The sequence below is a fragment of the Paenibacillus sp. J22P90 genome, from assembly GCF_059692195.1.
Window position 1 is genome coordinate 227738 of the sequence record NZ_JCAUAY010000007.1, and the last position, 115343, is coordinate 343080.

A 115343-nucleotide genomic window follows, 5' to 3' on the forward strand; every position below is an offset into this window, starting at 1 on the left:
TTATAACTGTAAATGCTGACTATCTATACTTTCATACCCTTGCTTTCTTATTTTTTGCCATGGTAAGCATTTCTCCCGCATGATGCAGCGTTGTTTCTGTTACTTCTACACCGCCAAGCATTCTCGCAAGCTCTTCAATTCGGCCAGCATCTGGCATATCTTGAACCCGTGTAAACGTGCGCTCATGATCCACTTCTTTTCGAATATAGAAATGAACATCTGCAAAGCTGGCAACCTGCGGCAAATGGGTAATCGAGAACACTTGACAGCTCTGGGAAAGAACAGACATTTTCTCCGCTATCGCTTGCGCCGCGCGGCCGCTAACCCCCGTATCAACCTCATCAAATACTAATACCGGAATTTGATCAATACGTGCAAAAATGGCTTTCATTGCGAGCATAATACGAGAGAGCTCTCCGCCTGAGGCAATCTTACTGAGTCCACGCAGCGGCTCACCTGGGTTAGGGGCCATAAGAAACTCAACTTGATCAATCCCTTGCCTTGAAAAGCGAACCTTATTCCCATCGACTTCTACACCGCGATCGTCAATTATATGAGCAATTTGAACTCGGAATTGTGTTCGTTCCATCTGTAGGTCGCGCAATTCATGTTCAATCTGAGCAGAAAGATCACTCGCAATGCCTTTACGCAGGTTGGAAAGATCCAACGCATGAATACCCACTTGCTTCTCAGCAAGAACAAGCTTGTCCTCTAATTTACGAATAATTTCATCTTTATTTTCAATGGTATCGACTTCATCTTTAATCTTAGCTAGGTAGTTTAAAATCTCTTTAATATTCTCTCCATATTTCCGGCGAAGAGACGTAATCGTATCTAATCGTTGTTCAATAAAATCTAAACGAGACGAATTGAATTCAATGCCATCGCGGTAATCCCTAATCTGGTAGGCCGCATCTTCTAGCTGATAAAAGGCCGATTGGGCTTGTTCCAGAATCGGATTCAGGTTCGTCGGATCTAACTGCACAATATCCTGTAAACGTGCGACTGCTTTACCTGCAGCGTCTAGTCCCCGATTCGTAGCATAGAGAAAATCATAAGCTTCGGTCGTATTTTGATACAGCTTCTCTGCATTCGCTAGCTTCCGTTTCTCTTCAGCTAAGCTCTCATCTTCACCGATTTTGAGCTTGGCTGCCGATATTTCGTCAATTTGAAAACGATACAAATCTAACATTTGCAGCGCCTGCTTGCTTGTCTCTTGCAGATCATTAAGCTCTTTTTGGAGCTTCATGTACTGATCATAACTGGCTTGATACGTCGACTTGGCTGACTCAATCTCCGCATCTCCGAATAAATCGAGGGAATGAATATGCTCGTCCACATGGAGCAAAGATTGATGCTCATGCTGCCCATGAATATTAACTAGCCATTCGCCCGTTTTGCGCAGCATTGTCATGTTGACTAGCTGACCATTAATCCGACTTGAGCTTTTGCCCGTCGCTGTAATTTCACGACGAATTATGAGATGCTCGGATGCATCCGCTTCAATCCCTAACTCTGTAAGCGTATGCCAAACAGGATGAGAAGCCGGTAAATCAAACATCGCTTCAATCTCCGCTTTCTCTGCGCCATAGCGAACTAGTTCCGATGAACCTCTGCCGCCAACTATTAAAGTTAACGCATCTATAATGATCGATTTCCCGGCGCCTGTTTCCCCTGTCAAAACGTGAAAACCTGCCTTAAACCGAATATGTACATGTTCAATAACCGCTAAATTTCGAATCGAAAGCTCTGTAAGCATGAACGCCTCCTGATAGTTATGATAGTAACGACATGACTTCATCTACAAAAGTTACGCTATTCTCTTTCCCGCGGCATATCACCAGAATGGTATCATCTCCACAAATGGTGCCCATAACGCCATTCCATTCCAAATTATCAATCAAAGCACAAATCGTATTCGCAGTCCCTGGCAAACATTTCATGACGACCAAATTATCCGTATAATCCACACTGACAAAATGATCGCTTAAAGCTCTACGCAGTCGTTGCATAGGATTAAAGCGCTGATCCGCAGGCATGGAATATTTATATCTGCCATCATCTAAGGGGACTTTAATCAAGTGTAACTCTTTGATATCACGCGAAACCGTCGCTTGTGTCACATGGAATCCAGCCGCGCGAAGCGCTTCAACTAATTCATCTTGTGTTTCGATCTCATGATTCGTAATAATTTCTCTTATTTTTACATGCCTTTGGCCCTTCATCCTTACACCTCTATGTGAAATGTGATTTTTTTGATTTTATTAACGGTCATATCAACGTAAAGGATACCCTGTGCCTCAGGATAAATGAGGGTGTAAGGCAGCAGCATGTCACGAACAGCGCTCCCTGTCATCTCAAGCGGCTTGCGTTCTCTCGCCACTTTCACAAGATAAACGTCATCTTCCTTTTGCACAAAATAATCAACGAATAGTCGACTTTCCAACTGATCCCGCTCGCCAACTGTCATGGAAATCGGGATTTTGGTCTTGCCCGCCAGCACATCGAAGCCAGCAGCTTCTAAGAGGTCGACTACATCGTCCTCAGGAATGTTCGCATGCCTTGGGATGCGTCCTCTTCTGCGACTTGCTCCTGCAGTCCACTTCTGAAACCGCCAAATGACGATACATATAATTCCGATCAGGATTAACAAAATGACTTTCACATCGCCTTGTTCCATGTCCCTCACCTCGCCATAGTATTCGCGAGTTCGTAAGGAAAATCCTTTCTTTGAAGTGAAACAAATATATGTTTATAATTTGAAAAAACCCATCTCAGGGCCGCAAAGGCGTTCTCAAAGATGAGTTTATTTTCCTTGTAGTTTCTGCGAAGCTTTTACCGTCTCTGCAATAAGGCCTTTCATCGAAGAAGGCGTTGCCACCGACTCCTCACCCTCATTACTGGACCAATAGGCAAGGAATTCAATATTCCCTTCGCCGCCTGTAATCGGAGAGTACGTCAGACCTTTCAAGCGAAAGCCAAGCTCCTCAGCAAATGACAATACTGTGGTAAGCACATCGATATGGACGTCCGTATCACGCACGACACCAGACTTCCCGACTTTTTCTCGACCAGCTTCAAATTGCGGTTTAATCAGTGCGACGACATGCCCTTGATCCCCTAAAATTTCTTTAAGCGGAGGCAATATAATGCGCAGTGAAATGAACGAAACATCGATACTGGCAAAAGTCGGTCTCGGCCCATTCAAATCCTCCAATTTCGTGTAACGGAAATTCGTTCTCTCCATAACATGAACACGCTCATCGTTGCGGAGCGACCAATCCAATTGGTTATAGCCGACATCGACAGCGTAGACAGATGCAGCGCCATTTTGCAGCGCACAATCCGTAAAACCGCCAGTAGAAGCCCCGATGTCTATCATAACCGCGTCTTGCAAATTGATTTCAAATTGCTTAATCGCTTTTTCAAACTTAAGTCCGCCACGACTTACGTAAGGATGAAGCGCACCCTTTACTTTCAACACGGCTTTCCGGCTTATTTTCATCCCAGCTTTATCAACTGGTTCTTCATCCGCAAAAACAAGGCCAGCCATAATGGCGGCCTTTGCTTTTTCTCTGCTCTCGAAATACCCTTGCTCCAGCAGCAATAAATCTAAACGTTCTTTATCCGATGACATATATGATGTGTTGCTCCTATTCCAATCGGTTACTAGACCTTCGCCTTGAGGACCTTACGCGGCACTAGCTTCTTCACTTCAGCAATTAAATGATGAGGTGTTAATCCAACTTCTTCGCGCTGCTCAGGCACACTGCCATGCTCCACGAAATAATCTTGAATTCCCATCAGCTCAACTTGCAAACCAACAATACGCTTCTCTGCATAGAACTCCAGGACAGCACTTCCGAATCCGCCTTGGATCGAACCTTCTTCCATGGTAATGACAGGCATGGATTCATTAGCTAGCTGCAGCAAATAAGCTTCATCCAAAGGCTTAATAAATCTTGCGTTCACAACGCGAAGCTGAATACCTTCTTGTGCCAGCTGCGCTGCAGCCTCTTCGGCAACTTGAACCATAGGTCCAACGGCCAGTACAGCGGCATAATCACCCTCACGAACCGTTTCCCATGTTCCAATTGGAATTGCTTTAGGCGCCTCTTCAATACTGATGCCAGTGCCATTAATACGCGGATAGCGATACGCAATCGGACCATCGTTATATTCGAGTGCTGTTTGCATCATATCGCGCAGCTCTTTCTCATCCTTCGGCATCATTAAGACCATGTTCGGAATCGTACGCAAAAATGAAATATCATAAACCCCTTGATGCGTCTCGCCGTCAGGACCAACGAAGCCTGAACGGTCAATCGCAAAGGTAACATTCAAATTAGGTCGGCAAATGTCATGAACAACTTGATCATATGCTCTTTGCAGGAATGTGGAGTATACCGCAAATACAGGTTTCAAGCCTTCGCTTGCCAAGCCTGCACATAATGTGGCAGCATGCTGCTCAGCAATCCCAACGTCGATCATCCGATTAGGGAATTGCTTTGCAAATTTCAACAATCCAGATCCACCTGGCATCGCAGGCGTAACTGCAACGACACGGGAATCTTTTTCCCCAAGCTCAATTAAGGTATCTCCGAATACTTGTGTATACATCGGCGGACCAGATGACTTGAGTACTTGACCTGATTCCATTTTGTACGGCCCTAAGCCGTGCCATGTATGCGAATCATTTTCGGCAGGCTTGTAGCCTTTCCCTTTAGTCGTAACGACATGAATCAGCACAGGTCCTGAAACCTTCTCCGCCTGCTTCAACGTTTCCATTAGAACTTGTAGATTATGACCATCAACAGGTCCGATATAAGTAAAGCCTAACTCTTCAAACCATACGCCATTCAAAACAAAATATTTAAGACTATCCTTCAGCTTCTCCGCAGTTTTGGCCAGCGTTCCACCGATGGCAGGAATTTTCTTCAGTAAGTGTTCAACTTCTTCTTTGGCTTTCAAATAATGACGATCAGAACGAATTTTGCTTAAATAATTATGAAGTGCCCCTACGTTGGGCGCGATAGACATCTCATTGTCATTCAGAATGACCGTAATATTCTTCTTCTCGTGTCCAATATGATTCATCGCTTCAAGCGCCATACCGCCTGTCAGCGCACCATCTCCAATGATGGCAACAACTTTATTATGCTCGCCTTTCAGATCACGCGCCATCGCCATACCCATGGCAGCGGACAAGGAGGTACTGCTATGCCCTGCTTCCCAGACATCATGTTCACTTTCGGAACGCTTAATAAAACCGCAAAGTCCTTTATATTTACGCAAGGTATCAAATTTATCTTTGCGTCCAGTTAAAATTTTGTGCACATATGCTTGATGACCCACATCAAAAATCAGTTTATCATACGGGCTGTGAAACATGGTATGCAAGGCAATTGTGAGTTCAACCACGCCTAAGTTCGGGGCCAGATGACCACCCGTAACAGAAAGCTTTTCAATTAGAAATTGACGGATTTCTCCTGCCAATTCTTCAAGCTCCGTCAAGGATAACCGCTTCAAATCCGCAGGCCGATTGATTTGTTCGAGCAGCACGCTTTTTCCTCACTTTCAATGTGAAAATACTGTGATTTCACCATTATATCATAGAATTGGGTAAATCGTGTAAAACGCCATGGATAGACGTCTACGCCCCCCTATAGAACGTGTACGTTAACCATGCCAATAAGTTTCAATTAATTCAAAATAGGACCTCGATGAATGGCCACTTAGTGATCTCTTTTCATCAAGTAATCCGCGATTTGCAGCAACCTCTCCGGGTTGGCAATATTGGAGCGAAGCAGCGCTTCTTTCGCTTGAGTCGTCAGTTCTTGCACCTTCTGTTCGGAGGCTTCCATGCCGATAAAATAAGGGAATGTAACCTTTTGCTGTTTCTCATCACTCTTCACAGGCTTACCAAGCTTCGCTTCATCCCCGATAATATCCAAAATATCATCTTGGATTTGGAAAGCGAGTCCTAGCGCATGACCGAATTCACTGAGCGCTTCTAGCTGCGCTTCCGTCGCGCCTGCGATATGACCGCCCGCTCGCACGGAGAATACGATGAGATCACTTGTTTTGTGCGTATGAATGTACGTTAGCTCTTCCAGCTTGGTTAAACCTTGTTCCCCAAGCATGTCCGCAGCCTGGCCGCCGACCATCCCGCGAGCACCCGCAAGCACAGAAAGCTCTTCCGTAATCGCCAGCACACGTTCAGCAGGAACGCCGAACTTTTTGTGCGCTTGGGCAACACTGAAAAAGGCATGCGTAAGCAGCGCGTCGCCAGCTAGAATAGCCATCGCCTCGCCATATACTTTATGATTCGTTAACTTTCCTCTGCGATAATCATCGTTATCCATCGCTGGTAGATCATCATGCACCAAGGAATACGTATGAACTAATTCGATGGCAAGGGCTACAGGCATTGCAGCCTCAAGCGAGCCCCCTAGCGCCTCAGCAGCAGCTAGAACCATAATTGGACGCAGACGCTTGCCGCCAGCCATGAGGGAATAGTCCATCGACTCACGCAGTGAAGCAGGGACATCCCAGGCCGCAGGCAACGACTGACGCAATGCAGCTTCCACCAGTTCAGCATGGGAAGCAATATATGTATGAATGTTCGACGTCGTGTTATTCAAACTAATTCCCCTTATCTTCCAAGACAGGCTGGAAAGGCTTTCGTGTTACCCCAGCTTCCCCTTCAACCAGCATCTCAATTTTCTTCTCCACTTGCTCAAGTTTAACACCGCACAGGTGGGAGAGTCTTACGCCTTCTTGATACAGTTCAATCGCTTTCTCCAAAGGCACATCGCCGCTTTCCAGCTGACTTACGATACGCTCTAGCTGCTCGATTGCCGTCTCAAAGCTTACTTCCATTTCACTTGTTGACATCCACGTTCGCCTCCATCCCCGAAACTTGACATTGTATTTTACCGTCCTTAAGACGTATGGATAAACGATCCCCAATTTTCACTTGACCAATCGATCGAACGAGCTGCTTCTCCTGCTCGTCATACGCAAGGCTGTAGCCCCGCTGCATGACCTTGAGCGGGCTGAGCGCGTCCAGATGACGGACGCTGGATTGCCACTCCTGCTTCTTCGAGCGCAGGAGGGTCTGCATGGCCGTGAGCATCTGGCGTTTGGATACATCCAAACGCTGCCTTGCCATCACGGCCTGCTCGGTTGGATTGAAGCTGGATAAGCGACGCTCCAGCTTCATGCGACGCTGCGCCAGCTCAGTGAGCCGCTGGCGCATCCGGTAACCGAGCTGCTCCGCCAGCCGGTCGAGACGCTCCGCAGGCTGCATCAGTAGCTGCCTGCGAGGGTTGGTCAGGAACGGCGAGCGCTTCGCGCTCTCCAGCCGTTCCTGCTTGCGGCGCAGCTGCTGCAGCAGCCCGTAATGCAGGCGCTGGGCCTGCTGCGATAGCTGCTGCTTCAGCTCGAGGTGGTGCGGCACCGCGAGCTCGGCCGCCGCCGTAGGCGTCGGCGCTCTTAGATCGGCGACGAAGTCGGCGATCGTGAAGTCCGTCTCGTGGCCGACGGCTGAGATGATCGGAATCGCGGAGGCTGCGATAGCCCGCGCAACGATTTCCTCGTTGAAGGCCCACAGCTCTTCCAGTGAGCCGCCGCCGCGGCCCACGATGAGCACGTCGGCTTCACCGAGCCGGTTCATCGATTCGATCGCTTTCACGATCGAAGGCGCCGCCTGTGTACCCTGTACGAGGACAGGGTACAGCAAGATCGGGATCGACGGGAAGCGCCGCTGCAGCGTGATGATCACATCACGAATGGCGGCCCCCGTCGGGGACGTGATCACGCCGATGGCGCGCGGAAACCGAGGAATCGGTTTCTTGCGCTCCACCGCGAACAGGCCCTCGCCTTCAAGCTTCTTTTTCAGCTGCTCGTAGGCCAAATACAAGCTGCCGATGCCGTCAGGCTGCATCGCCGTCACATAAAATTGATATGCGCCGTCTCGCTCATAAACAGAAATATTCCCGCGAGCGATCACTTTCGTGCCCTCTTTCGGGATAAATCCTAGCTTCTGGTTATGGGAAGCAAACATAATGCTTTTCAGCCGGCCGTCTGCGTCCTTCAACGTAAAATACATATGCCCGCTAGAGTGATGCGTGAAGTTCGAAATCTCGCCTCGCACCCACACATCCTGGAGACGCGAGTCTCCTTCCAGCAATAGCTTAATATAGCGATTTAAATCCTTAACCGAAAAAATCTTGGTCTCGTTTTTCGCCATAGGTTGACTATACGCTCACATTCGCTTTAGCTGCGCGGCTAGCCGCATCAACTGTATTGCGAAGCAGCATCGTAATCGTCATTGGACCTACTACACCTGGAACGGGTGTAATCGTACCTGCAACTTCTTTAACTTCTTCGAAATCAACATCCCCAGTCACTTTACCCTCGCTATTCCGATTAATGCCGACATCAATCACAACAGCACCTGGCTTTACATGATGAGTCTTGATGAAATTCGCTTTACCTACGGCAGACACGAGGATATCCGCTTGCTTCGTAATCTCTTCCATATTTGGTGTACGGGAATGCACAACGGTCACCGTCGCATGCTCACGCAGCAGCAACATCGCCATCGGTTTGCCAACGATATTACTTCTCCCTACAACAACTGCATGCTTACCAGCGATTTCAACGCCTGTACGTTTAAGAATTTCAATAACACCATGCGGCGTACACGGCTTCATGCCATCTTTCCCGATCATCAGGTTACCGACATTGACGGGATGGAAGCAATCCACATCCTTAGCAGGATCAATCTCGTCAACAACGGCTTCTTCATCGATATGCTTAGGCAGCGGAGACTGAACTAGGATTCCGTTGATGCGACTATTTTGATTAAACGTATGAATGAGTGCGATTAATTCTGCTTGTGTCGTATGCTCAGGCAGGCGGTGTACTTCGGAATAGATACCTACATCATCGCAAGCTTTCGCTTTATTTCTAACATACACTTGCGAAGCTGGATCTTCACCAACAATCACAACGACAAGACCTGGTTGATTTCCCTGTTCAGTAAGCTTAGCTGCATCCGATCTAATTTCTTCACGAATCGAGCTTACGAGTTCTTTCCCATTAATTACTTGTGCTGACATGTTATTCATTTCCCCCTTAGCCTGATAAACCCTACGTATATGAAAGTAAAATGCACCGTGATTATTGTGTACGCAAAACTTTTTCTTTCAACTCTTCGATTTCTTTAATCATCTTCCCGAGCACTCCATTTACGAATTTCCCTGATTCCTCTGTGCCATAATGCTTGGCCAAATCGATCGCTTCATTGACAACAACTTTCGGCGGTACGTCATCACGATACAGCATCTCATATGCAGCAAGGCGCAGCACTTCCCGATCAATCCGAGACAACCTGTCCATTGCCCAGCCCTTTAAGTACTCCTCTAGCAACTCGTCGATGTTTACTTTGTTCTTGTAAGTCCCTTCAACAAGCTCAACGATGTAGACCGGATCTATCTTATCTCCGGAGAAATCCAACTGCGATTCATTATCATGTTCAGCTTCATGAATAGCGATTTGAACTGCCTCCTGAGGAGTAGCCTCATTCATTTGGATTTGATATAAGCTTTGTATAGCAATTTCACGTGCGACTCTGCGTTTCATTCTGTTCCTCCTAAGCGTTTCGCTCCAGCAAAACGACTTCTCCTAAAAACTCTTTCTCTTAGTATACGTCAAATTGGAGCCAATCCAAACAAAAAAATCCATGGTTGAACCAGGGATTTTAGCGAAACATTCTCCATTTTTGTGTGAGATAGCGCCAAATGTCTTCTAACATGACGAAACTTTCCTTACGATCCAGCTTATTCCCAACATAAAAACCTACAAGTACAATGAATCCAAAGATCAACATATCCCAAAAACCAAAAAACAAATAAATAAAACCGAAGAAAATACCTGCTGTTACTCCGATTACTTTGCCCCTATGGAATTTCCATAGTTCATCCCACATATGTGGATTCACCTCTATTCGACCCGGCTTTTAAACGTTGGGGCAGATTGCACGATGTTCGCTACGAATACCGTTACGGAAGCTACAGGAATACCGGTAATATCTTCTATGTAACTTTTCACTGTACCTTGCATGTCTTCAGTCAGTTCTGGAATCGAGCTTTCGCCGTCTACAATCGTTCTAATTGTAATTTCCAGCCCGGATTGATTCACTCTAACACGTGCACGCAGATCTTTCGCACCTTTCGTGCGGCCCGCGGCTTTCAGGGATAAATTCTCAACCGTCTCGATGGAGATACGAATATCGCCAAAATCGGTACGTTGATCAATCGACGGAGCCTGGGAACGTCCGCGACGAAGCGTTACGACCAAGAAACGCACAGAAATCAGCAGCATGATCAAACTGATGATAATGCCCGGATAGGCGTAGCTCTTCTCGTAATAAAAATGACTAAGCGTTTGACTTGCTTGATCGCGTGGGATCCAGCTAGATGCTGTGAACAATACAATGATCGATGCGACGAATATAATCAGGCTATAGAAAAGTAGTAAGAGCCTGTCCACAATTTTACCCACTACGCTTGTCCCCTTCCTAAGTTAGAGGAAACCCCCTGCAACCTGTAGGGGGTTTCAATTGATCCATATGGCTCAGCTTTACCGCCTATTTCACACGTTGGGCAGCCGCTGGTTCTTCGTCAATCGGTTTATCCGCCTGCTTGAAATGAACATCATGAATATGCACATTCACTTCAACAACATTCAATCCTGTCATCGATTCGATGGCTTGTTTCACATTGTTCTGAATGTCATTAGCAACTTCAGGAATACGATTGCCGTATTCGATAATGATGGAGACGTCAATGGCAGCTTCACGTTGTCCGACCTCTACCTTTACGCCTTTGGACAAATTCTTGCGTCCAAGCAATTCAGCAATGCCGCCAGCTAATCCGCCACTCATCCCCGCTACACCTTGCACTTCCACCGTTGCCAAACCGGCAATGATTTCGATAACCTCGGGGGCAATCTGGATGCTGCCCATGTCTGTCTTGACGTAATCCGGAGCGATTGTGCTCATTGTGGCACCTCCTAAAATGGTTGTGAAGCATACTTGCTTCGTAATCATAAGTTAAAAAAGTTTTGTGCCAGAAAAGCTGGCACTGAAATAAATGGGATAAGCCATCTTAATTTATTAGTATAACATTTTGGCAAAAATATGACAAATGTTTGTCTTACGATTCTGGATCGTTCACATCGTGCTCTTCCAAGAACTTAATATCATGGTCACCCTTGATAAATTTCTTGTGTTCAAGCAGCTTCAAGTGAAAAGGAATCGTCGTGTTCACACCATCAACCGCGAACTCATTGAGCGCACGTTTCATGCGGTTAATTGCTTCATCACGCGTACTTCCCCAAACAATAAGCTTCGCGATCATGGAATCATAATGTGGCGGAATGGAATACCCTGGGTACACCGCACTATCCACACGCACGCCGAAGCCGCCTGGCGGCAAATAAAATTTCACTTGCCCTGGAGATGGCATGAAGTTTCGATTCGGATCTTCTGCATTCACACGACATTCGATTGCCCAGCCGTTGATGCGGACGTCGTCTTGTCGGAATGACAGCGGATTACCTTCAGCTACGCGAATCATTTCTTGAATGATATCGATACCTGTAATCATTTCTGTTACCGGATGTTCAACTTGGATCCGTGTGTTCATTTCCATAAAGTAAAAATTACCGTCTGGACCTAATAGGAATTCAAGTGTTCCCGCTCCGGAATAATTAACTGCCTTCGCTGCACGTACAGCTGCTTGCCCCATCGCTTTACGTGTTTCTTCTGTAAGGATCGGACAAGGCGCTTCTTCAACAAGCTTCTGTCTCCGACGTTGTACAGAGCAATCACGTTCGCCTAAGTGAACAACGTTGCCATGCTTATCAGCAAGGATTTGGATCTCAACATGCTTCATGCCTGTTAAGTACTTCTCCAAGTAAATGCCTGCATTTCCAAAAGCATTCTGAGCTTCTTGCTGAGCAGCCGTAATCTGTTGAACGAGTGTTTCCTCGTTTTCAGCAATACGAATACCTTTGCCTCCGCCGCCTGCTGTCGCTTTGATAATAATTGGATAACCGATATCGCGTGCGATAACCACGGCATCCTCAATATCCTCAACCAAACCGTCGGATCCCGGAATAATCGGAACTCGCGCTTCTTTCATCGTTTGCTTCGCAACAGCCTTATCCCCCATCCGGGAGATAGCGTCAGGTGAAGGTCCGATGAACGTGATATTACAGCTCTCGCAAATTTCTGCGAAGTCAGCATTTTCAGCTAGGAAGCCGTATCCTGGATGAATGGCATCACATTCCGTTAATGTGGCTACGCTCATCAGGTTGGTGAAGTTCAAATAGCTGTCCTTGGATGCTGTCGGTCCGATGCAGTATGCTTCATCCGCCAAACGAACATGCAAAGCTTCCCGGTCTGCTTCCGAGTAAACAGCAACCGTATAAATTCCTAGCTCGCGGCATGCTCGGATAATACGAACCGCAATCTCGCCGCGGTTCGCAATTAGAATTTTTTGAAATTTCATGATTTGCCCTCCTAAGCGCTCTTCCTGAGAAAAGCTTGCGTTGTCAGCCTAAGCTTGCAAACGCAACTACTCCGGTCTAACCAAAAATAAAGGTTGTCCGTATTCTACTAGTTGTCCATTTTCAACGAGAACTTCAACGATCTCGCCTTTGATTTCAGCTTCGATTTCATTCATTAATTTCATAGCTTCCACAATACAAACGACCGTCTTGTCATTCACTTTAGAGCCAGCGCTTACGAAAGGCGCAGCGCCTGGCGAAGCGGATTGATAGAACGTTCCTACCATCGGAGATACGATCTTATGTAAAGATGAATCCTCTTGCTTGGCTTGTCCGTTAGTATGTACGGATGCTTCAATAGCAGCGGAAGCAGGTACTGTATTTGCATAGTTAGGTTGTGCCATTGGTGCATATGTGTGTTGAACTGGGGCGGATACATAGACAGGCTCCGCTTTATTCGGCTTACGAATCGAAAGGCGCGCACCTTCATTTTCAATTTCCAGCTCTTGTAAAGAGGATTGATCGACGAGTTTAATTAACTCTTTGATTTCACTCAATTTAAACATTCAAGTCACTCCTTTAGACGTTGGTGAATCCTTAAAAATGCGTTTTCATAGCCGCAACGTATGTATTATACCCATAAACGCACGAAATGGAAAGAGTCCAGTTTATCCGGACCCTTTCCACCACCATTTTGAGTACCCTAAACTTTGTTCGAATACTATGGACGTACGTACTGAATCTTGATATTTTCAGGTGTTGCACCCAGCTCTTTCACAACCATATCGACGATAGTTACGCCTTGGCTTTTTTCCAATTTATCCGCTTGAACCGTTACTTTCCACTTGCTGCCGTCTTGATTAATAACCGCTTGCGGGTAATCTTGAATGAGCAAATCTTGTAGATTTTCAATTTTTTCTTGCAGATCTGTCAACGCAGACAAATCGTTTGTTGCTTTCGCTACCGCTTCAGGCGTTTTCTTGGAATCCAAGATAATTGTCATCAAATCTGTCGAAACTTTGCTGAAGTAATTGTTTTGTTTCACTTGTTCATTTGTGAAATAATCGTTGGCCGATGTCGTTTTCGCTTGCTCTTCAACTTGCTTCAAGACTTGTTCGTCTGTTTTAGTTGTTGTTGGCTTCGTTGCATCTTTTGTCGTCGTTTTGGAGGCATCTTGCGTCGTTGTTGCTTTTGTGTCGGTTTTTGTCGAAGTTTGCGGTGTTGTCGATTTTGTGTCAGTTTGTGCGCCCGTTGTTTTCACATCTGTTTTAGCACCTGTAACTGGATCCACTTGACTCATGTCGATTTTCACTTCTTGCGTTTTAGTGATGGCATCCGTAGATGCGAGATCCAGCTTATTTACATCCTCTGTGAATAGATAATACGCGGACAGCACCACCATCAAGCTAAGCATCGATACGAGCCAAATTGTTTGTCTTTTTGCATTCATTGTTTATTCCTCCTTAGAATAGTTAGATAATTTCCTGATTTTATTCCCCTGTTTTGCGTGGTAAAATCGAAATTTTACTAGCTTGAACGTCCATTCCTCGCTCAACGGCTTCCATAATCATTTTCTTCACCGTGAGATTTTCGGCGCCTTTCGCAACAACAATGACACCTCTGATTTTGGGTTTAATGTATTTGAGCACAAGCGGCTTCTGGTCACCTGACACTTGATAAATCACGACTTCGCCGCTCCGCGTTACCTGGGATACGTTGCGTGTTGCTCCACCATTGTCTCGTTCTGTCGTCATGGTCTGATTGTCGTTATAATTTTTGTCAACGGTCATTTCCTCCGTAGATTCAATGGTAACGAGTACTTCCACCTCGCCGACACCGACGATTTTTTGCAGGATGCTCTTCAGCTGGTCGCCATAAGCTTGCTCGTAATCATGAAAGCCTGTGCTATCCTTGGACGAGCTTCCTACAAATGCTGCTTTACTCTCGGGCGGAGGAGACGCTCTACCTGTGCTGATGGGATCCAGTTCTTTTACATTTATAAAGGCGTTTAATATCATTAGCGCAGCTCCTAAAAGCCCTACCATGATGACCCACAATAACGTATTTTTACGTTTAGGCCCTCCTGGTCCGCCGCCGAATTTGTGCTCCATCCATTGCAGCAATGTTCCCATCCATTCACCTCGCCATCCATCCTTTACTTTGTGCTGTTCCGATTTCGATTTTGGCTGGATCCACAAGCCAGTTTCGTGAAATCCCTTGCTTGAGCTGGTCCATCTCTTGCGCACTAGGAATTGCACGATCCGTTGACTCGGCACGGCCTTCTGTACTTGCCATACGATCTTGCGCTGTCGCGGCAGAACCGATTTTGATTGGCTCCACAGGCTTGACTGGCTCCATCGCAGCAATGCTTTTGCTTGTATTTGCCGGTTGCTTCTTCATTTCTATATCATCAAGGGTTACCTTCACATTGGTTATGCTGGGCTTCCCGTTATTGTCTACCTGCACTTGCACTAGAACTTCTTGGATTGGCCATTCTGTTTGTTTCTGCAAGTCTTCTTTCATTAAGGCAGCTAATTGCGTCTGTACCAATTGTTGTGTTTTCTTGTGTTCGGCATCTTGAATCTTGTTCGCATCTTTCGAGATGGCTTCCAAAGATTTCATTTGCGTCTGATTGCCAAAGCTTCCGGCAAGCATCGTTTTCTCACTCTGCGACTTCTCCGCTTGACTCAGCAGCTGGTCCATATCCCAGTCTTTCTGAAAGAGCTGAAGCACAGGGGTGAGCAGCGTCAGTAGAATAAAGAGACTCAAAACCGTCTTCACATACCGCTGCATCGTATTGCTGGGGAGTAGAAGATCAACAAACGTCGCAAGCATTATGACCATAATGACGGTTTTCAGCCATCCTGCTAACCAATCCATCGCTGGGCTCCTTTCACCTCATCATGACGGAAACATTGCTAATCGTGATCATTATTGTCAGGGCCAAGAAGAACATTAAGCTTACGGCTGCCAAGGCAGCAAAAACATAAATCAAGCTTTTACCGATCGTTTGTAGACAAGCAATGATTGGACTGTCCCCCAAGGGCTGCATCAGTGCCGCTGACAGGTTGTAGATGAAAGCCAGCGTTAAGATTTTGATCGCCGGAAACGCACACAAGAGAACGAGGATGACGACACCTACGAGTCCTATCGCATTTTTAACCAGTAAGGATGCCCCGATGACCGTTTCTGTCGCGTCTGAAAATAATCGACCTACGACGGGAACGAAATTCCCAGTAATGTATTTTGCCGTTCGAATCGCAACGCCATCTCGTACAGCGCCCGCTGTGCCTTGAATGGAGATGACACCTAGAAAGACTGTTACGAATACACCCAGCATGCTTAAACTGACAGTGCGCAGCAGATTCGCTAATTGGGTCACCTTAAACTTATCGCTAAGCGAGCTGACGATGTGCAGCACTGCCGAGAAGAACAAAAGCGGGAAGACAAACACATAAATGGCTGTACCCACCGAGTGAATCATGAACACGATCAGTGGATGAAGAATGGCGACTGAAGTGACATTTCCCATGGACGCTAGTAATGTGAGCAGCAATGGCATGATGGCGAACATGAATTGGATCATGGACGAAATGGCCGTTTTGGCATACCCGATCGCAACGCTGAAGCTGTTGATCGCGATAATAATGAGCACCATATACGTGATCGTGTAGCCTAGCTTGCTGACCGTGTTTCGTTCAAAGGAGCTTTGCAGCGTCTCCAGAATCATGCTAAAGACGGTCAAAACGACGATCGAAGCCAACAATTTGCCATTGATAATAATTTCATGAAACACATACTTGAGAAGTCCCTTGAAAATACTCTTCATACTAATGCCCTTAGTTCCTAGGAGCAGCTCCATGAAGGTTGGCGTCTTACTTTCTGGGAAATAACCCCCATAGTCCTTCATCAGCTTATCCCAATATTGCTCGACGGGTTCCGTATTCAGACGGTCGGCTTGCTCTTTAATCATGAGATCGGTTGGCGATTCAGCCATTAAGGAGCCCGACAAGCCAAGCCATAAGCCCATGGTCAGTATGAACAGTAAGATCCACCGGTTGTTCAGCTTCTGGTGCGAATAAAGTGGGTACATGCGTGTCACTCCTTAGGTGAATCTACTAAGCAGGGAGTAGTTTAACCACGGTCTCGATAATGACTGTAATGATCGGGATGGCCATGACCATAATGAGCACCTTACCTGCGAGCTCAATTTTGGAGGCAATGGAATCTTGACCGGCATCGCGGACAATCTGTGCGCCAAACTCGGCGATGTACGCAACGCCTATGATCTTCAGAATCGTTTTGAGAAAAACGATGTTGACGTTGGACTTCACCGCTAAATCCTCAAGTACGGCGATGACCGAAGATATTTTACCTATTAAAAACAAGAAAATGACAATGCCCGTAAAAGCGGCTAATAAAAAAGCGAACATTGGTTTCTGTTCCTTGATAATGAGCGTCAATATCGTAACGATGAGTCCTAATCCTACGATTTGGATGATTTCCATCAGACCACCTCATTGGAATAGGAAAATGGTTTTAATTTCTTTAAATAAGTTATCCAGCATACTTACGACCATAAAAAGCACGACCACGAAGCCTATGACCGTGACCCAGTGTGCCATATCCTCTTTTCCCATCTGCTTCAGCACTGAATGGATCATCGCGATGATGATACCGATGCCGGCGATTTGGAAAATGGCATTCACATCTACATTCATTCCTGGCACCTCACTCCGCCTTCAAGGAACTTGTCATGCACGAGTATTTGCTCCCCACTAATACATTAAAATCACAACTAACGCTCCGATTAGGACTCCTAGGCTTTTCCACATTTTCTCGTAGCGCTGCTGCTCATCTCTGGCATCTGATTCTTCCGATTGAAGTTGACTTATCGCCAGCCGTAAATGCTTGATTTGGTCACTCCGATCCGAAAGCCCCAGAACAGGTCCCAATTGAAGGATCACCTCTTGCTCTGCTTGCCGCATGGAGGTGCTTGCCCAGACTTCCTTGACCGTCATTTGCCATAGATCTTTGGTTGATTCGCCGTTATTGACGAGCAACCGTTCCGACATGAGGCGAAATAAGGAAGAAAGCGGATCTACAACCTGCTTGCTTAATGAAGCAAATGCCTCTGGCAGCGGTGTGAGGGCATAGGCAATTTCCGTTTCCATTCGGCCTAGCGCACCTATAAGTCCACGAATTTGCTTTGGTCGCCTAACATAATGAGCCGCCTGCATAAAGCCATACATAGAAGCTGCACCGAAAATGAGAACTCCGCCAACAAATTTCAGCATCACCATCGTCCTTTGCGTTCGTCATACGTCTCAACCAGCTTGCCTTGCTGATCCAGAATCCGAAAGGAAGCAGGCGCCCCTCTCCTACGATGGAGGATCACGAATTTCGTAAACACTCCCTCTTCCATCAACTGCCTGAGTACGGGCCGTCTAAGCACATCTTCATAGTTCGCGCCATGAGCCGTAGCTAGCACACGAATACCTGTGTGGACCGCTTCATGAATCGCAACGGCATCTTCTGTCCGACCGATCTCATCAACGATGAGAACTTCAGGAGAGAGTGAACGGATCATCATCATCATGCCTTCTGCTTTCGGACAACCGTCCAGCACATCCGTGCGTGGACCTAAATCAAATCTCGGTACCCCTTTGACACACGCCGCCAGCTCGGAGCGTTCATCCACAATGCCTACTTTTTTTCCTAAAAGCGTGCTGTGTCTCGCCCCCCATTCGCCTCGACTGATCAGTCTAGCCAGATCGCGAAGCAAAGTGGTTTTTCCTTGCTGAGGCGGGGAGATGATCAGGGTGTGATGAATAGTACCCAAACTTTGATCGACAAGGTACGGTAAAATCTCTTGACCAACTCCTGGAATCTCACGCGCGATACGAATGTTGAAGGAACTCACATCGCGAATCTGCTTCACTTGACCCTGGTCGAGAATGGTGCGACCAGCTAGTCCTACGCGATGACCGCCAGACACCGTGATATACCCTCTTCGCAGTTCTTCCTCAAAGGTGTAAAGCGAATGATTCGTTAATATTTCTAGCAGTGTCAGACAATCTTGCCTAGTCGGCTTGTACGCCTGCGCTTCTTGGGTAATCATCTGCCCTCGCTCACTGATGAAGGCATAGCGATCGGCCCAGCTGATTTCAAGGGGACGCGACTCTCTCACCCTGATTTCTTCCACGCTAGCTTGTACGTTCGGTGGAAGCTCGCTTAACAGAAATCGGATGTTCTGGGGCAACAAGTGTGTAATACTCGCTAGCATTGGGGGACATCCCTCCAAGTTGTCCAGTCTTCTATATTCATTTCTATGCTTACTAGAAAGAAATATGACCGATTACTTTTTAATAATCCCAATAAACAAACAACAGACCCCAGCAATGATCCACAGCATCTTTCCATATGATAGTTTGTCTGCTATGCCTACTAAACCTATCGTTGTCGTTGTTAATAGTACTAGAGGACCTACTAGTGCTAGAGCTGAATTCACCAGCAGCGCTTTCTCAATGGTTGCCAGCCTGAGCATAAGAATAGCGGCAATAATTTCGATACTCCCGGACATCAACCGCAAGGAAGCCATCGTTAGCACGATTTTGTTCAAAAATATCACCTCCTTTTCACCTACCATATGCGAGCTCGTCTCATTTTAGGCATGCTGGGCACCTCCATTTGTGCTCATGCATATGCTGTACACATAATTGAACCTTCGAAGGACAGTGAGGAGAAAGACTGATGGAAGTGACCTCTCATTTGAAATGGAACCCCGTTTTAGCTGACCCTACAGGACAACGGCAGCCTAAACCAAGATCGTTGGGGAAAACAATGGTGATGGATAAAGGACTCGGCATGCTTGCCTTCCAAGACTTACTCCACACCTCAGGTGCGCATGTGGATATGATCAAGCTTGGTTTCGGCACATCGCCGCTCTATCCGCAAGCCGTGCTGAGAAGCAAAATTAACCTAGCCAAAGAGAATAACATTCTCATTTACCCCGGGGGTACTTTTCTGGAAGTTGCTGTACAACAGAATGCCGTAGACTCTTTTTTTGACATGATCCTTGCACTCGGATTTAATGGCGTTGAAATATCGGACGGTACCATTCAAATGGATCGTAGACAGCGGAATGAGCTGATTGCCAGAGGTTTGGCCGAAGGGCTAGAAGTGGTTACGGAGTATGGAAAGAAAGGCTGGGGCTCCTCAATTGAATTAGGGGAATTAATTGACACTGTCTTAATTGATTCCGAACTAGGCGCCTCCCTTGTCACGATTGAGGCACGTGAATCTGGCATGGGTGTAGGTATTTTCGATGGGAACGGAAAATGTAAGGATGAGGAACTGCAAAGCGTGCTTGCATCCATCTCAGGAGACCAGCTCCTATGGGAAGCCCCGCTGAAATCCCAGCAGGTGCATTTGATTAACTCGCTGGGTCCGGATATTCATTTGGGCAATATTTCGCCAGATGAGGTTATTGCGTTAGAAGCGTTGAGGAGAGGACTGCGTTCTGACACGTTGTCCCTGTGTAACAGAAAGGAATAGAACCATGCATATCGAGGTGATCGCAACTATCTGCGAAGCAAGAAGTGACGAGTTTCTCCATAAGACCGTCATTGTCGTTGATGTTTTACGTGCGACAAGCACAATCATCACCGCATTGATGAATGGCTGCAAGGGCGTAGTCCCTGTAGAGACGGTTATAAAAGCGAAGGAATTAGCGCGCGATGGCGATTTACTCGGAGGGGAGCGCTATTGCAAAAAAATCCCTGGCTTTGATTTTGGCAATTCACCGCTGGAATACACGCGTACAGCGGTACAAGGCAAACGCATTATATTAACAACGACAAATGGCACCAGAGGCATTCAAAAGGCGATTAAGGCCGATCGCGTACTCGCTGGTGCGATTATGAACGCCAGCGCTATTGCAGGGGCCGCAATCGAACTTAAACGAGATACCGTGATCGTCTGTGCAGGTACACAGGATGTCTTTTCATTAGAGGACGGCTTGTGCGCGGGCTTTATCGTGAATGAAATCGCAGCCTTATTAGGGGAGAACAACATGCTCACGAATGATTTCGGCCTGGCTATGCGCGGAAGCTATCTCCAAGCCAAGGATCGATTATTCGAAACCATACTCGCCTGCAGCAATGGTAAAAAAATGAAAAAGTCCGGCTTCCTCGCGGACGTCGAACTTTGCAGTAAAGCGAATAGTACAGATTGTGTTCCCGTGCTGGAGCATGATCAGATGGTTCCCTTCCAACGATAGATAGAGTTCACCTGCGTTCTAAATACAAGCCCCCTTCATAAACTAAATTGACGACACTGATGAGGACGAGGGGTTTTGTTCATGAACGGTGATATGCTCTTAGTTATTCTCATTATTATTGGACTCGTAGGCCGTTCTCCCATTATTACGACCGCGGCATGTCTTTTACTTGCTGTTAAACTAATTGGTCTCCAGCGCTATTTTCCAACGATGGAGCGCAAAGGGCTTGAGTTTGGCTTGCTCTTCCTGACCATTGGCGTATTAATCCCATTTGCCAGTGACCGAATCTCGATGAAAGATATCCTATCCGTCTTTACAACTTGGCCAGGGATCATTGCCCTTATAGGCGGAGCGATTGCTACTTATATGAATGGAAAAGGCTTGGAGCTACTAAAAGTAGACCCACAATTAATTGTGGGTCTAGTCCTTGGTTCTATATTTGGCATCTTATTTATGCGCGGTATTCCGGTAGGTCCATTAATGGCTGCCGGCATAACGGCATTTTTATTGAAGCTTGCTTATTTTATTGCAGACAAGCTCCATTAAGCTTGCAAAATTATCTGCGATCTTCTGGTCCACCAACGAAAGCTTGCACCGCAGTGTCCAAGCCGTATGCTGTGTGAAGCGCACGGATCACATCGGTTAGGTTCGCATTGTCAATGACGCAAGACATTTTAATCTCGGATGTACTTACTAGGGAGATTGTGATGCCAAGATCAGAAATCACTTTGAACATGGTAGCTGCTACGCCTGGTGAGCTCACCATTCCAGCGCCAACAATTGAAACCTTCACAAGATTCACTTCGGAAGTCACTTCACGGAAGCCTACTTCAGCGCGAATTTGTTCGATAACATCAAGTGCTTTCTCACGATCAGCTAACGTTGTTGTGAAAGAGAAATCAGCAGATCCGTTAATGACACCGCTTTGTACGATGATATCAACGTCAATTTGCACCTCAGCAAGTGCTAGGAAAACCTTCGCAAGCTGACCTGGCTTCTCAGGAACACCCAGAATACTAATTCTTGCTACATTTTTGTCATATGCGATGCCACGAACGACGATTCCTTGCTCCATCACTGCTTCCTCCTTCACGTTGGTGCCTTCATTGTAATTAAAGCTTGAACGTACCACGAGGGTCACGTTGTAATTTTTCGCATACTCAACTGCTCGCGGATGAAGTACTGCAGCTCCAAGGTTAGCAAGCTCAAGCATCTCATCATAGGAAATCTCAGCCAGTTTTCTAGCAACTTTCACGATACGAGGATCTGTTGAATAAATCCCGTCTACATCGGTATAAATTTCACAGAGATCCGCTTTGATTGCTGCAGCAAGTGCAACTGCCGTTGTATCAGAACCACCGCGGCCTAGTGTTGTAATCTCGCCTGCTTCCGTCATCCCTTGGAATCCGGCAACAATCACGACATTCCCCTGCTCGATCGCATTCAATACACGCTGAGGCTGAATATCGGTAATTCTCGCTTTACCGTGGACAGGCTCTGTGAAAATCCCACTTTGCCATCCGGTGTACGAAACCGCTTGTTCACCAAGATTATGTATCGCCATCGATAAAAGTGCTACAGAAACTTGCTCACCCGTCGTCAACAACATATCCATTTCACGAGCCGGAGGGGCTCCATCGTAAATTTGCTTAGACAAGTCGATCAAATCATCCGTTGTATCGCCCATCGCAGAAACGACAACTACACAGCTGTGACCAGCTTGTTTGCGCTCCACGATTCTTTTTGCAACTCGTTTCATTCGCTCCGCATCACCGACAGAGCTACCGCCAAATTTCATCACTATAAGAGACAAAGCTGACCCACTCCTAACGCATACTAGTGCATAACAATTCAATATTATAGCATATAATTGGCGGACTGTGCTAAGAAAAGAAAAAAAGCCTTTCGAACTCATTGGAGTCAGAAAGGCTTTTTTCATTCATGATTAGTTGCTCGCGCGGGAAAGGTATTTACCGTCATCTGTATCAACGGAAAGTACATCGCCTTCGTTAATGAAAAGTGGCACCATGACATTAAGACCTGTTTCCACTTTCGCATTTTTCAAAGCGCCTTGAGATGTGTTACCTTTTACGCTTGGCTCTGTTTCAACAACTTTCAAATCAACGCTTTTCGGTAGGTTAATCCCAAGAATTTCACCTTGATAGCTCATGATTTTAATGTTCATGTTTTCGATTAGGAAGTTCAATTCCCATTTCAATTGCTCGTGGGCAAGCGTAATTTGGTCAAACGTTTCCGTATCCATGAACGTATACTCGTCGCCAGCAGCGTACAAGTATTGCATTTCACGGTTCTCGATATGAGCACGTCCAACGTTCTCACCTGCGCGGAATGTACGCTCAACTGTGTTGCCGTTGCGTAGGTTTTTCAGCTTGGAGCGCACGAATGCAGCACCTTTACCTGGTTTTACGTGTTGGAAATCTAGAACTGTAAAAATGTCATGCTCAACTTCAATTGTTAGACCTGTTTTAAAATCGTTTACTGATATCACTTGTAAATCCCTCCGCTAGTCAATGATAAGAAAATCTTTGGTAGAATGTGTAAGTATTTTAATGCCTGTCTCAGTAATTACTACGTCATCCTCAATTCGAACTCCGCCAAAATCAGGGAGATAAATACCAGGTTCAACGGTAACAACCATACCAGGTGCTAAAATCGTTTCTTCGGTTTTCGACACGCGCGGAGATTCGTGAACCTCCATACCTAGCCCATGCCCGGTCCCGTGACCGAAATAATCGCCATAGCCGCGCTTTACAATGACATCGCGAGCGAAAGCATCGCCTTCTCTGCCTGTAATGCCCGGTTTAAGGTTTGCCAAGCAATTCAACTGCGCTTCCAGAACAATATCATAAATTTCTCTATGCTTGTCCGTCGGCTTTCCTAGCATAACCGTTCTAGTGATATCAGAGCAATAACCTTTATAATACGCTCCAAAATCCAATTTGACAAATTCGTTCATTTGGAGAATACGATTACTTGCTTTGCCGTGAGGCAATGCCGAACGCTCACCGGATGCCACGATCGTCTCGAAGGACGTCGAAGTACCTCCATTTTTACGAATAAACACTTCAATTTCAAGTGCGATATCTAATTCTTTGACACCTGGTTTAATGAAGTTAAGGATATGCGAGAAGGTTGCATCGGCCAAATCAGCCGCTTCCTGCATCACTTGAAGTTCAGCCTCATCCTTCACCATACGAATCACTTCAACGAGACGTGATGTAGGCACAAACTCAATGCCTGGCAGCCCTTGTTGATAGTTTAAGAAATCACCATAGGAAACGTCGCTTTGTTCGAAACCAAGCTTCTTGATCCCTTGCTGCTGCAAGAGCTCAGCTACGGTATCGATCGCCTTAGCTTTATGTTCAACCACTTCAAACAATTTGGCTTGCTGCGGCGCTTGCGTCATATAACGGAAATCGGTTAATAAAATGGCACGGTCTAATGTAATAAGTACATAGCCAGAAGAACCAGTGAAACCAGATACATATGTACGGTTATATGCGTTCGTGATGAGTAGTGCCGGTAAATCCTGCTGTTGCATAACCTCGCGAAGACGTTCAATACGTTTCTCCTGCATCGAAATCACCATTCTTTCTTACAGATGGGGTAGTAAAGCTCGCAAACCAAGCGCATAGCTGTCAGCGCCAAATCCACAAATTTGACCAATTACAACGGGTGCGATGACCGAATGATGACGAAATTCCTCACGTTTATGAATATTCGAAATATGAACTTCTACCGTAGGCAATTGAACCGTAGATAGCGCATCGCGAATCGCATAGCTGTAATGCGTAAAGGCGCCTGGATTGATAAGAATGCCATCCTTCGTACCATACGCTTCGTGGATTTTATCGATAATCTCGCCTTCATGGTTAGATTGGAAGCTCTCCAATTCGATCGAAAGCTCAGTCCCCAGTTCATGCAAACCCTCGATGATGGTGGAAAGCGTGACGGTTCCATATACGCCAGGTTCACGTATGCCAAGCATATTCAAATTCGGACCATTCAAAACTAGAACCCTTTTCAATTGGAAATCCTCCCGCAACAATCGTCATAGGCAACTAGCTAGTTAGAGCTAATTAACCTTTGATATTTTACCATAAGTTTCATGTCTTGGGTATAGCCTCTGTTGTCCTAGCACTTGTATATTCAATCGCAATGGAGTACCCAATAAACATGCCCCATACGAGAAATAAACAGAAATCACTAATGATCGTGTTTAACTCTAATTCATTGATCCAATAGACCATCCCCGTAATCGGCCCCACGATGAGGTAGATGATGCCCCACCACACAGCCCCATAGCCGATTCCCCAGAACGGACTGCGCAGCTTCCACATCATTACCATGTAGATAAAGGCGGCGAATATTGAGAATACCGCAAACATGGCCCACCCGATAAACAGTCCCGACCACGTATTAAAAAATTCATGTTTGAAAAATGGTTCAACAAGAAAACCAATTCCTATGGTTGTAAATTTGAAGTAATTTTCGACAATTTTGAGGGCACCCCATATCAGTCCCGCAAAAAAACCGATATATAGCACAAATACCCAGCGATTTGTCTGCTTTTTCTTCGCGGTATGCGCACTTGTCATCTGCCATCTTCCTTTCTCTACCGTTAAGGCTTGTCTTTTCCTTGGCAATCATAGTATGTTCTGTCGCTATCGGTAGCATTCAACTCCTGAATCCGTTACAATAAGAAAGTGATAACTGAATTCGAGAAAGATGAGAAGGTGAATCTTGTGGCAGAACAAAACAGTATATACGGAGGACAAGCCGTCATCGAAGGCGTCATGTTCGCAGGAAGAAATGTGCACGTAACTGCTGTGCGCAAAAAAGACGGTTCCCTTGATTTTTTGGAAGTACCGAAGAAAGAAATTCCGTGGGTTCAAGCACTTAAGAAGATTCCTTTTATTAGGGGAATTGTAGGTATTATCGAGTCCAGTGCCAAAGGTGCACAGCATTTGAATTTCTCGGCAGAGTCGTTCGCAGAGCAAGAAGGTGACGATAACACGGTGAAAAAGGAAGAGAAAGGCGGCATCTTCTCTAGCATCTCGATGGTTTTAGGCGTTGCTTTCGTTGGTGTTCTTTCATTTTTGTTCGGAAAATTCATATTCACCTTAGTGCCAGCCATTATTGAACAGTTTTTGTTTCAAAACGTATTTAGCAATCAAATTCTTCATAATCTTATAGAAGGTGTAATCAAAATCATTTTACTGGTGGGGTACATTTACTTCATCTCCCTTACACCTATGATTAAGAGATTGTTCCAATATCATGGCGCAGAGCATAAAGTCATTAGTGCCTATGAAGCCGGCATGGAACTAACCGTAAGCAATGTTCAAAAGTTCAACACCCTGCATTACCGTTGCGGAAGCAGCTTTATCGTTTTCACCGTTCTGATCGGTGTTGTCATCTACTCCTTCCTGCACTATGACGGTTTGGTCGAGCGTATTGTGCAGCGTTTAATTTTGTTACCATTGGTTATCGGTGTCTCTTATGAAGTATTACGATTTACGAATTCACTTCGTGAAGTACCTGTTCTTCGTTATTTAGGCTATCCAGGGCTTTGGCTTCAATTGCTAACAACCAAGGAGCCTGAAGACAGCCAAGTTGAGGTGTCCATTGCATCATTTAACCGCATGCTAGAAGCGGAAAAACGAATTATGGAGGGACGGGCATGAGAAGAAAGTTTTCCCCAGTTGAGATTGCCATAGGAGTATTGATTGCCATAGGCTTGATCGTTAGTCTGCGTGTATTATTCATTCCTATTCTGGTGCTTGGGGTGATTTTTCTACTTTATAAATTCCCACCTTCCAGTTGGAGGAAACCTTCGATTCCCCGAGGCAATGTAAAAGGTAAAACGAAGAACGCCAAGTTCCGCGTCATCAATGGTACGAAAGATGCAGACAAGGATGATTTTCCAAAGTATCACTAAGTAAACTAAGTTTTTATTGGCGGCCGCATCACATATTTCGCATAGTTTTCTTCGTATGTGCTGGCTGACCAGTTTTTGAAGTACGCTTTAGCTGACAGATAACCTGACTCATACAGCGACATACTTAGTTCTTTAGAGATCGTAAACTGTGTATTCCCAACACCTAGCGTGGGGATTTTCACGGTGCGGAAGCGATTCTTTTGCTCGATGTAGCGTTCATCATGTGCACTCAGCATGGTGCTGAAAAGCGCTTCGAGCATCGTGATCGGCCCGCGGATGGTATGCGTAGGCGTATCGCTCTTCCCGACAAGCTGGAAGCCGATAACAGGTGTCAGCTTCATCTGTGGCATCGCTTTATCGAACACCCACAATGGGAAGTTGCTTAATAAGCCGCCATCCACAATGTACGTAAACTGCTCTGTGAAAGGCATAGCCTTCGCAGAGCTTTTTATTTGGCTGCGAATTCGGACTGGATCGAAGAAATATGGAATGCTTGTGCTCATTCTCACGGCCTTGGCAACCGACAGCTTGCCTGGCTCGATGCCATATTGCGCGATATCGTTCGGCAGAACCAATAGCTTGCCATGGGTAATATCCGAAGCAATAATACGCAGCTGATTGGGTTTAAGATCTCCAAAGGTGCGAATACCTTTAGCCGCAAGCTGTTCATTGACCCAATGTTCCAAGGCTTCACCGGAATAGAGTCCTTTTTTGAGCAACAAGCGCGCGGCAGGGCCGATGATTTTCGTATTGAATATTGGAGAGCGCTGCATAAACGACTTAAATGGCGCTCTAAGGATCAATTCCCTCATTTCTTCACCCGTATAGCCTGCTGCCAGCAGAGCCGCGACAATCGAACCAGAGCTTGTACCTGCGACTTCATGAAAGGTATACCCCAGTTCATTGGCCGCTGTAACGCCACCAGCCAGCGCGATTCCTTTTACGCCACCACCTTCAAATACCCCGTTGATCTTCATACACCGCATCCCTCCCTTGCACCACTTTCATAGGGCTTCTTACGTATGTATGCGATAGCAGTTTGTCTCTATTCCCACATTCCGACCAAATAAAAAAGACAGAGCCCGTAACGGTCTCTGCCTAATTCTCTGCCTCTAATTCTTTGCGAACATTCATAAGTTCATCTGCTCGACTCGGATCTCTTCGGAAATATTCCAATAAGGTTTCAATACAAGTAATGGAATCCCAGCTCAAGTGGTGCTCAATACCTTCGACATCCTTATATATATTATCCTCATGGACACCTATCGTCATCAGAAAATTCTCTAAAAGCTCATGCCGATCCATCAAACGTTTGCCCATCTTCTTGCCTTTTGGCGTTAAGATCAGACCACGATATTTTTCATAGATTAAATAATTATCTTTATCTAACTTTTGAATCATTTTAGTCACGGAAGAGGGGTGCACTTCAAGCCCTTCAGCAATGTCGGAAACACGAGCATAGCCTTTCTCATCAATAAGCTTGTATATTCTCTCCAAATAATCTTCCATACTTGGCGTAGCCATTGCTATATTTCCCCCTGCTGTGCGTTTTTCAATCCATACTGCTTACCTATCATAATCCATCTACCCAGATGCGGTCAAATCTCCCATGATTCCTTAAGCCTTCTTTTTGGCACACTAAAATAATAGATTACTCTTCCGAATTGTAAAGGAGGCCCTATGTCTACGGAACTATTAACAAGACCGACACCAAGCACGTCGATTTTTGTGCCAGAGCTTGTTTATTTTGAACCAGATGCCATGAATTATCCGAAAGGAAAGCAAATATATGAATGGGCTAAACAAGAAGGCCTAGATATTCATATGACGACTTCCCATAATCAAATACGTGATTTACCCGGGGAATCGGAATTAGATAAATATCGGATTGCCAAGCGGACGTTAGTCGTTGGGATAAGGAAAACGTTAAAGTTTGAAACGTCCAAGCCTTCCGCCGAATATGCGATTCCGATCGCGACTGGATGTATGGGACATTGCCATTATTGCTATTTGCAAACAACGATGGGCGCGAAGCCTTACATTCGTGTTTATGTAAATATCGACGAGATACTCGGTGCAGCCAAGGCGTATATCAAGGAACGTGAGCCAGAAATCACCCGCTTCGAAGCCGCGTGCACCTCGGATCCTGTCGGTCTTGAGCATATCTCCGGCTCACTCAAACAGTTGATCGAGTTCATGGGTGAACAAGAACACGGCAGGCTGCGGTTTGTCACAAAATATCATCACGTGGAGCCTTTATTGGATGCCAAGCATAACAAGCATACCCGTTTTCGTTTTAGTGTAAATGCCGATTATGTCATTAAAAACTTCGAGCCCGGCACCTCTCGATTTCACGAAAGAATTGAGGCGGCAGGCAAAGTAGCCAAGGCCGGATACCCGCTTGGTTTCATCATTGCGCCTATTATATGGCATGAAGGCTGGGAGGAAGGCTACGCCACACTGATTGATAAGCTGTACAATACGCTTCCACCTGAAGCCACCACGGACCTTACTTTCGAGATGATCCAACATCGCTTTACGAAGACAGCGAAAAATATTATCGAGAAGCGATATCCCAAGACGAAGTTGGAAATGGACGAAGAAAAAAGAAAATATAAATGGGGCAAATATGGGAAAGGCAAATATGTGTACAAAGATGAACAAGCTACCGCGTTGAGGGAATTTATTACGGAACACATTTTCGAAAAGTTCCCTCAAGCGAAGATTGAATATTTTACTTAATCTAAAATTTCAAGAAATCCGGTGTAATCGAGTTCAACCAAAGGGTGATTTGCGTCATTTTACCCGTATACAGAAGAATGGCGATTACAATCATCAAGCCCCCGCCAATTTTCATGATCGTTTGGGAATAGCGCAAAATCCATTTGGTTGAACCGATAAAAAAGGAAAGTATGAAGAACGGAATCGCGAAGCCAAGTGAATACGATGTGGTAAGTTGGAACCAAGTGCCAGGTTCTGTCGCAGCTAATGCAAGAATTGCAGATAGAATTGGCCCTACACATGGCGACCAGCCCGCTGCAAAGCCCATGCCGACGAACACGGAGCCCACATAACCTGCAGGGCGGAATTTAATCGACAACTTACGTTCTTTCATTAGCCATTGCGGTTGAAAAATACCGAGTAAAAAAAGTCCCATGACAAATATTAAGAGTGCAGCAATCTGTCTGAGCAAGTCACGGTAGTCAATGAAGAAGCTACCTACGAAACCTGCAGTTAAACCTAACGCGTAAAAAATGATGGAAAAGCCAAGGATGAAACTTAAGGTGTGGATCATCGTTTGACGCCGTACTTGAACAGTTGTTCTTCCTGACTTCAGTTCACTGACTGAAATACCAGTTATGTAGGATAAGAACGATGGATATAAAGGCAGACAACAAGGTGAAATAAAGGAAGCAATCCCCGCCCAGAGGGCGATCCATAAATTAACGGAATCCATAATTTATATCCTCAATCCTCTTTTTAAAATAATCCCGATCAATATAGCTATGAGGCTCAGAACGACCGTCCCTCCAGGTGCCAGATCCCATATTCCAGCTACGACAAGACCAACGACTACGGCAATTTCTGAGAATAAAATAGCTAAAAAGACAGAATGTTTGAAACTACGTGCAATCAACAAACTGCATGCGACTGGAATCGTCAACAATGAGGAAACCAAAAGCGCCCCTACGATTTTGATTGCAACAGAAATGACAAGTGCAGTAAGCATCGTAATCATCATATTATAAAATTTCAAAGGAAGTCCACTTACGCTCGCGGCATCTTCGTCAAAAAACATTAAGAAAAACTCTTTGAAGTGAAAAACAATGACACCGATAACAAGTACACATACAACTAAAACGACCCATAAATCCGTGGAATCAAGGGTATAAATACTTCCGAACAAATAACTCATCACGTTCATATTAAAGCCTTTGCCCAATGTAAAAAGAAGCGTTGCCAGTGCTACCCCGCCTGACATGATGATGGCAATGGAAAGCTCTGCGTAGGTTTTATAAGCCTTCCGCAGACGCTCGATAGCGAAGGAAGCAAGCAGTGCAAACACTAATCCCACACCTAAAGGGTACACATTGATTAAAAAACCAAGTGCTACGCCGGCGATGGAAACATGAGCTAGGGTGTCCCCGATCATAGATAGCCGTCTGAGAACAAGAAAAACGCCCATTAATGGCGCTGTAAGCCCGATCAATAAACCACCTATTAATGCGCGCTGAAAAAAGTACTCTGTAAATATGTCCAAAATGCCCGCTCCTTAACGTTTTCCAAAGGAAAACTGACTTCGTAAGCATAACCTTACTGAACTCCGATCATCTCTCGAATCTGGCCGAGTGAATGTGTTAAATTCGTCTCACGGCAATCTTCCGGATCATGGGTATGCTTCACATAAAACTTAATACCGCCGCTAACTTGCTGCGGCTCTGTGCCAAGATAGGATTGAATCATGTCCATATCATGGGAGACCATGATAAAGGTCATATGATGATGCTGATGCATATGCTTGATCATTCGGAAGAAACCGATCTGTGTTTCTGCATCAATCCCCACCGTTGGCTCATCTAAAATGAGCAACTCGGGGTTGTTCACGATCGCACGCGCCAAGAAAGCCCGTTGCTGCTGCCCCCCGGAAAGCTGACCGATCCGACGATCCGCTAAATCCTCAATGCGCATCGCTAGCATCGCATCTTCTGCTTTTTGCAGTTCGGCTTTCGATAGCCGACGATAGACGTTCTTTTTGTTGTACATGCCGGAAAGTACAACTTCTCTTACCGTTGCTGGGAATAGCGGATTGAACGCGTTTTTTTGCGGTACATACCCAATCCGTTCCCAGTCCTTGAATTGATTCAACGGCCGATCAAACAATCTGATCTCTCCACTCGTTGGTTTTAACAAGCCAACTAGCATTTTTAGCAGTGTCGTTTTTCCAGCCCCGTTGGATCCAATTACACCAACAAAATCCCGCTCAAACACATTAAATTGCAAATTGTTGATGACCGTTTTATTTTCATAAGAAAATGACAATCGATCGATCGAAATGATTTTCTGATGGCATAACATTTTATCACTATTCTCCATCTGCTTACCCCTGACTAACCAAGAATGGTCATGCTTACTTTATTGTAACGCGATGACGAGGTTTTTCAAATTTTTGTCCATAATCGAAATATAATCTTCGCCAGCATCTAACTGTTCTTTCGTAAGTCCCTCAAGCGGATTAAGTACTAGCGTGTCTACATTCGCATCCTTCGCAAGCGTCTTTGCCAACTTATCCGAAACAAGTTCCTCGAAGAAAATATATTTGAGTTGATGTTCCTTAATAAAAGCGTTAATTTGCTTTAAATCCTGCGCAGTAGGCTCAGCATCTGGTGATAAACCCATGATCGACATTTGAGTCAAGCCGTAATCTCTACATAGATATGCAAATGCATGATGAGATACAGCAATTTCTTTTTTAGCTGTTTGAGCAAGCTCTTTTTTGTATCTATTATCTAACTCCGTTAATTTCGCAGCATATTTCTGATAGTTTTGCTCGTAAACATCTTTATGTGTTGGATCCGCTTCAATCAATGCTGTTTTAATATTATTAGCCATTTTCTGTGCATTTAACGGGCTTAACCACGCATGTGGATCAAATTCTTCTTTTTTATCATCAGTTGTGATCAAATTAGCCCCTTTACTAGCTTCGACCACACGAACCGTTGACTTGTTTGATAGACTGCCCAGCGTATCTTTGACCCAGCCTTCAAAGCCAGCGCCTTGATAAACGAAAAGTTGCGAGCCCGACATATTTTTAATATCTCTGCTTTTTGGAGACCAATCATGCGGTTCCACACCAGCAGGAACTAGATTAATTACATTCACATGTTCGCCGCCAATTTGCTTTGTGAAATCATACAAAGGATAAAAACTAGTAACGACATTCACTTTTCCTTCAACTAATCCAGCTTTGGAATTTCCACAGCCTGCGATACAAAACGCAGCAATCATCACTATACCTATGTAGATAAACCGCTTAGCATGTCTTGTCATTTCTTCAGCACCCACTCTAAATCGTAATTTTTATCATTAACGATTTGATTATACGAGTAGGCAATATGCAAAGTCAATATATCTTGGGTGGAAAGTCAAAAAAGCCAGCTGTTGTGTTCACAGCATGGCCATTTCTTATTTTTCAGGAATTCAGCTAGATTCTTCCTCTGACTTATCTTTATCTTCCGTCGCTTCCGAGTCCCCAGAGTCTTCAGAATCACCAGAGTCACTAGAGCCACCAGAATTGCCAGAGCCCGAAGAATCGCCAGATCCTTCTCCTTCTGTCTTCGCTTCTTTGGCTTTTTGTTTTTCCTCGCTGCTGCCCTTCGTAGGTTTGTCTGCTTCTTCTTTTAGCTTTTTATAACGTTCCTCGGACTCTTTAATGAGCTTCGCATTTTGCTCTTTTTTGTATTCAATCACTTCATTAAACATCTGGTACTGCTTTTTCAATTCTTGATCGATTACACTTTCTTTACTTTTAGCCTCAGCTTGCTTCTTCTCCTCTTCCTTTTTCTTCTCGCCCCCACCGAATAACGAGCAAGCAGTCAAAGTGAAGATCAAAAATACAATGGTGATCCCTTTTACAATGCGCCCTATTTGCATACCATTCACTCCGTGGTTAGTTTCCTTTAGCTTGCCCGTTGTCATCAAAATTACCCCAAACAGCAAAGACCCTATCCCTGAAAATTCAGGAATAGGGTCTCTAGTGTTTGCGGTTATTATTTCACGATCGCACCGTTCGGCATAGCATCCGGAACGGTCGCTAATGTCAATTGATCGCCGTGTGAAGCGGCGAGTATCATGCCTTGCGACAGCTCGCCGCGCAGCTTGGCGGGCTTCAAGTTCGTGACGCAAATCACCTTGCGTCCAACCATATCATCCGGCGAGTAGAACTTCGCGATGCCGGAAACAACTTGGCGCTGCTCGTAGCCGAGGTCAAGCTGCAGCTTGAGAAGCTTATCGGCGCCTTTCACAGGCTCCGCGGAAATCACTTGCGCGACGCGCAGCTCCACTTTGGCGAAATCGTCGATACCGATTTCGTCTTTGGGCTCCGGCGCGGGTACAGTTGATGCAGCAGGCACAGAAGCTGCAGCTGCTTTTGGTTCCTCGGTGCTCTCAGCAGCACCGCCGCCCATAGCCTCGACGATATAGGCGACTTCTGCCGCTACGTCGAGACGAGGGAACATGGGCTCTCCCTTTTGCACCTTGGTGCCGGAAGGGAGTTGCCCGAAGGACTGCACGCTTTCCCACGCAGTCAAGCGAGGTAAATCTTCAGCTGCTAAGCCCAGCTGCGCCCAGATCAGTTCCGGTGTCTTCGTCAAGAACGGACGAAGAAGTACGGAAGAAATGCGCTGCGATTCCGCCAGCACATACATGACGGAGCCTAGCGTTTCGCGCTTGGCTTCATCCTTCACCATCGACCATGGCTGCGTTTCGTCGATGTATTTATTCGTGCGGCTAATCAGCTGCCACACCGCGGATAGCGCGATGGAAAACTCCATTTTCTCCATCGACTCTTCGTACTTCGCTACAGTCGAACGAACCGTTTCCAGCAGACTTTCGTCAAACTCAGTTGCCCCAGGAATATAAGCTGGAATCGTACCTGCAAAATACTTATCGATCATCACAATCGTACGATTCAGCAAGTTCCCCAAATCATTCGCAAGATCATGATTCACGCGCTCAACGAAGCTCTCTGGCGTAAACGTTCCGTCCGCTCCGAATGGTACTTCGCGCATGAGGTAATAGCGAAGTGCATCCAAGCCATAACGGTCAATAAGCGTAACAGGATCCACAACATTCCCCTTCGACTTGGACATTTTGCCATCTTTCATAAGCAGCCAACCGTGGGCAAACACCTTTTTCGGCAACGGCAAATCAAGCGCCATTAACATAATCGGCCAATAAATCGTATGGAAGCGTACAATTTCCTTACTCATCAAATGCACGTCAGCAGGCCAATACGTTTTGAAAATCGACTCGTCATCAGACCCAAAACCTAGCGCCGTAATATAATTTGAAAGCGCGTCAATCCAAACATAAATAACATGCTTCGGATCACCAGGCACTTTAATGCCCCAGTCAAAAGTCGTTCTGGAAACAGCCAAATCCTCTAACCCTGGCTTAATGAAGTTATTCAACATCTCATTCTTACGGGATTCCGGCTGAATGAAATCAGGGTTTTCTTCGTAGTATTGCACCAAACGATCCGCATACTTGCTCATCCGGAAGAAATACGTTTGTTCCTTCATTTTCTCAACTGGACGTCCGCAGTCAGGACATTTCCCATCAACTAGCTTGCTCTCAAGGAAAAAGGATTCATCCGGAATACAGTACCAACCCTCATATTCACCTAAATAAATATCGCCTTGATCCAGCAAACGCTGAAAAATCTTAGAAACAGCATCCTTATGACGATCTTCCGTTGTACGAATGAAATCATCATAGGAAATATCCAGCTTCGCCCATAGCTCTTTAATGCCAGACACAATATTATCTACAAATGCTTGGGGTGTTGTGCCTTTTTCTTGTGCCTTGCGTTCAATCTTCTGACCATGCTCATCTGTTCCAGTTAAATACCTAACATCATACCCGCGTAATCTTTTGTATCGCGCCATTGCATCTCCCGCAACAGTCGAATAAGCGTGACCAATATGGAGCTTATCACTTGGATAATAAATTGGCGTTGTAATGTAAAACGTTTTGGATTGCTCAGACATCATTCGTTCCTCCAATAGTGAATTATAGAAAACATAAAAAACCCTCATCCATCTTGGGACGAGAGTTGAACTCACGCGGTACCACCCAGGTTCCCCCGCCTTTCACAAGCTCGGGGCTCAGTAAGTCTATGACGACTTGCCCATTAACGCTGGGACACGAGGCCAGCTTACTCTCTGCAACTTTGTGTATGCATTGCATTACACGCTAGTGTCGAGTAGCTCGAAGGCCTATTCTCCGGGACCATATTCCAACCATTCTCCTATACCGGCTTTCACCTGCTCCGGCTCTCTGTTCATAGGCATCCGATTGTACTTATCCGTTCATCGAAAAAACAATATTTAGCATCTTTAAGCACAATATATCGAAAAAAAGAACCACATGTCAAGCTGACAGAATTCACTAAATTAATTTATCCTCTTTGCAGGTACGTGATCCACACCGCCAGGGTGAAACGGATGACATTTGCAGATCCGTTTCGTGGCTAACCAAGACCCTCTCATGGGTCCGTGCACCTCTATCGCTTCTAACGCATATTGCGAACATGTTGGATAGAATCGGCATGTTGGTGGCTTCAATGGCGAAATAAACTTCCTATAAAAATGGATGGGTGCTTGTACAACCCTTTTCATCTTCAATCACCTAGCTCTTCATTCAAAGTAAATAGTATAGTAATTTCCTTCACTATTCATCTTGCCTGAAATTAGGAAGCACGTCAAATAAAGCGATAACCGCCACCTTTATCATTTTCACAACTGAAAACATTTCAAAAACCGTGGATATAAATAAATGGACACTAAGCTTTTCATTAATGATTTTATATTTACATATGGTGATTTCGATTCCATATATGCTTTGAGATCAAACCGATCCCACAAATTCACCTTTCTTTTAGGCGCAGCCGGTTTCGTTTTCACTGATTCAGAGCGAGAAGCTTTCATTGCTTGAAATGCAGATAAGCGACTTTCCTCAACGTTGAATGCAAAGCATATTTTTTGAATCAATAGTTTCGCACTTCGATAATTTATTTGTAAAAGCTCAGATAATCTGTATGCTGTCACTTCTGCACCATGCTCAAATAACGTCTGGATTGCCCTGAACCAGGTTAGCAAAGGAAGTCTCGATTTGTGCATAATAGTGCCCGCAGTAATCGAAATTTGCATCCTACACTCTTTGCACTCCAATAATTTGCGAGTACGAATATGGAAAGCTTCATGATGATCGCATCGTGGACAATGAAAACCGTTCGACCAACGCAAGTTCATAAGAAAATCCTCACACGCCTCTTCTGTTTGACAAGTTGACGCATCACTAGCGACTGATAGAAGATTCATTGCCCTCACCCCACTATAAGAACTTATGTTCTGTGTGGTTCAATTATACCAAACTTATGTTCTCATGTAAATATATTCTATAAAAATTTTACAATTTAATCCATATTCCAAGCGATATATTAGGTCAAAAACAAATTCTGTGATATGTACAATACGCCAATACATTCATACCAAATCAAATAGAATATTCCACTCAGCTCAGCTCATCATCTTCTCTTCTCTTCTCTTCTCTTCTCTTCTCTTCTCTTCTCTTCTCTTCAAATTTTTACTTCTTACTTCTTACTTCAAATTTCAAACAACTCTTCTCAATCTACGTACTTCGTCTCCCACCCCTCATGCTTCATTCCTCATTCATCTTGTAGTTAGCACAGAATTCAGTTTTTATTGATGGATACGCTGGTCTAGATGATGCTAGTGATAACCTGCTCAGAGAATTTATTTATTGCAGTTAGCTCAGAAAATGATGCAGGAGATTACATTACCTGTTTGGAGGACATTGGGTTGTGTGAATGTCATGTGTTCATCATGGTGACAATGAGCGGGTTTAGGTTATAATGTGGGATGGAGATGAAGCGAGGCTTTTTGACATTATTTATTCATTTTGGATTGAAGGAGTTTATTCGATATGATGATTGAGATATTTCAGGATTTGGTGTGTCCGTGGTGCAGGATTGGGAAGAAGAATTTGATGGATGCCCTGGAGTCGTTTACAGGGGAACCGGTTGAGATTCATTACCGTGCTTATCAGTTGGATCCTTCGACGCCTGTTGAGGGTGAGCATTTTGAGACGCTTATGCGAAATAAATTTCGTGCGGATGCGGATAAGTTGCAGGCGATGCTGGAGCAAGTAACGCAGGCTGGGCGAGCGGCGGGATTGCATTTTGATTTTACGCAGGTAGAAAAAATGCCAAATACGTTAAAAGCGCATCAACTCATTGCGATAGCACCTGACGAGATCAAAAAGCAGCTTGTTGACGATTTGTTCAAGGCTTATTTTGAAGACGGCAAGGATATTGGGGACGTGGAATTCCTTTTAGATGCTGCTAGTCAACTAGGTATGGATAGTCAGCAAACGCTCTCTCGCCTTCAAGCCAAAGAGGGGCTAGAGCAGGTTGAAGATGATCTTGATTTTGCTAGTCAGGCCGGCGTGACAGGGGTCCCGTTTTTTGTAATTAATCGGAAATATGCGTTAACTGGTGCTCAACCAGCCGCGACTTTTCTACAAGCTCTTGAGCAAATCCATGCTGAAGGTTCGAAATGACTAATTTAATAAAACCTCTAAAGCTATTGCCTACTCGTTTCATGATCGTTATTCTTCCATTTCTATTGATGTATATGGTTGAATATTTGGAAAGGGGCTCTTTTAAGGAGCTTCATCACTGGATTTCGACTTATCCTTTGGCGATGGTGCTTGCTTATTTCGTTGTTGGCGCTTTGTATTTGTTTCTTATCGCTGTGACTGGTCGAGTTAAGTTGTCATTTTGGATTCTTTGTGGTGTTTTGTTACCACTAGGAGCGATCAGCGGCAGTAAGTTAAAGGCCATTGGCTCGCCTTATTACCCATGGGATCTGTATTTTAATAACCAGCTTATGGAGTATAGGAAGTTTTTGAACGGGTATGTAACAAACGATATTATGGGTTACTCTCTACTATTTCTAATCGTTATAACTTGTCTGTTTCATCTCATACTGCGAAACCATAAGATTAGGTTCAACTGGATTGAGCGTAGTATTTATGGTGTGATTGCGATTGTTATGGCGACGAGTTTGTATATGGATAAACCTATCGCTTTCACGAAATTATATGGGATTTACACGGTTCCATGGGATCAAACGATTACTTATGATGAGAATGGCTATTTGTATTCTTCTGTGCAGATGTTGAACTTTTTGAATGTGGCGAAGCCCGATGGGTATAGCAAAAAAGCAATAACAAACCTATTGGAGCAAATACCTGAGAAACCCGCTGCGATTGAGAAAAAGCCGAATATCATTGTATTGCTGGGTGAGTCATTCTTTGATCCGACACAGATGAAAAATGTCACGTTCAGCCGCGACCCAATCCCTCATTTGCATGAATTACAAAAAAAGTACACAAGCGGTAAGATGTTGTCTCCCCAATTTGGTGGAAGCACGGCTAATGTGGAGTTTGAGGTTTTGTCGGGGAATTCGATGCGTTTTTTCGGGAAATCGCCTGATAAAATTATCCCTTATATTGAATATATGAATCATGGCGTAGATTCTTTAGCTAGCATTACTACTAGACAAGGATATACAGCTACAGCGATCAATCCGTTTTTCAGTTATTTTTTTGATAGTCGCAAAGTGTATATGCACCTTGGATTTTCACGATTTATTTCCAGTGAGTATTTCCCAAATGACTTCTCGGGGCCTAACTATGCGGATCGTGCGGTTGTGAACAAGATAGTTGAGGAAACGGAAAAAAGTGCTGGGCCTGATTTTGTATTTGCCAATACGATGGAAAATCATCATCCTTATCCTCCTAATAAGTTCAGCAAGAATACGATTCAGGTCACGGGAGATATTTCGGCTGAGTCAAAAAGTATTTTAGAAACTTACGCACAAGGTATCACCGCTACGGATCAGGCGCTTCAAGATCTCGTAGATTATTATTCAAAAAAGGCAGAGCCAACGATTATTTTGTTTTTCGGGGACCATTTCCCGTTCTTCGAGGAAGATTATAAGGTCTACCGGGATGCCAAATATGTGCTGCCAGATGACCCCGATTTGTATACCAAGACGCATTACACACCATTTGTGATATGGAACAATTTCGTTCCTGCCGATCAGGAGAAGCTGAATCTGACATCAAGTCCTTCTTTTTTAGGACCGATGTTGCTGCATCTAGCTGGTGTTCAAGGTAGTTATTATACGGATTATTTATATGATCTATCTAAAAAAATACCTGTAATACCGCCGCAAGACATGTGGTCTAAATATAACATTCAAGAGAACGATCTCGCAGGGTATGAGAAGCTGCAGTATGATATTCTCTTTGGCGGCCGTTATGCTTATGAGGCAAAAGGGTATAAAGATACGATCGTTCAGCCTTCATACACACTAGGGTATGGTGATCCTGTAATTTCGAAGATCACACGCGTTGACAATAAGATTCTGGTGACGGGTACTCCTTTTTACTCTTCCTGTAATGTGTATGTGGATGGAAAAGAAGTGAAATCGAATTTCGATGGTAAGGACACCTTATATGTTGATTTAACAGCCAATCCCGCGATAGAACCGAATAAACCACATCAAGTTGAAGTGCGCGTATACGATGATAAAAAGATGAAAATTGGTCAATCCAACCTTTATCCGATGCCGTCGTCATGACAAAAGCCCCCTTTGAATAGGATGAAGCATATCCTACTCTTAGGGGGCTTTGTGTGTGGTGATGCTTATTCCACCAGCTCATGTTCATTTTTTCTCAACGATTACATCGGAATCATTAGGACACCATCATCTTTTGCGCCTGTATACGTTCAATGTGAACGGGACTTCTTATGATCAACATGTCCATCAGTACCAAGGTATTTCCGGCATTAAATATGGCCATTATCATGCTTACTATGGCATTACAGGACCGCCAATCGCATTGGCGAATGGGAACCATATTCATTTCCTCCAAGGTGTTGTTGATCAAAATCTACACAATACAAGTAGAAGGGGCGCATTGGTGAAATCTGCCCAAATGGAAGGCTTGATTGCTCAGCTGCATCAACATGCCTATCAAGGTTATTCGTCCCTTGGGTTTGGGTATGAGCCTTGGTAACTTAAAGTTCTTCAATATGTATAGCCCAATTGAAAGTAAAGGTCTCCCCTGGCGCTAAGGCTTGCGCGCCTGAGAGTTCGGACGGATACGATTCATTGAACACGTTCATGATGCTTGTGTAGGGTTCCAGTGAAACAGCTTGCGACCACGGCGCTGTAAAAAGTACATGAATGGGAAAATTATCTCCCATGTCATAAATCAGTTTCGTGCCGCGAGCTTCGTAGGCCAGCTCGCATTTTTGCGGTCCTGGCGCGATGCTGAGCATCTGGGAGCCGCCAGGGTAGCCCGGCAGCGAGGAGACTATCGCGCCGTTCTGTAAGGCCGCTGTGAGCGCTGTCGGCGCAGGCTCACCAGCCGCAAACCCACCCGCGGTTAACGGCCATTCGGCCGTCGCGGGGATGGTTACCCGCACGCGGCTAGCTTCGCCTTCCGCGAACGCGAAGTACGGGTGAAAGCCAAGCGACAGCGGCATGGAATCGCCGCCACGGTTGGCTATTTCACCGCTGAGCGACAGCGTACCGTCCTTCAGACGGTACGTGAAGCGGAAGCATGCGGCGTGTGGGAAATACGCCAGCATGTCCGGGGTCTCCGCGATGTTAAACTCCGCGGAGACATAAGCCCCGCCAGCCGCGTCAGCGCCGCTGGCGACGACCTTCCACGGCCGCTCGCGCAGCTGGCCGTGGGCGTGATCTGGCTCCCGATTCGCCGGGAGCCGGTATTCGCGGCCACCGAAGGTGAACGCCGCGTTCTTGACGCGCCCCGGCGGGAACAGAATGGGCACGCCGTAGCGCGAGGAATTGACGCGAAGCTCCGACAATGCGTCGGGCTTCGCGATGTAGCTGTGGTTCCACACATCGAAGCGGAACAGGTGGAAGCCGACGGCCGGAATAATTTCGGCCACGGCTTCTGCTTGATGGTCGACGAGTCTTAGCGTCGACTCCCCTTCCCACTCACTATGTATTAGTTCGTACTGGCTCAATGATGAATCCCCCTTAGTGAATTAAAACGATTGCGTGTTTGATAATAGTTATAAATCATTATGATCCCAAGCACAAGAATAAAGCTCGTAATTAAGCTTCCTTCAGCTCCAAAAGAACCGCCCGAAACAACGATAGAGCCCCGCGTTTCTGTCGTAATAATTGATGACATCGGAATGCCTGAAACGTCAAAACCGAATACACAGCCTTGCATGAAATTCCACGCCAGATGCAGTCCCACAGGCATCCACAGACTGCCTGAGTACTCGCGACACAAGCCCATCAATAGTCCTGCCAACAAAATATTGATAAATGGAAACACCGTGCTCCACATCCCTGGATTAAAGCAATGGAGCAGCGCGAAAAACAGCGTCGATACGCCCACGGCTACTTTGGGGCCAAATCGATGTTTCACGATGCCTTGTAAATACCCGCGTGCAAACAATTCTTCATTGACCGCTACGCCAATAAAGAGTAGAAAGCTTCCGCCAATTTCGTACCCCTTCGTCAAACTCCATTCGGTACGAACAACATCGATGCCGCCGAATAGCCATATCCCTAAGCTGCTTAAGGTAATTAACGCAACGCCCCAGGCGAAACCTTCTGTTACATGTCGGCCAAGCTTTACAGGTTGCAGCCCCAGCGTCCATCCTTTTTTCTTTTCAAATAGTGAAAATGCCAACCAAACACCGCTAATAAAGCCTACGATTTGTGCCCATAAAGACGCTTTAATAAAAAAAGGATTACTAGTGACAGCATCCATGCTTACGATGAGATCAGGGTTTAGTTTTACTGCAATAATCGCAGCAGCAATGGAAAGAATGACCGTGATGACGATGATAAAAATGAGGGATAACAGTACTTTCCCTACAATTTTGAGGATCGGGAATTCTTTTTTCATCTTTACTTCGATTTTACTTCACTCCTCTCATATACAACCAATTCGAGCAATGTTGCCCTAAATCCTTCCATTTCTAAGAAAGGATTCTCTTGTGCAAACGAATTCGCCATGCCACAATAGGACTAATACAACGAATTGATTGATGGAGGAACACATGCTTTTTGTCCTTTTCGCTCTATGGTTCATCGCATCAGGTCTCCTCATCGTAGACCCAACTTCCCGTACGATGCGCTGGATGAGCGCAGTCGCTTTTACTGGTGGTTCAGGCGCCCTAGCGGCCGTTATCTCCGCGGATGTCATCCCCTATTTCGAGCAAACAGCGCCTAATCCACAGCTGAGCGCCTTATTTTATCGCATCATGGGCATCTGCTCATTGCTTTCCTACTATGGCTTACCTTACTCTTTCGCGATGCTGGCCTTAGCCTATCATTCAACTTGGCAAAAGCCTCTCCTGCGGACTTGGTTGCCGCTCGTTTTGCTCATACCGCCCATCGCTTGTCTACTTATATTGCCAGGGTATACCGAAGAAATGCCCATAGACTTCCGTGTAGTCGCGACTTGGGCCTTCCCTTATATTTTCATAGGTTCCATTCTGATTGTACTAAAAAAAGAACATCTCCCAGCCATGAGACGAACGCATTTGTTCACATGTCTTGCATTACTCCCGCCGATTCTTTGTGTTGGCGTTCTCAATTATGTCATGCCCAGCTTTGGGTTTTACCGTTTGTGGATTTATCACGTGTGGATTTTGGCTTTTGTTGTGCCTTTCTTCGTATTTACGTTTTTCAAATACGGATTTCTTGGCATTCGACTACTCATTGAGCGTCGTAAGCTGGATTCAACGCTCCGCGCGATTACATCCGGAACCGCAATTCTAAATCACGCGATCAAGAACGACGTCGGAAAAATGCGTTTATTTTTAGAAAAAATGAAGCAGCACGCCGAAGACACCCAGCAAACAGAACTCATTCAAGATATTCATGTGATCATGAAAGCTTCTAGACACATCCAAGATATGATTAGCCGCGTACACGAGCAAACACAAGAGCTTCCGCTGCGCGTTTCACAGGTGAATGTACGTAAAATGATTCTAGATGTCATAGAGCCTCTAGAGGCTTCCTTGGGCCCGATTCAAGTTCAACTAGAGCTGCCTGACAGCCTGGAACTCCGTCTTGATCAGATTCAAGTTGCGGAAACGCTAACGAACATCCTGATGAATGCCATCGAGGCGATGAGCAGCGGCGGAGAGCTCTCTATTAAAGCTTTTTCAAACAAAAAAAATATCGTACTAGAAATTAAAGATAAGGGAATCGGCATGGAAAAAGCCACCCTCAAACAAGCTGTTGAACCTTTTTACACGACGAAAACCGGTAATCGAAATAACTTTGGACTAGGTTTGGCTTACTGCTACAGCGTCATGAAAAAACACGGAGGAAGCTTGGAAATCAGCTCTGAACCAGGTAAAGGTACTAGTGTTTATTTGACTTTTCCGGGGCAGCGATAAGGCGATAGAGAAGCAGAAGAAAGGAAGTTCCAGATGGAAGCAATACGCATACTTATCGTGGAAGATGATCTTGATTGGCTCCGCGGTTTAACGAATTTTTTGAATCGTCAAGGGGATATGACAGTTGTGGAGAGCCGATCTACAGCAGATGAAGCTCGCGCGTTATTTACACAAGGGGTACCATCTGCTGATGTCGTACTCATGGATATTATGCTTCAAAATGAACCGGCTGGCATCGGTCTTGCAGAGCAAGCCTTTTTATTATGGGGAGCGAAGGTTATTATGCTGACCTCCATGGAAGAAAAGGATTTTATTTTCCGTTCCTTCCAGGCCGGGGCAATTGACTACCAAATTAAATCTCGATTCGAGGAGCTTCCAGGCATTATTCGAGCAGCGCATGCTCGCCAATCTGCGATTAATGCAGCTGTTGCTGAGCAAATGCGAGAGGAATTCCGCAGGCTCAAACGGTTAGAGCAGCAATTTAAAATCAAAGAAGTTCGTGATCTCATCACCCCAACGGAACTTCAGGTGCTTGATATGATTGATCAAGGGCATACGCAGACGGAAATTGCGAACCGGTTCTTCATTTCGTTACGAACGGTAAAAATTCATGTGGGTCATATTCTGAAAAAGCTAGGAAGTCCGAGCAGCAAGGATGCCGCTCAGCAGCTAAGAAATTTAGGCTTTTTTGAGCGAGGAACTTCTCATAAGGATTTGCAAAAGGAAAAGGATAATGAGAAGGAGAAATCCGATTAGTGGATATCTCGCTTCTTGAATCTTCCGCCTTTGACATCGTGGATATTGCCGACAGCAAGAAACGCTTTAGGGTCCAATCCATCCACGATGGATTTTAGTTTGGCTTCTTCCAGCCGCGTAATCACGCAGAAGATAACTTTCTTGTTATCTCCAGAGAAGCCGCCTTCACCCTCGAGATAAGTAACGCCGCGGCCCAAGCGATCGAGGATCGCTCCCCCAATTTCTCTAAAGTTATCACTGATGATCCACACTGACTTCGACTCGTCGAAGCCTTCGATGGTGACATCAATCATTTTATAAGCTATAAAATATGCAATTAATGAGTACATCGCACGGTCCCACGTGTAGACGAACCCGGCGCTTCCGAGAATGAATAAGTTGAAAAACATAACGATTTCGCCGACGGAAAATGGAATTTTCTTTGAAACCAGAATCGCGATGATTTCGGTTCCGTCCAATGATCCCCCAAACCTGATGACCATCCCAACGCCGATGCCGAGGATAATCCCGCCAAATACCGCGGCTAGCAAGGGATCATTCGTTAGCTCCTTTACTGGATGCAGCAAAGCCGTGCCTGCCGACATGACTAAAATAGCGAAAAGCGTAGATAAAGCGAAGGTTTTACCAATTAATTTATACCCGATAAATAAGAAAGGAATATTTAACAATGTCAAGAACACGCCGATTGGCCCTTGTGTCAAATACGAAAGGATAATTGAAATCCCCGTTATGCCCCCATCAATAATGCGATTCGGCACTAAAAAAATTTCTAACCCCACAGACATTAACACGGCCCCAATAAATAAGAACAATCCTCGACGAAAAAACGCACTCTTTGTCATTTTTCGATGTTGAAGCTGCCTCACTGCATTTCTTTTTAGCTGTAGTTGTTCTTTTGCCATATTGAGTCCCCTCCTACCTTGTCTACCTATATATAAGTATTCTTGATATAACCACGATTTTCCTGCAATCAATCTATTATTTCATAGAGATACCATCGAATAATGTCGAAAGGCATGGTATAATATTTGATGTTCCAAGGACTTTTAACTTATATATAACAGGAGAAACTATGAAACAAAACTTTGAGCGTTTGCTAATGGTCATTCGGCCAAGACTGCCCCTTTTACTGCTTGCAGTCATCCCAGTGCTGATTATGGAGATTTTAAGCCGCGGGAATTATATTGAAATGATGTCATGGAGCTTCAAGCATGTTCTCGAGCTTCTTTTCAATGAATGGATCGTCGTAAGCCTTCTATTGATTTTCATTGCAATCATTGGGCGCACACGTATCGCCTACTGGGTGATTGCCGGATTTCTCATCATCCTGGCGCTCATTAGCGGCGTAAAGCTCAAAATATTAGGCGTGCCACTCACGCCTTGGGACTTAGTTGTAGCGGGCGAAGCCTCCGATATGGTGAAGTATTTATCCAACATTTTGACCTTCAATGTACTATCCGTCATACTCCTGTTTCTTGTTGGCAGTTACTTCATCCTCTACCGTACAACCATGTTTATTAAAAAAGTAGCTTTAAAAGAACGAGGAATTCTAGCTGGAATTGGTCTCTTGATGTTTTTGGCCGTTTATACTGACCTGCCTCTGCCTGTTCAGAAATGGTTCGGCATCGAAGCTGCTGTCTGGAATCAAGTTCAAAACACCAAAACGAACGGTTATGCACTTGCCACAGTTTTGAATACAAAAGCCATGTTCTCGGATCACCGCGAAGGCTATGATGATAAAGCGGTTGAGGCGATCGTGAATGCTTCACCGAAGCCGCCAATTAAAGCTGGAGATTCTGCTACACCAATTAAGCCGAACGTCATTGTTATTTTAAGCGAAGCTTTCTGGGATCCAACGGTGATTCCTGGCGCTAAGTTCAGCAAAGACCCGATTCCTTTCTTCCATAAACTACAGAAGACTGGAACAAGCGGTACAATGCTTTCGCCGCAATATGGGGGCGGAACGGCCAATGTTGAGTTCGAGGTGCTAACAGGTAATTCAATGCGTTTCTTACCGCAAGGATCGATCGCTTATAATCAATATATTTCAAATGAGGTTGACTCATTAGCAAGTATTTATGCACGTCAGGGATACACATCCACGGCGATTAGTCCATTTTACAATTGGTATTTTAACAGTAATAAAATTTATCAAGATTTTGGCTTTTCCAAATATATTCCGATTGAATATTTCAAACCGAACTACTCCGGTCCTTATATCGCGGATAGCGAGGTTGCTGCGAACATTATTCATGCAACGGAGCAAAGTTCAGGCTCTGATTTCGTCTTTGCGAATACGATGGAAAACCACTTCCATTTCTACCCTGGCAAGTTCCCGAAAAATACGTTTGACGTCACAGGCAACTTCTCCCCATCTTCAATTGGGATGCTAGAAACGCTTGCGCAAGGTATTAACGGGTCAGATAATATGCTGAAGGAATTAGTTGAATATTATGAGAAAAAAGGGGAGCCTACGATTATCGCTTTCTGGGGAGATCACCTGCCAGCGCTTGGCGATGATTATGCGACCTATATTGATACGAAGTATATTAACGGCAAGGATGACCCTGATTTCTTGAAAAAAATGTACAGTGTTCCGTTAGTTGTGTGGAACAATTTTGATACAGAGCGTAAAGATAAATTGAACATTAGTCCTTCTTTCTTAGGGCCTTATCTCCTTGAATTATCAAAGCAACAAGGCAATTATTATACAGACTTCTTAACGCAGCTAGCTAAAAAGTATCCGGTTATCCCGCCAAAGGATCATTTTGCTGAAATGAACATCAAAGAAGAAGATCTCAAAGATTATGAAACACTGCAATATGATATTCTTTTTGGAGATCGTCATGCCTACAAAAACTATACAACACCAATTATAGATCCTAAATATATGCTCGGTTTCGGACCTATTACTTTAGATAAAGTAGAAGCCGATTCACAGGATATTTCCGGACGCAGCAGCATTACACTAACCGTAACGGGAACGAATCTCCCACCACTGGGGTACGTTACATTAAACGGTAAAGCTCTGACGACGACCTGGAAAGATGAGCATACCGTTACGGCCGTGGTTGATGGGCAATTACTCAAAACCGGTCTGTGGGACATCCAAGTGAATGTGAAGGATTCCAAAGAAACGATTGTCGGCAAGTCTAACTCACTCTCTATTGATATTGGCGGACGTTAAACAAGGAAAAAGCTCATCCCACATGGGATGAGCTTTTTTTCTATACAATCAGCAATATTATAGATTAATGATTTTGCCAGTAGCTTCGGATTCGAACGCTGCAAGGATGACTTTCAACGCTTGGTAGCCCTCTTCACCTGAAATACGAGGCGGTTGATTATTAAGAATGCTTGAAACGAATTCATCGACAACGCCGCTTGTTACTTGTTTCTCATTCGTTGATACTTGACCCACTTTGTAACGCTCAACCGAGCCATTACGCAGCTCAACGATGACTTGATCATTCGGATCTGTATCGATTTTGATAACACCGTTCTCACACCATAGAACAGTGGAGTTATCTTGGCCTTTGTAGTACGTCCAGCTCGCTACGAGGGAACCTGTTGCACCGCTTTTCATACGAAGCAAGCAAGTCGCGTTATCGTCAACGTCTGTACCATCCTTGTGAAGTGTACCAACAAAAGCTGCTACTTGAGCAACTTCATCAGCAAGCAACCAACGGATCAAGTCGGACTTGTGAACGCCAAGATCGCCCATTGCGCCCATGATTGCTTCTTCTTTGCGGAAGAACCAGCTCTCACGACCATCAACGCTCCAGCCCTCAGGACCTGGATGACCGAACGATGTACGGAAAGTAAGAACTTTTCCAAGTTTACCTGATTCCAAAATTTCTTTCGCTTTCACATGCGGAGGCATTAAACGTTGGTTGTGACCAACCATTAAATATACGCCATTTTTCTTCGCAGCTTCAATCATAGCCTCGGATTCAGCAGCTGATGTAGCCATTGGCTTCTCAACTAGCACATGCGCACCCGCATTCGCCGCGGCGATGGAGATTTCAGCGTGAAGGTAGTTCGGTGTACATACGCTTACTGCGTCAACTTTTTCAGCTTTCAACATGTCAACGTAGTTGCTGTAAGCTTTACCGCCATGAAGTTGTGCGTAATGCTCAGCTCTCTCGATGATCGGATCTACGAAGGCAACAAGCTCAACGTTCGCATTTGATGCGTATTCCGGGATATGTCTATGCTTGGAGATGGAACCACAGCCAACAACGGCTATTTTAATTTTACTCATGAGATAAATGCTCCTTCAAATTATAATAAATTAGTTATGAACGTTTAAGTAGTGCTCTTTCACCCAGTTAAAGCTGTTTTCAATGCTTGTCAAAGGTGCTTTCTGGCAGTGATCTTGTTCTACGACAAGCCACTCAACACCAGCTTGCTCAGCAGCAGTAATGACTTTCTCAAGCGGAACATCGCCAAGACCTAGCTCCAAAGTAACCAATTTGCCTTCCGCATCCTTCGTGAAATCCTTGAAGTGAACCAATGGAAGACGTCCTGCGTATTTCGCAATGTAAGCTAGCGGGTCTTGACCAGCGAATTGTACCCAACAAACGTCCATTTCAACTTTGATTGCATCATTATTTGCATACATCGCATCGAAAACAAACTCATCTTCCACTTTGTAATGGAATTCGAAGTCATGGTTGTGGTATAGGAACTGAAGTCCTTGTTCTTGCGTTTTCACAGCAAGTGCTTGGCACTCGGCAATTAGCGCTTTCCATTGTTCAACGGACTCACGCTCTTCTGCACCAACGTAAGGGCAAATCGCATATGTAGCCCCGATTGTTTTCAAGTAATCAATCTCACCTTGAAAATCATCACGGAATCTTTGTAAGCTCACATGGCTTCCGAAAGCTTTCAATCCAAGCTCATCAAGAAGCGCTTTTAGCTTGTCTGCAGGCATATCGTAGTAGCCAGCAAACTCAACACCTTCATATCCTAATTTCGCAACATGGCGAAGTGTACCTTCCATATCACGTGCCATATCATCTCTCAAAGTGTACAATTGAAGACCAATTCCTAAACGTCCCATTTGTTCTCCTCTTTTCTCATAGTGAAGTCGATATTAGTAACAATGGCATAAGTATAAGCGAGATTAGCCTATTATGACCATTCACGATATAATTAAAACATCTCTTATTTGGCTATGAAAGGCGAAACAATATGAAAGCTGAACTATTAGTTTGTGGGTATTCTTTTCATATGGAACCGTTTTATGTGAGTGCGAAATCCGGACTCCAGTCTTATCTTTTTCGATTACAAACAGAAGGTAACTGCGAGGCGCTTGTCGACGGGCACATGATTCCCATAGAAGCAGGCCACTTGCTCCTATTTAAGCCGGGAGATCCGTATGAGCTGCGCATTGAAAAAGAGCAAACGCATGCTAACGGAAAAATCGCCAGCGGCGATTATTACTTATTTTGCAAAGGCGATTGGATTGATGAATGGTGGAAACGCAGCAACAAGCCTACCTGCATGCGGATCGACCTCGATCCCCGATTAATCTCGCTATGGCGGCAATTAAGCCTAGAGAAGCGCAGAATGGAGGAGGAGAATGCCGAGCTCAGCGGGTATTTACTTCAAGCCCTATGCGTATTTCTTGAACGCGCGGCGACAGAAACCGTCTCATTACAGGGCCGCCCTTTCACTGGTACACGCATGAAACGATTCATTGAGGCACATGCGACTGCCGCATTCAAAATCGAAGATGTTGCAGACCATGTAGACCTTAGTATCTCCAGAGCTGTTCATTTGTTCAAAGAATATTTTGGTAAAACGATGATTCAGTACGCTACCGAAGTTCGCTTATCTAGCGCGGTCGAGCGTATGCATGACAGCTCCATGTCCCTAGAGCAGATTGCGTTAAGCTGCGGCTTCGGCTCTTATCCGTATTTTCATCGTGCATTTAAACAACGCTTCGGGACTTCCCCCAAAGTGTATCGACAAAACATGCAAATCACCTAGTTCATCAACTTCAACGAAATTCACACAATATTCACTAATCAGTCTAAATCTATGAAACAAATTCCGCCGCTGATTCGTATTATTTATGTACGAACATACATAGCAATCTCTGATTTGTCTTAAAATTGTAAAACTATTTTAAGGTTCTATTAATAATAATCCGATATGCTAGTACTATATCCAATTCTTAGGATGGTGGAACTCATGAAAATGTTTATTACGATTCATAACAAACCCGTGCCCGTATACTCCGATGAGAAAAATAAAAAGAAATTCAACCTACTCAAGTCTGCGCTTGAGGCCAAAGTAACAAAAGGAAGAGCGACGCTTAAGAAATGCTTGGACTCTATCATTAGCATCGAAATCGTCGGGTGTGAAGCGATTCTTCATTCATTGAATGAACGTGACTCACTTGCTCTATCACTCTATTAAAAAAAAGCCTGAAATCCATCAGTGGATTTCAGGCTTTTTTTCATAGGTATTTCTCTTCAACCACGTTCAAGTGATGCTGAGCATGCCCCGCAATCACATAAGCAAGGGCGCGTGCAGAAATGGCGAACGTATTCGCTGTGCCTGTACGAGTCCATGCCGCCGCAGTAATCGTAGGTAACAACGTAAGCGTAGATTTACGCACCGCTTGGAAGTCTTGAATCAAATCCGTCAGAGCAACGTCATCGAAGGACGTATTCGCGATAAAAATATCCTGATCAAAGCCTGGCAGATCGGTTGTATCCCCGCGAGAAATACGCAGCATTCTGTAGCTCATGATCCGCTCCGTATCCGTAATATGCGCGAGAACCTCCTTCAGGCTCCACTTCCCAGGTGCATAGCGAGACAAGGCCTGCTCCTCACTTAACTGTGAAAATAAAGAGACAAGTACCGCTTCTTGATTGTTCAAGATGGCTACATAATCCCCATCGGGCACTACCCCAATATATCCGGTATAAAAGGTTGCATATTCATCATGACTTGGTCGTTGAAGCATGGTTGATTCCTCTCCATTCGCTTATGTAATTTGTATGAATTTCTTAATCATAGCGCAAAATTCCAAAAAAATGAATCCAGCCCTTCTGAAAGTTGATCAAAATCGAGCTCATCCCGCTCGCCATCGTATGTTTCGCTAAAATCGATTTTCTGTGGTATCTGCAAGAACACTTCAACTCCATCACATGCACACATATTTTAACTCTCTCTTTACTTACTCCATTATCCCCACACGCACTACTATCTGCCTACTCACTCTACCTCTCTCACGATCCGAAAACTGCACAAGATTACTGTTGTAGATACAACAGAAAATGAATTTTGCTGAAATACACCTCCGGCAAAGCAGTCATTTCGAAAAAGAAAACCCCCATTTCCCATGGTACGGGAGATGGGGGTTTATGACTACTGCTGCTTAGCCTCAAGCAGCCAAATCTTGCTTTGGAAGTCGCCATGTAGTCCAGCGACAGATATACCGGCGTACAATAGATGATCGCCGGGGAACAGCCCTTCTGAGCCTTCGATTTGATAATCGAAGTCAGAGTTAAGTCCCTTAAGCCGCAATGTTTTCAGCGGCGGATAAGGTTCAGCAAGCACACGGACGAACACGACCATTGCTTGTGTCTTGTCTTCGGAGACAATCATCCATGCGGTTTCGTTCCCCTCGAACGGGCTCAACAGGCGATACATATCGCCGAATTGGACAAGCGGTCGAACTTGTTTGTATTCGGCTACTTGACGTTTGACAATCGCTTTCTCCTCGTCGGTGAACTTCGTCAGATCCAGTTCATAACCGAAGTTGCCTGACATGGCGACATGTCCGCGTGTTTCCAAAGACGTTATGCGATGAACCTGATGATTAGGCACCGCGGATACATGCGAACCCATAGCGCTAACCGGGTACACGATGCTGGTCCCGTATTGGATTTTCAAACGGCATACAGCATCCGTGTTATCGCTTGTCCACGTTTGCGGCATGTAGTGCAGGATACCTGGATCAAATCGACCACCGCCGCCTGAGCAGCTTTCAAACAAGATATGCGGATATTCCGATGTGATAGCTTCCATTACGCGATAAAGGCCAAGCATGTAACGATGTGCCGTCTCTCTTTGGCGTTCAGGCGGCAATGCGGCGGAACCGATTTCGGTCATATTCCGATTCATATCCCATTTCACATACGTGATCGGCGCACTGCTTAAAATTTTACGCAGCATGGTCAGCACACCATCACAGACATCCTCACGTGAAAAATCAAGAATTAGCTGCGCACGCGCTTCCGTACGACGACGCTCAGGCACATGCAGACACCAATCCGGGTGATTCCGGTACAACTCACTCTCCGGAGAGATCATTTCTGGCTCAAACCATAAACCAAATTCGAGTCCAAGCTTATTTACACGCTCTGCCAAATCTTCAAGACCGCCAGGGAGCTTTGCCTTATCGACAACCCAATCCCCGAGAGAGGTCGTGTCGTCGTTTCTTTTGCCAAACCAACCATCATCAAGCACGAAAAGCTCAATACCAAGCTCCTGACCCGCACGAGCAATGCTCTCAATTTTATCCGCGTTAAAATCAAAATACGTCGCTTCCCAGTTGTTGACCAGGACAGGTCGTACACGATCACGGAACTCACCGCGGCAAAGTCGTGTCCGATACAAACGGTGGTAGGTTCTAGACATGTCACCAAGACCCTGACTGGAATACACCATCACGGCTTCTGGTGTTTGGAATTGTTGTCCTGGCTCTAACAGCCAGCTGAAATCAAATGGATTAATACCGATAGAAACACGTATTGTTGCAAAAGGATCCACTTCCGCATGCGCAGCAAAATTACCGCTATACACAAGATTAAATCCATACACATCGCCATGATCTTCATTGGCATCTTTGGAGAGCAGGGCAACGAACGGATTATGCTGATGACTGCTTGCGCCGCGACGACTCTCGACAGTTAATTTACCAGGAGCTAGTGCTCTTCTCTCCATATGACGCTCACGCGTCCAGCTGCCGGAGAGCTGCAAGAGATCCCAATCGGCGTGCGAATAATCCACGCTCATACTTAACGCGCGCAGCAACTTCAGATCTGCTTTACCTTCATTAACAAAACGGACAGAACGCGTGATAGCCGCATGATTGGCGAAAATGGTATAGGATAGAATAGCTCGTAAGCCAGCTACTTTGTCTACAAGTTCAATTTCTAGTGTTTCAGCTTCATCATCTGCTTCTACATAAGTTGACGGCAAGCCCTCTAACACAGGCTTTCCTGACACGATACGATGCTTATCATAAACTAGCTCAGTGATCGTTGAACCATTAGGAAGCGCAACTTGATAAGCTGGCTCTCGGAAATCACTTGTTCCATACGCCGGATATTCCTGTGGAAGTGTATCAAATGAAATCGTTCTATTTTCCTTAACTGGATTCGGACTAAAAGAAGCGCGTTCTATATATTGAATAACCGTGCCTAGCTGGCCCGACCGAATAGGACGCCCCCAGTATACATGGGCTGGGTAGGAACCGTTAACGAGTTGAATCACATAGCTCATGTGCTTATTTTGCAAATGGAAGATACCTTCTGCTTGTTCAAAAGAAATGGTCATTTTAAATCCCTCCTATCGTCTATTATCATATCCTGGAGGGAACAAAACTATGGAGATTCAACACCTACATATGGAGAAATGTCGTTTTTCGACAAAAATAAAAGCCAAGACCTCTCATCGGCCTCGGCTTTCGTTGAATTTAAATGTTGCATTTAGCCATACTTATACGTCATGCCATGCCCGCCCTTTGGATACACCCAATCAATATTATAGGATGGACATGCTATGCGACACGTGCCGCATTCAATACAATTTTCAAAGGCAACCGTAGTAATTTTGAGCTTCTTTTCCCACTCATACACATCTGATGGGCAAAAATAATTGCAGTCCTTGGTCACACAATTCAAGCATGTTTGTTTATCTTTAATGACGAGGTGGGATTTATCATCGCATTTGTAACGAATGGTAAACAGTTTATCTGAAATATCACTTTGGCTCATCCGTTCATCGCCCTCCATCCCTTGTAGCCCAGCTTCATCAAGTTGACAGTACCGCCTGCGGCATTTTTGATGAGCTTCATGGCCATTTTTTGCTTCTCGGCTTTTGTGATACCGTCCACCAGGAACATGTTATAGGCTGCTTCATTGACTGCACGAGGCAACCGATCAAACAACAATTCAGGATCCTGCTCTTTTAAAAATTGGTGCATGCCCTTGTACTTCTGCAAATCTTTATGAACAAAGGATTCGCGGATTTTATTATCATAGAGATGCATCGTCGGTGCCGAAAAATCACCGCGTGCTTTCGCTTCGATAATCGTTTCCCCAGCCAAGCGGCCTGAAGTCATGGCTAAATTCGTCCCCTCCCGGTGGACAAAGTTAACCAATTGCGCTGCATCGCCGCACACACACCAGCCATCCCCCGATAAGGTCGGAATGGAGTTAAAGCCCCCTTCCGGTATCAAGTGACCGGAATATTCTTTGGTCTCACCGCCTTGAATCAGCTTGCGAATCATCGGATGCTGTTTGACAGCGTCAAGTACGGCGTACGGCTTTACCTTTTTATCCCGCAAATGCCCCACCATGACCCCAACGCCCAGCGAGATCGTTTCTTTATTCGTGTACAGGAAACCCATCCCAGCCATGCCTAGCGAGGTCTCGCCCATAAATTCAATGGTGACGCCTTCATCACCTTCGAGACCGAACCGATCCTCGATTTTTTCTCGCGGCAGCGCTATCACTTCTTTTACGGCTAAAGACACTTCGTCTGGCATCCATTCTTTATGAATCCCCATCGCTTTGCCGAGCAAGGAGTTCACCCCATCCGCAATGACGACAACGTCCGCATACAAATCACCGTCATCACGGTCTGTTCGCACGCCAACAACCTTGTTGCCTTCGCGAATGACATCCAGCGCAACGGTCTCGTAAATCGGGATCGCCCCCGCCGCTACGGCTTTTTCAGCGAACCATTGATCGAATTTAACCCGCAGGCCCGTGAAGCAGTTGAAGGGCTCCTTATACGCCTCATTGCGATGGCCGAACGTAACCATGGACTCTTTGCCCATCATCCAGATTCGCTGCTCGACAATGTAGCGCTCCATCGGGAAGTTTTTCTCCGTCCAAAACTCAGGAACCAGCTCTTCAATTTGCTTTCGATAGAGAACGCCGCCGAAAATGTTTTTGGCACCTGGGAACTCGCCTCTCTCCAGCAGTACCACAGATAAGCCCGCTCGTGCCATCGTTAAGGCAGCTGCTGCTCCAGCTGGACCTCCGCCAACGACGATCGCGTCGAATTTTTCGTTCATTTCGCTTCACTCCTCTCCCGTGCTTCTATGCTCACTTCCGTAGCGGGGGGTGTTGCAGCTTGCGCTTCCGCCGAAGAAGGCACTATGCCGAATAACGTGCGGCGTTTTTTGAATTCTTCCGTGATGGCGGGAACAATTTTGAACAAGTCGCCAACAAGGCCATAATGGGCAAATTGGAAAATTGGCGCCTTCTCATCCTTGTTGATCGCGACAACAACATCGGCATGGCTCATGCCGACCGTATGCTGCACCGCGCCAGAGATGCCGATGGCGAAGTAGAGCTTCGGCCGCACCGTGGCGCCCGTCTGCCCCACCTGATGCTCGTGGCTGATCCATCCCGCATCAACGGCAGCGCGGGACGCGCCAACCACACCGCCGAGCGCATCCGCCAGCTCGGCGAGCAGCTTGAAGGCATCGGGCCCGCCCAGCCCGCGGCCCCCTGCCACGATAATCTCGCAGTCCTCGAGATTCAGCTTGCCTGTTTCGCGCAGGAAGTCCAGCACCTGCGCGTCGATCTCTTCTTCCCGCATCGTTGCTTCGATGCGGATGATTTCGCCTTGGCGCGCCGCGTCCTTCGGCAGCGCCTGAAATACGCCGGCGCGCGCTGTCGCCATCTGCGGCCGGTATTGTTTGCAGAGGATGGTGGCCATCATCTTCTCGGAAAAAGCCGGCCGGCTGGCCAGCAGCAGCCTTGACGGCGGCGGCTCCACGTCGAGCTGCGTCGTGTCGGCCGTCAGCCCCGTCGGCAGGTGCGTTGCGATCGCACCTGCCAGGTCGCGGCCCGTCGCTGTCGCGCCGAACAGCACGATCTCGGGCTTTGCATCCTCGATCAGCTTCAAGCAGACCCGGCTGTAAGGCCGGGTCCGGTAATCGCGAAGCTCCGCGGCTTCGCAAAGGTAAACCCGGTCCGCGCCGTAGGCCACGGCCTCATCAGCGAGATGTGCGACATTCTCGCCGATGACGAGCGCCATGAGCGGCGCCTCCAGCTTCGCTGCCAGCTTTTTGCCTTCGCCAAGCAGCTGCCAGGACACTTTTTTCGCGACGCCCTCGCGCTGCTCAACAACGATCAAAACCCCACGATATGCCGACCAATCCGGCATCGTCGGATCTATTTGTTCCGTATCTTTTGCCATCGTGTCATCCTCCGTTCCTATCTATCAAGCCCAATCCAGCAGGGTCTGCATGTCCTTCGTCAGCAGCTTATCAGCAAGCTGCGCAGCCGCAATTTCTGGCGTATCATAGGTAATCATCTGCGTTTTTACCGCTTTGATTTCTGGCACCCAGGTTTTGGCAACGATCGTTGGCGAGCCTTTCAATCCAATCTTAGCCCGCTCCAAATCTGGAAAATCCGCTGTCGTCCAAACAGTAGGCTTATAACGAGCTGCTCGAATCATACCTGGCAGCGATGCACGTCTCACTTTATTCAGTTCTTTCAGTGCAGTGATCAGTACGGGCATGCTTGTCTCCACAACTTCAATGCCATCCTCCAACAGCCTGTGCACACGTACCTTCCGATTCTCTTCGTCGACCTTCACGACTTTGTTGACATAGGTAAGTTGTTCCAAATCCAATCGGCACGCTACGCCCGGACCAACTTGTCCCGTATCGCCATCCAACGTTTGTTTGCCGCAAAAAACAATATCCACCGGCCCCCACGTTTCCGCAATTTTGCGAATTGTTCGCGCCACAACGTACGAGGTAGCCAGCGTGTCCGCCCCTGCAAAACCACGATCCGTCACTAATACAGCATCATCGGCGCCTAGGGAAATGCATTCCTTGAGCCCTTTTTCTGCCGGTGGCGGCCCCATCGTGACAACCGTAATACGCGCACCTTGCTCATCCTTAATGCGCAGCGCCTCTTCCAAGCCATGCATATCATAGAAATTCACAATGCTGGGGACACCTTGGCGAATGAGCGTATTATTCTTGGGATCAATGCGAATTTCTCTAGAATCCGGAACTTGTTTAATACAGACGACAATATGCAGCATCTCTGCACCCTCCTATTTCTGCGGGGAACTGGCTTGCATGTTTTGACAACTGGCTGGTGAGGGCCTGTCATCATTGTGAAATTTGTCACGTAAATGTCGACGCGGAATCGCTTTCAGTCGATCATTGGACTTTTCGAACAAGCAGTAACATAAGAACCTAACACAGTATATGCGCGTTGGTAAGGAACTTGACTAAACAATGAAAATTTCAGAGATCATGCTCTCGTTTCTCCAAGCAGTTAACTCCGTTCGACCGACTATCTCACAAGAGTTCATTTTCTGTAATATCTACAAGAATTGATTCGACGTTTTTCAAAAACTCTACATCTCACGAAGCATTTTATCTCCAACCTATGTATTCGAAAATTGCAAAATATGATTTGGCTGCTAACGCCACATTCTTATTGTAGATACCACAGAAATTAGGTTAGCTAGTTAGGCTGGAGGGACGGGGGGTTGCTTCAGTTGAGGTGGATGAGTGTATAGATGAGTGTATAGATGAGTGCGTGGATGAGTGCGTAGATTGGTGTGTGGATTAGTGCGTGGATTGCTGCGTGGATTGCTGCGTGGATTGGTGTGTGGATTGGTGCGTGGATTGCTGTGTGGATTGGTGTGTAGATGAACATGGTTGATTCGGGTGGGTGATGAGCTGGTGGGTAAGTGTGTTGGCTTCGAATGGATAAATGAGTGTGTCTGTTTCAGTTGCTAGTTTGGTGTTCATGTTTCAAGTATGCGATTATTTGTGTGTTTGGGGTGAGTTATATAAGTGAGCTTAATTGTAACAGCTGGGTTCGGTTGAACAGAGGAGCACTCAAAAAAAGACTGTCCAACGGCCATTTCAGCCATATGGACAATCTTTCATTCGTCCCTACACTTTCACTTTCGTATACCGATTAGCTGGTACGGGTATTCCGAGGTTTCCGCGAAGGGTATCTGCTTCGTACTCGGTTCTGTACAGTCCGCGTTCCTGCAGGATCGGTACAACGTGGTCAACGAAGTCGTCTAAGCCTTTAGGCAAGGCAGCTGCGATGATGAAGCCATCAGCGGCTAATTCTTCGAACCATGCTTGCACGCGATCGGCGACTTGTTCAGGAGTGCCTGTGAATTCGTTACGCGGTGTTGCTACATTCAAAGCGACTTGGCGCAGGGTGAGATTTTTTTCTTTGGCGGTTTGCTTGATTTTATCGGTGCCGCTGCGGAAGCTGTTGCTGCCGAATTCACCTAGTTCAGGGAATGGTTCGTCTAGCGGATATTGCGAGAAATCATGATGCTCGAAGAAGCGGCCTAGGTAATCCAACGCTTTGTCAATGGTCACCAAGTTGGCGACTTCCTGATATTTGCGCTCGGCTTCTTCCTCTGTCAGTCCGATAATCGGGGCAATTCCCGGTAAAATAACGACTTCATCCGCATTACGGCCTTCGGAGGCGGCTCTCTTTTTAATATCGGCATAATATGCTTTCGCCTCTTCAATCGACTCGTGACCAGCAAAGATCGCATCCGCCACTTTTGCTGCAAACGCTCGGCCGTCCTCTGATGCACCTGCTTGAAAAATGACTGGCTGCCCTTGTCTGGAACGAGCGATATTCAACGGTCCCTGAACGGAGAAGTATTCTCCTTTATGGTTTAAGGTATGGAGCTTGCTCGGGTCAAAGAACACACCGCTCTCTTTATCACGTACAAACGCGTCATCTTCCCACGAATCCCACAGCCCGCGTGTCACTTCCAAGTATTCATTCGCGATCCGATAGCGTTCAGGGTGAGAAGGATGCTCCGCTTTGCTGTAGTTTTTCGCTGAGCCTTCCAGTGGAGAGGTCACGACGTTCCAACCCGCACGCCCATCGCTAATTTTATCAATAGAGGCAAATTGTCGAGCCACCGTGAAAGGTTCACTATATGAGGTCGATAACGTCCCCACTAGCCCAATGTGTGAGGTGACCGCAGCTAAGGTAGATAAAATGGTAATCGGTTCAAACCGATTGAGGAAGTGCGGGATGGATTTTTCCGTAATGTATAGACCATCCGCGATAAATACAAGGTCGAATTTACCGGATTCGGCTTTCTGCGCCTGTTGTTTATAAAACCCAAAATTCACACTGGCATCCGTAATTGCCTCCGGGTGTCTCCAGCCCGACACGTTACCGCCAACTCCGTGAATAATGGCACCTAATTTCAGCTGTTTTTGTCTAGCCATCTCTTTTCCATCCTTTCACAATATCGCCGCAGTTTGTAGGTTTAATCGATAGCTTTTCACGAGTATCTCGCCTTTTTGAATATCTTTGTCATACGCGCGTTCGAAGCCCAGTCGTTCGTATAGTTTTACTGCAGATTCCATCATGTCCGAGGTATGCAGATGTAGTGTGGTAGCACCTAACTCGACAGCGCGCTTCACATTTTCTTTTATCAGAGCTGTAGCTATGCCCTTTCCTCTGGCACTTGGCGATACAGCTAGTAACCGAAGGATTGGGGACTCAATCTCAAGCTCTGGCGCGCCATAAGCGGCTGCGGAGGATTGAAACAATTGCGAGCTCCCTACTATTTCATCGTCAATTAGCGCAATAATTCGCGCGATGGGCTTATCACTATCCACAGATGCGATAATATTTTCTTTATATTGATCCCAGCCTTCCGGAGGCAGCACAGCGCGATATTGGCCATAAGCATCTTCTAGCACTCTTCGAATTGCCTCGCGGTCACCTTCATGAGCTTCCCGAATGTGAAGGTCTTGAGCATCAGCCATAAGTATCCCTCCTTATACCCGTGTTTCTAACGCGATTTTAATGCGTGCAATTTGTGCCAGATGAACCTGTACATGTGCGATAAAGGAATGAACAACATCTTTTAGGGTAAGTGTTTGACCTTTGAAATTAACGCCTGTTTTCTCCCAATCTTCTGCATCTAATCGGCCAAACAACGCATGATTGAAAACTAATAAAGACTGAAAAAGGTTTAATATGTCGGAGGCTGAGCTTTCATTTGCTTTGGAACTGCTGACCCAAAGATCTTGATCAAAAGCTGGCAATACGGCCGATGCTCCTGCAAGGATGGCGCGGATTCGGAAGGAAACGACGATGTTATGATCAGCCAAATGAGACAGAACCTCTGTCACACTCCATTTATCCTGTGCTGGCTTCCACACTAATTGCCCTTCGCTCAGTCCTTGAATAGCTTCTTGCAGTTGTTGATGGGTATGCAAATAGGCTGACAGATCTGGAATCGATGTACTCATGTAGATACCCCCAGTGGTATATTGGATGATAGCTCTTCTAGCGCTTTCTCAGATAAAATGGCAAAATATCGCGCACTTATTGGCAAAGCTCGTTCGTCAATATCAAAAGCAGGATGATGCCACTCTTGTGGCCCTGATGTGCCCATAAATACGAAGACGCCTGGAATTTGCTTTTGGTAAAAAGCGAAATCTTCTCCTGCTGGTGAAGGCACAGGCGTTATCACATCTAGACCAGCCTGCTCAGCGGCATCTGCTGCCAACTCAGCCAATTCCTTATCGTTGAATACGGATGGCGGACCTTTGATCCATCGTACCGTTGCTTTTGTGCCGTATGCAGCGGCTACACCGTGCACAACCTGCTCCATGCGCTGGATAATCAAAGTTCGGACACTTTCTTCAAATGTGCGCAATGTGCCGTCTAAGATCGCTTTATCGGGGATCACATTCCATGCGGTTCCGCTATGGATACGTGTCACACTAATAACTGCGCTTTGTAATGAACTCACATTACGGCTCACGATAGCTTGAAGTGCGGTCACGATATGGGCAGCTGTTACGATCGGGTCGATTCCCGCTTCTGGCACCGCAGCATGTGTACCAAGACCTTCCACTTCGATTACAAAACCATCTGCCGCCGCCATTAACGGGCCTGCTTTGATACCAATCGTCCCAACGGGGAGATCCGGTTTATTGTGCATCCCATAGATGGCACGTACGTCGCGCAACGCACCGCTGTTGATAACGAGCTCCGCGCCCTGCGCTTTCTCCTCTGCCGGTTGAAAAATGAAACGAACCGTCCCCTTTAGTTCACTCTCCCGTTGCTTGAGCAAGAGCGCTGCGCCAAGGACTGCTGACGTGTGAAAATCATGACCGCAAGCGTGCATCTTGCCCGCTACCTGCGAAGCATAAGGATGCCCCGTTTCCTCTTGAATCCGGAGGGCGTCAATATCAGCCCGAATCGCAATGATTGGCCCTTCCTGCAAGCCACCTACTTCGGCGACAAGGCCCGTTTTGAGCTGAAAATCAGTTACATGAATCCCTGCCTCTGTGAGCCATCCGCGAATTGCTGCGGTTGTTACGATCTCCTCATGGGATAATTCAGGATGCTGATGTAATTGACGTCGAATGTCCACCAGCTTTTGAGTAAATTCCGGTGACGTCTGATGGAAAGTTGTTGTACTCATCTCACATGCCTCCCTCGGACCTACACTAACAATTCCGCGAATGCTTCACTCAGCAGTTCAAAGGAACGCAGTCTTTTGCCAAAATCTTTCACAGATGTCGTTACGATAAATTCATCGATGTTATATTTTTGCTGAAGCTCGATAAGTTTCTGACGTACCGTCTCTTTCGTACCTCGCGTAATTTCCGCCTGCTTCTCTTCAACGGTAAATTTCGCCTGTGTTTGGCGACCATATTCCTCGGCCTGCTCAAGCGTTCCGACGGTTAAGGTCTTGCCATTTTCCAAATGAATTTTGACATTTTTATATTCTCCGGCAAGCTCGTTAGCCTCTTCTTCCGTATCTGCTACGATAAGCGAGAGTGCTAAGAGCAGCTTAGGTTGGGTACCTTTTTCCGTATTAAAATGGTGATGATAAGCCTGAAAAGCTGCTTCAGCAATCGCATGATCCCCATTAATGAATTGGGCAAAAACATAAGGCAAACCGGCTTCAGCCGCCGATTGTGCGCTTGCCACACTTGCGCCAAGGATATAAATATCCACAGGCACGGTTGGAATTGGCGAGACACGCAACCCTTTCAAGGGGTGATCGTCATGGAGCTGATTGCGAACAAATTGCTGTAGATCACTCAGCTTATCCGCCAATGATGCCGCTTCGGTAATGCCCTGCTGCAGCGCTTTGGTTGAACGAGGCAATCCGCCCGGTGCGCGGCCTATGCCAAGATCTACCCTGCCAGGTGCAAGCGAGGCAAGCACGTTGAAATTCTCAGCCACCTTATAGGGGCTGTAATGCTGCAGCATGATGCCGCCGGAGCCAATGCGAATGCGCTCTGTTTTAGCTAGCAGATGTGAAATTAAAACCTCAGGCGAAGAGCCTGCCACTTGCTCGGAATCATGATGCTCGGATACCCAGAATCGGTGATAGGAAAGTGACTCTGCTTTCTGTACGAGCTCAATCGTATGCTGAAAAGCGTCATAAGCGGTTTCACCAGGAAACACCACACTTTGATCCAAAATACTTAATTTAATCCCCATGTTTGAACACTCCATTTCCTTAACTGACTTGACTTGACTTGACTTGACGCTATATGTTGTAGCTCCACTCTGGCGTAATTCGCTTCAAAAATTGTCGGGTACGCTCCTCTTTGGCTGCGCCGAATATTTCTCTCGGCTTGCCTTCCTCCACAATGATACCTTCATCCATAAAGACCACATGATTCGCCACTTCACGGGCAAAGCCCATTTCATGTGTCACGATAATCATCGTGATGCCTTCCCTCGCAATCTTTTGAATCACATCTAGGACTTCGCCAACGAGCTCTGGGTCCAGTGCAGATGTCGGCTCATCGAATAAAATAACTTCAGGATTCAAAGCCAGCGCGCGCGCAATCCCTACACGTTGCTGCTGTCCGCCGGATAGTTGACTTGGATAAGCATCTAGCTTGCTGCCCAATCCGACTTTTTCCAGCACCTTTACGCTAGTCTCTCTTGCCTTCTCCTTCGACTGCTTCTGAACAATAACGAGCCCTTCCATGACGTTTTCGAGCACGGTTTTATGCTTGAACAAATTGTAATGCTGGAATACCATGGCTGTTTTTTGCCTGAGCGCGTGAATATCGCCTTTGGTAGGACGCTTGCAATTCACGGTGAAATCCCCGATCCTCACCTCACCAAGATTCGGCTTCTCCAAATAATTCAAGCAACGGAGCAGCGTTGTTTTGCCTGAACCGCTGGGGCCAAGAATACAGACGACTTCTCCTTTTTGCACTGTCAGGTTAATCCCTTTCAGCACTTCGTTTTTACCAAACGATTTGGTGATATTCGTCAGTTGAATCATGATACGCCACCTCGGTTATACAGATTGATTCGCTTCTCTAGTAAGCCTGTGGCTCGTTCGATCAGGAACGTAATCCCCCAGAATAGGAGGGCTGCTGCAATATAAGCTTCAAAAAACTTCCAATTTGTCGTTGCGACAATTTGCGCTTTGGCGTTGATTTCCACGACTGATACGGTAAAAGCCAGCGTAGAACCGTGCAGCATCCCAATCAACGTATTTGATAAGTTCGGCAAGCTGACGGCTAACGCTTGTGGCAAAATAATGCGGCGAAGCGCTTGCGGCGTCGTCATGCCAATTGAATAAGCAGCTTCCATTTGCCCGCGATTAATTGCCACGATGCCCGATCTGACTACCTCCGAGAGGTAAGCCCCGGCCGTGATGGAGAAGGATAGAAAAGCAAAGCCGATCATGGGTATAGACACGGAACGGAAGCTCCAACCGAAAGCAACGGCAATTCCGTCGATGATCATGGGCAAGCCGAAATAGATGAGCAGCAGATGCATCAGCATTGGTGTACCGCGAACAAACGTCACATAAGCTGTCGCGATGTAATGGATAAAAGGCACGCGGTATAGTCGGATTAAAGCTATGGATGCGCCTATCAGAAATCCAAAAAAGACGGAAACAACGGTAATTAGCAGCGTGGTAGGCAGTGCAGACAGCAATTGAACAAAGGCCGTCCATATGAATCCAGGATCGATGCTCATGCTTGGAAGCCCCCTTTATCAGGCTGCGAGGACCAGACGCTTTTGAAGAAACGGCGAGAGAATGGCTGCCGCTCTTCGGTCACAAGCGGTTGCTCATGTTGCAGCAATCTTTGTTCGATGTACATAAACAGCTTTTCTAGTCCAAAGCAGATAACGAAATAAATGATCGATAAAGAAATGTACGTTTCCATAAAATGCTGTGTAGCTGTTCCAAGCGTCTGCGCTTTGCCCATCAACTCCATAGCACCTAGCGAGAAAGCCAGTGACGTATCCTTCAAGTTGGCAATAAGCAGGTTCGTAAAATTAGGCAGCGAAATCGCCAGCGCCTGCGGCATAATGATACGGGTAAAAGCTTGGTAGCCCGTCATACCTACGGAATAAGCAGCTTCCACTTGCCCTCTGTCGACCGCTTTGACCGCTGCTCGAATGACCTCGGAAATATAAGCACCTGAATGCAGCGCAAAGGTCAAAATAACGAAAGTAAGCACCGGCGCCTTAGAGACATCCACATGGATCGCCTTTAACATTTCAGGTAGTCCGTAGTAAATCAAGAACAACTGAATGAGAATCGGTGTCCCACGGAAAAAGGAAACATAGACCTGTGATATCCGTTGTAGGACGGGGATTTGATACAGCCGGGGCAGTGCAATGAGAAATCCAAAGACGACCCCGAGCAACATCGAACAAGCAACTATGAATAAGCTGATATGGATGTAATTCACTAATTTTGGCAGAAAATCGAATACATAGGTGATATCGAATTGGTTGGCCATATCGGCGATCTCACCTTTCTTAGAGTCATGAAATGCTTATTTTTTATCATCTTTCTGCGTGAAGTCTCCGCCTAACCACTGTGTACTTAGTTTAGAAAGCGTGCCATCCGCTTTTACAGCTTTCAATGCAACGTCAATTTTATCTGCAAGCTCTTGGCCGTCTTTATCGTTTTTGCGGAATAAGAAACGAACCTCGGCTTCTTCAATGATCGGTCCTACCGTTTTTAATTTACTTTGCGGATCTACCAGAGGAAGCAAGAAATCCGCACCTAGCGATCCATCCGCACGTCCTGTTGTCAGCTGCGTAACCAAGTCATTGGCTGCACCGCTTTGATAAACGATTTTGATCGCATTATCGTTGGCTTTGTTATAATTCTCTAGCAAGGTAGCTTCCGCACTCGTTGCTGTTGTCAGGGCCTTCTTGCCTTTCAAATCATCGATCGATTTCACCGTTGTGTTATCTTTGGCTACGATGACCTTTGTTTTCCAATAAGCATAAGGTTCATTGTTAAATAAATATTTCTGCTCACGCTCTTTGTTCTTCTCAATTTCATGAGCGACAAAGTCGATTTTGTTCGTTTCCAAGCTGAGCAGCAGGTTGGCGAAGTCCATCGTTTTAAATTCAAATTCATATTCAGGCAAGCGCTTATCCAGCTCTTTCACGAGTTCAATATCGTAACCTGTGAGTTTACCTTCCTTATCTAGAAAAGCTACATTCGGGAATTGTGTGCCTGTGCCGACAATGATTTTCTTTGTTTTCACAGGTGCTGTCGTTGCAGCAGCCGTTGCAGCTGTGCTTGCTGCAGGAGCCTTCGTAGCTTCAGCAGCAGCTTTAGGGGATGCGTCCGTTGTTGCGCTTTTGGCGCCGCAGCCTGCCACTACCAAAGCTAGTGTGAATGTTGTTACTGTAAGTGATGTGATCTTTCTCATCGTGAACCCCTCCGCATTTCCATATTTTTTATATCTTATAATTCCTACTTGTTTTGTATGAATTATTGCGATGTTTATAATTTATCATCAAGTTCTCAAACTGGATAATAGAGTTTTTCTATATGCATATCGAGAAATCAAATGGAATCCCGAATCGATTTCGCAATTCCTTTACATAAATCCAAGGCAGCATTGAAAAATAAGCCATTCTCCCCATTCAAGGCAATCATGTTTGTTTGCAAAGAAATGCCTGCCACCTCCGGAAAATGAATCGGGAACAGCTTCCCCTCCTTCACTTCCTGTTCGACACATAAACTAGGAAGAAAGGCGATGCCCACACGTCCGAGCACTAATTTCTTCGCTGTCTCTAGCGCATCCGTCTGAAACTCGATGTTAGGCGGCCGACTCATGCTCGCAAATAAGCGATGTATTCGCATCCAATCTAGAGAGCCGCACTCAAAGAAAACAAGCGGATATTCCCCGATTTGTTCAATCGAAATCGTTACGTTCTGTATGAATGGATGGCCTTCATAGACATAGAGCTGTATGGGATCTTCAAATGCTTTGGCTGAGAGGAGATTCGGGTGACTTATGTTGCGAACAAAACCTAAATCAAGCTCCCGATTCAGTACTTTGTTAATGATCTCCTCCGACGAAGCCGTAGTTAGCTTATAGTTCACATCTGGGTATTTCAGCTTCAGCTTCGGTATGATCGTCGGTATAATATAGTTAGATACAGATACGGTACAACCAATTCGCAGCTCGTTTGGCAATGTTCGTTTCTGCTTTAGTTGAATTTTACTTTTTTGAAAAGTTTGTAGTAACTGCTGCGCATACGGCAGAAACTTCTTCCCATCGTCGGTCAGCGAAATCTGCTTGCCGATTCGTTCGAAAAGCCGGCAATCCAACTCACGTTCTAGGGATTGGATGCGTGCTGTGACGGATGGTTGGGATAAATAGAGCACTTCCGCCGCTTTGTTAAAACTGCCATAATGAACGACATAGACGAAGGCTTCGATGTTCTCAATGTTCAAGGAAAGCCACCCCTTTCATCATACTATGATTAAACTTATTATTCCGATTAAAAAACTTGGTTTTTTGGTTGTTATAACTATAGATCAACACCCATATTGTGTCAACACAAAAAAAACTGCCCTCCCAAACGCTTTGGGGGCAGCTTCTTCCTTATCTAACTAAGTGCCTCAATCGCCGCATTAATCCTTTCGCGCACATCAAGCATCCATTCGGTGCTGCGCGGATAAACAGAGAACGTGATCGGCTCTGATAAGCCATCTTCGATTAAGGCGACCGTTCGCTCCTTGCCGATGAACGATTCCAGCAATTGCAATGCGCGCAAATCCTGCAGCGCTTCATAGAACACTTCCAGTCGAATCGACTCGATTGGCCCTGTTTCACCTGGATACACTAGGAAGCTATCTCCGGATGGAAAAGCATGCAGGGCATCCGTCACCTTAAACGGATCCAGCGGTTTAATCGAGTATTGGGAGTAATAGAAGTTATATCCCCAATGCAAAAACCCCTGAATGCTGAACTTATACAGCTGCAAGCCAATGACTCGGTTGCGGGCGGACGGCATGTTAAAGAATCGGTTCGACACTTCTTTGTACTGTGCGCAGCAGTAATACGTCCATAAATCAGGGACGCCAGCCTCTAAGAAAGGCTCGATATGATCGTTTGACGGTATCGGCTTCTGAACGAGACCCTGTTCGTAGAAAGATATCTCCGTCAAAGCATCGATGATCGGATATTCCGGCGGAAGCAGCTTTTTAACGAGGTCACTCGCTTTTTTGTACGTTTCCAGATGTGCCTCCACAGGCTCATCCGACACGTGGAAATAGCAGCAGGACGCGATGCCTAAGCTTCGAAGGGCGCGATCCAGCTCAGGGATGAACTGCCCCAGAAAATGAGCATAAGCTTCTCCTGATGCATCCGTATCCCAGCCGAAGATGCGTTTTTCTACGCCGTCTACGGCAGCGATAATTTTAGGTGTATGCTTAGCTCCCCACTGTGTGAACAAATGGGAGATCTCGAAGTACTCGACGCCTTTATTTTGGCAAAGCGCTACCCATCGTTCCAACTTCGCAAAGTTGAAATGATACGTCGTGTTAGCGTCAATATGGCCTTGTGCGACTTCGACGTCAACCAGTTGCACCGTTGGGCGCTCCCCACCGATCACAGTGTCCAACGGCGGTGTAAAGATCGGAGTCAAAATCATGTTGATCCCATGCTTCACCGCTGTGTCGATAAAGTCACCAATGAGTCTCCAGTGCTCCTCGCTGAATACGTCAACTTTGTAATGCGTAGCAAGGCAGTCCGTGTGGAACCATTCCGTGTGGATCAGCTTTTGCTTTGGTAAAGAGGCAGCCAGCACGGATAGCTCCAGCACTTCCTCGCTAAGTCTCTCTCCTTCTGCAGATGAGAAAATGACGTTCACCGAATAGGTATCAGCGGGTATCGAACCCTGCAATTCAACGTGAATCCAGATCGATCTCCACTGACCAGGAAGTGCTGTAATTTTATTTTCTTCAAGCGGATACAACGGATCGGGATACAGCCCTGGTGCTGAGCGCAATACATGCAAATCGTGGTCTGCATAGCAGGGCATTTCAGAAGGAACAAGACCTACAGCACGCATTGTAAAAGGAAGACCAAGCGTTGAATTGACTTCAACGCCTATGTTTTTCATCATCTTATTCGATGTATAAGCAATCTGAAACGCAAAGGTTTCACCTTGAAGTGCCGTAGCCTGTGTATAGGCTGCCTCACGTGGCGCTTCATCTGCAAAAACCTTAGATAACGAGCTCAAGCTTATCGTTTGAAAAGTACCTTTTTGACCCATGTGCCGTGTACTCCCTCCAATTATGTCCAGCTCAAAGTCTGGAAAGTGCCTGTCTGTGCTGATTCCTGGGCCTTCATACACATCAGTGCACTCATCAACCCATCGTCAAGCGTTGAAATAGATGTCGCTCTCCCTCTCATAATCTCTGTAAAATTGCGGGCCAGCTTCTGATCGCCACCAAAATGATTGCTTCCCTTATCCAAATCATAGGTTTCTACTCGCGCCGTATGATGCATATACACCTTCACTTGGCCTGTGTAGAAATCAAAATCTACCGTACCCTTATATCCCATGAACCGAGCACCGCGTGCTGCTGCGCCTTTTCGGATGAAGAAGTTTTGCGAATAAGACAAATGCATACCGCTTTCATATCGGAACAGTGCGCTTCCTGAATCTTCATTCCCTGTATCTTCGGCATAACAGCAATATTGCCACGTCGGATCCAGCTCTTCTGTCGTTCCAACGGTACTTTCCAAGCAGGTGCGATTGTCTTCACAATTCACGCATTGGAGTCCAGCGGATTTTTTGCCCTTGAAAATTTGCTTGGACGTCATAGCGCAGACGCTAATTGGATTTTGCCCCAGCACAGCTTGAATATAGTCCAAATCGTGCGTCGCCTTTTGCAGGAACAAGCCTCCCGTTTCTTCCTCATCGCGGTACCAGCTTTGAAAATAAACTCGGCCATATGGCACATTATTTATCGCTTGCACATGTTCAACCGTACCAATTTTGCCAGATTGAATAATTTCCTTAACCAGCTCAACAACTGAAGTTACTCTTAGTGGAAACGATACCACAACAGGCGATGTGGAAGCCTCATATCCTTGTTTTAACCGGATTAAATCTTCAAAATTTGTAGCCACTGGCTTTTCCATATAAAGGGGAAGATTGTGCCGCAATACTTTCAACCCCATCGTCGTATGGAGACTACAGCGAGTGCCGATCATGGCCCCGTCTAATTGTTCTGATTCCAGCATTTGTTCTGGTGTGTCGTAATAGTTAATATGATTCCATCCTTGTGCATCAAGCTGTTCCTTAATCAAGTCTTTACGTACATCTACAATTGCTGCTACTTGGCAGTCCGCATCTGCCTTTAGCACTTCCCTAACCACATGCTCAATCCTTCTCCCATAGCCAATTACACCTAACTTCATGTATGCTCCCCCTCAAACTTAACGATACCTTGATTATAAAAGATGCCCCCCATTCTTGCTTTGTCTTGAAAGCCGATTTTTTTGTTTTATCTGCTGTGCTATGATAGGCATATACACTTTCTAGCGAACTTTCAGGAGTGACACCTATGTCGATAAGCGAAAAGAAAGCCACTGAATATTACCGGACGCATTTGAAGATGAGTCTAATTATTAATAAAGTCATTACGATGCATTACTTCGAGTATGGGAAGGACTTTGTATTTAATGGTGAGAAGCATGACTTCTGGGAATTTCTTTATGTGGACCGTGGCGAGGTTGAGGTGCAGGCAGATGACCAGCGCTACTTACTCAAGCAAGGGTCTATTATTTTTCATAAACCGAATGAATTTCATAGCTTTTATGCGACCAAAGGAAAAGCCCCAAATTTAATTGTGATGACGTTTGACTGTCATTCGAAGGCTATGCAATTTTTCGAACAAAAAGTGCTGCACTTGGAGGATGAGGAGCGCAATTTACTCGCTCAAGTTGTGCGAGAAGGCCAGCGAGCCTTTCACTTTCCTTTCACGCATCCACTGGCACGCCGGCAAGACGCCCCCATTGGCAGTGAGCAAATGCTGCAAAGCTATCTGGAAATTCTGCTATTACGTTTGCTGCGGAAATCCGCTCCAACGGAAGCTGACACGCCATTATCGACATTGGCTAAGGAGAAAACGGTCCATGATCTGACGACGAAAGTGATCAGCTACATGGCTGACCATATCGACGCGCATCTCTCGCTGAACGAAATTAGCCAAGTGTTCTGTGTTGGCAAAACACAGCTCAAGGATCAGTTCAAAAAGCAGACGAACTATTCGCTCATGGAGTATTTTGCTCTATTAAAAATCGATCAAGCTAAAATCCTGATTCGCGAAGAAACGTACAATTTCACGGAAATCGCAAGTCGACTCGGGTTTAGCTCGGTGCATTATTTCTCTAAAGCTTTTAAGAAAGCGACATTAATGAGTCCTTCGGAATATGCAAGAACCGTCAAATCACGCATGTAGCTATTATCTATTCATACGCAAAAAAATCCCGAGCACTGCATCGCTGCAGTCACTCGGGATTTTCTCATTCTATTCTTCGTCGTCTTCTTCAACCTCATACGTACATAGAAAACGCTCCACGCCGGGATATTTCTCACCTAGACTTCTTATCACAAATCCTACATTACGGTAAAATTGTACGGCATCTTCATCAGTTTCCACCGTGATCCGCGTAGGCTGCATGTCTTCGATGATTTCAAGCAGCATGCCACGGCCAAAGCCAACACCTCGGCTTTCAGGTTCAACCGCTAGATGATTCAGCGTCATTTCTTGCTTCGCATTCATCGTAAAACCAATGATCCCGACCAGGATCCCTTCGGACTCGTAAGCAAACAACCAAGCGTCTTCATCTTTTTCATATTGGCTTAAGGCCAATTGTAAGCTATCATCGTCAGGAAATACGCTGTAACTTAACAATTCCTGGATTTCACCCTCATGTAGACGAGACTTTACATTCAATAACACGTGCATTCACTTCTTTCTTTCGTCGTATATCTTTTCATAATCTCCTAACTTGGGACTGCTGTCAACTTGCGTCAATTAGATGGGCTCGCGGGGAGAGCGGGATTAGGCTCAATTCCCGAGCCTATTGCGCGGGGCTCCACTTTTATTCAGCAACAATTCGCTCAATCACTTCTCGCCATTCCTCAGGTGAGCTGTCTCTGGCGATAAGCCACGATTTTCCACTTCCCGACTCATGCTCCAGAACGATCGGTTGTGTGATGTCCATAGCATCTGTCACAAAATTATTCGTCTGCCAATCGAAAAGCGCATTAAACAATCTCGGAATTTCAGTTAAGAATACATTACATTCATTTTTGCGAAACAAATCTGTGGTTACGACCAACTTACCGCCATCGTGTACGTAAGCGATCAATGCATCTTCCAGCTCCACATCGTACATAATGTGCAGCGGCAGGATGAGCAGCTCATAGTTCTTAATCTGTCGAGCCATATACACGACATCCACCTGCTTATTCAGCTCGAATAGCGGGCGATAGACGGAGTCCACAACATAATTGGCATAGGGCAGTCGATCTGAGACGGAGATCTGATAGATCCACGAGCTATCAAAATGATAGTACAATCCAACGGTTGACTCTATGGCCGCAGTCTGCAATTTTTCCACGTCTCCTGCTTCAGCAGCCTTCGTATAGCGCTGAATGACGTTGTAGTTCTCCGAAGGTTCACCGGTTAAGGTGAGCAATTCCTTGCTTCCTTTCCCCTGCTCCTGTCCCCAAGGGAATGGCTTCATTTTGAACAGAAAAAATCGTTCACACCCCCGCTCCTCAATGATTCGCATATCTCGTTCCAGTTGACCTGCCCCTGCGCCGTACTCCATCATCCAGAACGGCTTAGCAAGAACACTGCGGCTTGCATCGGAATAAAAGGCAATTTCATGCGGCTTATCACTGTAAATATCCATGCCGACGACGTCTAGCGTTGTGAACATATCGACCCAGTTGATGTTATCTCCCCAACAAAACATGAACCCGTTCGTTGTAATCGGTCGATCACCGATATGCGGACGAAGCACGCGCTCCTGCATGCGTGCGAACTGAACCAGCCCTTGCGAGGAGAATCTGGCAAACTCCAGCTCAAGGCTCGGATGCGGCCACATCATCACATCGCTCTGAATCGGAGCAGGCAGCGGAATCTGCGCCCAGGTCTGATAATGCTGGGACCAGAACACCGTTCCCCATGCCTCGTTTAACTGCGAGATCGTCCCGTATTTGTCAGCCAAATACTGATGGAAGGCTTGCTTCGCACAATCGCCGTAATCATATTTGGTTTCACCGCCAAATTCATTATCCAACTGCCAAGCGATCACATTCGGATGTTGGCCATATCGTTCAGCCATCAGAACAACAATACGCTTTGAATACGCTAAGTAGTTTGGCGAATAGTAGGAGCGATGCTGTCTCGCACCGAAGCCAACAGTCTTACCGCTTTTATGCACAGGCAGCACATCTGGATATCGTTCAACTAGCCAAATCGGCGGACAAGCCGTGGGTGTACAGAGTACGACCCTAATGCCGAATTCAGCTGCAAGCTCAATGGACTGGTCTAGCCATGCCCAGTTATAGACGCCATCTTCTGGCTCCAGCGTTGACCAAGCGAATTCGGCAATGCGAATATAAGGGATACCTGCATCTTGGAGCTTCTTATAATCAATCGGCCATTGGTCGGATCTCTCGTGCTCAGGGTAATAGGCCACTCCTATTTCCATACTTTTTATCCCTCCAAAGTGGCACTGCCATTAGACTCAGCCCCACACAAAATCATTACACCGTTACCGTCGAGCACCATTTCCCCATGAACTTCCGACTCGGATAACAGATCATACATCAGGGTAGGAATCTGCACGTGAACTGTCTCTACCGTATGATTGATAACGAACGTATACGCCTGATCCCCTTTGAAACGTGATAGTACCTCAACACCAGGTGAATCTGCTACAACTCCATCCCCCGACTTGACCAGTTCAGCCTCCCCATATATCATGCTAAAAATCTCATCTCGAAGCTTGGCATCTAGTTCCGTACCTATGTAGTACGCCTTCCCTTTGCCATATACATTCATGGTCACCGCTGGACAACCTGAGAAATAGTCTTCACTGAAAGTAGCTATTGCCTCAGCCCCGTGGGTCTTTATGACATCGAACCACGTTCCGCCGTGATAGACTCTCTCACTTCCAAGCAGTTGAACCCGACGAACCTCATCCTTCCCCAGCACGCCATACTCCTCAACGCTAATGCCAAGCAAATCTGAAAACTTCCCCGGAAGTGTGAGCGCTTCCATGCGATTATGCCAGTCCTTGGCGCCAGCCCGATAATCCAACACAATGATGCCACCAGCATGTACATATTCATAAACTTTGGCCACGATCTCATCGGTCGTCATAATAAAGTTAGGAAGCACTACGAGGCGATACCCCGAAAAGTCGGCCTCAGGCGAAATAATATCAGTTCCAATATGGTTGTCATACCAATAGTGATAATAACTTGTAAAATGCCCCATGTATGTGTAGTCCATAATATGAGGTTGAATTTCGAACACCCACTCATTGTCATACGACCGAATCATCGCAACCTGGGCTTTGTTCTTTGAGCCTTCCAAAACAGGCCAAATTCTGGCCAGCTCGGTTCCGACCTGCTGTACCTCGCGATACTTCCTGCTTGCTTTGCCATCATGTGCCAAAATGCCATGCCAATATTGCTCAGCGCCGAATAAACAGCCTCTCCAGCGGAAATACAATATGCCATCCGCCCCATGGGCAATCGACTGGTACGTCCATCTCCGCAGCTCTTGCGGTTTCGGTGTTGGAAACATGATATTACCGCCAGGCTGGCCGCTTTGGTGCTCCATGACCCAGAAATTCATTTGCTTCAGCCCGCGCGTCATATCATGCTGCATCGCGGCAAGCGCTGGATCGACTTCTTTGGTAAACATGAGATTCGGATAATTATCCCAAGAAACAATATCCAAATCCTCGGACAAATCGAAAGCATCGATTTCATTGAAAGCACCCATCATATTGTGGGTGATTGTCGCCTGCGGCGCATGCTTTCGAATGATATCGGTTTGAACCTTCTGGAATCGGCAAACAGCGTCTGAAGCAAATCTACGATAATCCAGCACCAAGCCTGGGTTATGCAGCGGAAACACCGTATAGGCAGGGACAATGACCTGTTTCCACTCATTATAGATTTGACTCCAAAAAACAGTCCCCCAGCAAGCATTCAGCTGGTCAATTTCTTGATATTTGTCCTTCAGCCAAAGCTGAAATTTAGTTCTGCAGTTATCACAATAACAACGAGTCGTCTCATTGCAGCCAAATTCATTATCTATTTGCCAAGCAACAACACGCGGATCGTTGCCGTAACGTTCGGCCATTTTACCCACAATGGTATTGATATATGGCAAGTAAGCATCATTGTTATAACAATAATGTCGACGATTCCCATACCCTCGAACATCCCCATACATATCTCGCATATACAGATCGGGATGCTTATCCATCAACCATTTTGGCGGAGTAGCTGTAGGGGTACCCAATATGACCTGAATACCTTCCTCAGCCAGAATGCTGATAATACGATCCAACCAAGAGAAGTCGAAACTGCCCTCCCAACGCTCCATCCGTGACCAAGCGAACTCGCCAATCCTCACGATGTTAATGCCTGCTTCTCGCATCATCTTCGCATCGGTTTCCCAACGCTCCTCCGGCCAATGCTCCGGATAATAACAAACACCGAAATACATCCTGCTCCTCCTATCTGCTAAACTGAAGCTCTGAATTCCCCAGCGCTGACGCCTGTATAGTTTTTAAACCGTTTATAGAACCAATCCAACTCACCGAAGCCAACCTCTTGGGCGACTTCATACACTTTTTTATCCGTAAAAAGTAACAATTCTTTGGCTTTCTCCATCCGCAGCTGCAAGATATATTCATTAAAAGATACATTTGCATTCGCCTTAAACAGTTTCCCTAAGTAATGTGGATTCATATAGACTTGCTGTGCGACGCTCCGCAAACTAATCTGGGTATGAAACTGCTCCTGAACCAACCTCTTCACGGTATCAAACACTTTGTTCGGCTGCTGATCTTTCATGCGATGTAACAGTTCAAGCACAGCCATACATTTATCTGCGATGAACTGGTAGAGATCATCACTCGTTTTACTTCGCATGACAAGCTCATAATCGCCTAGCTTATCATCGAACAAAAGCATGTGGCTTGCTCCCGCATCTTTCACGACATGAGAGAGTTGAAGAAGGATTTCTAAGACATTAACTTTAATCGCATTTGCTGGAAATAGGCCTGATTTAAACCCTTCCTTCAATTGCATAAGCGCTTGACGCACTTGATCCGCTTGTAAGGTTTTGATGGCCTCAATCACATTCACTTCCAATGAATGACGCAGGTGAGCTTGAGCCGTATCTTCCGTGCTTTTGTCAGGACTCGTTAAGATGGTATTGCGTCCGCGCAGAAACTTCCCATCTAGGGCCACTTCGGCGGCTGCAAAGGACTGCTCGACAGCTTCCCAAGTCGTTACGGTATGACCGACACCAATACTGACTGTTTCTTTGGCAAATTGCTGAATGGACGCGCATAGTTTCTCTGCCAACGAAGTGAGCTCAGCCTCACTTAGAAAGCTATTCTCCGGTTCGAGGATCATTAGCGTGTACCGTTCCTCTGACTCTTCAAAAACAAAACCAGTTTCTCCGCAGATTTCCTCCATAATGTTGCGAATGGCGAAACGTTTCAGTTCCATTTCGTAATCGGTCCAGTGGGTATGCAGCGAATGGATAAAGTCCATCTCTACCAACAAACAGCAGCTTGAATGCCATTGTTCCCGGATGCCGAGCAGCTTTGTCTGCTCTTCGAATTCTTGTTTTTTTACTTGGCCATGAACCCAACGTTTGAAAAACTGATCCCGCAAGGCAGAGACACCTAAACTCAGTTGTTTGTTCGTCATATATTGGAGATCAAGGTTTTCTCTTGCCTTCGTCAAAACAGCAATTAAATCATCCTCGTCCACGGGCTTAAGCAAGTAATCCTGAACGCCAAGCTTCAGGCCTTGTCTGGCATACTCGAAGTCATCATAGCCTGTCAAAATGACCACGGCAGCGTCCGAGAACTTCCGTAATTCTTGAATAAACGTCAAACCGCCCATAACCGGCATGCGAATATCCGTAATCACGAGCGAGTAGTAGTGGGCTTTCATCATGTCCAGCGCCTGCCTGCCATCTTCGGCTTCTCCTCTGATTTCAAACCCGTAGCGGCGCCAATCGAGTAAATAGGTTAAAGATGCGCGAGCGATCGGCTCATCTTCCACAATTAATACGTCATACATCTTGATCACCTCTTTGGAATGGCTGCTCTGGTATCATCATGGTAACCTTCGTTCCTTGCCCCTCTACGCTTTCAACGGTAAGCCCGTATGCTTCGCCGTATAAATCCCTTAATCGACGATGGACGTTCTGTAAGCCGATATGTGCATCACGCGACAGAGCGCTGTCTTCTTGAAGCCAACCTTGGATTTCACTTAACCGATCTGCTGACATGCCTAGCCCATCATCTTTAACCGTTAGATGAATATTGCCAGCTATGGCTTCGCCTGTAATCCATATCCGGGAGCTTGTTTTTTTGAGTTCGATCCCGTGTGTGATCGCGTTCTCCACAAGCGGCTGCAAGCACAGTTTCGGAATCATCTTCCCTTTCAACTCATCGGGAATTTGAATATCAAACTCGAATTTATCGACATAACGGTACATTTGCAGCTGTAAATAAATTTCAATGAACTCAATTTCTTCGGTTAATTGGATCGATTGCCCGCCACTCTTCAACATCATCCGAAACGACTTCGCCAGTAGTCCCACAACTTGAGCATTCTCCCGATCACCAGCAATTAATAATTTCCCACGAATCGTATTCAAAATATTAAATAAAAAATGCGGCTTAATTTGAGCCTGCAGCGCGTAAAGTTCAACCTCTTTTGTTCGAAACGCTTGTTCTTGACGAGCAATTTCGGATTGATAGCGCTCATTAACCAGCTGTCCTAAACGTTTAACCATGACATTAAAGATCTGACCTAGCTGGGCAACCTCATCCTTCCCTTTCACTTCAATAAAGCTTTGGAAATTATCCTTATGAACCCGTCTCATTTTAATCGATAGCTCCGTGAATCTGCGCGTAAGTCCCATAGAAAAAGCAAAAATCAGCGCAGCTGAGATCGCACACGCAATAAGAAGCAGTAAGAAGGATAAAGACTTCAGTTGGTTGATTTTCGGCATGAGTTCTGTGACAGGAATGAGTGTGATTACTTTCATCCCTTTAACCACATTCCGGGAATTGAGTGTTTGGTACAGAACCTCATAGGTCTCTTTACCATCTTTATACTGAAGCTTGCCTTCGGCAGACGCTTGAATTTGCTTCGAGAAAGAAAGCTCATCCAGATGCTTGATGGAGTTCGATTCGGAGCTATCAATCAATACAACGCCATCTGGCATGGTGAAAATAAAGCGCTTTCCTTTACTCTCTTCGTGAATGAGCTCATTTAATACACTCACATTTACTTCAATTGATACGACGATTGGCGAATTCGGATCCTGTTTATTCAGTCTTTTGCGTAAGCTGAAGACGCGTTCCTTAGGAAATTCGTTCATATAAGAAGCCGTCCAATAGGCACCGAATGGACTTTGGATGACGGCCTGATACCAATCGCTCACCTTTACCTCATTGTCGATCAAATGAAAGTTGGCAAATACAAAGGAGGGATTATCTGTGTAGATGATGAGATGTGACACATTTTGTGTAATCTTAACAGCAGAATCCAAAGGCTCATAGTTTGCAAAATATTCATCATACGCATCCCGCAGATCTGGAAAATGCTTCATTAGCATGGCTTGCAAGGAGGTATTTAAATACAGCGTATTCGCAATATCCTCGTAAGAGCCTAGTTTATGATCCAGATTAACACGAACTTGTGAGAGCGACAGATTAGCATTTTCGATAATGTTATCAAATACGAGATCGCTGCTGCGTTTGACAAGCACATACGTAAGGGAACCCAGAAGAACCAACATGATAAGTAAATGCGTAATGATAAGCTTTGTGCGGATTTTCATGTCACTGATCCCCTTGACGTATCTCGATTAGGTCAGCACTTGCCACCTTCTATCATAATTCGATATGTTACCGTCTTCCCCTTTTTCCCACAGGAAACTCCCTATCTTAGAGCAAGATAAGGAGTGTTCCATCGTCTGTCACAACACTTATTTATTTCCCTAATTTCTTCTGATAGCCGGCATTAAAATCAGCCCATAATTTCGTGAAATCAGCCTCATATGCGGCTAATCCATCTTTGGCAATTGTATCTTTCATTAGCTGCCAATTACTTTCAAACTCTGCAGTATCCTTGGACATCACAACTTTAGGAACCAGCTTACGCCAATCTCCGCTAATTTTTTGTTGTGGAACTTTCGTGCTATCCGGTGGTGTTAGCTGCCATAAATATCCAGGCACTTTCTCAACAGGAGGCAAGAAATCCGCCCAAACCTTCTTGCCGTATTTTGCTAATACCTCTTTCGTCATGGCATCATAATTCGCTACAACAGATTCTTTGGTCACTGGTGTCGCATAGTCGCCATCACCGAGTTTCGTGCCATTACCAAGCGAGAACCAATCGCCTGCTGTTCCACTGCTGACACTCTTAAGTCCCGATTTGTAGGCATAGTCAGGATCAGCTGCCACTTTTGCGAGTTTGTCCTTCGTTTCTTGACGTTTGCCATTTACAACTTCATAATCTGTTCCTTCGATACCCCAATGTGTCAAAATTTGCCCTTCATCCGAGAACAGATAATCGATGAATTGAATGATGCGCTCTGGATTTTTTGCATTTTTCGTAATGACCCACTGACCCGTACCCCCACCAGTTGGTGTTATGGTATTATTGTGATCCACGGTTCCTTCTTTGAAATAAACTGGAATATGTGCGTAAGCGCGTTCAGGTTTGCCTGCAGCACGCAAGGATTTCTCCGTATCACCTACGATCCATGCTGGTGCAAATGCAGCGAGAACACGGCCTTGCGCCATTTTAGCTCTCATCCCATCCATGTTCAGTGAGAACGTTTCTTTATCCAAAAGGTTATTCGTATAGAGCTTATTTAGGAATTGATCATACGTTTTGGCGTCATCTGTCAGCGGATTATACGTGACCTTGCCATCCGCACCAATGCGGAAGTTTCCGTGGTCTGGTAAACCGGCAGCGAACGTAATCGGGTTATTAAACTGAGCATCCATGATCCAGTCAGCCATAGCCGCTGAGTACCCAATCGTTTCTTTCCCATCGATTTTCGGATATTTTTTTACATAATTGCTAATGATGTCGTACAGTTGATCCAACGTTTTAATTTGCGGATAACCCGCATCCTTCAATACGTCATATTGAATAATAAAGTTCGGTGAGGCATCTGGTGATGCTTCTTTGTTCAAAAGCACGCTGGAAATGGAATCGATCTTCCCATCCTCGGATTTCAAAAGATTGAAATACTCGCCGTATTTCGCTTTAATGTTCGGGCCATACTTATCGATCAAATCATTTAATGGTATGATCGCGCCAGCATCCTTGTATTTTTTGATATGCAAAGGATCTAAAGGAATGATATCCGGATAATCCCCACCGGCCAACCAAATATCCCATTTCTGCTTCTCATCGCCTACAATTAGATCATACTTTAGAGAAACGCCTGTTTTCTCCGTAAGCTTCTTAGAAACCGAATTATCCCACGTCAGCTTGTTGTCAGCTGTACTCATGGAGAAAGTAACCGGGGTAACCGTTGGCTTCTGTGAAGCGGCAGCTGTTGCTGCTGCAGTACTTTCTGCTGTTGTTGCTTTCGGTGTTGCTGTTTCCGTTTCCGTATTGGAAGACGTACAGCCTGAGAATGTAATGGCAGCCATGCAGCTCACAGTAAGCAGTATGAAATGACGGGCCCTTTTCTTTTGTATCATATGACACCCTCTCACTTTAAAATTAGTTATATATCTGCGGAATGTGACTTCCGTCTGATATTGCGGTTGTTGATACCCATGTCTTACTCTTTCATCGCAGCGATAGTTATTCCTTTAACGAAATACTTTTGCAGGAAAGGATATACGAATAAGATCGGTAAAGTGACAACAATGGTTAATGCTGCACGAATGGATTGCGGGCTCAGTTTGGCTACGTTATTAGCCCCGATCTGTGCGGTAGTTGTCGCTGATTGTGAAACCGATTGCAATAACACCTTCATAAGCTCATACTGCAATAAACTTAATCCCTGATTGCGGCTCGTGTATAAGTAATTATCAAACCATGCGTTCCAATGCTGCACCCCAATAAACAAAGTAATCGTCGCGATGACAGGTAAACTGATCGGAATAATGACGAGGAATAGCGTTTGAAATTCATTTGCCCCATCAATTCGCGTTGATTCCACGACTCCCTCGGGCAGCTGCTCGAAATAGCTTCGCATAATGATGACATTATAAACACTAACGAGCACAGGTAAAATGTACACCCAGAAGTGATTCATTAAGCCTAAATTTTTAATAAGCAGATAAGTAGGGATCAGTCCACCATTCACGTACAAGGTGATGACGAAGAAAACGTTAAAGGATTTGCGGAAGATGAATTCCCTCCGACTAAGTGCGAAAGCGATCATTGCGGTGCAAACCACACCCAATACGGTGCCAACCACCGTTCTCGTTATTGAGATAACGACAGCCATGTATAAATTTTTATTACTGAAGACGTATTCGTAATTAAATGTAGAGAATTTGCGCGGAAACCAAGTGACGCCACCTTTTATTAAATCCAGTGGTTCATTGAAAGAGATCGCCAGCAGATGAATAAAGGGGAATAGCGTACAAAAGCCGAGAACCGCCAGAAAGAGATAATTGAATATCGAGAACACATAATCACTGAAAGCACGGTGCCGAAGCATGAGCAACCTCCTACTGACATTTTCTAGAACAATCGGCTACCTTCACTTTTTCTGGCTAAAAAGTTCACCGATACGACCAGAATAATGGCGACGACCGATTTGAACATACTAATGGCAACACCATATGAGAAATCGCCAATTTCGGTTGAGTAGCGCAACGCATATAAATCAAGAACCTCTGAACGGCCGATGACCACCGGATTGCCCAACAAATACTGGGACTCAAACCCGCCTTGAATCGTCCAACCAAGCGAAATAATAAGTAGCAGGAAAGCAGTAGGCATAATGCCTGGAAGCGAGACATATCTCATTTTCTGAAAACGGGTTGCTCCATCGACATCTGCGGCTTCATAATGCTCCGGGTTTAAACTGGCGAGCACAGCTAAGTAGATAATCGTGCTCCAGCCCAGCTCCTTCCATAGGTTGGCAGCGGTTTGAATGTACCAGAACAGCCCCTCGTTCGCCATAAAATAAATCGGTGAATCGATGATACTAAGTTTCATTAGAAACGTATTTACCATCCCGCTATCCGGCGATAAAAACGTAATTAAGATATTGGCGATAACGACCCATGAAACAAAGTGTGGAATGTACGTAATGGTTTGAATCGTGCGTTTGAAGGCGGTTACACGAACTTCATTTAATAACAAGGCAAGCGCGATTGCCCCTACAAAGCCCGTTAGCAGATTCATGATGGCCATAACCATTGTGTTTCTAAGGACATAATAGAAATCCTTGTCCTCAAAGAGTTGCTTGAAGTTGTCCAATCCTACAAACGGACTGTGCCAAACCCCAAGCCCCAGCTTATACTTCTGAAACGCCATAATCCAACCCCAGAGCGGTCCATAAGCAAAGATCAATGCCCAGATAATAAAGGGCACCGTCATTATTAATAAATATCGTTGCAAATACAGTGTGCGCCCTAACGATCTCCGGCGACCCTGATTGACTCCCACGGATGACAACGGCTTAGTCATGATTTTTCCCATTGCGACCTCCTTTCTTACTTCTTTATTATGCGCCCAGACGGTAACGCCAACAACCTTACAAACCTCAGATGAAGACCTTAGAAATGAGAGTTTATACGAAAAAGGGACTCTCCCCAAAGCTCGAGGACAGTCCCTATCTTTACATTTTTACACAGTCAAACGTTCTTTTCTTCCCTCGCGAATCGCCAATGGTACTGCGAAGGCCACGATGCAGGCAATTAACCCATATACGAACATCCCATGGATCCCCGTATAAAAGTCGTTAGATTTTGTAACAATCGAACCCATCACGGTCACACTGACGGCTGTACCGATATTCCGTGCGAATAGCTGCAGCGAGGTCGAAATCCCTTTTTGATGAGCTTCGACTAACTGTTGCGCGCCAATTGTGGATACCGTAAACAGCAGTCCAAACGAAAGACCTAACATGAATAGCGAACTGAATATGTACCAAAATGAGGTGCCTTCACGAATGAAGAAAAGCAATACCGCGGTTACGAGCAGCAATGCGTTCCCCGTCAGCAGCAGCGGCTTGTAGCCGAAGCGAATCACCCATTTTCCGCTTGGGACGGCAACCCCCATCCAACCGATGGATGTAGCTAACAGCGCAATGCCACTGACGAATAGCGAGTGCCCTTGATTTTGCAAGAATAAAGGGATATAGCTTGACGTTCCAAAAAGTGCGGCACAGCTGAGAAATGAACCAGCTATCATGAGGGCGACCGGCCGATTCCGCATTAAGTTCAAGGGAACGATCGGGGCTGCATGCCCTTTTTCATAGAGGAAGAACGCAATCAGAAGTAGAACACCAACGGCACCATATAGGAAGGTGTAGGAATGGACCACAGTGACTAGAAGCAAGGATGAAATTCCCGCGGCAAACAATAGTGCGCCCCAGTAATCGATCACGGCTTTCTTCGGTTGGTATACCTCTTTGTAAGGAAGCAGCGCTAGCAAAGCAATGATACAGATCGGAATATTCACGAAAAATATCCAGCGCCAGCTCATGTAGGTGACGAAAAAAGTCCCTAACGTAGGAGCCAAGATTGCTGATAATCCCCACATCCCTGTGAAAAAGGCTTGCACCTTCCCCCGCTGTTCCACTGGATAGATATCCCCAGCAATAATGGATGGAAACGGCATCATCACACCTGCACCGATTCCTTGAATCGCTCTGAAAATGATGAGCTGCACCATGCTGTCCGCTAAACCGCACAGCACAGAGCCCCCAAGAAATAAAAGAATACCCGCGGCATAAATGCGCTTACGCCCAAATAAATCCGATAATCGTCCTGCGAGCGGAGCTAGAACGGTTGAAAGTACCATATAAGAGGTAAACGCCCAGGCGTACAGGCTGTTCCCACCAATGTCATTCACAATGATCGGCATGGTTGTATTGGCAATCGTCGTATCCATAGACGCCACTAACATGGCCAGGACGATACTGACCATCACGGTAGTACGATTTCGCATAGTTGATCCTCCTTCAGCTAACTTTGACACATCTATCCATTGTACCTGATTCCGTATTCGATGGATAGCTCAGAATTAAGTCCTTAATTCGGATACGTACAGGACTGGAAAATTTCTCTTTACAAAAAACTTATACGGGAATAAAATTAATCCAATGTGTTTAGTTGGGAATTGAAAAGAGGACATGACAACATGACTTTGAGTATTATTCTAATGGGCTTAATTGTTGGGTTTCTGGTCGGAATGACAGGTGTAGGCGGCGCTTCCTTGCTGACTCCGATCCTTATCTTAATTGGTATTCATCCTTCTATCGCGGTAGGCACGGACCTTTTGTACAATTCAATAACGAAGCTTTTTGGTACGATTCAGCATTGGCGGCAGAAAACGATCGACTTTAAGTTAGTCAAAATGCTAGCCTGCGGCAGTATTCCAGGGGTTATCGTCGCGATCATATTTTTGAAGTTTTTTGACTCCTTCTATGACAACCAAGAAGGACTTATCAAGCACGCGCTCGGCTATGTGCTTATCCTAGTGGCCTGTGCCACGATGTTCAAGGTGTTCTTCGGACACCGGCTCAAAGAAAATCGCTGGCAGCTGAAATCCTTGGAAGAGAAGCGCTGGCTGACAATCTCGATTGGAGCCGTGTTAGGCTTCATCGTCGGACTTACCTCCATCGGCTCCGGCTCCTTGTATGCTATTGCTATGCTTTATTTTTTCCGCATGATTCCTGCCCAACTCGTTGGTACGGATATCGCACACGCCTTCCTTCTTGCCTCGACAGCAGGCATCCTGCATGCCAGCATGGGGAATGTGAATTTTACACTTGTTTTTAATTTACTTATCGGCTCGATTCCTGGCGTACTCATCGGAAGCATGCTAGCTACGAAAGCACCGACAACGGTACTTCGTACGATTATTGCTACTTTAGTTTTAATTAGCGGGATTAAATTAATATGAAGTTGAAAACAGAGCCGCATGGCTCTGTTTTTTTTGCTGCTGGGGGGGCATTGGGCGGCATTTTGTTAAGTCGCTGCGCGTAACTCGATTTTTTCGAGTTACGCTGCTCTTTTTGCCTTGGCCGCTGCGCGTAACTCGATTTTTTCGAGTTACGCTGCTCATTAATCCCTCCCGCGAGACACCTCCCCGTGTCGAACCCTGCGTTTTCCCGGGAAATAACGTACCGTTATTTCCTATTTGCGCTGCCCATTTTTCATGAGAAATAGGCGGATGCCTACACCCTGATTCTTGTCCCTCTCATACGCTGTGAAGAACAACATGTGATCATAAAGGAGCGCTACTGCACATGCAGCGACTAATGTGTAAAGGGAAGATACATCGTGCGACCGTAACGGAAGCCGATTTGGATTATGTAGGCAGCATTACCATAGATGGATTACTGATGCGCAAAGCGAATATTTATCCCTATGAAATGGTTCAAGTCACCAGTCTGCGCAATGCTACACGTTGGAAAACGTACGCCATTCCCGCTCCCGAAGGCTGCGGCAAAATCGGCTTAAACGGTCCGCCTGCCCATCTCTTTTCCCCTGGCGACCTTGTCATTATTCTTAGCATGGGGCTTATGAGCGAAGAAGAAATTCGTACACTCAAGCCACAAGTTGTCTTCGTTGATGAACGCAACCAGCTCCTTCAAGTGGAGGAACATGATTTGGTCATTCAAAGGCAAGAAGAGAAAGCGTATGAGTAGTCTATCGACGAGTAAATGGACGAAATATAAACTGCTGCGCAAGTCAAAAAGGCTTCAGGCTTATTTGCCTGAAACCGACTGGTTGAGCGTGAACAGCTTCTGGCGCATGCTGAACAAGTATGGGCAAATCATCCTGAAACCCACAGGCAGTTACGGCGGAAAAGGCGTTATCCGTGTCAAAACCATCAATAGCTCAACCTATGAATTTCAAGATGGCGACAAAAAGAAAACGCATACCAGCCAAGCGGATATCAATGCTTTTATCAAGAAAAAGGCCAACAAAAATTACATCGTCCAACAACGTATCAGCCTTGCGGCCAAGAATGGACGTCCCTTCGATATGCGCGTGATGGTGCAGCGCCACCCGAAATCAGATTGGCAAGTGACGGGTATGCTGGCGAAGGTAGCCGGCAAAGGTTTTATCGTCACCAATATTCGCAGGAGCGGGGGCAAGGTTGTCACCGTAGAGAACGCAATTCAGCACTCGGAGCTTCAGCATATGCACTCTTCTGCGCTTCTTGCCGACCTGCACGCGGTCACCCTGCGATCAGCCGCTCAACTAGCCCCCTCCTACCGTTGGGTCAAAACGATGGGCATTGACATGGCTTTTGATAAGCAGGGACATGTTTGGATTATTGAAGTGAATTTCGCCCCCATGCTCGAGCTCTTCTTAAAACTTCCGAACAAAGCTGCCTTCCACAAAATTAAATCATTTCATGCGAGCAGGAAAAAACAATGACCGCTCCTGCCCAAGACGCTGAGGAGGCCAAAACATGATACAAAGGGAGCTGATCTGCTCACGATGTGCTGCAAGGCTGCCCTTCCGCTATCAAGACATGAAATGCAAGTGCGGGGGCACATTATTGGTTGATTATGATCTCGAGCACGTTGCGAAATCCTTCACAAAACAATCCCTACTACTGCGATACCCCTCGATGTGGAAATATCACGAGCTGCTTCCTATCCGCGATCAAGCCAATATCGTTACCTTAGGAGAAGGCTGGACGCCTCTGCTTCGGATGCCGAACTGGGAGACCAAGCTGTCGCTGAAACGTCTGTGGATTAAAAGAGAAGAACAAAACCCGACCGGCAGCTTTAAATCACGAGGATTTTCGGTTGCGGTCTCCTTACTAAAGGAAGCCGGAGCGACAAAAGCCGCTGTACCTTCCAATGGGAATGCAGCAGGCGCTTTAGCCGCTTATGCAGGAAGAGCTGGAATTCAAGCGTATGTGTTTATCCCCATGGACTGCCCTTCTCTCATCGTCGATGAGTGCCCTCTGTACGGGGCTGCGACTGTGCTAGTCGATGGCTTTATTCATGATGCCGCCGCGATCATCGAGACTGGCCGAGCGGAGCAAGGCTGGATTAATGTCGGCACCTTAAAGGAGCCTGGGCGGGTAGAAGGTAAAAAGACGATGGGTCTTGAGCTCGCCGAGCAGCTGGGATGGACATTCCCTGACGTCATCATCTACCCCACAGGCGGCGGGTCCGGTATTATCGGCATGTGGAAGGCATTCCTGGAGCTGAAAGAATTAGGCTTCATCCAAGGGGAAATGCCTCGCTTCGTTTGTGTCCAAGAGGAAGGCTGCCAGCCCATTGTCGATGGAGTACACCAGCGGCAAGCGCCAAGCGCAGGCAGCGATGCTACTCAACCATCAGCAGTGGGCAGAATCATCCCGAACCCGACAGGGATGCGCGTCCCCAATCCACCGGATTTGGGACTGCTTCTGTCGATTGTGAAGCAAAGCGGCGGAACTGCCATCGCCGTTTCCAAAACGCAAATAGCGGAAGCCACGCAGTGCTTAGGCTCGGAAGGTATTTCCTCTTCCCCTGAAGGCGCGGCGACGTGGGCAGCGATGCTTGCTCTTTGTGACCAAGGCTGGCTTCGTCCGACCGATACGGTTGTGCTGTTCAACACCTCGCACGCGATGAAATACGCGAAGCTCGGAACGAGTGCGGCCATACCCGTCATTCGGACGTACGATGATTTTATGATGTATGAGAATTTATAACGCAGATTCCAGCGAAATGAAAAACAGCCAAAAGGGAATCCCCTTCTGGCTGTCTCTCATTTTTGATACTTATTGACCTAAATTGTTTTCCTCATACAAACGGTACATCGCTTGGATAATTGGTTCTGCTGGGTCGCGATTCAATAAGTATAACGTCATTAAATATTGCAAAGGTAATGCACAAGTATTATTGCCATCTTCAACCGCTACAAAGCCAGCCTCGAGAACCGGGCCATGCTCCTCATGAAGCTCAAGATCCACATAGATCTTTTGCTCAGGGAATTCTTCACGAACTGCAGCCGCGCAATATGGAACAATATGCTTGTCCAACAATTCTTTGGCTTCGTCTTCGGTTTGAGGCGGGTTCGGAAGCAAGTGGCTTTCGTCACTTCTCAGCAAATCAACGAAGAACGAGGACATCCAAAGTCCTGCGTTTGGATTCGTTTGGAAATTTCTCATAATTTCATTCAAGAAAAATCCGCATGCCGTGGACTTCTCATCTTTTTTAAGTGTAAAAGCAAACATCGGACCGTAGGTCGGGTTATTTCCAATTTGACCATCTACTTCATACTCAGGGAATTGTTCTTTGACGATTTCTTGAATGTGCTGGAACCATGTAATAATGATTTGGGCCTGTTCACGTTCTGGATCGTTTTCGATCTCTTCGGTTGCTTGTGTTTCGATATCTTTGTCTGTCATTGTCGTTATAGCCTCCTGAATCATTCTTAATGGCACGAATATTCTTATTGTAACGCATTTACGCCAGTTCAGAAAGTATATGTTGTAATTTACATGCCGAATGCCTTTTTAGGAGCCAACTAGCTTCATCATTAGGATGCCTATCATTGCTATGGCTAATCCAGATTGTTCCAACTTCGAGAACCTATCTTTCAAAATAAAACGCGTATAAAGCAGGACAATCAATACATTGAGCGCAACTACGGCCGAGACTAGCCCCGTAATCCCATGTGCAAATCCATGAATAATAAGAATCATGCCCATTACATTCGTTATACCAACAATCATACCGAAAAGAAACGTCTTACGCTCTGTCCAGGAACTTGTAGTTCCTGCTGCTTGCTTCGTTGAATTCTGTTTCTTATCTCTCCACCACCAAATCGCAAAGCAAATTGTGCCTGTTGCAAACATAAAGAACAGCGTCGGAAATAGAGAAGCATGGACGATTGTTGTCCATTTGCTGGACAAGTCATTAAAAGCAAATAAGAAGAGTGCGACGACTCCCCATCCTGCACCTTGTAAGTTAGACAACGTAATGTCGTTGGAGTACCTGACAAATAAAATACCGATAACGATGACAACAAACGCAAACAGTTGAAGCAAGTTCAGCCGTTCACCCCATAGGAAATAGGCAAATAAGACGACCACAACGGAAGGTAAGCCAGTCAAAATAGCCACTAACGAGGCTTTGCCCACGGCAAACCCTTTGAACATACTGGCGTTTGCTCCGAAGGAGAACAACCCCATTTGAATCCCGATAAGCGCAGATACTTCCCACGCTGATTGCCAAATGAGGGCACTCGCGAGACTTACGACTGCTCCCATAGCAAATGTGCCGCAAAGCAGTACATTTCGATTCAGTGATTGCTGACTAGTCCAATGATAAAGAATGCCTCGCAGGCCAAAGCATAGCGCTGCGAGGACAGAAAATAGGAGCCACATGGTGTTAATTACCTCATTCTTTCTATAAAGCTAAGTTATTTCTCGGTTAATCGAACTAAGATCGCATCGCCGCCGGCAGATACTTTGACTTCGGCAAATTTTGAATTCAGTTCATAGGTTCTTCCTGTACCTTCTGGGATAAAGAAATTTTCAATGCCATACTCAATTTCTTCATAGCCAGCTCTTTCCCCATTCAAGCGGACTTCATCCGAAGCAAGCTGTTCTCCCGCCTCATATTCCCGACGGAACTCGTATACGTTCGAGGTAGAGCTAGGTCCAAGTACCACGGCAATTTTTCCTTTAAATTTCCGTTCGTCCAAATTATTTTGGTAGATCGGCGGCTGAGAAATGTCGTAACGCAGTCGTACATAGTCCCCTTGAATTAAGGAACGCGGATCCAGCGGCTGCAGCTGCAGCTTAATCAGCTTGCCATGGCTAAGGAGATACTCACTCTTGCCGATTTGCAACGACATGGCTGCGATTTGCAAGAGAACGACTAGTGCGATAATCCAACGGTTAGCTCCGTAAACAGGACGCGTAACCGAAGTCTCATCAGGTTCGAGTCCCTGCCTTTTTTCAATCCACACCGTAAACCCTAGAATCAGAATGCCGATAATCGCCAAGCTAATGGATTTATGCAGGAGCTTCCAAGCCAAATCGTAATATTTGTACACAAGGAAGGCAATCCAGAAGCCCATTGACCAGTTGAATACCCATCGAACCTGAAGCTGTCTGCTCACGATGATCGCGGCTAGAACTAGCAAGAAGAACAAGACATTCGTTGCATAGTACCAACCAGACTCTGCCATAAAGGTTAAGGCGAATAACGATAACAAGAAGGCTGGAAAGCTGCTATACAAGACCGGCTCACGGAATGCTGCCGAACGGATGAGCTGACCACCTGCGAACAAGAGGAACAGCAGGCCCGTAAGAATACTAAGTACCTCGACACCATCATTCAGCCAATCGAATAAGACAAAAGCCACAATGATCATCGATGCTACTAAGAAGAGAATTCTCTTCACTAAGCCTTGTAGATAAGCAAAAGCGACTACGGTCAGTGCAAGAAAAATCAGCAGCATTGAAGAACGTTCCGTGCCAACTGCTGCACCAACACCTAGCATAAGCCCACTGATTAAAATCGTGAAACGGGCTAAAACATTGAATTTTTTCGCCGCTAACATCCCAATGACGGATACAAAGCCATAGCCAATCAAAATATTAGCTGGATCATCAAAACCTAGCACGACTGTCACTAAGCCAATCAGCGTAAAACTACCTAGCAATGAACCGATGATGATCACAGAAATCGTGAGCACACGAACGATCCATTTGGTGAAGTCGCCATCGCCTTTGGCAGCCTTTTCAGTTTCCACTTCTGTTCCTTCTTCCAATTTCTCAGAAGCAGGCTTCCAAGCACGAACGTAGTTCATAAACATCACATTAGCGCCGATAAACACAATGATGAACAGCAAGCTTACGATGAAAAACCATTCATTATGATACTCGATGATCAGCTCGACGTACTTGACGGTGATCGCGGCGGAAACCCAAAGCCCTGCGAACAACAGATACACTTTATTCTGTGTGCGATGCGCATACATCACCGCTAACGCAAGCACCGCAAGGAGTGGGACATTCATCCATATCCCATAATTCTCAAAGGTATGGGAAAAGGAAACGATAATAAATATACAGATTGTCGCTTGAAAAGTCACCCATTTTAGAAATGGAGAAACGATACGCCCCTTTTCAAACAAAATGAACAAGGCGCCATTCACAACCGCTAGCCCTAACCAAATCGCAAGGGTTGTTCCTTCCGCTTCGGAATAGCTCCCCCACTTGGGGAAAAAGAACAACCCGTAGGCGAGATGGCCCAAAATATAGCTTAATACATAGTAGGGCTGCCACCTGGTTAGTATCGCGTATAACAAAGCCGGCACGAACCATACGAGGAATAGGCTGTAACTGTCTGCGTGGGAGTTGTAGGTTTGACCAATCAGTCCGACCCCGACACCAAAGGAAATACAACTGGCAAACAGGCTTAATTTACTTAAAAATTGTCTTCCCACTTGGCGAGAAAGCCAAACGGATAGACCATAAAACCCCAATATGAGCACGAATACAGGCAAAAATTTCTCTAATCGGTTTAACTTCTCCCAGTTCGAAGCGAAGAAGTAACCAATAGCAGTTAAAAGAGCACTAGCCCCCAAGACATACCCTAGTTGGATCATGATTTTGTTGGATTTCATGCTGTTTTCCCTCCTCTCGACTTACTTCTAATTGTACTGGAGTTCACCGATTTGAGAAGTACTATCTATTCCTAGTACCTGATCATTAGCCTATCGATGACATGCGACCTCCCGCTTCCTTCTCATGTGCATGACTTCCTTGGGAATGGTGAACCAATTGCTCATAGAAGCCCTGAAACGCAAGAAGCTCAGCGTGTGTTCCTTCTTCTACAATTTCCCCATGACTCATCACGATAATACGGTCAGCATGCATAATCGTTGAAATGCGATGCGCAATGACAATCGTCGTTCTTCCTTCGGCAACGATGTTCAATGCATTTTGAATCAGCTGCTCTGTTTGTGAATCCAAATTAGCCGTAGCTTCATCTAGAATCAGGACCTTGGGTTGGAATACGATGATACGGGCAAAAGAAATCAATTGTCGCTCGCCTGCCGACAGCCCGCTCCCTCTCTCCGAAATGCGCGTGTCATACCCATCCTTCATGCGTGAGATCAGTGTATCGGCACCGACCAATTTGCAGGCCTCGATAACGGTCTCTCGAGAAATCTCCGTGTCGAACATTCGTACATTTTCAACAATGCTTCCTGCATATAAGTAAGGCTCTTGCTGCACCAAACCAATCGTCCGATGAAGATCAGCCTGCGAAATATCCCGAATATCGATACCATCGATCCGAATGCTGCCCTCTTGCACATCATAGAAGCGACACAATAAGCTGATCAGGGAGCTTTTGCCTGCACCTGTCGTACCTACAATACCGATCATGTCCCCAGGCGCGATATGTAGATCTAGATTTTCAATGACGGCTGTGTCCTTCTGATAGCCAAAATGAACATGATCAAAGCGAATGTCCCCTTTGACATCTTTTAACTTAATAAGCTCAGAAGCCTCTTTATCCTTCACTTCAGGCTGCGCCGAGAAAATGTTCCAAATCCGACTCATCGAAACTTGGGTTGACTGCAACGTATTCCATTGCTGCGTAATATTGTTGATCGGCTGAAAAAATTGCCTAATATAGGTGATGAAAGCATAGAGCACACCGAATTCAATCGCTTTATCGAAGACGGCAATACCGCCAATCCAAGTAATAAACGCGACGGATAAATTGCCCAAAATGTCAAAGGACCGATTGAATAAAACATTCGTGCGAACCTCTCTCAGGTTTGCCCGGAAATACCCCGAATTCTTCTCCGTAAAGCGGCTCATCTGCTCTTTCTCTTGATGAAACGCTTGGATCAGATGCATCCCTGACAAATTCTCAGCCGTGAAAGCGACCATCTGGGATAGCTTCGAACGTGAAAGCTGATACGTTTTACGCATGTAGGAGCGAAAGCCCATCGCGATGAGGAGAATGATCGGTATAACGATCATACTGTACAACGTCAGCATCGGATCCAAATGGTACATAAGCACGATGATGAAAACCAACGTCATGCTGTCTCGCACCAAGCTTAAGAGTACCTGTGTGAAAAACTGGTTCAAGGTTTCCGTATCGCTAGACACGTGTGTGATCAGGCTTCCGCTTGGCGTTTTATCATAATAGGACATCGATTGCTTGAAAATATGCTTAAACAAATCCTTGCGGATTTTGGCAACGATGCTCTGACCTGCGTATTGCAGCAAATTATTTTGTACGTAGCTAAAAATTAAGCTCGAAACGGAAAGTACACCGTACAGCAGACAAATCATAATCAGCGAGGTGAAATCATTTTTGCCGATCATCAAATTATCATCAATCGCAATCTTGACGAGGTAAGGCTGGAATAAATCTGCCGCGATCCCTAGCAGCGCACAAACGACAACAGCAAAAAATGTAAGCTTGTGCGGTTTGGCATACACGGCTAAAGCTCGAAAGGACGCTTGTGCTTGTTTAGGCTCTACTGGAGGTTTCTTCTGCTTGAACATCGTCGCTGCCTCCTTCCTGTATCGCATATAGCTCTGCATACAAGCCTTCTTGCGCTAGCAGTTGATCATGCGTGCCGCGTTGCACGATTCTTCCTTCATGCAGCACGATGATTTCATCGGTGTGCTTCAGTGCCGAGATGCGATGGGCAATCCAAATTGTGGTCTTATTCGAACGCTCTTCCCTAATCGCGTCGATGATGTGCTTCTCCGTTACGGAATCAACCGCACTCACGCTATCATCTAAAATCATCAACGGGGAATCCTTGATGATTCCTCTCGCTAAGCTCGTTCGTTGACGCTGCCCTCCTGACAGAGTGACCCCGCGTTCACCGAGCTTCGTCTCAAATTTCTCTGGAAATGAAATGATACTGGACAAAATTTGCGCCTTATTGGCAGCATGCTCCACTTTGTCCATCGATGATTCCCGCTTGAAGAACGCAATATTATCCCGGATGGATGTGCTGAACAGAAAGCCTTCCTGCGGCACGTATGCGATTTGATTCCGCAAGCTTTCTATCGTTACATCACGGATATCGCTATCTCCGATCCAAACCGTCCCTTCCGGCGGATCATAGATCCGGAGCATGATTTTCATCAAGGTAGACTTCCCGCTGCCGGTTTTGCCAATAATGCCGATTGATTTCCCAGGTTCAATGGTCAATGAAATATCATGAAGCACTTCATCCTCATCATCCGGATAGGAGAACGACAAATGCTCAATCCGTATTTCCTCTTGATCGAGATGCGTAGGCTGTGCAAGCTCGTTCTGCTTGATTTCTGACTCCAAGGAGAGCAGTTCATTCACGCGTTCCAAGGACGCACGTGAGCGCTGCAACGCATTAATCACACGTCCAATTTGCTGCAAGGGATTGACCATCATTCGAATATACAGGGTCAATTCAACGAAATGACCGATTGTAATCCGTCCATGAATTGTCAAATAGCCCCCGAAGGCAATCGCAATAATGAGCGATACGGCACCCAGAAACGGAATTAGCGCTTCAAATAAAGAGGATAGGCGTACTAATCTAAGCTGATTGTCGCGAATCCGATCGACCGTCTCACTAAATCGACTCATCATAATCGATTCTACTGCGAATTTTTTTGCCACACGAATGCCCCCGAATTGCTCTTCGGCTGACTCGGTCATCGTGCCTAATGCTTCTTGGACCTGTAACGATCGTTCTTTAATCACAGGTTGGAACTTCACCGATAACACAGGAATAAGGACTAAGGGCACGATACAGATCAGAATAACGTACAACGGAATCGAGCTGAACAACATCGAAACGATAGCGGCTGCTATTAAAATAAGCGAGTTCGAAAGTTGATTGATACCTAACGAAATGGATTCGCGGATCACCGTGACATCGTTCATCACGTAGCTCAACAGCTTCCCTACCCCATTTTTCGAGTAAAATGTAGCCCCTAAATGGGTGAAATGATCAAATAGCCGATTTCGCGTTTCAAATTCAAAGCGTCGTCCGTTTCGCATAATCATGTACTGACCAATTGCGCAAAGTACACCAAAGGTAACACCAATAAAGAGCAGCTGCACGCTATACGTCACAATTAGGCTTTTACTGAGACCACCCTTCTGGAGCTGGTCCGTAAACATCCCTAGCAGTTTGGGATAGTACGAGTGAACAATATTCCCTACCGAAATAGCGAGTGCGGCGATGACATACAACGGCCATTTCTTCTTTAAGAAATCAACCAATAACCGTGTAGAGTTCAAAACAACATCACTTCCCATTACAATTTTGACTGGCATGTAAGACATTGCATTGTATTAAAAACGTCCGATCCGTGGCATTTCCAAGTATACGCCTATTCAGATATACTTCCTATATCAGATATTGACGTTATAATAAGAGAAACCGTCATACATTTACATTTATCTGAAGGAGGCGCAGGATCATGGACTTTATTTTAGATCGTATTGAAAATAAAATTGAGTTTTTTCAGGCCTATGATTTAAAAACGCTTGAAAAGAAAATCAATGAACAAATCGACAACAACAAGGCGCTTTTGCTTGATGTGTATGCTATTCAACATCACACTGTATTCGACCCGAATGCTGGTAAAATGCTGTATAGCGCAGTTGTTCATTTCAAAGTGAAATAAGATGACGATCAAGCGCAGTATTACGGAAACGGCTGGCCGTTTATTTTTCGTGCCTGAACTGCCCCTCTATGTGAATCGTGTTCACGAATCCTTCGACATGCAGCAGCACACCCATGATTTCATCGAAATCAGCTATGTCGCTGAAGGAAGCGGCTCCCATTATATTGACAATGTCAGTATGAAGGTGACCAAAGGAGATCTGTTCTTCCTGCCGGTTGGCATCTCCCACGTGTTCCGACCTTCCTCGACGAATCAGAAGAAGCCGCTCATCGTGTATAACTGCATCTTTACGCAGGCATGGATGAACCAATTGCTTCAGCATGCAGCGGCAATGGGCGAGCAGGAATTTCCACATTTTTTTCAAAAAGCGGCAGAGCCGCATGGCGAAGTAGAATTTCTTTCTTTTCAAGAACAGAACGGTGAATTCCAACCGCTGTTCGAACGATTACTTTTTGAGTATAATGCTCGTCGCGCTGGCTTTATTACGATTATGCAAGCTTGTGTAGAGCAACTGCTCGTGTATATGCACCGTGCGAAACAGGAACATTTGCCTCAGGTTACGCAAGCCAGTATGTCAAATATAGAAAGTCTGCTGGTCTATATTCGAATGAATTGCAGCAGCCCCATCACGCTTGTTGAAGCTGCGAACCGACTATCGATGAGTGAACGCCAACTCCAACGACAGTTGAAAAAGCTTACAGGCATGAGCTTCACAACGTATGTGCAGCATGCCCGCTTAGAAGCTTGTTGTCAGTATTTACGTGAATCCTCTGATAAAATCAATGATATCGCTGCCCGTGTTGGGTATCAGGATATGAAATTCTTCAATCAGCTTTTCAAAAAAATGATCGGTGTCACACCGAGCCAATACCGCAAGCAGCAGACGGAGCGCAAAAAACCACTCGCATCTTTAGAATGAGAGTGGTTTTGTTTTTGTTAAAGATCTTTAAAGAATTGAAGCGTCAAATCACCGAAGCCTGGCAATCCCTCGTGTCCGAAATCCGGGAAGATTTCAAGCTTTTTGTTCGATTTGATTTTATTATAAGCTGCAAATTGGGTAGACGGAGGGCATACCGTATCGATGAGACCAACAGCCATCATCACGTCACCTTGAATGCGATTAGCTAAATTTTGAATATCGATGTAACCTAATTTGGTAAAATATTCTTCTTCACGCTTGTGCTGTGGGTCATGACGGCGGAAAAAGTCCTTCAATTCTTGGTAGGCATCCTTCGCCAAATCCATCTCCCATACGCGCTTATAGTCACTGAGGAATGGGTAGACGGGTGCCAGTTTCTTAATGCGTGGCTCAAGCGCCGCACAGGCAATCGTTAAAGCCCCGCCTTGCGAACCACCCATCGCACCTACACGTGCAGGGTCAACCTCAGGCATACTCATCGCAATACCCGCAAGCTGTGCAGTATCCAAGAAAATATCTCGGTACAACAGCTGATCCGGATGATCGTCCAAACCACGAACGATGTGCCCTCTTAATGTTGTCCCTTTTACTCCGCCAACATCCTCGGAGAACCCACCTTGACCACGGCAATCCATAGAGAAGAAAGAATAGCCTAGCGCTGCGTAGGAAAGCTTATCATGCCATTCGCCTGAGTTACCTGAATACCCATGAAACTGAACAATCGCTGGATGCGGCTCTGTCACATTTTTCGGGCGAACGTATTTCGCGTAGATACGCGCTCCCTTTACACCTGTGAAATACAGATCAAAGCAGTCTGCATACGGAACTTGAAATTCACTTGGGATCAGTTCAATTTGGGGATCTACCGCCTTCATTTCAGCGATCGCACGCTCCCAGTAAGCATCGAAATCATCAGGTCGCGGGTTACGTCCTTCGTACGTGAGAAGCTTTTCTAATGGATAATCAATTGCTGGCATGTGTCCATCCTCATTTCTATGAATTTAAGCGATTGTGTAGGAAGAAAAATCTATGGATTCACCATTGATGAGTCTGCTGATTTCCTTCGCCCAATCGCCGCTTAACAACAACGTTTGATTCGTAATAGATATGTACGTGATTGTGTTATTTTCACTGTAATTCGGTTGTTTGCCCTTCATTAATTCTGCAAAATGGTGAACATCGCGAATGCCTAACGTCTCCGCGGTTACCAGATCGATGCATTCGACGACGACTGCATGTGTGCGGCCACGGCTAGTTACAAAGATCCGATCCTCAAGCACTTCATGATTGAACTCGTGCTGGATGAACACAGCCATGAGGACGTTACCTGCGCGGCCAAAAAGTCCGCCCGACTCCACGACCCATTCCCCTAAGGGTAAGCACCCTTTGATATAGGAAGGCTTATCTTCTGGGATGTCATAGGTGGCCATTATCACATTCCGATGAAAAAGTACCTCTGTGTATTCGCTCTCATGCCGTAGATCTCCTTCTGGCTTTTCTAAATCCGGATGGAAAAAATAAGCATGATTCACACCTTGCGTGTGATCAAGCGGAAGTGCAACGTCCCAGCGGTGCTGCTCGTTATCAAACTCACGGACTCGCTCCCAGATCCCGCCCATGGCAACGTTTTCTGTGATATATACATAACTGTGGAGAACGTCATTCTCATGTTGAGCTTGACTAATTTGCTTTGGAATTTGGCGTTTGATTTCGACGGGTACTGATGACCGATGCAGGGCAGTTTGGATGCTTGTTGCAGGTGCCTCATACGCAAGGAAACCGGCATATTCCGTTCTCGGCATATGTGCTGGCAGCTTGAAATCGCCGAATTGCACATAATCGTGCAGCACATTCGTATCTTTCGGCATATCATGCGGCCAAATCCGTGAATGCGGGCCGACCCATGCCCCTCCGAGGTAGTACGTTGCGCGTACATTCCATAGATAATCCAACATCCGAGCTAGCTCGGTTCGGATTTCATTGTCATTGGTTAGCTTCCACGCACATGTAAACGCTTGGACCCAGTGCCAAAACCATGGGAGTGCGCTGTACTCCGACATGCCATTGGTTGTAACCCGTGTTAGTGTCTTTCTCAGGCTGTCTAAGCCATCTTGGATAAGATCAGCGTCTTCGTAGCGCTGTCCGAAGATCAGCTTTGCAGCGGTATATTTCGCTTCGTGATGCCCGTAATCCGATACGGGTTTCCGATAGAAGTTGCTGTCATATATATGACGAAGTGTTTTCTCGAAACCTGCGTGAAGGTCTTCACTCAACTGTTCCCCGTATCGCTGCACAAAATAAACCATTAAGCTCCCCATCAGCTCAACAGGTAACGTATTTTTCGACGCTTCTTGTGGCGTCGGTCTTAGATTGAGCGGCCAATGACCGTAGGTATTGCTTGAAGGATCCTGATCTTGGATCTGTAGTAAGTGCAGGAGAATGCGTTCTGCCTTATCCTTCGCCTCCTTGCGATCCCCTTCGAAAGCGATTGCAGGATCCACCGAAGCAGCGAACAGATAGGATGCGTAGTAGAAATTATCCCGAACGTCCCCTTCGAAAAGAAACCCATTGCTTAAGACAGGCTGTTGATACGCAGCTGCCGCAACGCTGGCAATAATTTCGTCTTGTCTTTGCTGTAACGTCGTCACATTGTCATCTCCTATTGAGTAGCTTGTTAGGCTTTTATGTATGAAAGAACATGGAATTGAAACGTTTCACCTGTTCAATTCTATATGCTAATAAATGTAGCGTCAATGCGAAGTTGGTGATTGGTGGGATGGTGGGGGTGCTAATGGGAGCCGAGTTGCTGGAGGTGCGGAAGGTGTGGAGGTGTGGAGGTCTGGAGAGGCTAGGAGCGCCGGGAGTGAGTGATGAGATGCTGGGAGGCTGGGGCAGTTGAGATGTGGAGATGCTGGAATTGCTGGGCGTGATAGGAGCTGGGGGTGCTTGACGTGTTGAGATGTGGGGGATGGCAGGTAGCTAATCATTTTTTTATGGAACGTGGTTCCGCTATTTCCACAAAAACGCCAATAACCGGTGGGAAACGGAACGTGGTTCCGCTATTTCGTCAATGTCAGCCTGTTTAACCTGAATTTCACAATATTAGCGGAACTACGTTCCGTAACTCGGCGAAATCACTTGAATCTACTCAAATAGCGGAACTACGTTCCGCATCTACACCTCTCTACTCTTCTCTCCCCACATGCTGCGTAAAAGCCACTATTTTGCGAGCCCCACACTCCCCAAGCATCACTTTATAGTGCCTAGGCACATGAGATACTCGAATTTTTCGAGCAACTCTTCGCATCTAGGCGCCTCCAGCCACAAAAAAACCTCCACATCCCTGTGGAGGCCCCTCAACTTTACTGCAACAACGAGTAAATATCCGTATACGCATATCCATGCGCTTCCGCAACCGCTTGATATGTGACATGTCCTTGTGCCACGTTAATCCCCTTGGCAATGGCTTTGTTGTCGAGCGCTGCGCGCACGAAGCCCTTGCTCGCGATTTGCAAACCGTAGGCAGTCGTGACATTCGTCAACGCCAACGTGGATGTGCGAGCTACTGCCCCTGGCATATTAGCGACGGCATAATGGATAACACCATGCTTCACATAAGTAGGTTGATCATGGGTTGTAATGCGGTCGATCGTCTCGATCGATCCACCTTGGTCAATCGCAACGTCGATGATCACGCTGCCTGGGCTCATCGTTTTGACCATATCCTCCGTCACGAGACGAGGTGCCCGAGCACCTGGAATCAGTACCGCACCGATAACCAAATCCGCTTTGCGCACAACCTCAGCGATGTTATACGAATTCGACATGATCGTCTTCACGCGCCCTTGAAACTGATCATCCAGCTGACGAAGACGATCTGCATTGAGGTCAATGATCGTCACATCCGCGCCGAGCCCCACGGCCATTTTAGCCGCATTAGCCCCTACGATGCCGCCACCGATCACGGCTACACGACCTGGTTCAACACCCGGTACGCCGCCTAGCAAAATCCCTTTACCGCCGTGCGCTTTCTCCAAGAAATGAGCCCCGATCTGCACTGACATCCGCCCAGCCACTTCACTCATAGGCGTTAATAGCGGCAAGCTTCCGTTATCGAGCTGAATAGTTTCATAGGCGATGGCGGTTACATTTTTGCTCACCAGTGCATGCGTCAATTCTGCCTCAGGTGCAAGGTGAAGATACGTGTACAGAATCAAACCATCATGGAAGTAGCCATATTCTTCTGGCAGTGGCTCTTTCACTTTAACGACCATATCCGATGCCCATACCTCAGCTGCGGATGCCACAATCGTCGCACCTGCTGCTGCATAATCCTCATCTGTGAACCCAATGTCGTGTCCAGCTCTTGTTTCAATTCTTACATCATGTCCAGCCTTTTTGTATGATAGCACCGAGCTCGGTGTCATGCCAACGCGAAATTCATTATTTTTAATTTCTTTCGGAACCCCAATAATCATGCGTCATCAGCCTCTCTTGAGGACCCCATATGTGCAAGGATCGCTCTCTACTTGTCTCCAAGTATAAGAGAGAAAGGCTTAAGTTCCATTAGACATTTTGTCAAAAATTGACCGCTATTCTTTTCACAATTTTCGCTCAGGATACAGCAGCTGATACGCTCTAATCCCAACTTGCAGCGCCAATCTTCGCTCAGGAAGCATGTAATCCGCACCTAGCAGCTCTTCAATTTTGTCCAAACGATAATACAGAGATTGTCTCACGATAAAAAGCTGCTGCGCAGCAATTTGCTTCGAGCCGTCATGGTCTAGATACACCTTAAGCGTTCGCAGCAGCTCACTGCCTTTCAGACGATCATGATCAATGATCGGACCAAGATAAGAGCGAATGAAGGACTCCAAAATCGCCTTATCCGCAATATGAAATAACAGCTCAAATACGCCTAACTCATCATAAAACATCGTATTTTTCTGCTGCAAAGTAACGGTTAGCGACAACGCTTGAAGTGCCTGCTGATAGCTGCGATACGCCTGCATGAAACTTTGTTGCGGTAGCCCTATCCCGATTTTCAACCGGATGCCCTCGTTATCCTTCATGCTCTGAAGCGATTCAAACACGTGCTGCAGCCGCTCCTTCGCTGGCTTTTGGGGAGCTTTATCGAATGCCACGACGACAAGTCTGTTGTGCTTCAACGTGATCAACGGGTGAAACAGCTGCCCCTCAAAAATAGAGCGCGCTGCAAGCGACAAGTGGAGCCCCGCAGATTCAATTCCCTCATCCTCTGTGGCTACCCCTTCTTGTTCAAACTCAAGCAAAATCACCTGAAGGTTCAGCGCATTCAGCTTTTTAAATTCAGCGCCAATCAGTACCTTAATCTGCTCTTCATCATGAATGCGCATATGGAGCAAATCGTCCACCCACAGCGTCTGCGAATACAATTTGCGCTCTTCCATATAACGTTTTCGCAGCAAATCCTGCGCAATGGAAAGAGAGGCTGAATCCAGAATCAAATACTCGTATTCTTGCGGCTTTCGATCTAGGATGAGCAGGATGTGTGCCCAGGTTTTGCCCATAGCCCCGACAGGCTGAACGATGACCGCTTGACCTTCTACCTCTTCAAAAGATGGCGCAGCCCCTGAGCCTTCATTCCCTTGCTCTGCGGTTCGGCTTGCCAAGAAGCTGAGCCATTTCGCTGACTCCCGCTTCCCCAGCGGTGGCGTGAACTTCGGCTGTGCCTCGACAGGCACATAGATGACTTGGCTCTTGGTACTGCTTTGCAGCAGCGCGAGCACGTGCGAGACCCCCCGAGAAGAAAGCGTCATACGATGAAATTCACGCGATATTTTCTCCAAATCCTGCAGCGCTTGATGATGCTGGTTAATGACGTGAGCATGAATATCTTGGGTGATATCAATAAAACGGACGGCTTCCGGGAATATAATGAGCGGAAAATCGTGGTCCTCAGCCGCATCCAGCCAAGCTTGCGGAACCGTGGTTATGTAATGTCCCATCTCGATACACAGACAGGTTACGTTCTTATGGATTAATTGGCCTAAATAGGTCATGAAGGAGTCTGTATCATCTTTGAAAGCAGCCCCTGTGGTTAAAATCATCTCGCCACCTTGCAGCAGCGTTTCAAACTGAATCACCTCGATGATGTGAACCCAACGGACGAGCCGTCCTAGACCTTTTTGGCCAGCCGCGATGAAGGCATGTTGAAAGGAGGGACGTTTCAGTACCTCTTCAACGGTTAATTGGTAGTGCTGATGCACGTAAAGTCACTTCTCTCTTCTCGATCTACGCATCCTAAAAAGTTATCCACAATCTATCACCTAGAGTATTTGTGGATATTATATGCATTGCGTTTATTAAGCTTTATTGTAAGTGTACACGAAAATCAGATCGGTTCCAAAAGGTTTCACAAATAAAAAAAGCCGTCAGCTCAACTAAATGAACTAACGGCATCCCTCAATCACAGTCCCTGCGCCGACAAACAAACCAGTGCGTTCCCACAACATAAGGCATGCGGGCCTCTTCTTCTATAAAAGCACGATACGTTTCTCCCCTGCGGGACTGATTTCTGACAGCATTCCTTTCCCTGAATAGCACAAAGAGCCGCCGCGATAGCGACAGCCCTTCCCAGTTCTAATATAACGCCGAATCGATAGCAACCGTTTGGCCTGACCAAACCTTTTGTGAGGTCCATGGCGCAGGTGAACCTTGCCAGAACTCATCCTCCGCTGCCAAGCCCAGCGGTAAAAACACCGCCGAGCACAGGTATAAGCTTCCCGTGGAAATGTAAGGCTCACCCAGCTCTGGCTGATGTCCGCAAAGACCAATTCGCAACCAACCGCCTTCATCAAAGGTGCCAGGCGCTTCAATTAACTTGCGAATCACAGCGGTCAGTGCGCCGCGCACTTGAGCAGGAGCTACTTCAACCGGCAGCTCACGACGCAATGCTGTTTGCGCCAGAGATTGGAACGCCCCGAAGCGGTAAGCTAACGAGCGCCCAATCGCCGGGAAAGTTCCTTCTGGAGAAATCATCCGTTCCTGAACAGCCGCATAGCGCTGAGCACGTTTCAGGATGTTCTCACGCAGTTTAGCCCAATCCCCATATAGCGTATGCACATGCTCAATAATATCTACCATCATCGGCTGAATCACGAAGCTGTTGTAATAATCTGCATGATAGTCAACACCATCACCATACATACCGTCGCCTAGGTACCACTGCTCGTGCTGCTTCAGTGCAAAGTCAACCCGCATGTGATCCCAGTCCTCGCCCATGACGCCAAGCGCAGTTTCCGTCATCGCGGCGAAGAGCAGCCAGTTATTGAAGCCTGGCTTGCGCGTCCGTGAGGTTTTCATCGCGGCGGCGAGGTTTTGCTGAACGCGTGCATCCAACGTGTGCCACAGCGTGTTCGGAGCACGCAAAATCGCATGCGCCAAAAAAGCAGTATCCACGATGGGCTGCATACCATTCGCGAAGTTTAAGAAATCCGGCGATTCCGGATCGGTTGCAGCGTCCATCGCCTCACGAACCAACACGCCGTATTCCAAGCGCAGCTTTTCTTCTTCTGCATCGCTCGCAGGCTTTTCCAACCAAGGCGCGATCCCGACAAGTGTCCTTGCGAAAGCTTCAAGATGTGTGAACTCGCGTTGCTCTTCTTTTTTACATTCTACTGGCATCGTGGCACGAAGTTTTCTAGCTGCTAGCGCTCGAAGCACAGGCTCTGCAATACGCAGCATCGTCTGCACCCAGTAAGCGCGATCTGTTCCCACTGCCGTTTGTGAATTACTCATACCAGTATCCTTTGAAACCTTTCTCTAAACGCATCAATGCTTCCAAATAGTAGTAGTCGCCCCAAATCACATAGTCATCAGGTGCAGCTCCACCGCGCACGCTGTAGGAACCGCGCTCCAAGAAGCCTTGTGCATCTGGCTTGCCGATTGTGGCGTAGGATTTGATTAGTCCAGCCATCGAACGCTGCACACCATTTTCCAAATACGCACGATCTGGATCATCCGCTGCTAAATGCTCTAGAATTTCCAAAGTCCCTGCAGATGCAATCGCAGATGCGGAACTATCCCTTTTCGTCTCGGCATTCACTGGCGCATCGAAGTCCCAATATACGACATCATCCGCTGGAAGACGATCGAAGAAATAACGCGCTAAGCGTTTAGCAGTCTCTAAATAAAGCGGGTTTTTCGTATAGTGATAGGAAAGCGCAAACCCGTAAATACCCCAAGCTTGACCACGTGTCCACGTTGATCCATCATGATAACCTTGATGTGTCCCACCGTGTAGAGGCTCACCTGTTTCTTGGTCGAAATAGAACGTATGATAAGAGGAATCATCACCGCGTACCAAGTAACGACGCGACAAATCCGCGTGAATAATAGCAACTTCTTTATATTTTGCATCGCCAGTTTGCTCATAAGCCCAGTACAATAGCGGCAAATTCAACATGCAGTCGATAATGATGCGCCCGCCATTTTTCTCGTCGCCTTCGGGACCCCAAGCTTGTATGTATTGGCCTTTTGGTCTCCAACGCTTCATTAGTACATCAGCTGCTTGCAATGTAAGCTGCCTTGCATTCTCATCCTTTTCAAGAATCCATTGCGCCTTCGAAGATAAGGAATAAAGGAAGCCGATATCATGATGATCTAAGGCAACATGATTTTTAAGTCTTTCTTTAAAGCTCGCAACCGTTTTTTGTGCAGCCTCTTGAAACGCTTTGTCCCCAGTATATTGATAGCCAAGCCACAGGATGCCTGACCAGAAGCCATCTGTCCAATCGTCGTTCGGATTCAAATGATAAATATCGTTCTCACTGACATGAGGGAACTGATCCCCGAAACGCTCAATATTTACTTTCGTTTTCTGCAAAGCATCTTCAATAGCTTGTTTCCACATGTTAGAATCACTCCGAATCCCTTATTTTTACTTGCTTCGATTCATTGATTTTGTTAAACGTTTAACACCCACTTCTAGATTAATTTGAAACGTTTAACCTGTCAAGTAAAAATAATCGAAAAATCGCTCAAATTAGTCACATTCATCAAATGGGCTTTTCCCACTAAAAAAAAATAGAACCATCGTCAGCTTTCTTACGTACTACTATTCATGCATGACATTCTTTCAGGATTAGGGAGGTTTCTTGCTTATGACAATTACAATGAATTTTCACAACAACACTTCAATCCGGGACGCTATCTCAATGGTCGTCTGGTATCTAAGAAAGAAACGTCGAGCATAATCGAAGCCATTTCCTAAGAAAAATATAAGAAGAACAAAGCCTATGGCTTTCCATAATTGGAGAGTCATAGGCTTTGTTCTTTTAGGCTGCTTGCTTACCTTGTATATTTATAGTGCCGCGCTTTTTCCACCATCGATGTTCACTGAAGTTCCCGTGACGTATGAGGCGGCATCAGATGCTAAAAAGGTAATGACATTGGCCGCTTCCTCCGCGTTGCCAATACGACCGAGTGGAATATCGTGCCTTGGATCTTGAGCGAATTCCTCCCAGGATAGGTCTGGGGCTACTCTCTTCCAAACCTTCTCAATCTGATCGCTGCGTATGGTTCCAATGCACACTGTGTTCACGCGAATTTGTGCCGAGCCCAGATCCTTGCTCATGGCATTCGTCAATGCCAGCCCAGCAGCTCTGCTAACAGAGGTTGGGAGCGATGAAGCTGGCGGTGTTTTGGCAGCAGATGTCGTGATATTCACGATCGAACCGCCTCCTGCCGCTCGCATGTGGGGAATTGCATAGCGCGAACAGTGAATCGCTCCGAACAATTTCAGCTCCAAATCTTGTCGCCACACTTCCGCGCCTACCTGCTCAAATGGCGCTGCAGCGGCCGTACCTGCGTTATTCACAAGAATATGTAATCCGCCAAAACGATGGACGGTCTCTTCAATGGCACGCTGACAATCCGCTTCGGATGTCACATCAGCTTTAATCGTTAGCACTTCGCCCTCGGTCAAATTAGCAATTTGCATAGCCGCTTCCTTTAGCTGCTCTTCGTTGCGGGCGAGTATGGCAACTTTTGCCCCTTCCCGGGATAGAGAAATGGCCGTTGCAAGACCGATTCCTTTACTTCCGCCGGTAATTAATGCGACTTTATTTTGTAAACCCAATTGCATGACAATCGCTTCCTTTCCTAGATAACAGAATGAGTCCTTCACTACGATAAGCATACGCCATCTCACGACAAAAAACCATCAGGACCCTACATCCCAATGGTTTTTCATATCTATGCGATTATTGATTCAAATAAACAGCTTTGCCTGTACGTGCAGACTCGTAAATAGCTTCAAGAATTTGTGAAACCACATACGCCTGTTCTGGTGTTACAACTGGGTCGATATCTTGGTCAATTGCGTTGATCCAAGAACGCATTTCTACATCAGCAGCGCTTTCGCTCTTACCGTCATAGAACGCAACACCGCCTGTTTTCAACTCAACTTCAGTTGTGTATAAACGGCTGTGCTTCTCACCATTGATGCGAAGTCCGCCCTTCATATCTGCTCCGCCTTCTGTACCGCTCAGGGAGCATTTCGCTTCATCCACTTCAAGCGTATTCAACGCCCAGCTGGATTCAAGAATAATCGTTGCGCCATTTTCCATCACGATCATCCCGAACGCGGAATCCTCAACGGTAAATTTGCTAGGATCCCATGGTCCCCATGCATTGGCAGCATTTTCTTTGTTGGACAATTCATGGTAGGACGTTCCCAAAACAACCTTCGGCTTGTAGTTATCCATCATCCAAAGTGTTAGATCAAGCGCGTGTGTACCGATATCGATTAACGGACCTCCACCTTGCTTCTCTTCATCGAGGAAAACGCCCCATGTTGGTACCGCACGACGGCGAATTGCATGTGCTTTTGCAAAATAAATGTGTCCTAGCTCACCATCTGCACAAACGTTTTTCAAATGTTGGCTATCTGGACGGAAACGATTGTTGTAGCCAATTGTCAGCTTTTTACCTGTGCGCTTCGCAGTTTCAACCATGCGCTTCGCATCTTCAGCTGTTTTCGCCATCGGCTTCTCACACATAACGTGTTTGCCTGCTTCAAGCGCAGCAATCGTAATTTCCGCATGTGAAATATTCGGTGTTAATACATGTACAATGTCAATCGAAGCATCTTGCAATACTTCTTTATAATCCTCGCAAACTAGCGCGCCTTCAATTCCATATTTCGCTGCAGCTTTCTCAGCACTTTCTTGGACAATGTCACAAAATGCGACTAGCTCTACATTAGACAGCTTGCTCAAGCTTGGCAAATGCTTACCATTTGCGATTCCACCGCAACCAATAATTCCAATTCGATACTTACGTGACATTTGACGACCTCCAGTAGGTTTAATCCTTGCATTCATTTATATGATATCTAGACAACTCTAATAAATGTAGCATATGAAAACGCTTATTTTTAGTCTAACTTTCGGACAACCATACTCAGATATTACGACACGCGAAAAAACCAGGGGAAACTCTCCCCTGGCATCTCATTAAGCGACTTAGTTTCCTTCTGCCCGCTTTTGCGCATCCTCTAAATAACTCCGATAGAGCTGCTCATTCGGTTGCTCCTGCGTTAAATCCTCGTAGTAGCGAGCAACCTTTTGAAAATAATACGCATGCACATCATTGGTCGGCACCAGACGGTATGGCTCCCAACGATACGTTTCTACGCGATACGCCTGGCCTTGCTCTTGCGACCAAAGGGCAATTTCACACAGACCATCCGGACCGCTTCGCGTTGGCATATCTTCAATTTCCAAGTGGGAATACGACGTCCCCGGTGGTATGACACGCTGAAATCCATTCGGTGTCCATTGGATAATATCCAGCTCTGCAAGGGGGACTTCCGCCTGTTGCCAGCCGATGACAACATCCCAACCTTCCTTACGCGACACTGGAGCAGCGGCAAAATCCTTCACTGCCTGCACTCTGCCCGTTGAAGCTGAGCCGATTGGAAACCAATTGCCGGAAAATTCCTTTAAGGAGAATAAATATTGACTATCTAAGTATCTATACAGGGCTGTGATTTCAGGAAATCCATCCCCATCCACATCGGCATATAGAATCGCCGCGGGACTTCCCTCCTGCTGCAGCGCGACAATCTCGGCCTCCTGCGGTATACAGCTGCGGACGACGGAAAGAAAATCTATTGAAGACAAGCTCATGGTTATCCCTCTTTTCGCATCTTCTCAACACATGTATATGCGGAGGGGGACTTGGCACATGTATAGGTTTAGCATGTATTAAAAGAGGTTCAGTGCCTTAGGCGCTGCCGCGCTCCTCATGCAGCTGGTGAACACATTGGATAAAACGTACCGTCTGCGTTTGTGCTCTCATGACGACGGAGTGCGTTTGGGCACGACCGCCCCAGCCATATTTGACCCCATTTAAGAAATCGCCTGATGTTACGCCTGTTGCTGCGAAAATAATATCCGAGTCTCCGATAAGGTCACGCATGCTTAGCACTTTCGATGGATCCGTAATCCCCATGGCTAGACAGCGAAGACGTTCTTCTTCATTCTCAGGCAGCAAACGACCTTGCAGCTCTCCGCCCATACATCGCAAGGCTGCAGCTGCAAGCACACCCTCAGGCGCACCACCTGAGCCTACGTGCAGATCAATGCCCGTTTCTGGGAAAGCTACGGCCATTGCACCCGCCACATCACCATCGCTGAGCAAATAAATTTTGACACCCAGCTTGCGAAGTGTCATGATGTGCTCGGCGTGCCGATTCCGATCCAGAATAGAGACAGTCATCTCTGAGATATTCTTTTGCAGCAAGCTAGCCGCCTTCTGAATGGTCACCTCCAGCGGATCATCCAGACTCAGCTTGCCTGCTAAGCGAGGACCAACAGCCAGCTTCGCCATATACATATCCGGGGCATGCAGGAGATTTCCCTTCTCTGCAATCGCTACAACTGATAGGGCATTATTCCGTCCGCTGGCGACGATATCTGTGCCTTCCAACGGATCAACAGCTACATCAAATTCCGGACCAGCTCCACTGCCCACTTCTTCCCCAATATAGAGCATCGGCGCTTCATCCATTTCCCCTTCGCCAATGACAACGGTCCCGCGAAAGGGAACAGCGCGAAAATACTCACGCATCGCAGAGGTTGCTGCTTCATCCGCATTGTTTTTATTCCCTTTTCCCGTCCAACTAGCCGATGCGATAGCAGCAGCCTCCGTTACTTTTACGATTTCCAACGACAAGTCTCTATGCATGAGCAACCCACCCTCTCGATATTGGTTTGATTCGTTGTTGATGCGTTATGCTCTTTCCGCCAAGATTAAGCCTGCTGTTTCCTCAATCGCTTTCTCACTCACATCAATAACCGAACAACCCAACTCGCGATACAATCTCATGGCAAAAGCTAATTCTTCCTCAACGCGTTCTTTCGTGGCGTATTTGGCTCCAAAGGGAAGTCCGACTGCCTTTAATCGCTCCGTACGGATCCCAATCAATTTATCTGGGCTCATCGTGAGTCCAACTAACTTCTTCGGGTCCAGTTCATGTAAAAGAGCAGGTGGTTTAACCTCAGGTACGAGGGGATAATTCGATACCTTATAGCCTTTGTGAGCCAAATAAATACTAAGCGGCGTTTTCGATGTCCGTGAAGGTCCAAGCAGCACAATATTCGCTTGCTTCATCATGCTAGGATCCTTGCCATCATCGCTATTGACGGTAAACTCAACCGCTTCCACCCGTTGATAATACTGTTCATCCAGTTGATAGAGCAGACCTACTTTTCGTTTAGGCGAATCCTTAAACGTATCGATGAATGCTTGCATCATAGGGCCCATGATATCGATCGCATTCACGTTCAGTCGGATAGCTTCTTGGCGCATCATTTCTCTTAGCTCCGGCAGTACGAGCGTGTAGGCGATGAATCCTTTTAACCGTGATGCCTCTTCGACGATTGCACGCACTTCGTCTTCTGTGCGGATGGAACCGTGCCGTTTGACGGCGACCTGACTTGCATTAAACTGCCGAATCGTTGCTTGAACAACCGTATTTGCTGTCTCTCCTACCGAATCCGAACATACGAAAATGGTATGCAGCTTCTCTCCCATGTCATTTCCCCCTGATTTACGTACCCAGCGCTACATCCAGCAGCAATTTGGTCATCGTTGTTTTCGTAATCCGGCCTACAACTTCCATGCCTTCACGGCCTTCAAGCGCTTTGACAACAGGTAAGCTGTCAACTTCATGATGAATCATTTTCCGCGCTGCCTCCAGGATACTATCATCTGGTTTCACGGTTATAATGTTAGGTTGTCTGGTCATCACTAACGATACTGGCATTGCCGTTGCCGTAGCATGTCCAAGCGTTACCTTGAGCAAATCCTTTCGCGACACGATGCCAGCTAAGGCACCTTCCGGACCCAGGATCATCAGACTGCCTACATTTTCGAGAAAAAGGGCAACGACTGCATCGCTGACAGTGACCGTTTCACGAAGCAAGACGGGAATACCCATCACGTCCTTCACTTTCATGGACTCGATCGACTTAAAAGGTGTTTGCACGTCTAGTGCGGCTGTTCCGAGAAAATAACCTACCTTGGGCTTTGCATCAATGTGCCTTAACATGACGAGAACAGCTAAGTCTGATCGAATCGTCGGTCGACTTATCCCCAACAGCTCAGCGATACGTTCCCCGGTAATAGGCGCGTATTTGGCGACAAGATCAATAATTTCTAACTGGCGGGCGGTTAACTCGATAATATTTCCCTCCTAAAGCTTTGTTTCACGATATATAATGTGTTCTATTTATTATATATTGTACATTATATAACATTTTATTGAAAAATAAAGTTGTTTATTGCCTATTAAAGAAAAATTTATCATGATTTAGTCGAGATAAGTGTGGCGAGCATGGCCGCAGGGGACTCGTAATTCTTGCGGGTGGCGGACTTGGACTCTGGAGTTCACTAAGTCGAAATAATCGAGTTACGGGCGACGGCGGGGACCTTGCGCACAATTTGTAGGCCGACCATGGTCACAGCAGTTCCCAAAAAAAATCCCACTCAACCGTTGGTTGAATGGGATATAGTGATGAAAAACTCGCTTACAGATGGCGAATCGGGCGGAATCAGCAGAAATCATTACTGTTGTGATGAAAATCATCACTACACCCTCTTATTAACAAGAAAAAGCCGACTCCCCTTCTTCATCGCCATATTTGTCATGTACACACCTAACACAATCAAAAAAGCACCTAACAGATGATACAGTTGCAGCGATTCGCCAGTAAATGTTGTTGCAAAGATCGCGCTAAACAGTGGAATAAAGTTGAGAAAACCCGCGCAGCGCTGCGGACCGGCAAGCTCAATCGCTTGATTCCAGCTCAAGAATGCAACGATCGAAGCAAAAATACCAACGTATAACAATCCGCTCACCAAAGCGGGGCTCCAAGACATTTCAGGCGCTTTGATTGTCCACTCGATCGCCGAACTCGGAATCAGCACAACAAGCGCTACCGTTACTTGCACCAGTAAAAACGGGCTTGCTGGGAAGCGTCCAGCCAGCTTTTTCATGCCAACCGAATACAACGCCCAGCACAAAACAGCGATGAGCATAAACAAATCACCTTTATTCACGGATAGCTGTAGGATTGCGGACAATTTCCCTTGGCTTATAATCCAGCACACGCCTAGAATGGATACGCCGATTCCTGGCAGAGCCCACCAGGCGAGTCTTTCCTTCATTACAGCCCAAGTGATGAGAACAACGAAGATCGGCGTCGCCGAATTCATCAAAGATGCATTGATAGAGCCCGTGTATTGGACGGCGACATACGTAAGTGAATTGAATCCCGCAACTCCGGTCAGGGAGAGGAATAGCACCATTTTCCAATGAGTAAGAAATTCAGCTTTAAGCCGCCAAGCCGCTTTGCCAAAGAAGGGCAGCAGACACAAGAACGCAATTCCCCAGCGTCCCATTGCCAATGTGATAGGTGGAATATGGGAGACGAGCGCCTTCCCCGCTACAAAATTACCTCCCCAAATACAAGTCGCAAGAATTAAAAGCACATACGGGGATCGTTTCAGCATGGCCTATGTATCTCCTTTAAGTGAAGTGATGAACTTCTTAGATGGGACTGCTCACGCAGACACGATTAGCCCCATTGGAAAAAGATACATACAAAAGCATGGTATTGGCAAGTAAGAATTTTAAAGCAAAAAGAAATGCCTCCGAGCTTTCCTCGTAGACATCCTTTGAGCTATTCCTTATCACTACATGTCATCCTCCAGAAAACGAACCTCACAAAAGCAGCCGAGTGGAATCATTTCGCGCAAGTAACGCATCATGATATCCTTCTCGTACTCACCAATTCGTTGAAGCGCATCGAAATCAAAATGAATGATACTATTTATGACGTCATAATGCTTAAATCGCAGCCGCCCATATGGAAACAGCCGATTGATCGCTGCTAGAATCCCATATTGATTTAAATTCGAGCGCAGGGCTGTTTGAACAATATCGGCAGGTATATCTTGCAGCAAAGGCACTTTATCCGCACGAACCGCACAATACGCCTTCACTTGGAAAACGACATACGGATACAAGTAAGCGTTTGCATATTTTTCCACATTTTGCACATCCTGAATCGTCAGCTGCAAATCATCTGTCCAGGCATATATCGTCGCCTTATACTTATCTGACGTATGAATTCGGATATATCTTAAATGGGGAAAGTGCGTTTTCAGGCGTTGCTCCGATAAAAGCCGTGTACCCACTGGGATCACCTCTTTCCTTCATACCATCCTGCTGTCAGTATATGCAAGGATGCAAAACAGCTCTACTTATGCAGCGAAAAGCGGCTGTTTTTGTCTTCATTATATTCGGGAACTTGTCCTAATATGATAGCAAGCGCCAACAAGACCGCCCCGATTGGGACGGCCTTTCAGCTTTCAGCTCATCTGATCTTCTTACAAGCCCTTCGCTTTTAAGAAAGCTTGCCATTGCTTCGTCGTTTCCGCATCAATCTTATCTTGACCTGCGGCCTTCAGCTTGTCGATGTATTTCTGCAGTTGATCCGCAGGATCTACAGCACCTGTTTCAATTGCTACTTGGAACTCGTTATCTACGGCCGTTACGTTGGCAACCTCCGATTTGATCGTGTCTCGATTCACGTCAAAGCCATAGGATACAGGAACCATTGCGCTTTCGTTCAATTTAATCGTTTTTTCCCATACATCAGCCGTTTGCGCACCTTTCAAGTAGGCATTAAATTGGTTACCGAACACCCAATCCACATTCGGTGCATAGCCGGAGTCCTTGATCGGCTCAATATATTTGTCATCTTTCTTCGTGTAGTGCTTGCCTTCCAGACCATTCGAAATCAGGTTATATAACACTTTATCCGTGTTCAAAAGGTTAATAAACATGAGTGCACGCTCTGGGTTTTTGGACGTTTTGGAGATAACCTGCATCGCGCTGGCAACACCTGTAAAGTAGGAGTCCGAAATTGGAATATATACAACAGCGTTCCCGCCATTGTTAGCCATTTCATCCACTTCGCCGCCTGGTTTCGTTGTAAACTCTAGACTTACGGCTACTTTCCCTTTTTTCTTGAGATCGTTAATGTTTTTCAGCATCGGAGCATCCTCATTAATATAGCCTGCTTTCGACCAGTTGTGCATCGTCGTGAAGAAGTCCTTCTTATTTTGAAGCTGTTGAATTTTCGTAATCGACGTGTACGTTTTGTCATCCTTTTTGTACGCTACCGCAAGACCATCTGCTGCTACCAAATTCGGGTCTGTATAGAGGCCCCATGAATTTTGCGCCATACCGAAAGGAATGACATCCTTTTCATTCGTCTTGATCGTTTTCAAGAAGGGCTCGAGGTCTTTAT

The 115343-nt window shown here is 46.1% G+C and carries 112 protein-coding genes and 1 pseudogene (1 of these 113 cut by a window edge); 21 read left to right on the forward strand and 92 right to left on the reverse strand.

Features of this window, described 5'->3' with window-relative positions; genetic code table 11:
• Positions 1-31: 31 nt before the first annotated feature.
• The 24 genes from recN to AC58UX_RS23145 all read right to left on the reverse strand — a co-directional run bounded on the left by recN (position 32) and on the right by AC58UX_RS23145 (position 19231).
• Entirely contained in the window at positions 32-1759 is a 1728-nt protein-coding gene (gene recN / locus AC58UX_RS23030; RefSeq protein ID WP_497257037.1) for a DNA repair protein RecN, read from the reverse strand.
• A gap of 16 nt (positions 1760-1775) precedes the next feature.
• Positions 1776-2225 carry a transcriptional regulator AhrC/ArgR gene (ahrC, locus tag AC58UX_RS23035; RefSeq protein WP_497257039.1) on the reverse strand — a complete coding sequence of 150 codons (450 nt, stop codon included), beginning with the start codon at positions 2223-2225 and terminating at the stop codon, positions 1776-1778.
• 2 nt (positions 2226-2227) lie between these two features.
• Positions 2228-2680: a hypothetical protein gene (locus AC58UX_RS23040; protein WP_497257270.1), complete on the reverse strand. Its 453-nt coding sequence runs from the start codon at positions 2678-2680 to the stop codon at positions 2228-2230.
• 126 nt (positions 2681-2806) lie between these two features.
• Positions 2807-3637 (reverse strand): TlyA family RNA methyltransferase, encoded by an 831-nt coding sequence (locus AC58UX_RS23045; RefSeq protein WP_497257041.1) that lies wholly within the window; start codon positions 3635-3637, stop codon positions 2807-2809.
• 32 nt (positions 3638-3669) lie between these two features.
• A complete protein-coding gene (gene dxs, locus AC58UX_RS23050) occupies positions 3670-5562 on the reverse strand; it encodes a 1-deoxy-D-xylulose-5-phosphate synthase (RefSeq protein WP_497257043.1) in 1893 nt (630 codons plus the stop codon).
• A 173-nt stretch (positions 5563-5735) separates the two neighbouring features.
• On the reverse strand, positions 5736-6644 hold the full coding sequence (locus tag AC58UX_RS23055) for a polyprenyl synthetase family protein (protein ID WP_497257045.1): 909 nt from the start codon (positions 6642-6644) through the stop codon (positions 5736-5738).
• Between the two features lies 1 nt (position 6645).
• Positions 6646-6897 (reverse strand): exodeoxyribonuclease VII small subunit, encoded by a 252-nt coding sequence (xseB, locus tag AC58UX_RS23060; RefSeq protein WP_497257047.1) that lies wholly within the window; start codon positions 6895-6897, stop codon positions 6646-6648.
• Positions 6884-8254 carry an exodeoxyribonuclease VII large subunit gene (xseA, locus tag AC58UX_RS23065; protein WP_497257049.1) on the reverse strand — a complete coding sequence of 457 codons (1371 nt, stop codon included), beginning with the start codon at positions 8252-8254 and terminating at the stop codon, positions 6884-6886. The genes xseB and xseA overlap by 14 nt, the downstream gene beginning before the upstream one ends.
• 7 nt (positions 8255-8261) lie before the next feature.
• The gene (gene folD, locus AC58UX_RS23070) at positions 8262-9128 is read right to left on the reverse strand and encodes a bifunctional methylenetetrahydrofolate dehydrogenase/methenyltetrahydrofolate cyclohydrolase FolD (RefSeq protein WP_497257051.1); all 867 of its coding nucleotides are present in this window, start codon (positions 9126-9128) and stop codon (positions 8262-8264) included.
• 61 nt (positions 9129-9189) lie between these two features.
• Positions 9190-9651 (reverse strand): transcription antitermination factor NusB, encoded by a 462-nt coding sequence (nusB, locus tag AC58UX_RS23075; RefSeq protein WP_497257053.1) that lies wholly within the window; start codon positions 9649-9651, stop codon positions 9190-9192.
• 118 nt (positions 9652-9769) lie between these two features.
• Positions 9770-9997, reverse strand: coding sequence for a DUF2273 domain-containing protein (locus tag AC58UX_RS23080; RefSeq protein ID WP_497257055.1), 228 nt, complete (start codon positions 9995-9997; stop codon positions 9770-9772).
• 14 nt (positions 9998-10011) lie between these two features.
• Positions 10012-10572, reverse strand: a complete 561-nt coding sequence (gene amaP / locus AC58UX_RS23085; protein ID WP_497257057.1) for an alkaline shock response membrane anchor protein AmaP — start codon at positions 10570-10572, stop codon at positions 10012-10014.
• 85 nt (positions 10573-10657) lie between these two features.
• Complete coding sequence (locus AC58UX_RS23090; protein ID WP_497257058.1) at positions 10658-11071, reverse strand: Asp23/Gls24 family envelope stress response protein; 414 nt, start codon at positions 11069-11071, stop codon at positions 10658-10660.
• A gap of 154 nt (positions 11072-11225) precedes the next feature.
• Complete coding sequence (gene accC, locus AC58UX_RS23095; RefSeq protein WP_497257060.1) at positions 11226-12584, reverse strand: acetyl-CoA carboxylase biotin carboxylase subunit; 1359 nt, start codon at positions 12582-12584, stop codon at positions 11226-11228.
• 66 nt (positions 12585-12650) lie between these two features.
• Positions 12651-13148 (reverse strand): acetyl-CoA carboxylase biotin carboxyl carrier protein, encoded by a 498-nt coding sequence (accB, locus tag AC58UX_RS23100; protein WP_497257062.1) that lies wholly within the window; start codon positions 13146-13148, stop codon positions 12651-12653.
• Positions 13149-13303: 155 nt separating this feature from the next.
• The gene (locus tag AC58UX_RS23105; RefSeq protein ID WP_497257064.1) at positions 13304-14032 is read right to left on the reverse strand and encodes a SpoIIIAH-like family protein; all 729 of its coding nucleotides are present in this window, start codon (positions 14030-14032) and stop codon (positions 13304-13306) included.
• A 40-nt stretch (positions 14033-14072) separates the two neighbouring features.
• Positions 14073-14714 carry a stage III sporulation protein AG gene (gene spoIIIAG / locus AC58UX_RS23110; RefSeq protein ID WP_497257066.1) on the reverse strand — a complete coding sequence of 214 codons (642 nt, stop codon included), beginning with the start codon at positions 14712-14714 and terminating at the stop codon, positions 14073-14075.
• Between the two features lie 4 nt (positions 14715-14718).
• A complete protein-coding gene (spoIIIAF, locus tag AC58UX_RS23115) occupies positions 14719-15462 on the reverse strand; it encodes a stage III sporulation protein AF (RefSeq protein WP_497257067.1) in 744 nt (247 codons plus the stop codon).
• A 13-nt stretch (positions 15463-15475) separates the two neighbouring features.
• A complete protein-coding gene (spoIIIAE, locus tag AC58UX_RS23120; RefSeq protein ID WP_497257068.1) occupies positions 15476-16675 on the reverse strand; it encodes a stage III sporulation protein AE in 1200 nt (399 codons plus the stop codon).
• A 25-nt stretch (positions 16676-16700) separates the two neighbouring features.
• Complete coding sequence (spoIIIAD, locus tag AC58UX_RS23125) at positions 16701-17090, reverse strand: stage III sporulation protein AD (RefSeq protein ID WP_497257069.1); 390 nt, start codon at positions 17088-17090, stop codon at positions 16701-16703.
• A 9-nt stretch (positions 17091-17099) separates the two neighbouring features.
• On the reverse strand, positions 17100-17303 hold the full coding sequence (spoIIIAC, locus tag AC58UX_RS23130) for a stage III sporulation protein AC (RefSeq protein WP_056614718.1): 204 nt from the start codon (positions 17301-17303) through the stop codon (positions 17100-17102).
• Positions 17304-17360: 57 nt separating this feature from the next.
• A complete protein-coding gene (spoIIIAB, locus tag AC58UX_RS23135) occupies positions 17361-17879 on the reverse strand; it encodes a stage III sporulation protein SpoIIIAB (RefSeq protein WP_497257272.1) in 519 nt (172 codons plus the stop codon).
• Complete coding sequence (spoIIIAA, locus tag AC58UX_RS23140) at positions 17879-18868, reverse strand: stage III sporulation protein AA (RefSeq protein ID WP_497257070.1); 990 nt, start codon at positions 18866-18868, stop codon at positions 17879-17881. The genes spoIIIAB and spoIIIAA overlap by 1 nt, the downstream gene beginning before the upstream one ends.
• Before the next feature lie 72 nt (positions 18869-18940).
• On the reverse strand, positions 18941-19231 hold the full coding sequence (locus AC58UX_RS23145; protein WP_497257071.1) for a YqhV family protein: 291 nt from the start codon (positions 19229-19231) through the stop codon (positions 18941-18943).
• A gap of 104 nt (positions 19232-19335) precedes the next feature.
• Between AC58UX_RS23145 and comA the strand changes: the two genes are divergently transcribed.
• From comA to AC58UX_RS23160, 3 genes are all read left to right on the forward strand, one after another.
• Positions 19336-20139 (forward strand): phosphosulfolactate synthase, encoded by an 804-nt coding sequence (gene comA, locus AC58UX_RS23150; RefSeq protein WP_497257072.1) that lies wholly within the window; start codon positions 19336-19338, stop codon positions 20137-20139.
• Positions 20140-20143: 4 nt separating this feature from the next.
• The gene (locus tag AC58UX_RS23155; protein WP_497257073.1) at positions 20144-20863 is read left to right on the forward strand and encodes a 2-phosphosulfolactate phosphatase; all 720 of its coding nucleotides are present in this window, start codon (positions 20144-20146) and stop codon (positions 20861-20863) included.
• 81 nt (positions 20864-20944) lie between these two features.
• Positions 20945-21409 (forward strand): DUF441 domain-containing protein, encoded by a 465-nt coding sequence (locus AC58UX_RS23160; protein WP_497257074.1) that lies wholly within the window; start codon positions 20945-20947, stop codon positions 21407-21409.
• Between the two features lie 10 nt (positions 21410-21419).
• Here AC58UX_RS23160 and AC58UX_RS23165 read toward each other — a convergent pair whose 3' ends face one another.
• The 5 genes from AC58UX_RS23165 to AC58UX_RS23185 all read right to left on the reverse strand — a co-directional run bounded on the left by AC58UX_RS23165 (position 21420) and on the right by AC58UX_RS23185 (position 25530).
• Positions 21420-22676 (reverse strand): aspartate kinase, encoded by a 1257-nt coding sequence (locus AC58UX_RS23165; RefSeq protein WP_497257075.1) that lies wholly within the window; start codon positions 22674-22676, stop codon positions 21420-21422.
• 132 nt (positions 22677-22808) lie between these two features.
• Complete coding sequence (efp, locus tag AC58UX_RS23170; protein ID WP_497257076.1) at positions 22809-23372, reverse strand: elongation factor P; 564 nt, start codon at positions 23370-23372, stop codon at positions 22809-22811.
• A 15-nt stretch (positions 23373-23387) separates the two neighbouring features.
• On the reverse strand, positions 23388-24461 hold the full coding sequence (locus AC58UX_RS23175) for a M24 family metallopeptidase (protein ID WP_497257077.1): 1074 nt from the start codon (positions 24459-24461) through the stop codon (positions 23388-23390).
• A gap of 18 nt (positions 24462-24479) precedes the next feature.
• Positions 24480-24911 (reverse strand): type II 3-dehydroquinate dehydratase, encoded by a 432-nt coding sequence (gene aroQ, locus AC58UX_RS23180; RefSeq protein WP_497257078.1) that lies wholly within the window; start codon positions 24909-24911, stop codon positions 24480-24482.
• 79 nt (positions 24912-24990) lie between these two features.
• On the reverse strand, positions 24991-25530 hold the full coding sequence (locus AC58UX_RS23185; protein ID WP_497257079.1) for a YqhR family membrane protein: 540 nt from the start codon (positions 25528-25530) through the stop codon (positions 24991-24993).
• A 150-nt stretch (positions 25531-25680) separates the two neighbouring features.
• On the opposite strand from AC58UX_RS23185, the gene AC58UX_RS23190 reads away from it, so the two are divergent.
• Both AC58UX_RS23190 and AC58UX_RS23195 read left to right on the forward strand, forming a co-directional pair.
• A complete protein-coding gene (locus tag AC58UX_RS23190; RefSeq protein WP_497257274.1) occupies positions 25681-26571 on the forward strand; it encodes a DUF1385 domain-containing protein in 891 nt (296 codons plus the stop codon).
• Positions 26568-26825 (forward strand): hypothetical protein, encoded by a 258-nt coding sequence (locus AC58UX_RS23195; protein WP_497257080.1) that lies wholly within the window; start codon positions 26568-26570, stop codon positions 26823-26825. Before AC58UX_RS23190 ends, AC58UX_RS23195 begins: the two co-directional genes overlap by 4 nt.
• 5 nt (positions 26826-26830) lie before the next feature.
• Here AC58UX_RS23195 and AC58UX_RS23200 read toward each other — a convergent pair whose 3' ends face one another.
• Positions 26831-27802, reverse strand: a complete 972-nt coding sequence (locus tag AC58UX_RS23200; RefSeq protein ID WP_497257081.1) for a patatin-like phospholipase family protein — start codon at positions 27800-27802, stop codon at positions 26831-26833.
• A 121-nt stretch (positions 27803-27923) separates the two neighbouring features.
• Positions 27924-28349: a transcriptional regulator MntR gene (mntR, locus tag AC58UX_RS23205; RefSeq protein WP_497257082.1), complete on the reverse strand. Its 426-nt coding sequence runs from the start codon at positions 28347-28349 to the stop codon at positions 27924-27926.
• Between the two features lie 156 nt (positions 28350-28505).
• On the opposite strand from mntR, the gene splB reads away from it, so the two are divergent.
• Complete coding sequence (gene splB / locus AC58UX_RS23210; RefSeq protein WP_497257083.1) at positions 28506-29567, forward strand: spore photoproduct lyase; 1062 nt, start codon at positions 28506-28508, stop codon at positions 29565-29567.
• A 1-nt stretch (position 29568) separates the two neighbouring features.
• Here the strand turns inward: splB and AC58UX_RS23215 are convergent, their stop codons facing one another.
• The 9 genes and pseudogenes from AC58UX_RS23215 to AC58UX_RS23255 all read right to left on the reverse strand — a co-directional run.
• Entirely contained in the window at positions 29569-30282 is a 714-nt protein-coding gene (locus AC58UX_RS23215; protein ID WP_497257084.1) for a cytochrome c biogenesis CcdA family protein, read from the reverse strand.
• Positions 30283-30285: 3 nt separating this feature from the next.
• Positions 30286-31086, reverse strand: coding sequence for a metal ABC transporter permease (locus AC58UX_RS23220; RefSeq protein ID WP_497257085.1), 801 nt, complete (start codon positions 31084-31086; stop codon positions 30286-30288).
• 53 nt (positions 31087-31139) lie between these two features.
• Positions 31140-31919: a metal ABC transporter ATP-binding protein gene (locus AC58UX_RS23225; protein ID WP_497257086.1), complete on the reverse strand. Its 780-nt coding sequence runs from the start codon at positions 31917-31919 to the stop codon at positions 31140-31142.
• A 39-nt stretch (positions 31920-31958) separates the two neighbouring features.
• Positions 31959-32873 carry a metal ABC transporter substrate-binding protein gene (locus AC58UX_RS23230; RefSeq protein WP_497257276.1) on the reverse strand — a complete coding sequence of 305 codons (915 nt, stop codon included), beginning with the start codon at positions 32871-32873 and terminating at the stop codon, positions 31959-31961.
• Between the two features lie 150 nt (positions 32874-33023).
• Positions 33024-33476 (reverse strand): hypothetical protein, encoded by a 453-nt coding sequence (locus AC58UX_RS23235; RefSeq protein ID WP_497257087.1) that lies wholly within the window; start codon positions 33474-33476, stop codon positions 33024-33026.
• A 116-nt stretch (positions 33477-33592) separates the two neighbouring features.
• Positions 33593-35593, reverse strand: a complete 2001-nt coding sequence (metG, locus tag AC58UX_RS23240; RefSeq protein WP_497257088.1) for a methionine--tRNA ligase — start codon at positions 35591-35593, stop codon at positions 33593-33595.
• A gap of 405 nt (positions 35594-35998) precedes the next feature.
• Positions 35999-36223 carry a membrane protein insertion efficiency factor YidD gene (gene yidD / locus AC58UX_RS23245; RefSeq protein ID WP_497257089.1) on the reverse strand — a complete coding sequence of 75 codons (225 nt, stop codon included), beginning with the start codon at positions 36221-36223 and terminating at the stop codon, positions 35999-36001.
• Positions 36224-36340: 117 nt separating this feature from the next.
• The gene (locus AC58UX_RS23250) at positions 36341-36754 is read right to left on the reverse strand and encodes a hypothetical protein (RefSeq protein WP_497257288.1); all 414 of its coding nucleotides are present in this window, start codon (positions 36752-36754) and stop codon (positions 36341-36343) included.
• Positions 36755-36760: 6 nt separating this feature from the next.
• Positions 36761-36925, reverse strand: a pseudogene (locus AC58UX_RS23255) (transposase family protein); the annotation flags it as partial.
• 625 nt (positions 36926-37550) lie between these two features.
• Here AC58UX_RS23255 and AC58UX_RS23260 point away from each other — a divergent pair.
• The 3 genes from AC58UX_RS23260 to AC58UX_RS23270 all read left to right on the forward strand — a co-directional run bounded on the left by AC58UX_RS23260 (position 37551) and on the right by AC58UX_RS23270 (position 40715).
• Positions 37551-38186, forward strand: coding sequence for a DsbA family oxidoreductase (locus AC58UX_RS23260; RefSeq protein WP_497257090.1), 636 nt, complete (start codon positions 37551-37553; stop codon positions 38184-38186).
• Positions 38183-40276: an LTA synthase family protein gene (locus tag AC58UX_RS23265; protein ID WP_497257092.1), complete on the forward strand. Its 2094-nt coding sequence runs from the start codon at positions 38183-38185 to the stop codon at positions 40274-40276. The genes AC58UX_RS23260 and AC58UX_RS23265 overlap by 4 nt, the downstream gene beginning before the upstream one ends.
• Positions 40277-40337: 61 nt before the next feature.
• Entirely contained in the window at positions 40338-40715 is a 378-nt protein-coding gene (locus AC58UX_RS23270) for a YmaF family protein (RefSeq protein ID WP_497257278.1), read from the forward strand.
• Between the two features lies 1 nt (position 40716).
• On the opposite strand, the gene AC58UX_RS23275 is transcribed toward AC58UX_RS23270, so the two are convergent.
• Complete coding sequence (locus tag AC58UX_RS23275; RefSeq protein WP_497257094.1) at positions 40717-41694, reverse strand: aldose 1-epimerase; 978 nt, start codon at positions 41692-41694, stop codon at positions 40717-40719.
• Positions 41691-42593, reverse strand: a complete 903-nt coding sequence (locus tag AC58UX_RS23280) for a CPBP family intramembrane glutamic endopeptidase (RefSeq protein WP_497257096.1) — start codon at positions 42591-42593, stop codon at positions 41691-41693. Before AC58UX_RS23280 ends, AC58UX_RS23275 begins: the two co-directional genes overlap by 4 nt.
• A gap of 154 nt (positions 42594-42747) precedes the next feature.
• Here AC58UX_RS23280 and AC58UX_RS23285 point away from each other — a divergent pair, with 154 nt between their 5' ends.
• Together AC58UX_RS23285 and AC58UX_RS23290 are read left to right on the forward strand one after the other, a co-directional pair.
• The gene (locus AC58UX_RS23285) at positions 42748-44097 is read left to right on the forward strand and encodes an ATP-binding protein (RefSeq protein WP_497257098.1); all 1350 of its coding nucleotides are present in this window, start codon (positions 42748-42750) and stop codon (positions 44095-44097) included.
• A gap of 33 nt (positions 44098-44130) precedes the next feature.
• Positions 44131-44853, forward strand: a complete 723-nt coding sequence (locus AC58UX_RS23290) for a response regulator transcription factor (protein WP_497257100.1) — start codon at positions 44131-44133, stop codon at positions 44851-44853.
• Here the strand turns inward: AC58UX_RS23290 and AC58UX_RS23295 are convergent.
• Complete coding sequence (locus tag AC58UX_RS23295; protein ID WP_497257280.1) at positions 44850-45695, reverse strand: YitT family protein; 846 nt, start codon at positions 45693-45695, stop codon at positions 44850-44852. The genes AC58UX_RS23290 and AC58UX_RS23295 overlap by 4 nt on opposite strands.
• Positions 45696-45925: 230 nt before the next feature.
• Between AC58UX_RS23295 and AC58UX_RS23300 the strand changes: the two genes are divergently transcribed.
• Positions 45926-48040 (forward strand): LTA synthase family protein, encoded by a 2115-nt coding sequence (locus AC58UX_RS23300; RefSeq protein ID WP_497257102.1) that lies wholly within the window; start codon positions 45926-45928, stop codon positions 48038-48040.
• A gap of 57 nt (positions 48041-48097) precedes the next feature.
• On the opposite strand, the gene AC58UX_RS23305 is transcribed toward AC58UX_RS23300, so the two are convergent.
• On the reverse strand, positions 48098-49117 hold the full coding sequence (locus AC58UX_RS23305; protein WP_497257104.1) for a Gfo/Idh/MocA family protein: 1020 nt from the start codon (positions 49115-49117) through the stop codon (positions 48098-48100).
• Between the two features lie 30 nt (positions 49118-49147).
• Positions 49148-49918 carry a sugar phosphate isomerase/epimerase family protein gene (locus tag AC58UX_RS23310; protein ID WP_497257106.1) on the reverse strand — a complete coding sequence of 257 codons (771 nt, stop codon included), beginning with the start codon at positions 49916-49918 and terminating at the stop codon, positions 49148-49150.
• A gap of 170 nt (positions 49919-50088) precedes the next feature.
• On the opposite strand from AC58UX_RS23310, the gene AC58UX_RS23315 reads away from it, so the two are divergent.
• Together AC58UX_RS23315 and AC58UX_RS23320 are read left to right on the forward strand one after the other, a co-directional pair.
• The gene (locus AC58UX_RS23315; protein ID WP_497257282.1) at positions 50089-50850 is read left to right on the forward strand and encodes a helix-turn-helix domain-containing protein; all 762 of its coding nucleotides are present in this window, start codon (positions 50089-50091) and stop codon (positions 50848-50850) included.
• Positions 50851-51054: 204 nt separating this feature from the next.
• On the forward strand, positions 51055-51282 hold the full coding sequence (locus AC58UX_RS23320; protein WP_028554145.1) for a hypothetical protein: 228 nt from the start codon (positions 51055-51057) through the stop codon (positions 51280-51282).
• A gap of 40 nt (positions 51283-51322) precedes the next feature.
• Here AC58UX_RS23320 and AC58UX_RS23325 read toward each other — a convergent pair whose 3' ends face one another.
• From AC58UX_RS23325 to AC58UX_RS23410, 18 genes are all read right to left on the reverse strand, one after another.
• Positions 51323-51835: a DinB family protein gene (locus AC58UX_RS23325; RefSeq protein WP_497257108.1), complete on the reverse strand. Its 513-nt coding sequence runs from the start codon at positions 51833-51835 to the stop codon at positions 51323-51325.
• 404 nt (positions 51836-52239) lie between these two features.
• A complete protein-coding gene (locus AC58UX_RS23330; RefSeq protein ID WP_497257110.1) occupies positions 52240-54435 on the reverse strand; it encodes an alpha-galactosidase in 2196 nt (731 codons plus the stop codon).
• A gap of 152 nt (positions 54436-54587) precedes the next feature.
• Positions 54588-54875 (reverse strand): ferredoxin family protein, encoded by a 288-nt coding sequence (locus tag AC58UX_RS23335; protein WP_028554142.1) that lies wholly within the window; start codon positions 54873-54875, stop codon positions 54588-54590.
• On the reverse strand, positions 54872-56182 hold the full coding sequence (locus AC58UX_RS23340; RefSeq protein ID WP_497257112.1) for an FAD-dependent oxidoreductase: 1311 nt from the start codon (positions 56180-56182) through the stop codon (positions 54872-54874). Before AC58UX_RS23340 ends, AC58UX_RS23335 begins: the two co-directional genes overlap by 4 nt.
• Positions 56179-57315: an electron transfer flavoprotein subunit alpha/FixB family protein gene (locus AC58UX_RS23345; RefSeq protein ID WP_497257114.1), complete on the reverse strand. Its 1137-nt coding sequence runs from the start codon at positions 57313-57315 to the stop codon at positions 56179-56181. The genes AC58UX_RS23340 and AC58UX_RS23345 overlap by 4 nt, the downstream gene beginning before the upstream one ends.
• Positions 57316-57339: 24 nt before the next feature.
• Positions 57340-58173 (reverse strand): electron transfer flavoprotein subunit beta/FixA family protein, encoded by an 834-nt coding sequence (locus AC58UX_RS23350; protein ID WP_497257116.1) that lies wholly within the window; start codon positions 58171-58173, stop codon positions 57340-57342.
• A gap of 868 nt (positions 58174-59041) precedes the next feature.
• Positions 59042-60364, reverse strand: a complete 1323-nt coding sequence (locus tag AC58UX_RS23355; RefSeq protein ID WP_497257118.1) for an LLM class flavin-dependent oxidoreductase — start codon at positions 60362-60364, stop codon at positions 59042-59044.
• A 15-nt stretch (positions 60365-60379) separates the two neighbouring features.
• Positions 60380-60910 (reverse strand): GNAT family N-acetyltransferase, encoded by a 531-nt coding sequence (locus AC58UX_RS23360; protein ID WP_497257120.1) that lies wholly within the window; start codon positions 60908-60910, stop codon positions 60380-60382.
• Positions 60911-60922: 12 nt separating this feature from the next.
• On the reverse strand, positions 60923-61399 hold the full coding sequence (locus AC58UX_RS23365) for a DinB family protein (protein WP_497257122.1): 477 nt from the start codon (positions 61397-61399) through the stop codon (positions 60923-60925).
• Complete coding sequence (locus AC58UX_RS23370; RefSeq protein WP_497257124.1) at positions 61396-62583, reverse strand: amidohydrolase; 1188 nt, start codon at positions 62581-62583, stop codon at positions 61396-61398. The genes AC58UX_RS23365 and AC58UX_RS23370 overlap by 4 nt, the downstream gene beginning before the upstream one ends.
• Before the next feature lie 20 nt (positions 62584-62603).
• Entirely contained in the window at positions 62604-63614 is a 1011-nt protein-coding gene (locus AC58UX_RS23375; protein ID WP_497257126.1) for an LLM class flavin-dependent oxidoreductase, read from the reverse strand.
• A gap of 49 nt (positions 63615-63663) precedes the next feature.
• Positions 63664-64416, reverse strand: a complete 753-nt coding sequence (locus AC58UX_RS23380) for an amino acid ABC transporter ATP-binding protein (RefSeq protein WP_497257128.1) — start codon at positions 64414-64416, stop codon at positions 63664-63666.
• Positions 64413-65123, reverse strand: a complete 711-nt coding sequence (locus tag AC58UX_RS23385) for an amino acid ABC transporter permease (RefSeq protein ID WP_497257130.1) — start codon at positions 65121-65123, stop codon at positions 64413-64415. The genes AC58UX_RS23380 and AC58UX_RS23385 overlap by 4 nt, the downstream gene beginning before the upstream one ends.
• A complete protein-coding gene (locus AC58UX_RS23390) occupies positions 65120-65896 on the reverse strand; it encodes an amino acid ABC transporter permease (RefSeq protein ID WP_497257132.1) in 777 nt (258 codons plus the stop codon). Before AC58UX_RS23390 ends, AC58UX_RS23385 begins: the two co-directional genes overlap by 4 nt.
• 36 nt (positions 65897-65932) lie before the next feature.
• A complete protein-coding gene (locus AC58UX_RS23395) occupies positions 65933-66826 on the reverse strand; it encodes a transporter substrate-binding domain-containing protein (RefSeq protein ID WP_497257134.1) in 894 nt (297 codons plus the stop codon).
• Between the two features lie 137 nt (positions 66827-66963).
• The gene (locus tag AC58UX_RS23400; protein WP_497257136.1) at positions 66964-67860 is read right to left on the reverse strand and encodes a LysR substrate-binding domain-containing protein; all 897 of its coding nucleotides are present in this window, start codon (positions 67858-67860) and stop codon (positions 66964-66966) included.
• A gap of 155 nt (positions 67861-68015) precedes the next feature.
• The gene (locus AC58UX_RS23405; RefSeq protein WP_497257138.1) at positions 68016-69686 is read right to left on the reverse strand and encodes a DUF4091 domain-containing protein; all 1671 of its coding nucleotides are present in this window, start codon (positions 69684-69686) and stop codon (positions 68016-68018) included.
• A 20-nt stretch (positions 69687-69706) separates the two neighbouring features.
• Entirely contained in the window at positions 69707-70840 is a 1134-nt protein-coding gene (locus AC58UX_RS23410) for a Gfo/Idh/MocA family protein (protein ID WP_497257140.1), read from the reverse strand.
• Between the two features lie 146 nt (positions 70841-70986).
• Between AC58UX_RS23410 and AC58UX_RS23415 the strand changes: the two genes are divergently transcribed.
• Positions 70987-71883: a helix-turn-helix domain-containing protein gene (locus tag AC58UX_RS23415; protein WP_497257142.1), complete on the forward strand. Its 897-nt coding sequence runs from the start codon at positions 70987-70989 to the stop codon at positions 71881-71883.
• 69 nt (positions 71884-71952) lie between these two features.
• On the opposite strand, the gene AC58UX_RS23420 is transcribed toward AC58UX_RS23415, so the two are convergent.
• From AC58UX_RS23420 to AC58UX_RS23460, 9 genes are all read right to left on the reverse strand, one after another.
• Positions 71953-72393 carry a GNAT family N-acetyltransferase gene (locus AC58UX_RS23420; protein WP_497257144.1) on the reverse strand — a complete coding sequence of 147 codons (441 nt, stop codon included), beginning with the start codon at positions 72391-72393 and terminating at the stop codon, positions 71953-71955.
• Positions 72394-72529: 136 nt separating this feature from the next.
• Positions 72530-74152, reverse strand: coding sequence for a beta-galactosidase (locus AC58UX_RS23425; RefSeq protein ID WP_497257146.1), 1623 nt, complete (start codon positions 74150-74152; stop codon positions 72530-72532).
• 5 nt (positions 74153-74157) lie between these two features.
• The gene (locus AC58UX_RS23430; RefSeq protein ID WP_497257148.1) at positions 74158-76188 is read right to left on the reverse strand and encodes a beta-galactosidase; all 2031 of its coding nucleotides are present in this window, start codon (positions 76186-76188) and stop codon (positions 74158-74160) included.
• A 17-nt stretch (positions 76189-76205) separates the two neighbouring features.
• On the reverse strand, positions 76206-77783 hold the full coding sequence (locus AC58UX_RS23435; RefSeq protein ID WP_497257150.1) for a response regulator: 1578 nt from the start codon (positions 77781-77783) through the stop codon (positions 76206-76208).
• On the reverse strand, positions 77776-79557 hold the full coding sequence (locus AC58UX_RS23440) for a sensor histidine kinase (protein ID WP_497257152.1): 1782 nt from the start codon (positions 79555-79557) through the stop codon (positions 77776-77778). Before AC58UX_RS23440 ends, AC58UX_RS23435 begins: the two co-directional genes overlap by 8 nt.
• Positions 79558-79708: 151 nt before the next feature.
• On the reverse strand, positions 79709-81388 hold the full coding sequence (locus AC58UX_RS23445; RefSeq protein ID WP_497257154.1) for an extracellular solute-binding protein: 1680 nt from the start codon (positions 81386-81388) through the stop codon (positions 79709-79711).
• Positions 81389-81522: 134 nt separating this feature from the next.
• Positions 81523-82413 (reverse strand): carbohydrate ABC transporter permease, encoded by an 891-nt coding sequence (locus AC58UX_RS23450; RefSeq protein ID WP_497257156.1) that lies wholly within the window; start codon positions 82411-82413, stop codon positions 81523-81525.
• Between the two features lie 23 nt (positions 82414-82436).
• The gene (locus AC58UX_RS23455) at positions 82437-83402 is read right to left on the reverse strand and encodes an ABC transporter permease (protein ID WP_497257158.1); all 966 of its coding nucleotides are present in this window, start codon (positions 83400-83402) and stop codon (positions 82437-82439) included.
• Positions 83403-83549: 147 nt separating this feature from the next.
• Complete coding sequence (locus AC58UX_RS23460; RefSeq protein ID WP_497257284.1) at positions 83550-84932, reverse strand: MFS transporter; 1383 nt, start codon at positions 84930-84932, stop codon at positions 83550-83552.
• Positions 84933-85067: 135 nt separating this feature from the next.
• Here AC58UX_RS23460 and AC58UX_RS23465 point away from each other — a divergent pair, with 135 nt between their 5' ends.
• From AC58UX_RS23465 to AC58UX_RS23480, 4 genes are all read left to right on the forward strand, one after another.
• The gene (locus AC58UX_RS23465) at positions 85068-85832 is read left to right on the forward strand and encodes a sulfite exporter TauE/SafE family protein (protein ID WP_497257160.1); all 765 of its coding nucleotides are present in this window, start codon (positions 85068-85070) and stop codon (positions 85830-85832) included.
• 346 nt (positions 85833-86178) lie between these two features.
• Complete coding sequence (gene panD / locus AC58UX_RS23470) at positions 86179-86580, forward strand: aspartate 1-decarboxylase (protein WP_497257162.1); 402 nt, start codon at positions 86179-86181, stop codon at positions 86578-86580.
• The gene (locus AC58UX_RS23475) at positions 86573-87319 is read left to right on the forward strand and encodes a YheC/YheD family protein (protein ID WP_497257164.1); all 747 of its coding nucleotides are present in this window, start codon (positions 86573-86575) and stop codon (positions 87317-87319) included. The genes panD and AC58UX_RS23475 overlap by 8 nt, the downstream gene beginning before the upstream one ends.
• A gap of 34 nt (positions 87320-87353) precedes the next feature.
• Positions 87354-88592, forward strand: coding sequence for a threonine synthase (locus AC58UX_RS23480; protein ID WP_497257166.1), 1239 nt, complete (start codon positions 87354-87356; stop codon positions 88590-88592).
• A 69-nt stretch (positions 88593-88661) separates the two neighbouring features.
• On the opposite strand, the gene AC58UX_RS23485 is transcribed toward AC58UX_RS23480, so the two are convergent.
• The 5 genes from AC58UX_RS23485 to AC58UX_RS23505 all read right to left on the reverse strand — a co-directional run bounded on the left by AC58UX_RS23485 (position 88662) and on the right by AC58UX_RS23505 (position 96204).
• Positions 88662-89291, reverse strand: a complete 630-nt coding sequence (locus AC58UX_RS23485) for a hypothetical protein (protein ID WP_497257168.1) — start codon at positions 89289-89291, stop codon at positions 88662-88664.
• A 108-nt stretch (positions 89292-89399) separates the two neighbouring features.
• Positions 89400-90272 carry an EamA family transporter gene (locus tag AC58UX_RS23490; protein WP_497257170.1) on the reverse strand — a complete coding sequence of 291 codons (873 nt, stop codon included), beginning with the start codon at positions 90270-90272 and terminating at the stop codon, positions 89400-89402.
• Positions 90273-90307: 35 nt separating this feature from the next.
• Positions 90308-92524: a GDYXXLXY domain-containing protein gene (locus tag AC58UX_RS23495; RefSeq protein ID WP_497257172.1), complete on the reverse strand. Its 2217-nt coding sequence runs from the start codon at positions 92522-92524 to the stop codon at positions 90308-90310.
• A gap of 85 nt (positions 92525-92609) precedes the next feature.
• Positions 92610-94430, reverse strand: a complete 1821-nt coding sequence (locus tag AC58UX_RS23500; RefSeq protein WP_497257174.1) for an ABC transporter ATP-binding protein — start codon at positions 94428-94430, stop codon at positions 92610-92612.
• Positions 94396-96204 (reverse strand): ABC transporter ATP-binding protein, encoded by a 1809-nt coding sequence (locus AC58UX_RS23505; protein WP_497257176.1) that lies wholly within the window; start codon positions 96202-96204, stop codon positions 94396-94398. The genes AC58UX_RS23500 and AC58UX_RS23505 overlap by 35 nt, the downstream gene beginning before the upstream one ends.
• Positions 96205-96350: 146 nt before the next feature.
• Between AC58UX_RS23505 and AC58UX_RS23510 the strand changes: the two genes are divergently transcribed.
• On the forward strand, positions 96351-96557 hold the full coding sequence (locus AC58UX_RS23510; protein ID WP_497257178.1) for a YrzA family protein: 207 nt from the start codon (positions 96351-96353) through the stop codon (positions 96555-96557).
• A gap of 1 nt (position 96558) precedes the next feature.
• Positions 96559-97476 (forward strand): helix-turn-helix domain-containing protein, encoded by a 918-nt coding sequence (locus tag AC58UX_RS23515; RefSeq protein ID WP_497257180.1) that lies wholly within the window; start codon positions 96559-96561, stop codon positions 97474-97476.
• A 17-nt stretch (positions 97477-97493) separates the two neighbouring features.
• Here the strand turns inward: AC58UX_RS23515 and AC58UX_RS23520 are convergent, their stop codons facing one another.
• The 15 genes from AC58UX_RS23520 to AC58UX_RS23590 all read right to left on the reverse strand — a co-directional run.
• Positions 97494-98453 (reverse strand): acetylxylan esterase, encoded by a 960-nt coding sequence (locus tag AC58UX_RS23520; protein ID WP_497257182.1) that lies wholly within the window; start codon positions 98451-98453, stop codon positions 97494-97496.
• Positions 98454-98477: 24 nt separating this feature from the next.
• Entirely contained in the window at positions 98478-100124 is a 1647-nt protein-coding gene (locus AC58UX_RS23525) for a hypothetical protein (protein ID WP_497257184.1), read from the reverse strand.
• A 714-nt stretch (positions 100125-100838) separates the two neighbouring features.
• The gene (ald, locus tag AC58UX_RS23530) at positions 100839-101954 is read right to left on the reverse strand and encodes an alanine dehydrogenase (protein ID WP_497257186.1); all 1116 of its coding nucleotides are present in this window, start codon (positions 101952-101954) and stop codon (positions 100839-100841) included.
• Between the two features lie 123 nt (positions 101955-102077).
• Entirely contained in the window at positions 102078-103724 is a 1647-nt protein-coding gene (locus tag AC58UX_RS23535) for a PucR family transcriptional regulator (RefSeq protein ID WP_497257188.1), read from the reverse strand.
• A 373-nt stretch (positions 103725-104097) separates the two neighbouring features.
• Positions 104098-105255, reverse strand: a complete 1158-nt coding sequence (locus AC58UX_RS23540; RefSeq protein WP_497257190.1) for a DUF2264 domain-containing protein — start codon at positions 105253-105255, stop codon at positions 104098-104100.
• Entirely contained in the window at positions 105248-106369 is a 1122-nt protein-coding gene (locus tag AC58UX_RS23545) for a glycoside hydrolase family 88 protein (protein ID WP_497257192.1), read from the reverse strand. The genes AC58UX_RS23540 and AC58UX_RS23545 overlap by 8 nt, the downstream gene beginning before the upstream one ends.
• A 450-nt stretch (positions 106370-106819) precedes the next feature.
• Positions 106820-107602 carry an SDR family NAD(P)-dependent oxidoreductase gene (locus AC58UX_RS23550; RefSeq protein ID WP_497257194.1) on the reverse strand — a complete coding sequence of 261 codons (783 nt, stop codon included), beginning with the start codon at positions 107600-107602 and terminating at the stop codon, positions 106820-106822.
• Positions 107603-107720: 118 nt separating this feature from the next.
• A complete protein-coding gene (locus AC58UX_RS23555) occupies positions 107721-108806 on the reverse strand; it encodes a Gfo/Idh/MocA family protein (protein WP_497257196.1) in 1086 nt (361 codons plus the stop codon).
• 177 nt (positions 108807-108983) lie between these two features.
• Positions 108984-109649 (reverse strand): hypothetical protein, encoded by a 666-nt coding sequence (locus AC58UX_RS23560; protein ID WP_497257198.1) that lies wholly within the window; start codon positions 109647-109649, stop codon positions 108984-108986.
• A 97-nt stretch (positions 109650-109746) separates the two neighbouring features.
• Positions 109747-110709: a class II fructose-bisphosphatase gene (gene glpX / locus AC58UX_RS23565; RefSeq protein WP_497257200.1), complete on the reverse strand. Its 963-nt coding sequence runs from the start codon at positions 110707-110709 to the stop codon at positions 109747-109749.
• A 45-nt stretch (positions 110710-110754) separates the two neighbouring features.
• Entirely contained in the window at positions 110755-111558 is an 804-nt protein-coding gene (locus tag AC58UX_RS23570; protein WP_497257202.1) for a pyruvate, water dikinase regulatory protein, read from the reverse strand.
• Positions 111559-111574: 16 nt separating this feature from the next.
• Positions 111575-112210 (reverse strand): helix-turn-helix transcriptional regulator, encoded by a 636-nt coding sequence (locus AC58UX_RS23575; protein WP_497257286.1) that lies wholly within the window; start codon positions 112208-112210, stop codon positions 111575-111577.
• 404 nt (positions 112211-112614) lie between these two features.
• A complete protein-coding gene (locus AC58UX_RS23580; protein ID WP_497257204.1) occupies positions 112615-113538 on the reverse strand; it encodes a DMT family transporter in 924 nt (307 codons plus the stop codon).
• A 183-nt stretch (positions 113539-113721) separates the two neighbouring features.
• The gene (locus AC58UX_RS23585) at positions 113722-114225 is read right to left on the reverse strand and encodes a hypothetical protein (RefSeq protein WP_497257206.1); all 504 of its coding nucleotides are present in this window, start codon (positions 114223-114225) and stop codon (positions 113722-113724) included.
• A 192-nt stretch (positions 114226-114417) separates the two neighbouring features.
• On the reverse strand, positions 114418-115343 hold the 3' portion of the coding sequence (locus AC58UX_RS23590; protein WP_497257208.1) for an ABC transporter substrate-binding protein. The gene runs 625 nt beyond the window's last position; 926 of the gene's 1551 nt are visible here — the last part of the coding sequence; the start codon falls outside the window, past its right edge; it ends in the stop codon at positions 114418-114420.

Coding starts and splice junctions, on each gene's coding strand:
- recN (WP_497257037.1), bottom strand. CDS start 1,759: ATGCTTACAGAGCTTTCGATTCGAAATTTAGCGGTTATTGAACATGTA.
- ahrC (WP_497257039.1), bottom strand. CDS start 2,225: ATGAAGGGCCAAAGGCATGTAAAAATAAGAGAAATTATTACGAATCAT.
- AC58UX_RS23040 (WP_497257270.1), bottom strand. CDS start 2,680: ATGGAACAAGGCGATGTGAAAGTCATTTTGTTAATCCTGATCGGAATT.
- AC58UX_RS23045 (WP_497257041.1), bottom strand. CDS start 3,637: ATGTCATCGGATAAAGAACGTTTAGATTTATTGCTGCTGGAGCAAGGG.
- xseB (WP_497257047.1), bottom strand. CDS start 6,897: ATGTCAACAAGTGAAATGGAAGTAAGCTTTGAGACGGCAATCGAGCAG.
- xseA (WP_497257049.1), bottom strand. CDS start 8,254: ATGGCGAAAAACGAGACCAAGATTTTTTCGGTTAAGGATTTAAATCGC.
- folD (WP_497257051.1), bottom strand. CDS start 9,128: ATGTCAGCACAAGTAATTAATGGGAAAGAACTCGTAAGCTCGATTCGT.
- nusB (WP_497257053.1), bottom strand. CDS start 9,651: ATGAAACGCAGAGTCGCACGTGAAATTGCTATACAAAGCTTATATCAA.
- AC58UX_RS23080 (WP_497257055.1), bottom strand. CDS start 9,997: ATGTGGGATGAACTATGGAAATTCCATAGGGGCAAAGTAATCGGAGTA.
- AC58UX_RS23090 (WP_497257058.1), bottom strand. CDS start 11,071: ATGAGCACAATCGCTCCGGATTACGTCAAGACAGACATGGGCAGCATC.
- accC (WP_497257060.1), bottom strand. CDS start 12,584: ATGAAATTTCAAAAAATTCTAATTGCGAACCGCGGCGAGATTGCGGTT.
- accB (WP_497257062.1), bottom strand. CDS start 13,148: ATGTTTAAATTGAGTGAAATCAAAGAGTTAATTAAACTCGTCGATCAA.
- AC58UX_RS23105 (WP_497257064.1), bottom strand. CDS start 14,032: ATGAATGCAAAAAGACAAACAATTTGGCTCGTATCGATGCTTAGCTTG.
- spoIIIAG (WP_497257066.1), bottom strand. CDS start 14,714: ATGGGAACATTGCTGCAATGGATGGAGCACAAATTCGGCGGCGGACCA.
- spoIIIAF (WP_497257067.1), bottom strand. CDS start 15,462: ATGGATTGGTTAGCAGGATGGCTGAAAACCGTCATTATGGTCATAATG.
- spoIIIAE (WP_497257068.1), bottom strand. CDS start 16,675: ATGTACCCACTTTATTCGCACCAGAAGCTGAACAACCGGTGGATCTTA.
- spoIIIAD (WP_497257069.1), bottom strand. CDS start 17,090: ATGGAAATCATCCAAATCGTAGGATTAGGACTCATCGTTACGATATTG.
- spoIIIAC (WP_056614718.1), bottom strand. CDS start 17,303: ATGAATGTAGATGTGAATGCCATTTTCCAAATCGCCGGCATCGGTATC.
- spoIIIAB (WP_497257272.1), bottom strand. CDS start 17,879: ATGCTGAAATTTGTTGGCGGAGTTCTCATTTTCGGTGCAGCTTCTATG.
- spoIIIAA (WP_497257070.1), bottom strand. CDS start 18,868: ATGCTAGCGAGTATTACACACTTGTTGCCCCAGAACATCCGATTTCTG.
- AC58UX_RS23145 (WP_497257071.1), bottom strand. CDS start 19,231: ATGGTAGGTGAAAAGGAGGTGATATTTTTGAACAAAATCGTGCTAACG.
- comA (WP_497257072.1), top strand. CDS start 19,336: ATGGAAGTGACCTCTCATTTGAAATGGAACCCCGTTTTAGCTGACCCT.
- AC58UX_RS23155 (WP_497257073.1), top strand. CDS start 20,144: ATGCATATCGAGGTGATCGCAACTATCTGCGAAGCAAGAAGTGACGAG.
- AC58UX_RS23160 (WP_497257074.1), top strand. CDS start 20,945: ATGAACGGTGATATGCTCTTAGTTATTCTCATTATTATTGGACTCGTA.
- AC58UX_RS23175 (WP_497257077.1), bottom strand. CDS start 24,461: ATGCAGGAGAAACGTATTGAACGTCTTCGCGAGGTTATGCAACAGCAG.
- AC58UX_RS23190 (WP_497257274.1), top strand. CDS start 25,681: ATGTTCGCAGGAAGAAATGTGCACGTAACTGCTGTGCGCAAAAAAGAC.
- AC58UX_RS23195 (WP_497257080.1), top strand. CDS start 26,568: ATGAGAAGAAAGTTTTCCCCAGTTGAGATTGCCATAGGAGTATTGATT.
- AC58UX_RS23200 (WP_497257081.1), bottom strand. CDS start 27,802: ATGAAGATCAACGGGGTATTTGAAGGTGGTGGCGTAAAAGGAATCGCG.
- mntR (WP_497257082.1), bottom strand. CDS start 28,349: ATGGCTACGCCAAGTATGGAAGATTATTTGGAGAGAATATACAAGCTT.
- splB (WP_497257083.1), top strand. CDS start 28,506: ATGTCTACGGAACTATTAACAAGACCGACACCAAGCACGTCGATTTTT.
- AC58UX_RS23215 (WP_497257084.1), bottom strand. CDS start 30,282: ATGGATTCCGTTAATTTATGGATCGCCCTCTGGGCGGGGATTGCTTCC.
- AC58UX_RS23225 (WP_497257086.1), bottom strand. CDS start 31,919: ATGGAGAATAGTGATAAAATGTTATGCCATCAGAAAATCATTTCGATC.
- AC58UX_RS23230 (WP_497257276.1), bottom strand. CDS start 32,873: ATGACAAGACATGCTAAGCGGTTTATCTACATAGGTATAGTGATGATT.
- AC58UX_RS23235 (WP_497257087.1), bottom strand. CDS start 33,476: ATGCAAATAGGGCGCATTGTAAAAGGGATCACCATTGTATTTTTGATC.
- metG (WP_497257088.1), bottom strand. CDS start 35,593: ATGTCTGAGCAATCCAAAACGTTTTACATTACAACGCCAATTTATTAT.
- yidD (WP_497257089.1), bottom strand. CDS start 36,223: ATGAAAAGGGTTGTACAAGCACCCATCCATTTTTATAGGAAGTTTATT.
- AC58UX_RS23250 (WP_497257288.1), bottom strand. CDS start 36,754: ATGCAAATTTCGATTACTGCGGGCACTATTATGCACAAATCGAGACTT.
- AC58UX_RS23260 (WP_497257090.1), top strand. CDS start 37,551: ATGATGATTGAGATATTTCAGGATTTGGTGTGTCCGTGGTGCAGGATT.
- AC58UX_RS23265 (WP_497257092.1), top strand. CDS start 38,183: ATGACTAATTTAATAAAACCTCTAAAGCTATTGCCTACTCGTTTCATG.
- AC58UX_RS23270 (WP_497257278.1), top strand. CDS start 40,338: ATGCTTATTCCACCAGCTCATGTTCATTTTTTCTCAACGATTACATCG.
- AC58UX_RS23280 (WP_497257096.1), bottom strand. CDS start 42,593: ATGAAAAAAGAATTCCCGATCCTCAAAATTGTAGGGAAAGTACTGTTA.
- AC58UX_RS23285 (WP_497257098.1), top strand. CDS start 42,748: ATGCTTTTTGTCCTTTTCGCTCTATGGTTCATCGCATCAGGTCTCCTC.
- AC58UX_RS23290 (WP_497257100.1), top strand. CDS start 44,131: ATGGAAGCAATACGCATACTTATCGTGGAAGATGATCTTGATTGGCTC.
- AC58UX_RS23295 (WP_497257280.1), bottom strand. CDS start 45,695: ATGACAAAGAGTGCGTTTTTTCGTCGAGGATTGTTCTTATTTATTGGG.
- AC58UX_RS23300 (WP_497257102.1), top strand. CDS start 45,926: ATGAAACAAAACTTTGAGCGTTTGCTAATGGTCATTCGGCCAAGACTG.
- AC58UX_RS23305 (WP_497257104.1), bottom strand. CDS start 49,117: ATGAGTAAAATTAAAATAGCCGTTGTTGGCTGTGGTTCCATCTCCAAG.
- AC58UX_RS23310 (WP_497257106.1), bottom strand. CDS start 49,918: ATGGGACGTTTAGGAATTGGTCTTCAATTGTACACTTTGAGAGATGAT.
- AC58UX_RS23315 (WP_497257282.1), top strand. CDS start 50,089: ATGGAACCGTTTTATGTGAGTGCGAAATCCGGACTCCAGTCTTATCTT.
- AC58UX_RS23320 (WP_028554145.1), top strand. CDS start 51,055: ATGAAAATGTTTATTACGATTCATAACAAACCCGTGCCCGTATACTCC.
- AC58UX_RS23325 (WP_497257108.1), bottom strand. CDS start 51,835: ATGCTTCAACGACCAAGTCATGATGAATATGCAACCTTTTATACCGGA.
- AC58UX_RS23330 (WP_497257110.1), bottom strand. CDS start 54,435: ATGACCATTTCTTTTGAACAAGCAGAAGGTATCTTCCATTTGCAAAAT.
- AC58UX_RS23335 (WP_028554142.1), bottom strand. CDS start 54,875: ATGAGCCAAAGTGATATTTCAGATAAACTGTTTACCATTCGTTACAAA.
- AC58UX_RS23340 (WP_497257112.1), bottom strand. CDS start 56,182: ATGAACGAAAAATTCGACGCGATCGTCGTTGGCGGAGGTCCAGCTGGA.
- AC58UX_RS23345 (WP_497257114.1), bottom strand. CDS start 57,315: ATGGCAAAAGATACGGAACAAATAGATCCGACGATGCCGGATTGGTCG.
- AC58UX_RS23350 (WP_497257116.1), bottom strand. CDS start 58,173: ATGCTGCATATTGTCGTCTGTATTAAACAAGTTCCGGATTCTAGAGAA.
- AC58UX_RS23355 (WP_497257118.1), bottom strand. CDS start 60,364: ATGGCTAGACAAAAACAGCTGAAATTAGGTGCCATTATTCACGGAGTT.
- AC58UX_RS23360 (WP_497257120.1), bottom strand. CDS start 60,910: ATGGCTGATGCTCAAGACCTTCACATTCGGGAAGCTCATGAAGGTGAC.
- AC58UX_RS23365 (WP_497257122.1), bottom strand. CDS start 61,399: ATGAGTACATCGATTCCAGATCTGTCAGCCTATTTGCATACCCATCAA.
- AC58UX_RS23370 (WP_497257124.1), bottom strand. CDS start 62,583: ATGAGTACAACAACTTTCCATCAGACGTCACCGGAATTTACTCAAAAG.
- AC58UX_RS23375 (WP_497257126.1), bottom strand. CDS start 63,614: ATGGGGATTAAATTAAGTATTTTGGATCAAAGTGTGGTGTTTCCTGGT.
- AC58UX_RS23380 (WP_497257128.1), bottom strand. CDS start 64,416: ATGATTCAACTGACGAATATCACCAAATCGTTTGGTAAAAACGAAGTG.
- AC58UX_RS23385 (WP_497257130.1), bottom strand. CDS start 65,123: ATGAGCATCGATCCTGGATTCATATGGACGGCCTTTGTTCAATTGCTG.
- AC58UX_RS23390 (WP_497257132.1), bottom strand. CDS start 65,896: ATGGCCAACCAATTCGATATCACCTATGTATTCGATTTTCTGCCAAAA.
- AC58UX_RS23395 (WP_497257134.1), bottom strand. CDS start 66,826: ATGAGAAAGATCACATCACTTACAGTAACAACATTCACACTAGCTTTG.
- AC58UX_RS23405 (WP_497257138.1), bottom strand. CDS start 69,686: ATGGGTCAAAAAGGTACTTTTCAAACGATAAGCTTGAGCTCGTTATCT.
- AC58UX_RS23410 (WP_497257140.1), bottom strand. CDS start 70,840: ATGAAGTTAGGTGTAATTGGCTATGGGAGAAGGATTGAGCATGTGGTT.
- AC58UX_RS23415 (WP_497257142.1), top strand. CDS start 70,987: ATGTCGATAAGCGAAAAGAAAGCCACTGAATATTACCGGACGCATTTG.
- AC58UX_RS23420 (WP_497257144.1), bottom strand. CDS start 72,393: ATGCACGTGTTATTGAATGTAAAGTCTCGTCTACATGAGGGTGAAATC.
- AC58UX_RS23425 (WP_497257146.1), bottom strand. CDS start 74,152: ATGGAAATAGGAGTGGCCTATTACCCTGAGCACGAGAGATCCGACCAA.
- AC58UX_RS23430 (WP_497257148.1), bottom strand. CDS start 76,188: ATGTATTTCGGTGTTTGTTATTATCCGGAGCATTGGCCGGAGGAGCGT.
- AC58UX_RS23435 (WP_497257150.1), bottom strand. CDS start 77,783: ATGTATGACGTATTAATTGTGGAAGATGAGCCGATCGCTCGCGCATCT.
- AC58UX_RS23440 (WP_497257152.1), bottom strand. CDS start 79,557: ATGAAAATCCGCACAAAGCTTATCATTACGCATTTACTTATCATGTTG.
- AC58UX_RS23445 (WP_497257154.1), bottom strand. CDS start 81,388: ATGGCTGCCATTACATTCTCAGGCTGTACGTCTTCCAATACGGAAACG.
- AC58UX_RS23450 (WP_497257156.1), bottom strand. CDS start 82,413: ATGCTTCGGCACCGTGCTTTCAGTGATTATGTGTTCTCGATATTCAAT.
- AC58UX_RS23455 (WP_497257158.1), bottom strand. CDS start 83,402: ATGGGAAAAATCATGACTAAGCCGTTGTCATCCGTGGGAGTCAATCAG.
- AC58UX_RS23465 (WP_497257160.1), top strand. CDS start 85,068: ATGACTTTGAGTATTATTCTAATGGGCTTAATTGTTGGGTTTCTGGTC.
- panD (WP_497257162.1), top strand. CDS start 86,179: ATGCAGCGACTAATGTGTAAAGGGAAGATACATCGTGCGACCGTAACG.
- AC58UX_RS23475 (WP_497257164.1), top strand. CDS start 86,573: ATGAGTAGTCTATCGACGAGTAAATGGACGAAATATAAACTGCTGCGC.
- AC58UX_RS23480 (WP_497257166.1), top strand. CDS start 87,354: ATGATACAAAGGGAGCTGATCTGCTCACGATGTGCTGCAAGGCTGCCC.
- AC58UX_RS23485 (WP_497257168.1), bottom strand. CDS start 89,291: ATGACAGACAAAGATATCGAAACACAAGCAACCGAAGAGATCGAAAAC.
- AC58UX_RS23490 (WP_497257170.1), bottom strand. CDS start 90,272: ATGTGGCTCCTATTTTCTGTCCTCGCAGCGCTATGCTTTGGCCTGCGA.
- AC58UX_RS23495 (WP_497257172.1), bottom strand. CDS start 92,524: ATGAAATCCAACAAAATCATGATCCAACTAGGGTATGTCTTGGGGGCT.
- AC58UX_RS23500 (WP_497257174.1), bottom strand. CDS start 94,430: ATGTTCAAGCAGAAGAAACCTCCAGTAGAGCCTAAACAAGCACAAGCG.
- AC58UX_RS23505 (WP_497257176.1), bottom strand. CDS start 96,204: ATGCCAGTCAAAATTGTAATGGGAAGTGATGTTGTTTTGAACTCTACA.
- AC58UX_RS23510 (WP_497257178.1), top strand. CDS start 96,351: ATGGACTTTATTTTAGATCGTATTGAAAATAAAATTGAGTTTTTTCAG.
- AC58UX_RS23515 (WP_497257180.1), top strand. CDS start 96,559: ATGACGATCAAGCGCAGTATTACGGAAACGGCTGGCCGTTTATTTTTC.
- AC58UX_RS23520 (WP_497257182.1), bottom strand. CDS start 98,453: ATGCCAGCAATTGATTATCCATTAGAAAAGCTTCTCACGTACGAAGGA.
- ald (WP_497257186.1), bottom strand. CDS start 101,954: ATGATTATTGGGGTTCCGAAAGAAATTAAAAATAATGAATTTCGCGTT.
- AC58UX_RS23540 (WP_497257190.1), bottom strand. CDS start 105,255: ATGAGTAATTCACAAACGGCAGTGGGAACAGATCGCGCTTACTGGGTG.
- AC58UX_RS23545 (WP_497257192.1), bottom strand. CDS start 106,369: ATGTGGAAACAAGCTATTGAAGATGCTTTGCAGAAAACGAAAGTAAAT.
- AC58UX_RS23550 (WP_497257194.1), bottom strand. CDS start 107,602: ATGCAATTGGGTTTACAAAATAAAGTCGCATTAATTACCGGCGGAAGT.
- AC58UX_RS23555 (WP_497257196.1), bottom strand. CDS start 108,806: ATGTCACGTAAGTATCGAATTGGAATTATTGGTTGCGGTGGAATCGCA.
- AC58UX_RS23560 (WP_497257198.1), bottom strand. CDS start 109,649: ATGAGCTTGTCTTCAATAGATTTTCTTTCCGTCGTCCGCAGCTGTATA.
- glpX (WP_497257200.1), bottom strand. CDS start 110,709: ATGCATAGAGACTTGTCGTTGGAAATCGTAAAAGTAACGGAGGCTGCT.
- AC58UX_RS23570 (WP_497257202.1), bottom strand. CDS start 111,558: ATGGGAGAGAAGCTGCATACCATTTTCGTATGTTCGGATTCGGTAGGA.
- AC58UX_RS23580 (WP_497257204.1), bottom strand. CDS start 113,538: ATGCTGAAACGATCCCCGTATGTGCTTTTAATTCTTGCGACTTGTATT.